The following is a 110,435-nucleotide window of genomic DNA, read 5'->3' as shown; positions in this document are numbered from 1 at the left end:
CGGCAGTTCGACCTCGAGACCGACCGCGAGGCCGCCGCGGACTGGTTCGGTGACTTCTTCGACGCGGAGCTGTCGCTCGAGCGCGACGAGTCGCTGGGATTCGTCGACCGGCGCGAGATGGGGCCGTCGGTCATCAGCACGGCGACGCTCGAGACCGTCGCCTCGTGGTTCGACGGGATGACCGTCGACGGCGCACGGCGGCGGCTCAGAGCCAACGTCGAGATCGGCGGCGTCGACCCCTTCTGGGAGGATCGCTTCGTCGGCGAGGACGCCCCGGCGTTCGAGATCGGCGACGTCCGCTTCGAGGGAGTCACGCCCTGTGGCCGGTGTGTCGTCCCCCAGCGCGATCCCGACACCGGCGAGCCGACCGACGAGTTCCGACGGCGGTTCGTCGAACGGCGCGAGGAAACGTTCCCCGACTGGGCCGACCGGGACGCGTTCGATCACTACTACACGCTGATGATCATCACGCGCGTTCCCGAGCGCGACCGCGGCCGCGCTCTGGAGGTCGGTGATCCGGTCGACACCCGCCGTCAGTGATCGATGCCGGGCCGCTGGAACGTCGTCTCGGCGTCCGATCGACCGCCGGTTCCCGACTCGAGCGCCGCCTCGAGTTCAGTCGCGGCCAGCAGTTCGTTGCGGTCGGGCTCGCCGGGGCGATAGAAGTAGTAGGTGTCCGCACAGCCGGCGACCAGCTCCGAGAGCGGCCGGTCCTCGTCGTGGACTACCGAGACGAGGTCGCCGGTCACTGCGATCAGGACTGCGTCGTCGGGTTTGTAGAGGGCGTCCCGAAGCTCGCTCACGGTACTGTCGTCCGGTAGCTCGAGGGTGACGCCGTCGACGGTCGCCCAGCGCGTCTCCATGTGGGACCGTTCGGAGCGGACTTGCTATACGATTGTGCGCGCAGAACCATGCTCGGGCCGAATTCGGGTCCGGGAGCCGGATCGATTCCCCGGACGGCCAGTGCGATAAAGTAGGGGCGACGAGAGGGTCGATGTGATGTCCGAGCGGACGGAGGCGGCGGTCGATACCCTCGAGTTCGTGACCCGGTCGCCGAGCAGAGTCCGAATCCTCGAGCGACTCGACGCCGAGGGGGCGGTCTCGCGGGACGCGCTGTCGGCCGAGGTCGACGTCGTGCGGACGACGCTGAGTCGGAGCCTGTCCGCGCTGGTCGACCGGGGGTTGATCCGCGAACGGGGGCAACGCTACGAGATCACGGCGGCCGGAGCGCTGGTCGCCGACGGGGTGACCGCGGCGCTGGAACGGACCGATGCGGCGATCCGCCTGCGGCCGGTCCTCGAGCGACTCGACGAGGAGTGGCTCGGTGTCGATCCCGACAGGCTGACGGACGCGACGGTGGTCGAGGCCACGATGGCGAACCCGTACGCGCCGGTTACCCACCACGCGACGACGCTGGCCGAGGCCGATCGCGTGCGGGCGGTGTTGCCGGCGGCCGGCGCCGACCCGCTCGAGGCCTCGACGGAGGCGATCGAGAACGGCGCGGAGTTCGAGATGCTACTTGCGGAACCGGTCGTGGAGAGCGTCCGGACGGACCCGACACTCGCCGCCGCGTTCGAGTCGATCGTCGACCAGCCGTCCGTCTCCGTGTCCGTCGTCGATCGGGACGTTCCCGTCTATCTGGGCGTCGTCGATCGGGCCGTCCAGATCGGCGTCCACGACGACACCGGCCTGCCGACGGCGCTGCTCGAGTCGACGGACGACCGCGTCAGGGAGTGGGCGATAGCGCGGTTCGACACCCTCCGCCGGGAGGCGCGGCCGTTCGACCCGGATCCGTAAGCGGACTCGAGCGACGACGGCCGGCGCGTGCCGTGCACGGCATGCACACGGTGTACGGAGTACACTGATATCCACGGCACCCGTTCGTTCGACCGCGGTAGGTGGATTGACGACCGCGCTGACGGCCCACGGATGGGGGAGTACACGCACGCGGGCCGTACCGACCGACTGGCAACCCACCGATCGGCGACGCCTGCTCGTGAGCGACCGCCGATCGGCCACACACTTTCGATACTGACTCGATGGTCTCGAGCGACGGCTGGCGCGATCCGTTCAGACGGCCTACTGTCAGTCATTGCCGGTGGGACCGCGACCGCCCTGCGGTCCCACCGGGAAACCGTTACAGCAACCCGTATCAGGAAACGCTTAGTCGATCGCGGACGGTAGTCCGACCGTGAGCGAGAACCGCGTCGTTCAGGGACGAATGGTGACGGCAGGAAAACTCGCGGAACTGATCGAGGGCGAGTCGGTGATGGAGGTCGACTCGATCGAGGAGGCCGACGAGCCGTGTCCGGACTGCGGGGGCAACGCGTTGAAGGTGGTGTACATGCCCTCCGTGACCGAACTCGTTACCGGCTGGAAGTGCCAGGACTGCGACTGGAGCGAGACGGACCGGGACTAGGTCCGGGACCGACCGGTCGACTGGACACTGCAGCTATCGACGGTGGCTCCGTGAGCCGTATCTCGGCTCGAAATTGACCTCCTCCCGCGCCTGAAGACGCGGGAATCCCGCCACGGGATTCCAGGCCGAGTGCAACGACCCTGTGGTTTCAAGACGCATACGATCCACGCGTCACCTGCTGAGTTTCAGCATCGGCGTGGCTGTCTTGTGGCGCGGTCAAACGCGCCCCATCCGCAGCCGAGTCATCGTCGTTCTCGTGTTCTCTGGAACGACTCTCTCCGCTGCGGTAGCGGTCTGCAATATTTATCGCCCCATTCACGTCCGCTTGGTACTCGCCCATCCAGCAGTCGTCGTTCGTGCATTTGAACGTCGCCTGCTTCGGGCGATACCCGACTCCACCGCACGCATGGCACTCCTTCGACGTGTTGCGCGGATTCACCGTCTCGACGGGAATCCCCTTCTCGATGGCCTTGTACCGTATCTGGGCGTGGAGTTTGGCGAATCCCCAGCCGTGAAGACGGCGGTTCATGTACTCGCCGTAGTCCATCGACTCCCGAATGTCCGTCAAGTCTTCCAGAACCAGTACAGGATTCTCGACGGATTCAACGTACTCTACGACTTCGCGGGTGACACGATGGAACACGTCATCTATCTGGTTCCACAGGTCGTCACCGAACGACTCAACGATACGGTCGCTTTCGCGTTCTTGAAGCCGTCGCATAGCGGTGAAGTAGGTCTTGCGTAGCTGACGAACGGTCTTGCCCTCGTCGGCCCATAGTTCGGGGCGAGTCGGAGAACCGTGGTCGTCACGGTGACACACCGTGACGAGTGACGCTTCCCCGATGTCTACTCCAATAGGCGTCCGTTCATCGTTAGACGCTTCGGAACACTCCTCCACGTCGCGGGTCGCGGTGACGTGGAGATACCACGTCCCGTCCCGCTCGAACAGGCGACTCTCACCCATCTCCGCATCACCAGCGTTCAACGCTTCCAACCAGTCTCGCTGGTCGGGATTCGGCTGTGCTGGCATCCAGAGGTAGTAGTCCTCATGGTGCGGGATTTTGACGTACCACTCGATAGCGTTCTCGGGCTTGTGGTCGATCTGTAGCCCTTCGTTCGTGAATCGAACAGGGTGGTCGTCGTGTAAGTCGCCCGCGTTGTACGTCGTCGTCAACTGCGGAACGTACTTCTTGAGGGCGTTTTTCGCGTACCCCGACAGGTCGTAGTTGACTACCACGTCGTTCGCTTCGGTCTGTGTGCGACAGCCAGCGTCGAAGGCATCTCGAAGGGCCTGCTGGTAGGCTTCCCGCGTCTCGCGGAGTTTCCGCCGTTTGTGCGCGTTCGGGTCTACCAGTTTGAGTTCCAGCGTCTTGGTGAGTTCGGTCATTGGTCGCCCGCCTCGTGACGCTGAATGTAGTCCTGCACCGTCTCGCTGGAAACGTGTCCCGCCGTTCCTGCGTAGTAGCTTCGCGCCCATCGAATCTTCTCACCTTTGTTGTCGGCGTAGCGGTGGTTGTATTTCCGCGAACTGATGCCTTTGAACCAGTTGGCGAGAAGCGAGGGGGCGTGTTTCGGTGGGCTACTGACGAACAGGTGGATGTGATCGGGTTGAACGGTCAGGTCGATTATCTCTGTGCCTTTGTCATCGGCGATTTCGTGGAGGATGGCTCGCACACGGTCGGCGACCTCGCCTTTGAGTACCGAGTTGCGGTATTTCGGCAACCACACTATGTGGTAGTTGAGGTTGTAGGTCGCGTGCCGTGTGGTCTTCATCCGTATTGCACATTGTAGTTCGTCGGCGTGTTAATACCTTCGGTGAAGTGTGGGAAATCAAGTAATGGCAGGACTCGTGGATTGACGCACTATGCCTATCGCTTGACCTCCGCCTGAAGACGGAGGTATGCGCTATCGGTCTGTATCAGGGGTCGAACGCGTTACTGATCGGTGTTCGCGAGTCCCGAGACCGGGGACGCGCCCGCGACGATCGCCCCGGTCGAGAGGATCGCGGCCGAGAGGACGACGAAGTCCGCGCCCGGCGAGTAGCCGGCCAGTCCGGCACCCGCCTGGACGATGAACACGGTGACGAAGAAACTGAGGACGGCGAAGAGAAGCATGACCAACGCCGTGATGATACTTGCGGCTAAGATGCCGAACGAATCGAGTACACCCATTTCTTTTCCTGCAAGTCACGACAGCCGAATAAACGTTGGGACGTAGGTCGAGGGGCTGTCGATCCGGCCGGGACAGGCATGGTGCCCCCTCGACCGGCGCGAGGCGGTCACCAGACCAGCCACTCGAGGGCGAGGACGACGGCCGCGAGGAAGACGTGTTCGCCGTCGACGACGAAGCCGTAGTAGAGGGGGCCCCGATCGGGCGTCGCGAAGGGGATGTAGGCACAGACGTAGGCGTTCATCGCGAGGACCGCGAGGAACTCGCCGGGGACGACGCCGCTGACGACGCCGCCGACGACCGCCGCCGCGACGGCTGCGGTCGCCAGCAGCGACAGCTGGCGCGTCCGAGCCGGTCCGAACAGGTTCGGTACCGTCGGGATCCCTTCGGCGCGGTCGCCCTCGATGTCTTTCACATCGAAGACCACCGCGGCGATCGTGATCATGACGGTCACGTAGGTGGCCAGAAACAGGATCTCGGGGGCGAACACCCGTCCGTAGTAGTAGCCGACGCCCAGCGGGATCGCACCCCAGGCGAACCCGACGACGAGGTTCTTCACGAGGAAGACCTGCTTGATCCCGCCGACGGAGTACAACAGGACGACCGCGAGCGGAAGAACCAGATAGTGTGCGCCCGAGAGCCCGAGCGCGATGGCAACCGCGACCGCGACGACGTAGAGGCCGACCCCGATCGGCAGCCAGTACCGGCCGTACCGCTTCGTAAACGCCGCACGCCGCGGGACGTTTTGCTCGTCCTCCGCGAGGTCGGTAAACCGGTTGACCGTGTAGACGAACATCGTCGCCGCAAAGACGATGAAGACCGGCAGCGCCTCGAGGGGCAGGTCCGCGAGCCGCGTCGTCGTCACGACGACGCTGACCGTCGCCAGCGAGATAAAGAGGTTACTGTGGACCAGGAATCGGGCCACGGCGGCGAGCGACGACGCCCAACTCGAGGGACGCCGGGTCGCGGTGGGATTCGTCACAGCGGTGTTCGTCTCGACCGTTAGAAGAGCCGAGGGTTGAATGCTGTGCCAAGGGCGTGCCGGCCGGCGGGTTGAAAATCGACCAGTCGTGCCGAGGCTTCGGGTCGGAGTTCGAACGTGTCCCCCCGTAGACGGTCAGTTCAGTTGAGAACCCACACAAAGAAGGGGACTGAAACGACGGTCGGGGGAATCCGGCGGCAGTGTCGTTAATGCACGTCGATGGATCACCCGTGGCGAGTGGAAACTGGCAGGATTTAAGCAAGGCCGGAACGGCCGTTCGAATGGTATGAAATTACACGAGTACCAGGCGAAGCAGGTCTTCGCCGATGCCGGGGTACCGACGCCGGACTCGCAGCTCGCGTCCGACGTCGACGGCGTCGTCGCCGCGGCCGAGGAGATCGGCTATCCAGTCGCGGTCAAGGCGCAAGTACAGGTCGGCGGCCGGGGGAAGGCCGGCGGAATCAAACTCGCCGAGGACGAGGACGAGGCCCGTGAGGCCGCCGAGTCTATCCTCGGGATGGACCTGAAGGGCTATCACGTGGACCGGGTCCTCGTCGAGGAAGCGGTCGACTTCGTGAACGAACTCTACGTCGGGATCACGATGGACCGCGGCGAGGGCAAACCCGTCGCGATGGTCTCGACCAAGGGCGGGGTCAACATCGAAGAGGTCGCCGAGGAGGACCCCGAGGCGATCGCCCGCGAACACATCGACCCCGCGTTCGGGATGCATCCCTACCAGGCCCGCAAGGCCGTCTACGACGCCGGCGTCGACCAGTCGATCGCGCGCGACGTCTCGAGCGTCCTGACGACGCTGTACGAACTCTGGGACGAGAAGGACGGCGCCGACGCCGAGATCAACCCGCTGATGGTCACCAGCGATAACGAGGTCATCGCGGCCGACGCCGTGATGAACATCGACGAGGACGCGCTGTTCCGCCAGCCCGAACTCGCCGAGATGGAAGAGGAAGCGGCCGGCGGCGACGAACTCGAGCAGAAGGCCGACGAGTACGGCTTCGACTACGTCCGACTCGACGGCAACGTCGGCATCATCGGCAACGGTGCCGGGCTCGTGATGACGACGCTGGATCTGGTCGACTACTACGGTGGCGAACCCGCCAACTTCCTCGACGTGGGTGGCGGCGCGAAGGCCGCCCGCATCGCGAACGCGCTCGATATGGTCTTCTCCGACGACAACGTCGATTCGGTCGTCTTCAACATCTTCGGCGGCATCACGCGCGGCGACGAGGTCGCCCGCGGGATCAACGAGGCCCTAGAGCAGTTCGACGAGATTCCCAAGCCGGTCGTCGTCCGACTGGCCGGCACCAACTGGGAGGAAGGCATGGAGATTCTGAACGAGGACCTCGTGACGGTCGATCAGACCCTCGAGGGCGCGGTCCAGCGTGCTGTCGAATACGCTGACGAGGTGAACGAACAATGAGCGTACTAGTCGACGACGACACGCGCGTCGTGGTACAGGGCATCACCGGCGGGGAAGGGAAGTTCCACGCCGAACAGATGATGGAGTACGGCACCAACGTCGTCGCCGGCGCGGTCCCCGGCAAGGGCGGGCAGGAGGCCGCCGGCGTCCCGGTCTACGACACGGTCCACGAAGCGGTCGCGGAGGAAAACGCCGACACCTCGGTCATCTTCGTCCCGCCGGCGTTCGCCGGCGACGCCGTCTTCGAATCGCTCGACGCCGATCTCGACCTCGCGGTCGCGATCACGGAGGGCATCCCGACCCAGGACATGGCGCGAGTCAACAAGCGCCTCTCCGAGACCGACACCCGTCTCATCGGGCCGAACTGTCCCGGCCTCATCACGCCCGGCGAGGCCAAACTCGGCATCCTGCCGGGGAACATCTTCTCCGAGGGTAACGTCGGTCTGGTCTCCCGCTCGGGGACCCTGACCTACCAGGTCGTCGACAGCCTGACCAACCGCGGCATCGGCCAGACCACCGCCATCGGCATCGGCGGCGACCCGATCATCGGCACCGACTTCGTCGACGCCCTCGAGCTGTTCGAGAACGACCCCGACACCGACGCCATCGTCATGTGCGGTGAGATCGGTGGGGAAGACGAGGAGGAAGCGGCCGCGTTCATCGGCGAGAACGTCGACACGCCGGTCGCCGGCTTCATCGCCGGCCGCACCGCGCCCCCGGGCAAGCGGATGGGCCACGCCGGCGCGATCGTCTCCGGCTCCGGCACCGGGACCGCCGAGAGCAAGATTTCGGCGCTCAACGACGCCGGCGTCCCCGTCGGTGACACCCCCGAGGAAGTCGCCGACCACATCGAAGGCTTCCTCGACTAACGCCGTCGGCCCCCGCGTCGGTCCGTGACCGGCGTGGTGACTCTCTCTTTGCGTTCTTCTCTTCGTGTCGCGATCGACCGACTCGAGCGTCGACTGCAGTCGAATTCCTGCAATAGCTTCAGACTGATGGGGCCCGCAGTCACGGCTATGCCGGTCTGGATCGAATGCAACGACTGCGGCCTCGAAGGGACGATCCCCGAGCGAGACGTCGTACCCGGCGGCGGGACGCGCTGCCCGTCGTGTGGCGAACGGGCGTTCTCGGTTCGACGGTCGGGACTCGACTGGCATCCCGATCCGTGACGGTCGGTTCGCTCGAGGCCGGCTTCCGATCCGAAAAAGGGACGATCCGCCGGACTGTGCGGGCGAAGCGACGGCAGCGAGCGATCAGAACAACCCGTTCAGCGCCGATCGGAGCCGGGCGAGCGGTCCGCTCGAGCCGTCGGAATCCGTCGTCGATCCGTCGTCCTCGGCCGTGGATTCGTCGGCGTCGTCCGTCGGACCGTCGCCCTCGTTCGCGGCGGTATCCCGGTCGTCGGTTCCGAGAGAGGGGATCGCGTCGGGCACATCGTCGGCGCGGGTCGCGGTCCCCTCGCGGCCGTCCGCGAGGTCGGGGTCGGCACCGTTCTCGGCGTCGCTCTCGCTCGTGGCGGTATTGGCGCCAGCGTCCTCGAGGGGGACCTCGGTCTCGGTGTCCGCCGGCGATACCGCGACGTCGTCGTCCGAACTCGCGTCGTCTGTCCCGGGAGCCGAGTCGCCCTCGGACGACGGTTCGGATTCGGTGGACATCGTGGCGTCGGGCTCGTCCTCGATGCACGTGTCCGTCTCCGGAGCGGTCGACGCATCGTCGAACTCGAGGGCCGTGTCTGCCCCGGTCTCGGACTCGTCCGCCGCGCCGTCGGCAGCTCCCGATTCGGCCGCGTCGTCGGGTTCGGACGCGGCCCCCTTATCGTCGACCGCATCGCCGAAGACGTCGTCGAGGTCCGTCCCGCCGGCTTCCCAGGCCGGTGTCGACTCCGCATCCGACGCCGACTGGGAACCAGCAGTCGCCGTCGACCCCCCCGAGCCATCGGGATCGACCCAGTGAAATTCGCCCTCGCCGTCGGTCGAGCGGCCGGTCAGCAGGAGGTCCGTGAGTTCGTCGTCGTCGGCCAGCAGCGCGTCGTCGACCGTCTCCGTCTCCGGCTCGGGGTCGTTCGCGCTCGCGATGATGTCGTCCGGACTCTCGTCGGCGAGGATGTCGTCGGTCCCACCCACGTCGGCGTCGTCTCGGAGTTGATCGAAGACATCCGCCGCCGTCCGGTCCTCGGCGGCGTCGATTCCGGACGCGTGTTCGTCGCCTGACTCGGCTGCCGCCTCGAGGTCTCCGAGGTGGTCGTCGGCGTTCGAGCCCGTCTCGAACGCGCCTTCGCCCGGAGTGATGTCCGTCGTACTATCGTACATACGCTCGCTCTCTATCAATGGATTATCACGCGACTTTAATTTTTGGAATTTTTTCAGTCGCGGCGGACGATATTGCTGTCTGATTACTCTACTGGCCGTCGGGAGCGTCTGACGGAAACGGGGTGGACAATCGTCCAGTGAAACGCCAGTTCGGGATCTGGTTCGAAGAATCAGGGTTTCGGAGTGATCGACGTGGATTCGGCCGTCCCTTCGCCGTCGGCGAACATCCACACCGGCACTGCAGGGCTGGGGAAACTCGCGAACGAGGACACGCCGGGGATCAACGAGTGGCTCACGGATGACTGTCACGACCTGCGGCCGGTCCTGCCGGTCGCTTCCGGTGGGCTCCATCCCGGCGTCGTCGATCAACTGCTCGAGGCGCTGGGGACCGACATCATCGTCCAGACCGGCGGCGTTCACGGGCACCCCGACGGTACCCACGCGGGCGCGAAAGCGCTCCGCCAATCCGTCGAGGCGTCGATGGCCGGCACGACTCTCGAGAAGTGGGGATCGGAGACGCCGCGATAGCGGTTCGACCCTGATCGACGGGGCCTGTTCGATGGTTGGCTATGTTTCGTCATAAAACTAGACATTTGTCTAGAAATCAGGAAAATTATTATGGGTGTAGTTTCGACTGGTTTTCATGGCTTATAGACGATCACGGCGCGGTGGGGTTCTCTCACCGGTCACCGTTCTCACGACGGTGACGGCCGCGCTGATCGCCGGCGTGGCTCTCGGTAGCGTGTTACACGCGACTGGGAACCTTCGAACGGTCGCCGCCGTCTACGGACTCGAGGGGGTCGTCAACGAGTGGACGCTCGTGTTCGGTCACAGCGTCCTCGCCGCCGGGCCGTTCGTCGCGCTCGTGAACCGCCTGCGGATGGGACGGCGCGTTCCGCGTCCGCTCGCGGAGAGCTATCGGAACCCGTTCCTCTGTGCCTGCCTGGGGACTGCGTACGGCGTCGTACTGTGGGTCGCCGTCATCGCCTACGGAGTGCCGTTCGTGTTCGGACTCGTTACCGCGACCGCGTCTCCGGTTCCGCACCGACACTGGGGTGCGTTCTACGCACTGCTGGTGTTCGGAGCGGTCTGCGGTGCGTGGTATCCGCTGCTCCGGGAGTTCTTCGAAGACCGCCAGTAGTCGTCGGCCGTCGGGTCGGACCCGGTTTCGCGTGGTCGGCCCCCGGTTCGGTGGCCGGATCAGGTCCGGTCGACGAAGTCGACGATGCGGTCGGCGATCTCCTCGCCAGCGTCTTCCTGCAGGAAGTGCGCCGCCTCGTCGATCCAGACGTCGGGCTGGTCGCTCGCGGTCGGGAGCAGCCCGCGTAGCGGATCGCGGTTGTCGGCGGTGATCGGGTCTTCCTTCGCGAACAGGACGAACGCGGGTTTCTCCCACGCCGCGAGTCGGTCCCGTGCGTCGGCGAACAGATCGGCGCCGGGATCGTCGGGCGACTGCGGGACGAGGCCGGGGAACGTTCGCGCGCCGGCCATGTATCGCTCGTCGGGAAACGGCGCGCGGTAGGCGTCGATCACGTCCTCGGAGAGGTCTCGATAGCAGCCGTTCGCGACCAGTTCACCGATATCGAGGTCCTCGGCGGTGGCGACCATCTCGGCGAAGGCGTGCCAGGTGTCGGTCATCTCCTGGGTCCCGTCGGGGAGGCCGGTGTTCATCGGTACGAGACGGGCGAAGCGCTCGGGCTCGTCGGCCGCGAGCGCAAGGCCGAGCAGGCCGCCCCAGTCCTGACAGACCAGCGTGATATTCGTCAACTCGAGTTCCTGGACGAACGTCCGGAGCGCGTCGTAGTGCATCTCGACGGTGTAGTCGTCGCGGTCCTCGTACCGGTCCGAGCGGCCACAGCCGATCAGGTCGGGGACGACGACGCGGCCACGCTCGGCCAGCGTCGGCATCATCTTGCGGTAGAGAAACGACCACGTCGGCTCGCCGTGCAGACAGAGAAAGGTCTCCTCGGCATCGCCGTTGCCCTCGCTGCCGCCCGTTTCCACGTAGGCCATGTCCAACTCGCCGACGTCGACGTACTGGGGCTCGTAGTCGAAATCCGGTACGTCCTCGAAGTGTTCCTCAGAGATACTAACAACCATACTGTATGTCACCATGCATCACTATACAAAAGTTGGGAAATCGATGTGAACGCTGCGGTCGCTGTTGCGCTCGGACACCGTCATCGATCCGACGCGGGTCGTCCCGTCGGAGTGGGACCGATCGGTCGTCGACCGACTCCTGGCCGCGACGACGCCCCGAAACCACTGCCGAATACCGACAAAATACTTACCAGTTCCGTCTGCAGGAACGGTCATGCGCCGCCCGCGCCGCTCCCTCCTCGCTGCGATCGGTAGCATGGCACTCGCCGGCTGTCTCGCCGGTGACGACGAGTCGCCCGCGAACGACTCGAGTCCGGACGACGACCTCACGCCGCTTCCGGACGACGACCGGACGCTCCCACCGTCGGGAACCGATCCCAACGGCTATCCCGACTACGACGTCGATCGGCTCGTCGCGTTCGACGAGATCGACCCCGGGGAGACCGCGATCTACCTCGAGCCGTCGGCCGCGTCGATCACCGAGTCCGAGCGACTGACGTTCACGCTGTTCAACGAGTCGAGCGGCGGGTTCTCGTACAACCCGTACGCGTGGCAACTCCACAAACGCGTCGACGGCCGCTGGCACTACGTCGCGCCACGAGGGATAAACGAGCCGGCACACACCCTCGAACCGGGCGACAACTTCGCCTGGGACCTCAGCGTCGATAACGATGGGATCGAGGACGGGCGACCGATCGGCGGCCACGGCGTCGCCGAGCCAGATCCGATCGCCGGTCTCGGTGGCGGCGAGTACGTCTTCGGCACCGACGTGGACTTCGACGACGGCCCCGCTGAGGGCTCGGTCGGGTTCTGTGCCCGATTTGACCTCGAGACCGACTCCCTGTCGCTGACGACGACGGACGCGATCACGAGCGTCGAGTGGGCGGGCGACGTCATCGTTGCGAGTTCGGATCGTGTGGCTCCCGAGGACGACGACACACGACTGGGTGCGTACGAACTCGTCCGGACGGACGACGACGTGGAGGGAACCGAACTGATCAGGGAAACGCTCCTGCGGAACGATCAGTTACGGGACGCCATCGTGTTGGCCCGCGAGTACGACGCCGACCGGGTTCGACTCGAGGAGTACAACGCTGTGACGCCGATATTCGGAGTCGACGACACCCGTTACTACCACTACGACGGCGAGGCGTACGCGATCTCGGCCCGGGTCATTGACGACGACTGAGACGGGTTACTGTGGGTCGTTTCCGGCGCAACCGCCGCCCAGGTCGCGGTTACGCCGGGAAATCTTCCAGCAATCCGGACGAGCGGCCCACCGATCGGTCGCGTCGCTCCGAGGGGAGGGCGTACGTTTCACCCACGGTGAGAATCCACAATCATTATAGTCTCGTCAACCGCTATTCGAATCGTGGTTTACGAGACTGGCAACGAGACGGTCGACGACGCACTCGAGCGGGTCATGGCCGGCGAACGCCTCGATCGGACCGACGGGCTCGCGCTGATGGCCCAGCCGACCGACGCGCTCGCCGAGGCCGGTGCTGCCGTGCGGGATCACTTCGGTGACGGCACGGTCGACGCCTGCTCGATCGTCAACGCGAAGGCGGGCAACTGCGCGGAGGACTGTGGCTTCTGCGCGCAGTCGGTCCACTTCGACACCGGCATCGACACCTACGGCTTCCTCGGGCCCGAGAAGGTCCTCGAGGCCGCAAAGCGGGCCGAACGCGACGGTGCCCAGCGCTTCGGCATCGTCGTCGCCGAGAAGGGCGTCTCGAAGGAACACCGCCCTGAGGAGTGGGAGGAAGTCCTCGAGTCGATCCGCCTCGTCCGCGACGAGTGCGACCTCGAGGTCGACGCTTCCCTCGGGATACTCACCGAGGAGGAGGCCGCGATCCTCGCCGACGAGGGGATCAACCACTACAATCACAACATCGAGACCTCCCCGAACTACTTCCCCGAGGTCGTCGATTCCCACAGTTTCGAGGATCGGGTCGAGACCCTCGAGGTCGCCAAGGAGGCCGGGATGGACCTCTGTGCGGGCGTGATCCTCGGGATGGGCGAGACGCCGACCGATCGCGTCGAGGCCGCGATCGCCCTGCAGGACATCGGGATCTCCTCGCTGCCGGTCAACGTCCTCAACCCGGTCGCGGGGACGCCGCTGGCCGAGCAGGGGGTCGACATCACGACCGAAGAGATCGTCAAGACGGTCGCGGTCTACAAACTGCTTCACCCCGAGTCGCGGGTCCGCCTGACCGGCGGCCGCGAGGTCAACTTGGCACCCGATGAGCAGCACCTGCCGCTCGAGGCCGGCTCGGACGGCCTCCTCACCGGCGATTACCTCACGACCGAGGGGCAGTCGCCCGGCGACGACATCGAGATCATCGAGCGTGCGGGACTCGAGCCCAACCGAGGCACCAACGACTTCGACCCCGAAGAAGTCAAGGCCCGCCACAGCGGGGCCGCCGACTCCTCGAGTGAAACGGCGAGTACGGGAGCGGAACCGAGCGACGACTAACGGCACGACGAATTCAGCACATCGACACCTATGGACGAAATCACGTTTGCGGTACTCGGAACCGGAGGCATCGGCCGACGAGCGCTCGAAGTGAGCCAGCACAAGGACGCACTGACGCCCGTCGCGGCGTGTGACCGCCACGGCGTCGCCGTCGATTTCGACGGCCTCGACGTGGACGAACTGCTGGCGGCGACGGAAGGCAACATCGACAACGAAGTGGCGACGGACGGTGGCACAACCGCAGCGGAGGGCGGCATCAAACAACACGGCGAGGACAGGGGCGTCGTTGCCTCAAGTCAGGCCCGCCCCAGCGAGGACTCCATTCAGGAGATCATCGACCACGGCGACCGGATCGACGCGGTCCTGCTGGCCCTGCCGAACTACGAACACGACTTCATCCCGCGGACCGCCGACCGGTTCGCCGAGGGCGGCTACGCCGGCGTGATGATCGACGTCCTCAAGCGCTCGCGCGTGATCGATATGCTCGACGACCGCAGCGACGAGTTCGAGGAGAGCGGTATCACGTTCATCTGCGGGGCGGGCGCGACCCCTGGCCTGCTGACCGGTGCGGCCGCGCTGGCCGCCCAGTCGTTCGTCGAGGTCACCGACGTCGACATCCACTGGGGTGTCGGCCTCAAATCGGGCTACGAGGACAACCGCGGCACCGTCCGCGAGGACATCGCACACCTCCCCGAGTACGACATCGAGACCGCCCGCGACCTCTCCGACGCGGAGATCGAGGCGATCATCGACGACCACGACGGCGTCATCGAGTTCGAGGACATGGAACACGCCGACGACGTCCTCCTCGAGCGTGCGGGCGTCTGTGACGCCGAAGACGTCACCGTCGGCGGGATCCTCGACGTGCGCAACGACGAGAAGCCGACGACGACGACGGTCCGCGTGACCGGTCGTACCTTCGACGGCGAGACGGCGACCAACACCTTCCAGTTGGGCGACGAGACGAGTATGGAGGCAAACGTCAACGGGCCCGCGCTGGGGTACCTGAAAGCGGGCGTCCGGCGTAATCGCGCCGGCGAGTACGGCGTCTTCGGCCCTGCAGATCTAATGCCCGGCTTCTGAACGCCGACGTTCGCTCCGACCGTTTTTATGAATGAGACGAGACGATTCCCGAGACTGCCGTGTATCAACCGGCTCGAGCCGTCCCCGAGCCGAACCAGACGTCCGTTCCGAACCGTGAGAGTCAAATCGTGGCGCTGAGTCCATCCACCCGAATGGCCGACCGCGGGTTCGACCTCGAGGGGCGACTCGCCGCCCTCGAGGAACACGATCTGAAGCGCGCCCTCTCGCCCGTCGACCGGGTCGCCGAGCGCGGCTACTTCGCCGAGCCCTCGGGCGGCGACCTCCCGGTCCTCGACAGCGCGGAGGCGCTGGTCTTCGCCTCGAACAACTACCTGGGCTTGACCGACGACCAGCGGGTCCAGGACGCCGCCCGGCAGGCGGCCGCGACCGTCGGCACCGGTGCCGGTGCGAGCCGGCTCGTCACGGGCGATACACTGGTTCACCGGGACCTGGAACGCCAGCTCGCAGAGACCAAAGGGACCGAGCGCGCGCTTGCCTTTTCCTCGGGGTATGCCGCCAACGTCGGCACGATCGCCGCCCTCGAGCCGGACGTCGTCTTCTCCGACGAGCTGAACCACGCCAGCATCATCGACGGCTGCCGGCTCGCCGACGCCGAGACGGTCGTCTACGACCACTGCGACGCCGCGGACCTGCAAGCGAGACTCGAGGAACGAGTCGAGCGTGCGACTCGCGAGGGCCGGGAGCCGGCCGACGAGTCGTGGCTGATCGTCACCGATTCGGTGTTCAGCATGGACGGCACCGTCGCGCCGCTGTCGGCGATCTGTGACGCCGCCGAGGAGTACGGCGCATGGGTGATGGTCGACGAGGCCCACGCGACCGGCCTCTACGCCGACGGCGGCGGCGTCGTCCAGGCCGAAGGACTCGAGGACCGCGTCCAGATCCAGCTGGGGACGCTCTCGAAGGCGCTGGCGAGCCAGGGCGGCTACGTCGCCGGCAGTTCGGCGCTGATCGAGTGCCTGCTAAACGACGCGCGGTCGTTCGTCTTCTCGACCGGCCTCGCGCCGCCGGCTGCCGCGGCGGCCAGCGAGGCGCTCCACGTCGCCCGTCACGGCGACGCGCGCGAGCGGCTCTGGGAGAACGTCGCCCACCTCCGGGACGGCCTCGAGTCGATGGGGTTCGAGGTCTGGGGTGACTCCCAGATCCTCCCCGTCGTCGTCGGCGACCGGCGGGACGCGATCGCCCTCGCCGACGGGGTCCGTGAACGCGACGTCGTCGCGCCGGCGATTCGGCCGCCGACGGTCCCCGAGGGGACGAGCCGGATCCGCGTCGTCCCGATAGCTACACACGATCGAGACGACATCATCGCCTGCCTCGAGGCCTTTCAGGCCGCGGGCGAAGAGGTGGGGCTGTTATGAGTCGGCCACTCGCCGTCGTCGGCACCGGCACCGGCGTCGGAAAGACGGTCGTCACGGCCGGCCTCACCCGGCTGCTCCGGGAGGACAGACACGAGGCGCGGGCGATCAAGCCCGCCCAGACCGGCCACCCGCCCGACGACGACGCCGAGTTCGTCGCCGCGGCCTGTGACGACCCCGAGGCCGCCACCTGTCCGCGCTTTCTCGAGCCGGCGCTGGCCCCGCGAGTCGCGGCCGCGGTCGCCGACGAGGACCTCGCATACGAGCCGATCCGCGAGGCCTGCGAGCGCGAGATCGACGCGACGCCGGTCCCGATCGTCGAGGGGATCGGCGGGCTCCGGGTGCCGCTGGCCGGCGACAAGGAAGTGATCGACCTTGTCGACGACCTCGACGCGGCGGCGATCGTCGTCACGCGCTCGGGGCTGGGCACGCTCAACCACACCGCGCTCTCGATCGACGCCCTCGAGGACCGGAGAATCGACGTCCGCGGCGTCGTCGTCAACGAGTACGCGGGCGAGACGCTCGCGGAACGGACGAATCCCGACGAATTAGCGCGGATGACCGGCCACGCGGTCGAGACGGTGCCGCCGCTCGGGGACGAAACCGCGACCCCGCAGGAACTCGCGGCCGGCGTCTGCGATGCGCTGTCACCGGCGTTTCGCGACCGGCTCCCCGTCGACGACTGATCGGGACGACGTTCTCAGGCCGTCGGCGCCGGCGGTTCGTCGTCGGCCGCGGTCGCTCGCTCGTCAGGAGACCCGTCGGCGACCGCCGCGTCGAGATCGACGAGGCGGCTGACGATCTCGGATTTCCGGTGTTCCACCTCGAGGTGGACTCGAAGCCCGTTGCGGTCGTCGTAGGATTCGGCACAGAGCGGGCAGCTGTTGAGGTCTGTCATTCGACCGATCACCAAGAGAGGGTCTCACCGTTTATCGACCTAATAGTATCGATTAGTCGTCTGATTGATATATCGGGACGAGTACGGCTCGTCGTCGGTGGCCGCAGCCGGCCGCGAGCGGTCACATGAAGTCGCTCAGTCCCGACTGATCGTCGTCGGGTTCGTCGACCGTCGCCGTGTCGTCGCCGCCCTCGGAACCGGCCTGCTCGCTCTCGTCCTCGGCGTCCGACGCCGCGAGGGGCTGCTGGCTCTCGCCGTCGTCGGCGTCGGCCTCCGCCGGCGCGTCCCCGCTCGAGCGGTCGGCCTCGAAGAAGGCGTCGCCGGAGTGTTCGACGGCAAGTTCCGCCCTCCGTTCCTCGGCGTCCGCGACGATCGACTGGACCTTGTTGGTGTCTTTCCCGCTGTCGGTGATAAAGGAGACCTCCGACTCGTCGAGGTCGTAGGCGGCGGCCATCCGGACGGTCAGGTCGCGGTTCTTGCAGTGGTGGGTCATCGCCGAGAGGAACGGGAGGATCTCCCGACGGACGGTGGCGACGCTTGCGCCCTCCCGCTCGGCGATACGCTCGGCGATCGAATCGCGGGTGTTTCGGGTCCCCTTCGTCCGGCCGAGCTTCGACCAGTAGCTCGGCGGGCCGTAGCGGGTCCAACCACCTTTGTCGCCTCGGCGGGAGGCGGCGACGCCGGCGGTCATGTTGTCGGTCGCGTAGCGCCAGTAGGAGTAGTCCTGGGTCGCGCGTACCCGCCCCAGCCAGCGGTCGGCGTTCGAGAGGAACTCGTAGGCGTCGGCGAGTTCCGCGCCTGCGTAGTCCTTCGGGACGTTGTCCTCGATCCAGTTGAGCAGGTCGTCGGGCGTCTCGTCGACGTCGTAGGAGGCCCGCAGTGCGCCCTCGGCGTCTTTCTCCTTGATGAGTTCGTCGAGGAAGTCGAAGATCCCCTCGGTCGTGTCGCGCTCGCTGGTCACCACGTCGTCGACGGTCAGGCGTTCGGCCTCCTCGGCGACCGCCTGCAGGTCGTTGACCGCCGAGCGCAGGTCGCCGCTGGTCGACTCGGCGATCTTCTCGAGGGCTTCCTCCTCGAACTCGATGCCTTCCCGCCGGCAGACGTCCCGCAGGACGGGGACGATCGAGCGCTTCGAGACGTCGCGGAACTCGATCGTCTCGCAGGCGTTGCGAAGCGACTGGCTCATCTCGTAGAACTCGTTCGCGACGAGAACGATCGGCTGATTGGCGTCCTTGACGACGCGGGTGACCTCCCGCGAGCCGCCGTAATCGGCGTTGCCGTGGAAGTTGTCGGCCTCGTCTAAGATGACCAGCCGTCGTCCCGACTCGCCGGCGGTGAGGGTACCGCTCTTGGACGCCTCGCCCGCGATCTTCTCGATGACGTCGGCCCCCCGGCTGTCGCTGGCGTTGAGTTCCATCACCGGCCACCCCATGTCGTTGGCCAGCGCGTGGGCGGCGGAGGTCTTCCCCACGCCGGGGCTGCCGTGGACGATCACCGACTCGCGGTGGTCGTCCCACGTCTCGGCCCACTCCGCTAACTGGTCGCGGGCCTTGTTGTTGCCGCGTACCTCCGACAGCGTCGTCGGGCGGTACTTCTCCGTCCAGTCGGTCATTGCCCCGTGGTTGGGGTGAGTCGCGTTTAGTGGTTGCGGAGCGGTACTCGTCGCCGATCGGTTTCCGGGTCCGGGCCGCCCTCGCCTACTCGGGGCCGATCGCCTCGAGGCACTCACTTGCCCGAGGATGCTCGTGGGTCGGCGCGCCCATCCGGTAGTCCGCCCGCTGGGTCGTCAGCGACGTGATTGCGGTCCCGTCGCTCCCGTAGTCCGGGACCCCGACGACGACGCGATCAGACTCGACGGTCACGCCCGGTTCGTCGCCGATCTCGAAGACGACCGTCCCCGAAAACGGCGCGTCGACGTCGTCGCCGACGGCGACGCCGTCCTCGAGGATCGTGTCCCCGAACAGCCCGTCGTCGTAGAAGCCGGTGTTCGCGTAGGCAATATCGCCGTCCTCGAAGTCGCCGGTCACCGTCGCTCGAGAACAGGAGTGAAACGTAATCGTTCGGTCGGCCCGTTCGATCGTCGTTGGTTCGTCGTCGTTGTCCCGCCCGTCGACCGTCGGTGATCGGGTTTCGTGGCTCGAGTCGTCGACGGAGCCGGGTCCGTCGTTCGTGTCGTGGCTCATCGCGAGACACCTCGACTGACGACGGCGCGCGTCGGGTAGCTCATACGGAGGCCACCACGTCGGAAGCAAAAGGAGTGGCGTCGGTCGGATTCGATGACGGTCCCCGGATCGGACGGGATCGAATCGGCCGGCGGCCGATCAGCCCGCCGACTCTTCGGCCGGTGCGGTCGCCTCGACGATCACCCGCGAGATCCGCGTCCCCTCGGTTTCCTCGACGGTGACCTCGTAGCCGTCGGTCGCGACCGAGTCGCCGACCTCGGGCGCGCGGCCGAGGCGGCTCAGGACCAGGCCGCCGACGGTGTCGAACGCCTCGCCCTCGAGCGTGGTGCCCAGCGTCTCGTTGACCGTCTCGAGCGTGACGCCGCCGTCGACGGCGTAACGGCCGTCGGGGAGTTCGTCGATCGACGCCTCCGCGTCGGGGGCGTCGAACTCGTCGCGGATGTCGCCGATGACTTCCTCGATGACGTCCTCGATCGTCAGGATCCCCTCGAAGGCGCCCCACTCGTCGATGACGACGGCCAACTGGGCGTCCTGCCGTCGAAACTCCGCGAGGATGCCGTCGATCCGGCGCGTTTCGGGGACGATGATCGCGTCCCGCACGAGGTCGCGTGCGGTCGGTTCGGCCGCCGTCGTGTCTTCCCCGTTGGCGGCTTCGATGGCCTGGAGGACGTCTTTGGCGTGGACGAACCCGATGACGGGCTCGTCGGCGTCGTCGTCGACGACGGGGTAGCGGGTGTAGTTCCCGCCGGCGGCGACCCCGCGGAGTTCCGAGAGGGGCATGTCGGCGCGGACGGTGACGACGTCCGGTCGGGGGATCATCACCTCGCGGGCGACCGTGTCGCCGAGATCAAACACCGCTTCGATCATCTCGACCTCGTCGGTGTCGACGACGCCCTGTTCGCCCGACTTGGCGACGATCCGCAGGATCTCCTCCTCGCTGTGGCTCTCGTCGCGCTCCGAGGCCGGCGCGACGCCGAGCAGGCGCGTGAAGAAGTTCGCCGTCCCGTTGAACACGATGATTCCCGGGATGAAGATGTAGTAGAAGAACTTCATCGGCGCGGCGACCAGCAGGGCGATGCGTTCGGCGTCGGCGATGGCCAGCGTCTTCGGCGCGAGTTCCCCGAAGACGACGTGCAGGAAGGTGATGACGCTGAATCCGATCGCGATCGAGACGAGATGCAACGTTCCGGCCGGCAGGACCGGCCCCAGCACGGGCTCGAGCAGCGAGGCGATCGCGGGTTCGCCGACCCACCCGAGCCCCAGCGAGGCGATCGTGATGCCCAGCTGGGTCGTCGCGAGGTAGTCGTCGAGGTTCTCCTCGGCCTCCTGCAGGAGTTTCGCCGACCGCCGTCCCTCCTCGACGAGGGCCTCGATCTGGGTCGGTCGGATCCGGACGTAGGCGAACTCGGCCGCGACGAAAAAGCCGTTCAGAAAGACCAGGAAGAACGCGAAGAGGAGCCGCCCGACCGAGAAGGCGAGGTCTACCATCGGTTCCACCCGAGCGATCCCGAGCGAGCCAGTTCCGTCGGCGTCCGATCGCCGCTGAATACTACCATACGGACACTTGGAACAGGGCTGTCAAAACCGTGGCGCTACGGGCGAGACGGGCCCGCTACTCGAGGGAGGGCCCCGCCGCCGGCCCGGCGGTCACATCCCGGAGCGGCTAACTGCACGGAGTCCCAACGCCGCCCATGAACGTCGCGATCGTTACCGTCGGCGACGAGATCCTCGCGGGGTCGACGACCAACACCAACGCGTCGTGGCTGGCAGCGCGGATCACCGAACGGGGCAGCAGCGTCGAGCGGATCCTGACGATCCCCGACGACCGCGACCTGATCGCAGACACCGTCGCCCGCTGGAGCGACGCGTTCGACGCCGTGATCGTCACCGGCGGTATCGGCGGCACACCAGACGACGTGACCGTCGAGGCCGTCGCCGACGGCCTGAACCGGGCGTTCGTCGTCCACGGCGAGATCCGCGAGCGGCTGGTCGAGAAAGCCGCCGCGTTCCGCGACGAGAACCCCGACCTGATCGAGGAGTACGACCTGCAACTCGACATCGACGCGGCGGCCTCGATCCCCGAGGGCGCGACGCCGATCGTCATCGACGAGGGATGGGCCCCCGGCTGTATCGTCGAGAACGTCTACGTCTTCGCGGGCATCCCCGACGAGATGCAGGCCATGTTCGAGGCCGTCGCCGACGAGTTTCAGGGCGACGCCGTCGCTCGGACGATCTACACGCCGGCGCCCGAGGGCTCGCTCCACGATGCCCTCGAGGGTGTCGCCGAGCGGTTCGACGTGGCGGTCGGCAGCTATCCGCGCAGCGAGCATCGGCCGGGACGGATCCGCGTCTCGAGTACCGACCTCGAGACGGCCGACGCGGCCATCGAGTGGCTGCGCGACCGCGTCGAGACGACGGAGCCGCCGTCCGAACACGAGTGACTGGCGACATCGCATCGAGCCCTCGGCGGCGTCGGGTCCCGTCGGGCCGCCGCCCGGTCAGTCCGCCTGCTGGTCCTCGAGGATTCGGACGGCGACTGCGGTGAGCCCCGCGATAGTGAGGACGAATCGCTCGCCGGTCGCCGCGATGGGGAAGATCCGTTCGACCCCCGTTGCAGGCTCGTCTCGCGTCGGATCGACGCCGGTCCGGTAGTGGGTGTCCTCGGTCGTGCCCCGCGCTGTAGTCTCGGCGATGCCGCTGCCCTCGAGTTCGACGAACGTCTGGACGAGGCCGCGTTGATCCGTGACGAGGAGTTCGCCCGAGAGATCGTAGAACCGGTCGTGGACCGGCCAGAAGAGGTTGACGCCGTTGAAGAAGGCGTCAAGGAGGACGTGCGCGAACAGCAACGCGGCGAGCGTCGTCCACGCGAGGCGATGGCCGTACACGCCCCACCGCTTCCGGACGAGCGACTCCTCGCGGTATCGGGTGTCCCACAACAGGGCAGCGGCGGGAAGAAGGACGATCCAGAGGTTGTGCAACGCCGCGCGGTGAGTCCCCGGGACGACGATGCCGATCAGCGTATCGAGATCGAGCAGCGCGCTCGCGCCCATCACGAGCAGGATCGCCTTCGTATCGAACTCGTCGCCGAGCAAGGCGATCCCGATCAGTCCCGCGAACGCGACGTGGACGACCGTCGATGGCACATCTCGGCGACTCGAACCGCGGGGGCTTGATTGTTTGGCCGGTGTCGCCGCCGTTGCCTCGGTCGTCCCTACCCCGCTCGTCGGTGGCGAACGTACTGCCCGAGGAAGACGAGCGCGAGAACGGCGCTTCCGATCTCGAGCGGTTCCGGATGGAACGTCAAGACGGCGCTCGCGAGCAACAGGGACCCGGCGACGACGGCGTACCCGACGGCCGGATCACCGCCGTCGCTGGGCTCGACCGGCTCGGTCCTGACGACCAGTTCGCCGCGCTCGAGTTGGCCGAAGACGGAATCGAACCGCGACGGAGCCCGCGCCAGAACGGGGGCCGACTCGCGGAGGTCGGTCCGGACGTCCGCCAGCAGCGCGTCGACCTCGCTCTCGATGAACCCGTGGTCGACGAGGAACGAGCGCGTGGCCGCGATGAAGTCGAACTCGGGGTCGAGGCTCCGGCAGACGCCCTCGCCGACCGTCCCGACCCGGACGAGCAACATGACGTTCGGCGGGATCCGGAACGGGAACTCCTGAAGCGTCGAGAACAGTTCGGTGATGATCTGTCGCCAGGTGATCTCCGACCGCCCCTCGAGGTTGTCGATCACCAGTTCGAGGACCTGCCTGACAGCGGCTCGATCGACCGACTGATCTAACACCTCGAGCGCGATCAGCGTGTTCAGCAGGCCGTCGATGTCGCGGCGGACGAGGTGCCGGTAGAGGCTCGTGATGTCTTCCTGTTCGGCCTCGGTGAGTCGCCGACTCATGCCATAATCGTAGACGACGAGTCGGCCCTCCGCCGTCACCGCGAGATTGCCGGGGTGTGGATCGGCGTGGAACACGCCGTCGACCAGCCCCATCTTCAGATACGTGCGGGCCAGCAGCGTGGCCATCTCGGTCCGATCGCGTCCGGCTTCCGCGAGCGCGTCCTCGTCGGTGATCTTCGTCCCCTCGATGTACTCCATCGCGACGATCCGGTCCGAGCAGAGGGCGTCGTAGGTCGCCGGAATGCGGACCCGGTCGTCGTCGGCGAAATTGTCCGCGATCGTCCGCATGATCTCGGCCTCGCGTTCGAAATCCAGTTCCTCGAGGACGATCGCCTCGAAGTCGTCGGCGACGTTCTCGATCGAGTAGCGCTGGTCCTCGTCGGCGACGGCCCGAAGCAGCGGGACGAGCCCCCTGACGACGCGGAGGTCCCGCTCGATCATCGGCTCGAGGCCGGGCCGGCGGACCTTCAGCGCGATCCGGTCGCCCTCGTAGTCGACGGTGTAGACGAACGCCAGCGACCCCCCGGCGACCGGCTCGAGCGTCTCGAGATCGAGGTCGTCGCCGAGTTCCGATTCGACGACGGTCAACGGATCGCCGCCGGCGTCTTCGGGGATCTCGTCCTGCAACGTCGCGAACTCCTCGACGTAGATCGGCGGCACGAGATCGGGGCGGGTCGACAGCACCTGGCCGATCTTGATAAACGCCGGTCCGAGATCGACCATCGTCTCGGTCAACCGACGGGCACGCTCCCGGTGGGTGGCCTCGGCGACCCGTCTGGGCGGTCCGAACACGAGGAACCGCCGGCGGTCCCGGAGAAAGGCGACCGCGATCGGGAGGAACCGAACGAGGACCTGCAGGTATCGGAGATAGTACCCCCTCATTCGCTCGTCGGCGGGGCGTCGATCGGTCGACAGCTCATACCCCGTCTTCGAACACCGGCCACAAATACGTCCGTGGTCGCTCCCGGTATCGCGTAGTCGGTCGATCGACTCCGGTTCGAGGGAACGAGCGGCCGGCCCGCGGTCGTCTCCGGTAGCTACTTGGACCGACCGGGCGACCGTCGGGTATGAGCGGACGCGGACCCAAACGGGAACTCGCGGAGAAGATCGCCGGCGAGATCACGCTGAGCGACGACCCCGGCGCGACGCTGCGCAAGTGGCGCACCGATTTCGACGTCTCCCAGACCGATCTGGCGACCGAACTCGAGGTCTCCTCCTCGGTCATCTCCGACTACGAGAGCGGCCGCCGGGAGAGCCCCGGCATCGGCGTCGTCGGCCGACTCGTCGAGGGACTGCTCGCGATCGACGAGCGCCGCGGCGGCGAGCGTATCCGCCAGTACGGTCGAGTCCTCTCGGCGGGGTTCGAGAGCGACGTCGTCTACGACCTCCGGGAGTACGCCACCTCGATCCCCCTCGAGCGGCTGCACGACGACCTCGAGGCGACCGAGGTCGCCTCGAGCGGCACCGACCGGGTCAGCGGCCACACCGTCATCGACAGCATCGAGGCGATCACGCGGCTCTCGAGCGAGGAGTTCTTTCGGCTCTACGGCCAGAGTACGAACCGCGTTCTCGTCTTTACGAACGTCACGCAGGGCGAGGGCGTCGGGATCGCCCTGCGAGTGGTCAACCCGACGCCGAACGCCGTCATCCTCCACGGGCTCGAGGAGGACGACCTCTGGGATCACGCGAAGGAACTCGCCCGCATCGACGGCTACTCGCTGGCCGTGACGAACGCGGAACTGGACGGCGTCCTCGACAGTCTGGTTTCGATCGAATAGCGCGGGCTCCCGGTCGCCGAACGCCCCCGTCTCAGGCGATCTGTGCTTCGTACTCGTCGGCGGTCAGCAGCGCCTCGAGGGCGTCGGGATCGTCGGGCTCGATCTCGAGCATCCAGCCCTCGCCGAAGGGGTCCTCGTTGACGAGTTCGGGGGCGTCGAAGAGGTCGTCGTTGATCGCGACGACCTCGCCGCCGACGGGTGCATAGAGGTCGGAGACGGCCTTGATCGATTCGACGACGCCGAACTCCGCCTCCTGGGCGAGGTCGTCGCCCTCGTCGGGGAGTTCGACGAAGACCACGTCGCCGAGTTCGTCCTGTGCGAAGTCGGAAATACCGACGCGGACGACGCCGTCGGTCTCGAGCGCCCACTCGTGTGATTCCAAATACCGTCTGTCGTCGGGAACGTCGAAGCTCATACTGTATCGATGAAGGGTGTGGTTTCAACTCTTGCTTTTTTCGACTGGCCACGGACGACCACCTGTAGCGTCGTCCCCGGCTCGGCGTACTCGACCGGGACGTACCCCAGCCCGATCGGCTGCTCCACCGTTGGGCTCATCGTGCCGCTGGTGACGGTGCCGATGACCCGCCCCTCGGAGTTCGTGATGTCGTAGCCGTGCCGGGGGACGCCGCGGTCGATCAACTGGAAGCCGACCAGTCGCTCTTCGACGCCCCGCTCGTGGATCTCTGCTAAGGCGTCCCGACCGACGAACTCGGTCTCGAGCGCGACGGTGAAGCCGATGCCGGCCTCGTAGGGGGTCCGCGGGTCGTCGTCGTGATGGAAGTCCTGTCCGGCCAACAGCAGGCCGGCCTCGATGCGGAGCGTGTCGCGAGCGCCCAGTCCGCAGGGCTGGCAGTCGAAGGCGGTCCAGATCTCCTCGGCGGCCGCCCAGGGGACGATCAGTTCGACGCCGTCCTCGCCGGTGTACCCCGTCCGGGCCGTCCAGCAGTCGACGCCCTCGATCGTCGCGTACCGGGCCTCGAAGCGCTCGAGATCGGCGACCGACTCCTCGGTTACGTCATCGACCAACGCGACCGCCTCGGGTCCCTGAACCGCGAACATGGCGTACTCGTCGGTCCGGTTGTCGACGGTCGCCTCGAGGTCCCACTCGTTGCGGTAGTCGATCCAGCGCTGGTGGGTGGCCTCGTCGGTGCCGGCGTTGGGGACGAACAGGTAGGTCGGGTCGCCGTCGGCGTCGTCCGTCGCGTTGCCGTCACCGTCCGGCAGCCGGTAGACGACGGTGTCGTCGATGATGATCCCGTCCTCGTCGGTGATCGTCGCGTACTGGGAGTCGCCGACCGCGAGCCGCGAGACGTCGTTCGACGTCAGCCGTTGCATCAGCTCGGTCGCGTCCGGGCCGGTGACGTGCAGCTGGCCCATGTGTGAGACGTCGAAGATCCCGACGCCCTCCCGGACGGCCGCGTGTTCGGTCCGGATCGACTCGAACTCGACCGGCATGTCCCAGCCGCCAAACTCCGTGAACTTCGCCCCGTACTCGTCGTGTAACCCACGTAACGGCGGCGTCTGAAGCGGCATATTCACACCGTCATCCGCGGAGTAGTAATGTCTTTTCGTCGACCGAACACGCGGGCGATCGCCCGCGGCGCGAGGAGACGCATGACGCCGGCTCGGTGTCGAAACCGACCCCGGTCCGGACGGGTAACCGATTCGGGTTACAACGATACGAGCTACTGTCTCCGGTTGCCGAAAACATATGTTCGGAAATAACGTATCCGGGGTACAGTATGAGTGCGCCGACACTCGAGCCGCAGGCCGATTGGAACCAGCTGTATATCGACGGCGAGTGGCGCGACGCCACCGGCGGCGAGACGATCCCCGTGGAGAACCCGGCGAAACAGGAAGTGTTTACGGAAGTACCCGCGGGGACCGAAGCGGACGTCGACGCCGCCTACGAGGCGGCCGAGGCGGCCCAGTCCGACTGGGCGGCGACCCCTCGAGCGGAGCGCAACGAAATCGTCCAGAACCTGCTGGACGAACTCAACGCGCGCTTCGAGGAGATCGCCGGCCTGCTCGCGACCGAGGCCGGCACTCCGGGCTATCGCGCTATGGGCGAGTTCGCCACTGCGACCGGCGACGTCGAGATGTCCCTGGAGTTAGAGCCGCCTGAGGAGGAGGTCCGCCCTTCCCCGTCGGTCGACGACAAGGACAACCACATCGTCTACGAGCCGGTCGGCGTCGTCGGCGTCATCTCGCCGTGGAACTTCCCGCTGCATCTCTCCCTGCGGGCCGTTGCGCCCGCGATCGCGCTGGGTAACACCGTCGTCCTGAAGCCGGCGACGGACACGCCGATCACCGGCGGGCTGCTCATCGCGAAGCTCTGCGAGGCCGCGGGCGTCCCCGACGGCGTCGTCAACGTCGTCACCGGCCGCGGCTCGGAGATCGGCGACCGGATCGCCAACCACCCGACGCCGCGGGTCGTCTCCTTTACCGGCTCGACGCCCGTCGGTAAGGGCGTCGCCGAGCAGGCCGGCAAGAACCTCGCGCTGCCGGCCCTCGAACTCGGCGGGAACGCCCCCTTCATCGTCACCGACGACGTCGACCTCGAGCGGGCCGCCCGCGCCGGCGCGTTCGGGTCGTTCTTCCATCAGGGGCAGGTCTGTATCTCGATCAACCGCCATCTGGTCCACGAGTCGGTCTACGACGAGTACGTCGACCTGCTGGTCGACCACGCCGAGTCGCTCGTCATCGGCGATCCCTCCGAGAACGAGGACGTCACCTTCGGCCCGGTGCAAAACGAGACCCAGCGCGACGACTTAGTCGAGTTCATCGAGGGCTCGCTCGAGGACGGCGCGACCCTCGAGACCGGCGGCGAGGCCGACGGGCTGTTCGTCGAGCCGACGGTGCTGTCGGACTGTACCAACGACATGCCGACGGCCTGTAACGAACACTTCGGTCCGGTCGCGCCGGTCATTCCGTTCTCGGACGACGACGAGGCCACCGAACTGGCGAACGACACCGAGTACGGCCTCTCGGCGTCGGTCTTCTGCGAGGACGCCGAGCGGGCTCGCGACCTCGCCGACCGCGTCGAAGCGGGCATGGTCCACATCAACGACCAGCCGATCAACGAGGACCACAACGCGCCCTTCGGCGGCGTCAAGCAGTCCGGCCTCGGACGCTACCACGGCGAGTGGATCACGCAGGAACTCACCGAGCCCAAGTGGATCTCCGTGCAGGGCGAGGAACGGGATTACTTCGTCTTCGAGTAGCGCCCGAAACCGGGCGGAGGCGCCCGTTGCGTTCCAGTTCGGCTCGAGGCGGTCGTTCGCGGGCGCTCCTTATCGACCCCGTTCTTCCACCTGAAGCGTGTACGCCCCGCTGCCGCTGTCAGCGTGGACCTGAATCCCGAACGACTCGTCGCCCTCGAGGGCGAGCGTGAGCGATGGGCTCGTCCCCGCACCCGCGGCCGCCTCGTCGTGGCTCCATCTAGTGGGTCTACTGCCGTCGGTGGTTACGTAGAGGTCGAAGTCGCCCCGAGCGGGGCCCTCGAGATCGATCGTGATCGAGCAGGGGTCGTCGGTGCGAAGCGAATAGCCGTACCGTTTGCTCTCGCCCCACCAGCCGCTGCCGTCGAGGGAGCCGCTCGCGCTCGCTGTAACCGTCTCGTCGCCGCAGTTGCCGGTGTCGGATTCGGGCTCGTCCTCGCTGCCGCCGCCGTCGTCCCCGAAGGGGTCCGTTTCGACGGCGGCGGCCGCGTCGACCCGACCGTACCCCTGCTGGTCGTCCGCGAGGCCGACGTCGACGGCCGTCTCGCGGAGATGATCGCGGAGTTGTGATCGCGAGAGGTCGGGATGGGCCGACAGCGCGAGGCCGGCGACGCCGGCGACGACCGGGGTCGCCATCGACGTGCCGGACATCCGGCCGTAGTCGCCGCCGGTCGTACTCGAGACGATGCGGCTGCCCGGCGCGGCCAGTTCGATCTCGGGGCCGGTGTTGGAGAAGGAGGCGATCGAATCGTCGTCGTCGACGGCGGCAACGGCGACGACGCTGTCCTCGGCGGCCGGCGAGTAGACCCGGTCGCTGCCGTCGTTGCCGGCAGCACCGACCAGCAGGACGCCCCGATCGGCCGCGTACTCGCAGGCCGCAGTCAGGGTTCGGTAGGAGCCGTCGACGCCCAGCGAGAGGGTGACGATGTCCGCGTCGGCGTCGGCGGCCCACTGGATCGCGTCGGCGATGTCCGACAGCGAGCCGACGCCGTCCGCATCGAGTGCCCGGAGCGACAGGAGAGAGCAGTCGCTGATCCCCGCGTGGCCAGTGCCGTCGTCGGTCCCGCCGGCGGCGATACCGCCGACGTGGGTGCCGTGGTCCCCGCCGCGGCCGGGGTAGGGATCATCGTCGCCGTTCAGGAAGTCCCTGCCGATCCGCTCGTCCATGGTCTCCTCGAGCGCCGGGTGATCGTACTGGATCCCCTGATCGACGACCGCGATGACGACGTCCTCGTCCCCACGGGTCGTCTCCCAGGCCCGCTCGCAGCCGATCAGTTCGGGGGCGTACTGATAGCCGTAGTAGGGGTCGTTGGGCTCGAGCAGCGACTGGAGTGTCGCGTTGGGTTCGGCGTACTCGACCGCCGGCGAGGCAGTGACCGCGTCGATGAACTGCTCGCGGGCACGGTCGGGGGCCGCAGACGGGAACTCGACGACGGCGTAGCGGATCGTCTCGTTGGTATGGACCACCTCGGCGTCGCCGGGGATGGCACTGCGTGCCTCGGCGGCGACGTCGTCGGCACCCGCCGAGATGCCGAGGAGTATCTCGTCCGTCCGCGGTCCGGGATCGCGACCCGGCGTCGCGCTCGTGACGGTACTCGAGCCGAGCAGGCCGGCGAGCCCGATCGCGCCGGTGCCGGACAGGATCGACCGGCGGTCGTAGGTCGGCTCTGCGGTGTCGTCCGGGGGACCGTTCGGTGTCATGGGACGACAGTCATCACTCCCTGAAATTAGTAAACTCTTATCGAACTTCGTCTGATTTATTCTCGAAATAACCGCGGCGATAATGATTGGATGAAATAATATCTGCTAATAGTGATCGAATATATGAAGTCGGCCGGTTACGGGAACCGACCGGCACGCGAGAAACGCCGTCGCGGTTTCGACGGACTCCGACCGGTCAGCGGCCGGTCTCGATCGGTGACGTCGAACGGCGTTCTGATCGCGGTTCCGTCCTGAGCGGCTCTATTTGCCCAGTTCTTCGACGCCAACCGTGTAGGAACCGCTGCCGCTGTATCGCCTGACGAGGATGCCGAACTCCTCGTCGCCGCTGAGGTCCACGTCGATCGATTCGCTCGAGTCGTTGCTGGCCGACCGTTTATCGTAGTCCTGCCGCGTTGGCGTCCGTCCGTCGAGAGTCAGGTAGAGATCGAAGTCCGCACTCGCCGGCCCCTCGAGGGTGACGGTAGCGCTGCAGGGGTTCGCCGTCTTGAGTGTGTAGGTGTAGGTGTCGCTCGGATTGCCCCACCAGCCACCGCTGAGTTGGCCGTCCTTACTGGCCGTGTTCACTTCGTCGCCACAGTCGCCGGGCTCGGGGTCCGGATCCGGATCGGGAGTCGTCCCGGGTTCGGTGGTGACGGCGTTCGCGGCGTCGACGCGACCGTTTCCTTGTTCGGTAGCGTCCAGACCGATGTCGACGGCCGTCTCGTGGAGGTGTGTCCGCAACTCGTCGTTCGAGAGGGACGGCCAGGCCGACAGCGTCAGTCCGGCGACGCCGGCGACGACCGGCGACGCCATCGAGGTGCCGCTGAAGGTGTCGTAGTCGTCGAAGGGGATCGACGAGAGGACGTTGCCACCGGGTGCGGCCAGTTCGATTTCCGGGCCGACGTTCGAAAAGTCCGACAGCGTTTCGCCCTCGTCGAGCGAGGAGACGGCTAGCACGGTGTCGTAGGCGGCCGGATACGAGACGGGGCTGCCGGAATCGTTGCCGGCAGCCGCAACGAGCAACGAGCCCTGCGATTGTGCGTACTCACAGGCCTGTCGCATGAGATTCGTCGCATCGCCGCCACCGAGGGACATGTTGATGATATCGGCACCCTGATCGGCCGACCACTGGACCGCGTCGGCGATGTCCGAGAGCGACCCGCCGCCACCGGACCCGAGCGCGCGGGCCGAGAGGAGCGAACAGTTCGAAATGCCGGCATGGCCCGTTCCGTTGTCGGTACCGCCGCCGGCGATTCCGCCGACGTGCGTCCCGTGGTTCTCGCTCGCGTCTGCCGGATACGGATCACCGTCGCCGTCGACGAAGTCCTTGCCGTTGTTCGAGACGCTGCCGTCCATGTTTTCCGCGAGATCCGGGTGATCGTACTGGATCCCTTGATCGACGATCGCGATCGTTACGTTCGGATCGCCGAGGGTCTCCTCCCAGGCTTCCTCACAGTTGACCTGCTGTGGCGCGTACTGACTCCCGAAGCTCGGGTCGTTCGGCGTGTACAGTGGTGATGCACTCCCTCGTGCGTCTGTCGTCTCGTCGTCGGTTCCCGACCCGAGCGGCTCGGCCTCGAGTGCGTGATACGTGACGTTGTCCTCCGTGTACTGTACCTCGTTGACGTCCATGAGGTTTCGCTGGACGTTTTCCTTGGCCTGTATGGAGGCTTCGTCGGCTATCTCTACCGACGCGTAGCCGAGCGTTTCGTTCGTGTGTACGATGGTCGCGTTGCTCGGGAGTTTCGGATCGACTGCCGCTTCGATGTCCGATACGTCGGCATCGACACCGACGATCAGTTCGTCTTTTTTCGGCCCCGGTTCACGACCCGGCGTTGCGGACGTAATGCCGCTGAGACCGAGAATCGCACCGAACGCACCGGCTGCTTCGAGGACCGATCGTCGATTCACGCCAGAGTAGTTATCTTCTGTCATGACGCAACTGATGAGATTACACTCTTCCACTAAATGATTTTTAAATCTATTAGGAGTTAATATAAATTATAAATATACTAATACCACTTCTCATGGGGGAGTTATTACTGGTAGAAACCACCATCGCGGTCCGTTTGTCTCGCCGTTGTGGAAGATTATAAACTCAACCAGAATTTATCTATGGTGGAAGAGGAGTGTATTTTTCGCCCGTTCACGATCTCGAACCGATCGCGATCGGGACGCCGCTCGAGTCGATGGGAATAGCGGCGACGGTTGCGTTTCGCCACACCTATCTCCAGGCACGGGAAAGAGCGGGCAACTGACTATGTTCGACCGCGTTCGTACCCGTCTCGCGCCCGATACCGAAACCGAGCCGACGGTCGGGCTGTTCGTCGACGGGCCGAACGTCTTCCGCGACGAGTTCGATGTCGATCTCGACGACCTCCGGGACGCTGCCGGCGAACTCGGCCGCGTCGGCGTCATCCGTCTCTACCTCGACGAACACGCGACACCCGGCCTCATTCAGGCCGCGGAAGCCCGCGGCTTCGAAGTGATCGTCACCAGCGGCGACGTCGACGTCAAACTCGCGGTCGACGCGACCGCACTGGCCGGCGACGCTACGATCGACCGGCTCGCGATCGCCTCACGCGATACCGACTTTAAACCCGTCCTCGAACACGCGGGTACCCGCGGCGTCAAAACGTACGCGATCGCGCCGGGGTCGTACGGCCGCTCGGATGCACTGCGAAACGCGGCCGACGAGGCCGTCACGCTCGAGTCGGACGGTTAGCCGCTGTACGAGCTTTCGCCGACGACCTCGACGAGGTCGCCCTCGCCCGTTGCCGTGGTCTCGTCGAAGTCGGTCACGCGAACACGGACTTGCTTCTCGACGGTCTCGGGTCCGGCTCCCTCGACGAGCAGTTCGGTGTCGCCGATGTAGGCCCGTCCTGCCGAGCCGTTGGTCTCGGAGATGAAGACGTCTATTTCGCTCCCTACCTCAAGGGAGGGTCGGTTCGCCCGGAACGTCCAGCCTGTGAGGTACTTTCCGAAGATGCTCATACGCGTGCCACCTCCTCGCTCTCGCGGTCGATCAGGTATTCGCGGCCGAAGCCGGTCAGCGCCGCGACGATGAACACCGCCACCAGTAGCCAGCCCTGGAAGACGTAGGGGACGACGTCGATCGGCGTGACGAGCATCGACTGTTCGAACCAGCTGTAGTCGTCGGGCAGTTGTTGCATCGCCGAGTAGCCGGCCAGCACCCCGCCCGACCACGGGAAGATGTAGCCCATGGCCGCGGTCTGGCCGTCTAAGATGTTCGCCCGGCGGTAGCCGTTCAGGTTGAACCGCTCGCCGATCTTCGAGATGTAGGGGCCGATCGCGACCTCGGCCGCGGTGTTGATCGTGATGATCGCGTTGATCAGCGCCGCGGTCCCGACCATCGTCAACTCGGCGTTGCGGACGTTCGTCGCGAGGTTCTCGATCGACCACTCGAGCAACACGTCGAAGGCCCCGCCGCGGATCATGATCTGGGCCGCGCCGATGATCAGCAAGACGAGGATCGAGAGTTCGAGGAAGCCGGCGACGCCGTTCATCAGGCTGCCGCCGACGCCGACAGCGTCGGGGTCCTCGACGATCGTCAGGATCGGCAGGGACTCGAGCGGACCGGCCAGCGGCGCATCCTGTGGGGCGTTGAACATGACGATGTCGCCGAGGCCCGCGAGGCCGAAGACGAGGTTGAAGGCGACGGCGACGACGATCCCCCACGAGATCGCCTCGACGATGTGTCGGCCGGCGATCGCCGTCCCGATCACGGCGGCCATCGAGATGACGTGAACCAGTCCGATCGCGTCGCTCTCCTCGAGGAAGATCTCCTGGGCCTGTGCGCCGACCTCGATGCCGTCCATCGCACCGCCGGCGACGACGTAGCCGAGGAAGGCGAGGACGGCAGCGATGATGACGTATTTGAACCGGGAGGCGACGACGCCCCCGATGTCGGCGTCCTGGGTGACAGCGCTAACGATCGTGGTGTCACTGACGGGCGCTAAGTTGTCACCGAAGATCGCCCCCGAGAGGATCGCACCGAACAGGAGGACGGGGTTCGCACCGAGCAACACGCCGGCCGGGAAAAAGAGGCCGACGAACGCGATGCTTGCACCGTAGCCGGTCCCGATCCCCGTCGTGAAGACGGCCGCGAGGACGAACGTGATCGCGGGGAACAGCGCCGCGCCGACGCCGGCAGTGTCGGCCAACCAGACGAGTCCGCCGACGAAGCCGCCGTCCTGCAGGAGCTGGGCGAACATACCGGCCCAGATCCACGCGACGATCGCCGTCACCGCGACGGGCTGGGTCATCCCCTCGAAGATCGTGTTGGCGTAGTGCTTCCAGTCGCCTCGGGCGAAGAACATCCCGACGATGAGCCCGACCAGGATGCCCACGATGAGTCCGCCGGTATCGCCGATCCGCCAGAGGGCAGTCTGGACGATGGCCCAGACGATGAAGAAGGCGATCGGGAACGCACTCATCCCGCGGCCGCCGTAGAACTCGACTGTGGGGCCGCCGCTGTCGGGCTGTGTGAACTGGTCGGTCGGTTCGTCGCCAGCCTCACTCATATGTGATCACTCATATTGCCACGCGGTCGTAGTATTGACATCAGTCATAATAACTATTTCTGACAGTATTGGATTCGTGGTTCTCGTCGGTCGCTATCGATCCTTCTGGCAGTACGCGCGAGGTCTATCATTTAGCTATCGGTTCCCGACGACGGCGTCGGGGATGGAGCTGGTCGGCAAACTCCCGGTCATCGGCCCACAGCGGCCGATGACGGTCGATACGGGTTGATAATGACAGTCCACTCCCGGGCGGTCCGAACCCGGTGACTTTTCGGGCGCGGCCCGCCCAGCCACGCGTATGATCGACGACCGGCCGGTGCTGGACGACCACCTCCACCTCGATCCGGACAACCACCGGGGCATCGACGCCGTCCGCGACTTCGCCCGCGTCGGCGGCACCCACCTGCTCGTGGTGAACAAACCCTCCTGGCATCTCGGCGTCGAGGCCGAGACCGGTGCGGACTTCCGCGAGGTCTTCGAACGCACCATCGACATCGTCGAGGCGGCCTCGAGCGAACTCGAGGGCCGGGCCTGGCCCGTCCTCGGGGTCCATCCGGGGCTGATCTCGCGGCTGGTCGACGAGCGCGGCTTTGCGCCCGACGAGGCCTGCGATCTCATGCAGGCCGGCATCGACGTGGCGGCGGAGTACGTCGAGTCGGGCGACGCGCTGGCGCTGAAGTCCGGCCGCCCTCACTACGAGGTCGACGACGACGTCTGGGCGGCCTCGAACGACGTCATGCGCCGGGCGTTCGACCACGGGGCCGCCCTCGAGTGTGCGGTCCAGCTCCATGCCGAGGCCAGCGAGGACATGACCGAGGTGGCCGACTGGGCCGAGGCGGCCGGGATGGTGCCCCACCGGGTCGTCAAACACTACGCGAGCGGCCGCCTCGAGGGACCGACGCCGAGCGTGATGAGCGACAAGGATCGGCTCGAGACGGCCGCCGAGCGGGGCGAGCCGTTCCTGATGGAGACCGATTACATCGACGACCCCGACCGGCCGGGCGCAGTGTTGGGTCCCAAGACGGTCCCCCGGCGGGTCCGCTGGCTGCTCGAGAACGGGTACGACGAGGCGGTCGAGATCGCACACGTCGAGACGCCGAAGGCTGTCTACGGGATCGATACCGAAGCGACGCTCGAGTGAGAACGGGTAATTCCTTCTTACCGTCGAACGCCCGCTCTATCCGACGAGCTGAAACGGCACCTGCCTTCTCATGAGCGGCTGTAAAAGCGTTTTAGCCGATCATCATGCCGGTCCAAACATTCACTTTCGGCGGCTAGTGTAGAGAAAGGCATTTCAAGCGGCCGGTGTAGGTGTCTGTATGAGCAATCCCCCGACCGAGTTCTACTCGGAGGAACGCTGGCAGAACTGGATCGGTCGCATCAAAGACGAAGACATCGATCCGGAAGACGAAGACTCGGCTCGACTCCTGCTCAACCTGCAGGACGACACGGCGATCGCGATCGCGAAGATCGTCGCCGCCTACGACGACGGCGAACTCGAGGGGGAGGACGCCCTCGCGGAGATCGAGGACGTCCGCGAGATCGTCCTCGGCGAGGTCGACATCGAGGACGAGGAGAAACTGATCCTGGTCGACGGCGTCCAGACGAGCCTGGTCTGTGTCTTCTTCGCGGCCGAGGAGTACGTCGCCAACGGGCCGGCCGAGGACGGCAGCGTCGGGGACTATCTTGGCGCGGCGGCCGACGCCGAGGCCGAAGAGGATCTCGACGCGGCGCTTGGCTACGCCGCCCAGGCAGGGACGCTCATCATCGATGGCGAGGAACTCGACATGGGTGTCGCGGAGGACCTCGAGTACGGCCTCGTCACGGAGTGGATCAACGGCCTCGACAGCCTCCAGAGCGCGATGAGCGACCCGGAAGTCGTCGAGGAAGACGAGTAGGACGGGGTCTCGTTTTCGCCGCGTCGGGCCACCAGACGTTTAACCGCCGGTGACTATCCATCGTTATGAGACGGCGGTACGGCGAGCGCGCAGTGACGGTGCAGATCGGAGCCATACTCTTGCTCGCGATCGTTTTCACTGCGCTCGCGCTCTATCAGGTCAACGCCGTGCCGGCGGAGAACCAGGCGGTCGAAATAGACCACAACCGGCAGGTCACGAACGAACTGCAGGACGTACGAAACGCGATCGGGACCGCCGGGTTCGGCGGGAGTTCCCGATCGGCCTCGGTGACGCTCGGGACCAGTTATCCGACGCGAACCTTTCTGACGAATCCACCCGATCCGACCGGGCGACTCGAGACGACCGATCCGGGCCCGGTTACGATTACCGATAGCAACGATACGGTCTACGGGCCGTACGAAACTCGCTTTCTCGCGTACGAACCCGACTACAACGAGTACCGCGACGCCCCGCGAACCGTCATCGAACACTCGTTGCTGTACAACCAGTTCGACGAGGCGAACGTCTCGGTCGGCTCCCAGCAACTCGTCGGAAGCGAACGCATCTCGCTCGTGTTGCTCGATGGGAACGTCTCTGAAACGTCCGGACGCGCGACATCAGTCTCCTTAGAGTCCCTCGACGAGCCGCGAACGAAAGAACTCGAGGCCGGCTCCGTGCTGACGCTTCCCACCGAGCGGAAAGCGATCTGGGAGAGCGAACTCGAGGACACCGACGGTGTTACCGTCCGAGAAACGACTGCTGACGACGAGGTAGAGATCGAACTCGAGCGGGCTTATACGCTCGAGATCGCTCGCGTCGGCGTTGGTGAGGGCGCAGGGAGCAGCGATGACTTCGACATCGGAAACGAAAAACGGACCTCGACGGAGCCATCGAACGGCTCCCGACTCGATCTCACGTGGAGGGAAGCAACGGTAGCCGGGAACAGACAGGCCATCTCCGGCTCCGAGGCAACAGTGACCGGTGGACCATCTGAGACGGTATCGCTAACTGCCGGCGTCGAGGGATACGAGTCCCTTCGGGGAGGGCAAGTGAATTTCGCACTCTCGGACCCGAACAACGTCATAGACGAGACGACGTTTGGTCCGGCCACAACGTCGTTTGAGGATGGAAATGCGACGGTTTCTATGACAATAGATTCCGAAGCGTCGAGCGAAGAGGAAGCGAAAGTTTTCGCGTCGAGCGGGGACGGTACAGCAGTAGGAACGATCTCCGTTACCGCCCCAGACATAAACTTCGACGCCACGAATACTGTGTCGACCGGCAGTGGTAACAGCGGAATCGAGTTCGAACTCGAAAACACCGGCGACGAGCCGGTGACTTTGACTGGAATAGCCATCGATAGCGTCGAACCTGCGAACCCGACTCGAGTCAATGATAATACCGGTGGGCGAGAGATTCTTTTCACCTCGGATGGTGAAGTGGTTGGTGAGGTCGATACTGGTAATTTCGATACCATCGGTATTCGGGTCGACGGGAGTACCAACACGCTCGACCGGACGAGCCCGTTTGAGCCCGGTCAAACCGTAACTGGTCGAATCGGCCCGTTCAGACCGGCCGACCTCTATGCGATCACCGACATGAGTGGCCAGACGGTGAACATGACGATCGAGTACGAGACAGCGTCGGGAACGACTGGACAACAACAGATAACGCTCGAGATAGATGCCCCCTCGATCGATTCGGTGGAGATTACTGCAAGTGGAACCGGTAACGATCGGTACGATATCACTGCCGCCGTTTCCGATCCAAACGGCGACCTCTCTCGAGTCGAATTCGAACTGCTAGACACGACGGCGACCGTTGTCGATAGTTCAGTTGACGATCGTATTGGCGACGGGACTGCCGAGGCAAGCCTCAAAGCAACCGGAAAAGACATTGATAGCGGGTATACGATTCGCCAGACAGTGTTTGACACTGCAGGTAACAGCAAAACAGTAACGAGAACTGTCTCTTCCGGCTAGTAAGTGTGAAAGGTGTGACGGTGGGTTGTTCCCGGGTACAGCTATGTGTTCGTCGATCGTCGAAACGACGAACGACAATACCTTGTACCGTCACCTACATTGAGAAAGTATGACTGCAGTCGGCATCGACGCCGTCGAGATCTGGACGGGTAACCTCAAACTCGACCTTCCGGGCACGTTCGCCCCTGAGAAGGGCGAAGATCCGGAAAAGTACACGAAAGGACTCGGACTGAACGCCAGTTCCTTCCCCGACAGTTACGAGGACATCGTCACGATGGGGGCCAACGCCGCTCACCGGCTGATGGAGCGGAAAGGCCTCGAGCCCGACGATATCGGCCGCATCGACGTCGCGACCGAGAGCGCCTTCGACAACTCGAAGCCGGTTTCGACGTACGTCGCTGGCTGCCTCGAGCAGGTCTACGAGGGCGACTTCCACCACGCGAACAAGGGCGAGCGCAAGTTCGCCTGTATCGCGGGGACCCAGAGCCTGGACGACGCGTACAACTGGATCCGAGCGGGCCGCAACCGCGGCCGCTCGGCGCTGGTTATCGCGACCGACACGGCGCTGTACGCCCGCGGCGACGACGGCGAGGCGACACAGGGTGCCGGTGCCGTCGCGATGCTCATCAGCGAGGATCCGAACCTCGTCGAACTCTCCGCCGAGCAGGGCTACGGCTCGGCCGACGAGACGGACTTCCTCAAGCCGAACCAGCAGTTCCCGAGTGTCGACGGCAAACGCTCCGTGCAGGTCTATCTCGCCCGGATGCGCGAGGCCCTCGAGGACTTCGAGAGCGTCGCCGGCGAGGTCCACGAGGAGGACTTCGCCTACGCGCCGTTCCACACCCCCTTCCCGGGCATGGTCCGGAAGGCCGCCCTGCTCGCGTTCCGTCACGTCACGCGGAACACGGCGGTCGAGGACGAACTGGCCGAGGAAATCGGTCGCCAGCCCCGTCCCGAGGCGTTCGACTCCGACGACGAGTACCGTGATGCGCTCCGAGAGTACATGGACGCCCTGAAAGACACCGACCGCTACGCGACGTGGTACGACGCCACGATCGATCCGACGCTGACGATCTCCCGCGAGGTCGGCAACTGGTACACCGGTTCGGTCCACGTCGCCCGCGCGAGCGCGCTCAAACACGCGCTCGAGAACGACCGCGAAATGGTCGGCGAGAAGTTGCTCATCGGGTCCTACGGCAGCGGTGCGCAGGCGGAGATCCACTCCGAGACGGTCCGGGACGGCTGGGTCGAGGAGATCGAGGCGCTGAACATCGACGAACAGCTCTCCGACCGCTACGAGATGTCGTGGGACGACTACGAGGAGATCCACGACGCCCACAACCACGAGATGGACGTCGACGTCGAGGAGTTTACGACCCCCGACGAGGAGTTCGTCTTCGACGGCTGGGGTCGGATGGGCGAGCGGAAGTACCGATACGTCGAGTAGCAAGTCCCGGTACGTGGAGGAGGCGGCGGTTCCGACGCCGCTCGGACGTCGTATCAGCAGACTAATCTGACGGGCTGTGACATATCCGTCTATGTCCGACAGGCCCGATCCCCCGAACTGGCTCGTCGAGCGGCCGGGATTGACCGCGCTCGCACTGGCGAGTTCCCTGCTCGCACTGGTCGTTCTCCTGCCGTATCTCCAGTACGTCCTCTTCGGCGTCGTTCTCGCGTACATCCTGTTGCCGGTTCAGCGACGCCTCGAGGCCTACGTCAGGCCGACGATCGCGGCGCTTGCGGTCGTGGCGGCGACCCTGCTCGTCGTGTTGTTGCCCCTGATCTACGTCCTCTCGCTCGCTGTCGGCCAGTCGCTCCGACTCGTCCGGTCGATCAGGCAAGGCGAGATCGACGTCGAGATGATCGAGTCCATGCTCGAGAGCAATGGGTATGCCGTCGATCTCGTCGCGCTGTACGAGTCGAACCAGGACCGAATCGCGACGGCCGTTCAGGAGGTCACGAACGGGGCGATCGCACTCTTGGGCAGTCTGCCGAGTATGTTCATCGGGCTGACTGTCACGCTGTTCGTCCTCTTTGCCCTGTTGCGTGACGGGGAGCGGCTTGTCTCGTGGCTCCGGTGGGTGTTGCCGATCGAGGACGACGTCCTCGACGAACTCGAGGCCGGGCTGGACCGGCTGATGTGGGCCTCGGTCGTCGGAAACGTCGCCGTCGCAGCCATTCAGTCGGTGATGCTCGGCGTCGGACTGCTGATCGCCGGCGTTCCGGCCGTTATCTTCCTGACCGTCGCGACGTTCATCCTGACGCTGCTTCCGTTGGTCGGGGCCTTCGGGATCTGGATCCCGGCGACCCTCTATCTGGTCGCGATGGGGCGACTGACCGCCGGCGTCGCGATGTTCGTCTACGGGTTGGTCGTCACGTTCTCGGATTCGTACCTCCGGCCCGCGCTGATCGGCCGGTCCAGTGCCTTCAACTCCGCGATCGTGGTCGTCGGCATCTTCGGCGGCCTCATCGTCTTCGGTGCCGTAGGCCTTTTCATCGGACCCGTCGTCCTCGGCGGGGCGAAACTCACGCTCGACTGTTTCGCGCGCGCCCGAACGGACGACCCCATCGACGGGGCCGCTCCCGACGCCGGCGGGCTAGTCACCGACGCCGAGGGGGAAGCCGACTCGAGCGGCGCGGACGACGATTCCTGATCGGTCGGCGGCCGATTCAGTCGTCCGTATGGCGACCGCGGCCCCAGTTCGTGGCCGCGGCTCTCGGCCGGTCACGCCGAAACGGGTGCGTTCATTATCCCCTGTCCGCTAGAGGACAGTATCGTGTCTCGGATCGAACGCCGCCGTCGATGCGGGGGGCAACCGATCGGGTCGGTCGACCGGGACCACGTCTAGCTATGCACGGATCACACGCCACGGGGAGCCCGTACGCTCCCCACACGGAGGAGGACCGCACGGCGATGCTCGAGGCGGTCGGCGCGGACTCCGTCGAGGACCTCTTCGACGTTCCGGCCGAGGTCGCGTTCGACGGGCGCTTCGACATCGACGCGCGATCGGAACGGGAAACGCGGCGACTGGTACGGTCGCTGCTGGCCCGCAACGACGAGGTGACCGAACTGCTCGGACGAGGCCACTACGGCTACTACGTGCCGTCGCTGGTCGATCACCTCGCGGACCGCTCGGAGTTTCTGACCTCTTATACGCAGTACCAGCCCGAGGTCTCACAGGGGTTCCTGCAGGCCCTGTTCGAGTACCAGTCGCTGTTGGTCGAGCTGACCGGGCTCCCGGTCGCGAACTGTTCGATGTACGACGCCGCGACGGCGCTGGGCGAGGCCGCGACGCTGGCCGACCGCATCCGCGACACCACGGGCCACCGTGTCCTCGTCCCCGAGCTGCTCCGCGAGGAGCGCCGAAGCACCCTCGAGAACTACGTCGCCGGCACGGACCTCGCGGTCGAGACCTATCCCGCCGAGGACGGCACCGTCGACCGCGCGGGTCTCGAGGCCGCCGCCGACGAGGAGGTCGTCATGATCTACGCCGAGAACCCCACGGTACGGGGAACGATCGAGGAACGGCTCGAGGCCGTCGGCGACCTCGCCGAGTCCAACGATGCGCTCTTCGTCCTCGGCTCGGACCCGATCGCGCTCTCCCTGCTCGAGCGCCCCGCCGACGTCGGCGCGGACGTCGTCATCGGCGACGCCAGCGTCCTGGGGCTCCCGACGAGCTACGGGATGGGATTGGGCCTGTTCGCAACGCGGGAGGACTACCTCCGGCAAGTCCCCGGCCGGCTGGTCGGGGCCAGCGAGGACGCGACCGACCGGCGGGCGTACACGCTGACGCTCCAGACCCGCGAACAGCACATCCGTCGGGAGCGAGCCACGAGCAACATCTGTACGAACCAGGCCTGGGTCGCGCTCCGGACCGCGATGCACGCTGCCGTCCTCGGCCCGAGCGGCATGGTCGATCTCGCGGAGCGCGACGTCCGACGCGCGCGTGATCTCGCGGCTCGACTCGACGAGATCGTCGGCGTGAAAGCGCCGGTCCACGACCGACACCACCTCCGGGAGTTCGTCGCCCGCGTCGACCAGCCCGCCCGCGCCGTCGCGTCGGACCTCGAGGAGCGGGGCTTTGCGGTCCACGTCGTCGGCGACCACGAGATTCAGGTCTGTGTCGCCGGCGTCCCCGACGAGCGGCTGGATCGCTTCGTCGACGCCCTCGAGGGGGTGATCCGATGAGCGACGAGCGACCGGACGACCCGCAGGTCCGGTACGATCAGGCCCGCTACGTCGAGAACGGCGAGTACGAGCCGCTGCTTTCCGAGAAGGATCTGACGCGGGTCGAGATCGGCGGTGGCGAGGAGACGGCCGACGGCGAGTCGCCGTTGCCCGACGACCTCACCCGTGACTCGCTCGAGCTACCCGAACTCTCCGAGCCCGAACTGGCTCGTCACTACACGCGACTCTCCCAGATGATCTACGGGATCGATAGCGGGCCCTACCCGCTTGGCTCGTGTACGATGAAGTACAACCCGAAATTCACCGAGGACGTGGCCGCGCTGCCGTCGGCGGCGGTTCATCCCGACCGCTCCGAGGGGTCGGTACAGGGCAATCTGGAACTGCTCTATCGCCTGCAGGACTACCTCGGTCGGATCGGCGGCATGGACGCGGTGACGCTGCAGCCGCCCGCCGGGGCCGCCGGCGAGTTCGTCGGCATCCGCGTCGCGGCGGCCTACCACGAACACAACGGCGAGGGCCACCGCGACGAGGTCATCGTTCCCGAGAGCGCCCACGGCACCAACTTCGCGACCGCCGCCCTGGGTGGCTACGACGTCGTCTCCCTGCCCAGCGACGACGAGGGCCGGGTCGACCTCGAGGCGCTCGAGGCCGCCCTCTCGGAGAACACGGCGGCGCTCATGCTCACGAACCCCAACACGCTCGGACTGTTCGAGCGCGATATCACCGAGATCGCCGAGCTGGTCCACGACGCGGGCGGACTGCTCTACTACGACGGGGCGAACCTGAACGCCCTGCTCGGCCGCGCGCGGCCGGGCGACATGGGCTTCGACGTGATGCATTACAACGTCCACAAGACGTTCGCGACGCCCCACGGCGGCGGCGGGCCGGGTGCGGGGCCAGTCGGCGTCGTCGACGACCTCGCGCCGTTCCTGCCCGCGCCCCGCGTCCGACAGCGCGAGGCCGGGTCCGCGGGCGGCGAGCCCCGGTACGAACGCTTCGAGCCCGACCACACCATCGGGAAGGTCCACGGCTTCTACGGCAACTGGCTGGTGTTGCTCAAGGCCTTCGCCTACATCGCGCGGCTCGGCGACGAGGGGCTGGCCGACGCCAGCGCCTCGGCGGTACTGAACGCGAACTACCTCGCCGAGCGGATCGAGTACGACGTGCCCTACGGCCCCTTCCACCACGAGTTCGTCGCCAGCGCCGGCGAGCAGGACGCCGCCGACGTCGCAAAGCGGATGCTCGACTACGGCGTCCACCCGCCGACGACCAAGTGGCCCGAAATCGTCCCCGAGGCCCTGATGACCGAGCCGACGGAGGTCGAGAGCAAGGCCACCCTCGATCGGCTCGCCGCCGCGTTCAACGCCGTCGCCGCCGAGGACGACGCGACGCTCGAGGCCGCGCCGGAACGCACGACAGCACGCCGGATCGATCAAACGAGTGCCGCGCGGAGCCCGCGGCTGTCGTGGCACCACCTCGAGGACGAGTAGTACGCACTGTTCGTCCGCGGCGTCGGTGCCGCTACGAGTACACGTTTGGCATCCGTGCCGTGAAGTGAAAAACGACGGATCGAACGACGAAAGGAGACGGCGCAGGTCGGGCTTACGCCGTACTCGAGTCGACGGCGGTGCCGTTGTCGCCGATCCGGACGAAGCCGTAGTCACAGTCCGGGCAGTGCCACTTGACCTTCTCGCCGAGGTGCAGCGACGTGCTGGCGGCGCGGTAGAAGGTCTTCTCGCCCCCGCAGTCGGGGCACTCGTGGTCGAGTTCCATAGCCATACGCGGCGATAGCGGATCGAGCGAGTTTAACGTACTGGTTCCGGCGTGCGTTCGACGCGGAAATTAAGTGGTCGCCGTCCGTCGGTCCAGTCATGTCGATCTACACCGGCCGCGGCGACGACGGGGAGACGGACCTCCGAGACATGAGTCGCGTCTCGAAGGCGAGCGCCCGGATCGAGGCCTACGGGACCGTCGACGAACTCAACGCCTTGCTCGGGACGATCCGCCCGACCGACTACGACGACGTCAACGACCACCTGTCGGCGATCCAGAACCACCTCCACATCGTGCAGGCGGACTTCGCCAATCCCGACCCCGACGAGGACGACCCCGCGATCCGGCCCGACCACGTCGAGACCGTCGAGGATTGGATCGATGCCTACGACGAGGAACTCGAGCCGCTGACTTCCTTCGTCCTGCCGACCGGCAGCGACGATGGGGCCGCGCTCCATCACGCCCGCACGGTCTGTCGGCGCGCCGAGCGCCGCGCGGTCGCGCTCGCCGGGGAGGAACAGATCAACGAGGACGCGGTGCAGTATCTCAACCGGCTCTCGGACGGCCTGTTCACGATCGCGCGCGTCGTCAATGCCCGCGACGGCGAACCCGAAGAATCGCCGGAGTACTGACCCGAATCGGTGTTTTCCGTCGCTCGAGGACACGGCGAGAGCGGCCGCCACACGCAGTACTCGAGAGACGACGCGGGTGCGATCCGTATTACCGGCGGGGCCCGGATTACGGGCCGGCGGCCGATGCCGGGACCTCGAGGGCGACGGGGTCGTGACCGGTTTCCCGGTGATGATCGGTGCCGAGTCGGGTCGCTTCGGCACGGCCCGTCGCCGACCGCTCGTAGGAACAGCTGTCACAGGTCACGAGGAACTGCTTCGTCTCGGCGGCCCCCGCGGTCGGTTCGTTCGTTGCCATACGAGACCGGTCGGCGACGAACCGCTTGAACCGTTCGCCGAACCACGTTGGTGGTCCGGGTCGGAACCCATCGCTCGAGCCGGTGAGTCGGCCGAGAGCCCGCCGTTCGTACTACCGTCCTGTGGCCGCGAGACGTCGTCTCGTGGAGAAACCTGCTCAGAGACCGACGTTCAGCGCGTAGCCCCACGGCTGGCTCGCCAGCACCAGCACGAGCAGCGACGCGGCGAACAGTTCGACGTTCTTGGTGAAGTGGTTCATCTCGTTCTGTCTCTGGTCGTCGGGAACCGCCCAGAAGTCGTGCATGAGCGGCGTCGCGACGAGGAAGAAGACAGCCAGCGCCCCCGCTGCGATGACGGGGTAGACGCCGAGGACGAGGCCGAGACCACCGAGAACGAGGACGACGCCCGAGGCGACGACGCCGAACGTGGGCGCCGGGACGCCCTTGGCCTCGGCGTAGCCGGCCATCGCGTCCGGCGCGAGGAAGTGGTTGATTCCCTGGTAGAGTATCAGCCCGCCGAACAGCAGTCGGCCGACGAGCAACACGACGGCGGCGAGGCCGCTCTCGAATGCCATCAGCGGCTCACCGCCGTCGCCGCGCCGGCCGGTCCGATCGGTCGTGAGTCGGTTCGATCCGCGTTCCGCGTTCGTCGTTGCATGACGGTATCCGGTTCGTTCCAGAACCGGTTATATTCTCGCTAACGGGAGTGTTACCGGGTGAAGCGCCGGTTATCCGTAGAATTATAATGGTAGATGGAGCCGAGAACGGGGTCGGTTCGGCCGGCGGGGACCGAAGCGCGATCCGCGCGGCTCAGTCGTCGGTGTCCGCCGCCGGCTCGAGGCCGACGACGGACTGGCCCAGTACGTCGGCGTAGCCCGACGCCGTGAGCTTCAGCGTCGGAACGCCGGGGAACGTCAGCGTTTGCGCGGTCAACAGCGGCCGGTCGATGTCGACGCCGGCCTCGCGGAGGGCGTCCTCGAGCGCCTCGAACTCCGCGGCGAACTGCTCGGGCGGGAGTTCGGCGGCGGCCCCGGCGACCGGCATGGCGAGGTCGGCGACCACCTCGCCGTCACGGGCGATTGCGATCCCGCCGCCCATCGAGGCGACGCGGTCGGCGGCGACGACGGCGTCGTCGGTATCCGCGGCGACGGTCACAAGCCCGGTCGCCTCCCAGACGGCCGAGGTAGCGAGCGCCCCCGACTCGAGGCCGAAGCCCGTGAGGAAGCCGGTAAAGCCCCGTTTCTCGGTCGCCGGGTCGCGATCGAGGACCGTCGCGGTGAGGACGTCGGTGGCGGGGTCGGGGCCGAGCCGGCGGCTCGAGCCGTCCGGTCCGTCGACGACGGCGGCATCGGCGGTCGTTTCGGTCGTCACGAGCCCGCGGTCGACCGCCATCGCGCGGACACGGCCCTCGGGCGCGGCCTCGAGGGGCGCGGTGAAGCGCTCGGCCGAGACGTCGACCGAGATCGTGTCGTAGACGTAGTCGGGGTAGGGGTCGGTCCTGGCGTCGACGAGCGGGTCGCCGTCGGCGACGACGACCTCGCCCTCGGAGAGGACCGTCTCGACGGCCATCGACTCGAGGTCGTCGACGACGACGAGGTCGGCGACGGCACCCGGCTCGACGACGCCCCGGTCCTCGAGTTCGAAGTGGGCTGCAGTGTTCCGGCTCGCGGCGTCGATCGCGTCGGCGGGCTCGATCCCGGCGTCGATCAGCCGGCGGACGATCTCGGCCATGCCAAAGCCCTCGAGCAGATCGCCGGGCCAGACGCCGTCGGTCGACAGCGAGACGCTCCGTGGGTCGAGGTCCGGGTAGGCATCGATCAGCGCCTCGAGGTCGTCTCGGATCGAGCCGGAGCGGCCGACGACGTGGATCCCGTTGGCGGCGCGCTCGCGGATCCCGTCGGCCGAAATCGCCTCGTGGTCGTTGTCGACGACGGTCGCGAACGCCCGCAGCGCCTCGCCCCGACAGCCCGCGCCGTGGCCGACGATCGGGAGATCGCGCTCGCGGGTGCGCTCGTAGAGATCCTCGAGCGGCGCGTCGCGGCCGACGACGTGGATCCAGTCGATCTCGCCGACGCCGACGACCCGCTCGTGATCCAGCAGATCCGAGAGCGCCTCGAGTTCGGCCGGCGTCCCCGTCGCGGGTTCGAAGGTGTCGACGAAGTCCTGTGGCGGCAGGGAGACGGAGGCCGAGACCGGGGCGTCGGCGGTCCGCTCGAGGAAGGTTTCGACGCCGCGGCTGCCAAAGAGCAGCCCGAGGCCGGAACTCTCGGTGACGATCGAGGTAGTCCCCGATGCGAGCAGATGGGGCACTTCGCGGTCGAACAGCAGCTGGATGTCGGCGTGGGTGTGGGCGTCGATCAGCCCCGGCAGGACGATGCTGTCGGCCGCCGAGACGACCGTCGTCTCCGGGCCGGTGACCGACTCGGCGTCCGCGAGCAAGGCGGCGATCCTGTCGCCGACGATCGCGACATCGCGGTCGAGAAATTCGCGGCGGTTCGAACAGTACACCTGCCCGCCCTCGACGACCAGATCGGCGGTCGCCCCCTCGCGCTCGAGCGCGACCGACTGGAACTCGTTCATAGCCGGGAATTCTCACGGAGTGACGTATGTCAATCGATCGCGTGTCGGGCTCGGGATCGCCCGCGGGAGCGGCGTCGAAATTCGTCCTCTACGATAGGACTATATACTCAGCTAACCTTTCTACGGGAGAGAACCGATGAACAACCACTTCCACGACAGCCGGTATTACCTCGCTCGCGCCGCCGAACACGCCCGTCTGGGCGTTGCGGAAACGCTCGAGCCCCACGTCGATCGCGTCCGATCACGGCTCGGGCTCGCGGTCGAAGCCGAACCCGAGCCGAGTCGGCTCGAGGCGGTCCGGGCGGATGCGCTCGGCCTCGAGCGGCGTGCGGCCCATCGGGTTCGTGGGGTCGCTGGTGACGTGCGTGGGCGCGTTGATGGGGGTCGCTCGAGTGACGCCGACGACCGCTGAAAGGAAGTCTTAAGTCAGACGCACGGGAAGGGCCTCGTGCGGGTTGGTGATCTAGTCCGGTTATGATACCTCCTTCACACGGAGGAAGCCGGCGGTTCAAATCCGCCCCAACCCATTTTTCCGACGCAACGACGAGGAGCATAGCGATGATTCCGTGTCGTCAGAAATCGTTACAGGCGATTTGAGCCCAGAGGACGAGCGAAGCGGGCCCTCGTGGTTCAAATCCGCCTCAATTCATACGCTCGGTTCCTGCGCGTAACGTAATCAGAAAATTTGAATCTTTCTACACCACCCCAATAGTTATAAAATATTAAACAAAATCAAATAGTCGTCGAAAAGCTTTCAATGCAGGAAAATCTTTTGGTGAGTAATGAGTTTGAGAGCTGGCGAAGTATTTCGAGATGCAAACTATCCAGAATATACATATGTTAGAAGAAGGGATGGAGATGTTGAGGACCGATTAGCAGATTATTTATTTAAAGAAGAAGCTGTAGTGTCAATCTCTGGTCCATCAAAATCAGGCAAGTCTACAATAGTTCGGCACGTTGTCCAAAATTACGACCGAACTCCCGACTATATAGTTGAAGTTCGCGGAAATAATATTGATAGCGGAGATGATTTTTGGAAATGTGTTCTAAAAGAGTTGGGTGAACCAACAAGTCGTCATTACGAGAGTAGACAGGGAACGCGAGAACAGGATCGCTTTACAATCGGGGCGGCAATTCAAGCCCTGACTGCAAAGTATTCTACATCAACAACCGAGGAGGATTTTGATGTGATTGTTGAAGATTATGACCTCGGATTGAGTACAATTCTCGACATTTATAATGGTGAATATTCTGATGACGATGAAACACCCAACGATGATTTTGTGATTTTTGTAGATGATGCTCACAAAATCCCAGATAGTGTGCATACTCCCGTAGCAGAAAATATCAAAGAAGGGCTTGATAAGGGCCTAAAATTTTGTATTGGGTACATTGACTATCGTTCAGATGCATTAACTGCGGCAGATATAGACCTTGCAGAGAGAGTTGAGTCAGTTGAACTGCAACCTTGGAAAACCCAAGAGCTTTCGAAAATTGCACGTAAGGGGTTTGACGCGCTTGAAATAGAGATAGATGATTCAGTAATTCGAGTATTAGCCGAAGAATCGATCCAATCGCCACAACTAATGCAAAAGTTGTGTTATAAACTCTGCACTAATACTGGATACTATTTTGGAGACAATGACTGGGAAGTTATGAATGTTGATGAAGAGTTTGTGATTGACCTGTTAGAGGAGGTTGCAGGATCTATAAAAACCCAATATAAGACTGAATTTGACATATTGACGGGAAAGGCGAGGGGTAAATCAAAGAAACCATTTGAGTGGATTGACGGCAACAGTGGAAACCGCTATCTTACATTGTTGCGTGGAATAGCTCAGAATCCTCCAGGCACAAGCTTAAGCTTAGAGGACCTGAGAACCAGAATATACTCTGAATGTCGTGGCGATGGACCAGAACCTGGAAATATAACAAACGATGTCATACGAATAAGTAAGTGGATTGATAAATCTGCCAATACTGAAAATTTCGTCTTTGATTACGTTGAGGATAGGGAAAAAGAGGTTCAGATACCGGAGCCAGGAATCATATTTTGCCTCCGCTGGTCTGATGTAATCGGCTTTCAGCCTAATTTGCAGTCTACAATAAGAGCGTAGATTCTTCAGGTTGAATTGGTTCCCAATGAATCTATGAGTCTGTCGAATATGTTGCCGCCTTGTGGGAGGAATGACATCGGCGGGAGCCAACAGTACCACAAACTATCTCACCAGTCTGTCGAAGGACCGCGGGAGGACTCACAATCGGCGGCATGATCTTGTGCGCGATCCAACTTGATCTCTCCGGGTAACTTTTTGTGAAACCTCTGGCTGAGGGTCAGGATTCTCGTCACTATAGTATGATTAGAATCGTCGAGACTAGCAAAAATCAGTAGTCGATGATCAATCTACAAATCGCCCCCGTCCGCGAACGCCGCGGGCGGTTGGCGACAGCCACAGGGCCACGCATAGCATTCACCGGGCCCGAGACAGTGGGTGATCAGCACGTCGCGGCCACAGCGTGAACACCTACCGAGCGTGCCGTCGGAACTCATCGCCCGCCACCTCGAGTGCCGTATTTCTCGTATAGGGATTTCGGGCGGCGCTGATCGCGTTGCTCGAACCTCCTCGAGCCAAATCCAATCGAATACCGACGCTGTGCGTGCCGTGCGAGACTTTTATGCCTCGTGAGTAAGTACGGAATCATGCTTGCAAACCTGACCGGTTTGGAAGCGCGTCTCAGGTGCTAGGACACCTGGGACTTTCGCGTAGTCCCTGGGAGAGCGCTTCCGTTCTCGGATACCGCGCTGAGAAACTTATAATTACTGGATAGTCTGTGAATAGAGGTGGTTCGACGGCGATCGTTCACCTCTCGGAGACCGACGCCGTCGTAACGTAGTACGGCCCGTCCCACTCGCGCACCCAGTCCGGGGCCGCGGGGTGGGCCTGCAACTGATTCGCCTCGTAGGACTCGTCCGGGTAGACGGTCCCGTCCTCGTCGGTGCCGTCCTCGAGCGGAACGACGTAGGTGACCGGGTCCCGCCCCTCGGCGGGGATCAACTGTTTCCGGTCCCAGTCGTGTGCCGCGCCCGCCGAATCGGTCCATTCCTGCGGGTGGAACGTGACGGCGACGCCGGAGTCGTGATCAGTCATCGGTCGTTCTCACATGCGGACCGCGATAGGGACTCTGACGAATCGATCCGGATCGTCGTTTAAATACGCGCTCGCCGCTCGCGGTCGAACGGGTCGTCCCACACTCGAGGGCCGGACACGGCTATCGACGGGCTGTCGATCCTCGAGTCGGGCGTCGATCTCGCGGGACTCGAGTCGCCCGCTCGTTCGAACACGGCCGTTCGGTACTACCGCGAACATCGCCGATATGGTGGATCCGACCGAGCCGACGACCCCGTCATACGACTGGGGTATTTACGTGAGCGGCGAACATATCCGCGCCAACCTATTCTTAGGTGTGCCTAAAACAGTGGGGTAGCTCGAGTCCGACCGGTGTCGCACCGACGCCGATCGCGACCGCCCCACATCATGCCCTACGTCGAACTCACCGTCACGATTCCAGCGGACGCATGGATCGGCCGAATATCGCGCGACTACCCCGACGCCCGGTTTCGGGTCCTCGCGGCGACGGCCACCGACGGGACGGGAGCCGCCCGGCTCGAGGTCCTCGGGACGGCGGCCGACCGGATCTGCGAGGCCTTCCGGGCCGACGACTCGGTGACCGACCTGACGGTCCTCGAGACGGCCTGTCACCGGCGGCGTCTCCAGCTCGAGACGACGTCGCCGGTGGTGTTGACCGCGATCCAGTCGTCGGGCGTGCCGCTTCGGACCCCCTTCGAGATCAGCGACGGGCGGATGGCCCTGGAGACGACGATCCCCCAGGAGCAACTCTCGCGGCTCGGCGAGAGCCTGACCGACTCCGGGATCACGTATTCGCTCGAGCGGGTGCAACCGGAGGCCGATTCCGAGTCGCTGCTCACCGACAGACAGCAGTGGCTCCTCTACGAAGCGATCGACCGCGGCTACTACGACACGCCGCGCCGGATCACGCTGGTCGAACTCGCGGACGAACTCGACATCGCCAAGTCGACGTGTAGCGAGACGCTCCACCGGTTAGAGGAGCGTGTCCTGAAACAGTTCGTGACGGGGGACTGCGAACACCAGCCCGATATCTCCATCCGCGCCGATTGAACGGTCCCACGTCTCGCGACCGGAGGGGACCTCGAACCCCCGACGCCCACAGCCGGCGGTTCCGTCGCCTCGAGACCGGCTGTCGGACCCCCTAAGTCGACCGGGGAAGGTATTCGAGACGGTTACTATCCGGGTCGCGGCCGTCTCCCGAACCGGCTATGACGAAACACGCGTTCATCCTCCTCTCGCATCCGGAGCGACCGGGCAAGTTCGCGAACCCCTTGACCTACGCCGCGCAGTTGGACGCGGCGGGCCACGAGGCGCGGGTCTACTTCGACGGGGCCGCGACGTACTGGTTCGAAGATATCGAGGACCGGCCCGCGCCGGCACGAGAGGCCTACGAACGGGCGAAAGACGAGGACCTCATCCCCGGAGTCTGTGACCACTGTGCGACGTTCAAAGGCGTCGCAGCGGCCGTCGAGGCCGAGGGGTTCGAGATCGACGGGACCGAACACACACCGGACGTCGCGGCCCTCGCGGACGAGGGCTACGAGATCCACACGGTCTGAGCGACCGTGACGCGGGGACGAATCAATCGGACCGACGTCAGCCGAGCGTCGCTGATCTCGAGCAGTCGCTCGACGACGGGCAACCGGTGGCGAACATGTTCACCACCAACCTTTGGCGGTTTCGGGCCCAACATATGACGGGAACCAAAATATGCGACTTTCCAAGGGTGCGCTTCTCGTCGTCATCGCCGTCCTCATCCCGTTCGTCGTCGAGTTCCGGACGGCCCTCTCGTGGTTCGGTATCACGCTGTCCGTCCTCGAGACGGGTGTAGTCGGGCTAGCGGTCGTCATCGCCCTCCTGGCCTGGGCGATGTGGCCACAGGAGGACGGTGCGGCGATGGAATCACACCGATCCGACTAACGGCGTTTCGAAGGGCGCGAACTCGGCTGACGACCGTCCGGTCCCGGTCGTCGCTGTCGATTCGCTGTCGGACCAAGCGCCCGCCATCGGTGGTCGGGACTGGAAGGCGGTCCCGCTAACCCTCGGCGTGAGCCTCGACGAGACAGCCGTCGGACCCCTCACCGATGCGTCGGCAAGCGTCGACACGGGGGTCGTCGATCCGCTCTTGCAGCCGGTGGACGCCGGTTTCGGGAATCGTGTATCCGATCCGATAGGCGGTGTAGTCGTCGATATCGTACGCCAGGACGCGATCGAAAAAGGACGTGACCACGCACTGTCGCCACGCGAGCGACTCGGCGATCGCCGCTCCGCGGGGCGTCAGCTCGACGCCGGCGTACTTCTCGTACTCGAGGACGGCGTCCTCGGCGAGTCGTCCGACCATCTCGGTGACGCTTGCGGGGCTGGTGTCCAGTTGCTCGGCGAGTTCACCGGTTCCGACCCGTCCCGTTCCCCGAGCGGCGAGCCGGGAGACGGTGAGGAGGTACCACCCTGCGGTCGGGCTGCGTAACGTACACGGTCCGGCCGTCTCGGCGGCATCCATCGCCGCGTCTGCGGCGGTCATCGTTCGATACACCGTACCACGGGAACCCACGAATCATACTCCACGAATATGTTCCTCAATTCAATTACTGACGAACGTGTGTTCCGAGGGTTCGGACGTGTATCGGCGAATCGAACGGTATCGAACCGTCGAGAACTCCGACCGGAGATAGTAGCGACGAAACTTAACTCACCACGAGTGGTAGCTCCTCGCATGGTGTACCAGTTGCGGTGTGACGGCTGTGATTTCGAGCGGGAACACGCGGACTGGGCGGACGCAAACAGGGATGCCAGGGATCACGAGGCGGAACACGGCGATCACTGGGTGCGTATCGTCGACCTGCAGGAAGCCTGAGCGGACGGCTCACTCTCCGGGGCCGTCGACCCCCTCGAGCGCCGCTGCCAGGATCGCGGTGTGGACCGTTCGGCTGTCGGTCTCCTGAATCGTGGCCGCCGCCTGGAACCGCTCGCGGGCGCGGGCCACCGTCTCCGGCTCGGCGGCGAGTTGCGCGAGTTCGAACGCCTCGGGGTCGACGGCGCGAGCGGCCCCGAAGTCCGCCGCGTCGTACAGGTCGGCGAAGTCCGCGACGAGGTCGGCGACCAGCTGGGCGGTCGCGTCCGCACCCGGATCGCCGACCGGCACCGTCGAGCCGGTCGGCTCGAAGTAGTTCGCGTAGTCGACGACGCCCGCCTCCTCGTAGAGAATCGTCTCGAGCGCGTCGAAGACCGGCGGCGAGACGTAGACGCCGAACAGTTTGTATCGATCGTCGCTGGTCATCGGTTCAGGTCGACTCGATCCGACGCGCTCGAGCCGGATAAATCCGGTCGCCGGTCGACCGCGACCCGCGGTCGCCGCGGTGATCCGAACGGTCGTCCGTGACGGACGAGGCCGGTATAAAGCGTTTTAGCGTCGACTCCCGAACCGCGAGGCGTGGCTTCTCGAGTGCCGAACCCGTTCCGGTGGCTCCTGCTATCGATCGGGTTCCTGCTCGCGCGGGCCGGCGTCGTCGACCGGGAGCGCGTCGTGCGAACGACGGACCTCGCGTGGCCGCGGATCGTCACGGGCATCGCCCGGATGTCGAAGTCGGCGGCGGACGTGGCGATGGTCGGGATCGCGCTGGGACCGGCGGCGATTGCCGGCGTCGGCTTCGCCACGCCGTTCTGGGCGCTCGCGTTCGGGATCGGCGGCGGGGTCGCCGGCGCGACGATCGGGCTGGTCTCCCAGCGATTCAGCGCGGGCGCGACCGAGAACCTCTCGCTGGCGGTGACGACCAGCGCGCTCGTCGTCGTCGCGATCACCGTGCCGCTCGCGGCCCTGTTCTGGCTCGTTCCCGCGGAGCTGATCGGACTCGTCGGTGACGACGCCGCGTCGGTTTCCTACGGTGCCGACTACCTCCGGGTCGTCTCCCTCGGGGTTCCCGTCGCCGCCCTGAACCTGATCGGCAGCCGGACCCTCGTCGGGGCCGACGACGCCTGGACGCCGATGGCGTTGCGAGCCGGCGGTGCCGTCGTCAACGTCGCGGTCAACGCCGTCCTGCTGTTCGTCCTCGAGCTGGGCGTCGTCGGCGCGGCGATCGGGACGGTACTGACCAACGTCCTCGTGCTGGCGGCGTTCGTCACCGGCTTCGCGTTCGGTCGGCTCCCGGTGATCGGCGAGTTCCCGGTCAGGATCTACCTCTCGCGGCCGTACACGACCCTCGAGGACGTCCGGAACGTGATCGAGATCGGGACGCCGCTCGTCTTCACCAACGTCGCCCGCCGGGGCGCGCAGTTCCCCATGCTCGCGATCGTCGCCCTGTTCGGCCCGAACGTCGTGGCCGCCTACGTCGTCGCGCGCCGGGTGCGGGACCTGATGGACACGCCCGGCTGGGGGTTCTCGCTGGCCTCGAGCAGCCTCGTCGGCCAGGAACTCGGCACCGGCGACGAGGGCGACGCCGACACCTACGGCTGGGAGGTGCTGTGGTTCGGCACCGCCGTCTACCTCTGTAGCGCGGCACTGGTCCTCGTCTCCGCCGAGCGGGTCGGCCGGCTCTTCGTCGACGACACCGAGATCCTCCCGCTCGTGACGACGTTCATCGTCGTCGCCTGCGTGAGCGTCGTCTTCCGCGGAATCAGCGGCGGCGCGACCGGCCCGCTGCGTGCCAGCGGCGACACCCGCTGGCCGTTCTATGGACAGGTACTCGGGCTGTATGCGTTCGCGCTTCCCGTCGCCGCCCTCGGTGCCGTCGCCGTCCCCCTGCCGGGTCTCGAGGCCGTGACGCCGCTGGGAATCGGGGCGCTGTACGCCGCGTTGATCCTCGAGACGCTCGTCCCGGCCGCCGTCACCTACCACCGGTTCGCCGCCGGCCACTGGAAGGCCATCAGCCGCGGCTACCGGCCCGACTCCTCGCCCGGCGATTGATAGAAATACCAGTCTCGTTACTATCGTTCTATTCTGGTACGATTTCGGTCGAGCTAGTAGGCAAGGACTCACTCGATGCCGTCGGTATCACTCGAGCGAATCGCCGACGATCACTCAAACGGGCTTAGAGCCGATATCACCGGCCACGGGTGTATTACGAACTGGCTGATTCATCGTGTGTATAGTCCCGGTCGAACTGAATCATACCCCAGAGAGATGGCCCCTGTCCGTCGGTTCCGTCGATTTTCCGTTCAGGGCTGATGGCCGGCGCCGGCGAACCGGCCGAGGAACCGATCGATCGAAATTCACGTATGAATTCCGAAAGTATATCGAAAAACTTCGATGTCTGATGAATAAAGGCCGGTCGATCGATATCGGTCGTACGGCGGCGACGGAACGAGGACGTCGGCGATCGCCGAGCGCTAGATCTCCTCGACGTACGTGTACGACTCCGACAGCGCCTCGGCGTCCTCTCGGAGCAGGGCAACGACGAGACAGTCGACGTACTCCTCGAAGTAGGCCACGAGGTCGGCGATCCGGTTCGAGTCGATCGCCTCGAGCGAGTCCAGCAGCATGAACGGGACGATCTCGTAGACGTCGTGGACCAGGTAGCCGGCCAGCGCGAAGACGAGCCCGGTGACCTCGCGTTCGCTCTCCGAGAGGTGGTCGACGGTGTCCTCGTAGGTGCGGCCGTCCTCGGTCGTCCGGACGATGTGGAGGTCGAAGGCCGTCCGCGAGACCTTCCGCCGGCCCTCCCGGACCGTCCGCTCGCGGCGTTCGATCCAGATGCGGTCGATGTTACGGTACTCGAGAATCGAGAGGATCGAGTCCATGTGGTCGTTGAACGCGTCGACGGCGTTCTCTTCGATCCGGTCGACCCGTGTTCGAAGGTCCGTCAGTTCGTCCTCGACCGTCTCGCGACGCTGCTCGAGGTCGCTTCGCTCCTCGATCTTCTCCTCGATCTCCGCGATTCGCGCTTCGACCTCGTCGCGTTCGGCCTCGAGGTCCTCCAGTTCGAGTTCGAGCCGGTTCAGGTCGCGGTGGGTATCGATAACCTCGCCGTACTCGGCGTTCTCGTAGGTTTCGGCGTCCGATTCGAGGTCTTCGACGCGCGCCCGCTGCTCTTCGAGGTCGGCCTCGAGAGCCTCGATGCGGTCCGTGCGGCGCTCGAGTTCGTCCTCGACGGCCTCGAGTCGCGTTTCGATCTCCCCGCGCTTTTGGCGTTGCTCGCGCAGTTCCTTTCGCCGGTCGGAGAGGTCGTCGATCTGCTCTTGGAGATCGCTGCGCTCGTCGAGTTTCCGCTGGCGGAGCGAGCGCAGTCGGTCGAGCGTCGCCTCGATCCGGTCGCGGTCGACCCGGGAGCCACACGTCCAACAGACGACGTCGTCCGAGTCCGCCAGCAGCTGGTCGGTCACGTCGCCGTCGTCGTCCGCGGCCGCTCCGTCGTCGACCTCGAGATCGACGTCGAAGCCGTCCTCTGCGAGCCGTTCCTCGTTGAACCGGATCACGCTCTGGAGTTCGCTGACGGTCGTATCGAGCGACCGCTTTCGGTCCCGCAGCTCCTGGACGCGGCCCTCGAGGCGATCCGGCGACTCGGGGTCGTCGTCGAACGCCTCGAGTTCGGTCTCGAGATCGTCGCGTTCGGTCTCGAGTTCGGCGCGGCTCTCGCGTTCGGTCTCGAGATCGTACTCGATCGACTCGAGTTCAGTCCGGGCCTCCTGGAGGTCCGCGAAGGCCGACTCGATCGCGTCCTTCCGTTCGCGGCTCGCCTCGACGTCGAGATCGAATTCCTCGAGGTCGGCCTCGAGATCGGCGATCCGCTCCTCGGTCGCCTCGATCTCGTCCGCGAGCGCGACGCGGTCGGACTCGAGGTCGGGCAGTTCGCTGTCGAGTTGGGCGAGTTCCTCGAGCCGGCCGTCGAGGTCGCGCTTTTCGGCCTCGAGGCGGTCGATCTCCGCCTCGATCTCGTCGGTGTCGATCGGCCGCATGATGATCTCACGGAGATCGTCACCGCTCCGGACCGCACGGCGGGCCTCGTTGGACTCGAGCAGGAAGGCGAACAGATCCGCCAGCTCCGGCTCGTCGAGATATGGGTCACCGTCGAAGACGACCTCGCCGTTGCGCCGCGTCAGCGAGCGCATGTATCGCTCGTCGTCGAAGGTCAGTTCGACGCGGCCGTCGTCCGCATCTCCTTTCAGGGACGACCGACGGCTGCCGAGCGCCGCCATGATCGTCTGCAGGAACGACGTGCGGTTCGTCGCGTTTCGTCCGGTCAGGACGTTCACGCCGGGCGCGAGCGTGACCTCGGTGCTATCGATTCCGCCGATATTCTCCGCCGCGACGGTAATCGACGAGGTGACTGACTCTTGAGATGACACGAGCGCCCTTTCACGCCGCTGAACTAAATGCTATGTGGTTACGGCCGGTTTCGCATCGGCGTCACGCGGCGTCGGGCGCGTCGCAGTCACAGCCGCCCCGCTCGAGCAACTCCGCGATTCCGTAGTCGGCACCGCAGTTCCCACAGATCGTCCGGACGTCGACGAACACCTCGTACTCCCGGTCGGTGATTTCGTCGGCGTTCCCCAGTTCCTCGAGCGTCGACTCCGTGATGACCTGCGTCCGCCCGGCGAGCCGTTGGACGGTTTCTTTCTTCCGCTCGATGCGATCCTCGGTGTCCTCCTCGGGGAGGGAGGCCTCGCGTACGTTCGTGAGATAGGAGTAAATCGTCTGGTGGGTAACGAAGTCCGACTCGACCGCGTCGACGTCGACGCCCGCCCGCTCGAGTTCGCGCCGTCGCCGAACCGCGACGGATCGCGACGCATCGTCGTCGGTCAGCGTTCGATAGAGCGACCCGACGTCCGTATCGAGGGCCGAACCACCTGCCTCGCGCACAGCGGCACGGAGGACGGCCTCGTTGAACTCGGTCGCGAGGTCCCGAAGGCTCGTTCGGTCCGTGCCGTCGCCGATCCACTCCGCCTCTAGGCGCTCCCCCCACTCCTCGAGGCCGTACTGGTCCATCACTCGCTCGACTTTCGTTCGCCGCCCACCACGCGAGTCGTCTGCCATACCGGATGGCACCGCGGCCTCTCCTACAAATGTTGTGGTCGTCACCGGTTCGGTCGGGGGCGGCGGCCACCGAACGAACCACCGCCGCTGACCGGTCGGTCGCGGTCGGAACTATCCCCATTCGTTCACGAGACGTAACGATCGGCTGCCACCTCGAGGACGTCGACATCGTCGGCGCCGAAATCCGACGGATGGAGACCAGTTCGGTAGGAGTGAACCGAACTGAAACCGACCGAAATGTCGGATAACAGTAACACAGTTTTTTGTTTATCGATCAATTCAGGGAGGGTATCGACGAGCGGTCCGACGAGCGGGCGGCCGAGCCCGATCGCGGCGCCCCCTATTACACGAATATGCCTGTAAGGGCTGTCGATCGATCGGCCGGGTCTCGTTTTCCAGTGGGCAACGGCCGTGTGTCTCTCGTAGCCGTTGAAACGATTGACACACTGATCGCACTGTCCGCGGTTCTCGCTCACGTCGCTCGCTCCGAACCGCGCTCCTGTCGTGCGATCAGGTGTGCAGTAACTGTCAGTGGCTACGATAGGTCGGCCCGACAGGGAGACGGGGTCTATCGCCTGTCAGCGGCGGGTAATGACGGCTCACCAGCCGCTCGTCGGACGAGCGGACCGATGCCTGGACTGTGGGGGGATCTCGCGTTCGACGACCGCTCGTGCAGTGTGGTGATCGTGGCCATGCACCCAGGCGAGCTGTCGACTGATCGAATCTCGAGGCGGCGAGTGCCACAGCCGTACACTTTTGTCGGTCCGGCAAAGACACTCGATCACAACAATGGACGAAGACGCGCTCGAGTATCACCGGACGGATCCACCGGGCAAGATCGAGATTTCGACGACGAAGCCGACGAACACCCAGCGTGACCTCTCGCTGGCGTACTCGCCGGGCGTCGCCGCACCGTGTCTCGAGATCGACGAGGACGAGACCGACGCCTACCAGTACACGACCAAGGGCAACCTCGTCGGCGTCGTCTCGAACGGCTCGGCAGTCCTCGGATTGGGTGACATCGGCGCACAGGCTTCCAAACCCGTCATGGAGGGCAAAGGCGTGCTGTTCAAGCGCTTTGCCGACATCGACGTCTTCGATATCGAACTCGAGCTGGACGAGACGGACGCGTTCGTCGAGGCGGTCGCGGCCATGGAGCCGACCTTCGGCGGGATCAATCTCGAGGACATCGCCGCGCCGGAGTGTTTCGAGATCGAGGAGCGACTCCGCGAGCGACTCTCGATTCCGGTCTTTCACGACGATCAGCACGGCACCGCCATCATCACCGGCGCGGCGCTGCTCAACGCCGTCGAGATCTCGGGGAAGGACCTCGCCGACCTCGAGGTCACCGTCGCCGGTGCGGGCGCGGCCGCGGTCGCGACGGCGCGCTTTTACGTCTCACTGGGCGTCCGCCGGGAGAACATCACGATGGTCGATATCGACGGCATCCTGACGACCGAACGGGCCGAGGCCGGCGATCTCAACGAGTACAATCGCCAATTCGCAAGCGACGTGCCAGAGGGCGAACTCGCGGACGCCATGGTCGACGCGGACGCGTTCGTCGGGCTCTCGACCGGCGGCATCGTCTCCCAGGAGATGGTCCGCTCGATGGCCGAGGACCCGATCATCTTCGCGATGGCGAACCCCGAGCCCGAGATCGACTACGAGTCCGCCAAGGCGGCCCGCGACGACACCGTCATCATGGCCACCGGCCGCTCGGACTACCCGAACCAGGTCAACAACGTCCTCGGGTTCCCGTTCCTGTTCCGCGGGGCGCTCGACGTGCGCGCGACCGAGATCAACGAAGCAATGAAGGTCGCGGCGGCCCACGCCCTGGCCGAACTGGCCAAACAGGACGTCCCTGATGCGGTCGTCAAGGCCTACGGCGACCAGCCGCTGCAGTTCGGCCCGGACTACATCATCCCGAAACCGCTCGATACGCGGGTGCTGTTCGAGGTCGCGCCCGCAGTCGCGCGGGCGGCTATCGACTCGGGCGCGGCCCGCGTCGAGTTCGACGTCGACGCGTACGTCGAACGCCTCGAGGCCCGACTGGGCAAGTCCCGCGAGATGATGCGCGTGGTGCTGAACAAGGCCAAGTCCGACCCCAAGCGGATCGCGCTGGCGGAGGGGACCGACGAGACGATCGTCCGCGCGGCGGCCCAGATGGCCGACCGGGGCGTCGCGGAGCCGGTCCTGATCGGTGATGCGGCCGAGATCGAGCGGACGGTCGCGGACCTCGCCCTCGAGTTCGATCCGGACGTGGTCGATCCCGGGAGCGGCGACTACGGCGAGTACGTCGATCACCTCTACGAGCGCCGTCGACGCAACGGCGTGACCCGCCGCGAGGCCGAGACGATGATCCGCGACGACACGAACTACTTCGGCAGCGTGATGGTCGATCGCGGCGACGCCGACGCGATGCTCACCGGGCTGACGAACCACTACCCCTCGGCGCTGCGGCCGCCGTTGCAGGTGATCGGGACGGCCGACGACGCCGACTACGCGGCCGGCGTCTACATGCTGACGTTCAAGAACCGCGTGGTCTTCGTCGCCGACGCGACGGTCAATCAGGCCCCCGACGCCGACGTCCTCGCGGAGGTCACCCGTCACACCGCCGATTTGGCCCGGCGGTTCGACGTCGACCCCCGGGCTGCCCTGCTGTCCTATTCGGACTTCGGGAGCGTCGACAACGAGGGGACGCGAAAGCCCCGCGAGGCGGCCCAGCGGCTCCACGACGACCCCGCCGTCGACTTCCCCGTCGACGGCGAGATGCAGGCCGACACCGCCGTCGTCGAGGAGATGCTGACCGGTACCTACGAGTTCACCGACCTCGAGAAGCCCGCGAACGTCTTGGTCTTCCCGAACCTCGAGGCGGGTAACATCGGCTACAAGCTGCTCCAGCGGCTGGGCGGGGCCGAGGCGATCGGCCCGATGCTGGTCGGCATGGACGAACCGGTCCACGTCCTCCAGCGCGGCGACGAGGTCAAAGACATCGTGAACCTCGGGGCCGTCGCGACGGTCGACGCGCAAGGCGACGAGTCCTGATCGGCTCCACCGGCCGTCCGTTGGGCCGGCACGCGTCGCGTTCAGTTCGATCGCCCCGTCTCGGGCCGTCGATACGTGCAGCACCTCGAAACGTTGTACGTCTGCCGGCCCGGGTCGGCAGACGAACGCTCGAGACAGCGTGAGCCTCCCGATCCTGATTACAGACATAAGCGTGTAACGGGGTATTCAAGTTCGGCTTTCGGGAATCACTTGGCAACCAGCACATACGCATACCCAACTGATGTGTGATAAGACATGTATCGATTCACAGCTGCGGAACGGGTTCAATTCCGTGTAGCAGTACAGATACGTGGATTTTGAAAAGCACCCTCATAACCGATCGATACGGTGGTTGATACAGTGGTCTCCCCGTACCTGCCCACCAGCGTCCCACACAGTTTCTATCCAGTCTCCGGTCGACGAAAGACGACTTCCGGGCCGTACCGACCGCGACTTCGGCACTCTTCCGCTACTGAACGCGCTAGGTCGATACTCGAGCGGCTACTCGCCTAACCTTGTCCGCCAGTACATACGTTTATTGCCATTTCGGGAGTTCTCTCGGATTTAGTTACCTTTCGAGACGCTCGAGAGACCAGCTGTCGGGGCCGGCGGGCGAGTCCGACCTAGGCAGGTTGAAGGCCGCGTGTTCGAAACGGGAGGGCGTATGGACGAACCGGGTGATCGGCGGCGACGATGAGTGAAGCGTCGACGGAGGAGACGGCGCATACGGCCGGTGAGATCCGAACGATCGCGCTCGCGGTCATCGCCGGCATCTTCTTCGGCGGGGTGGCGACCGGGGTCGCGTTCCCGACGCTGCCCTTGCTCGACGAGAAACTCGTCATCTCCGCGGTCATGCTGAGTTTCATCCTGTCGGCCAACCGCATCGCCCGACTGTTGATGAACACGCCTGCCGGAACGATTATCGACCGCTACGGCGCGCGGAAACCGATGATCTTCGGGCTCTTCACGCAGGCGCTCGCGCCCTTCGGCTACATTCTCGGCCTGAACGCGCCGGCGACGATCCTCGGCTCCGTTCCGGGGCTCGGCGAGGTGTCGCTGCCCGGTCTGGTCTTCGTCCTCTCGAGACTGTTCTGGGGTGTCGGCAGCGCCTTCGTCTTCATCGGTGCTTTCGCTACCATCACCTACGTGACGACCGCGGACAACCGTGGCCGCTGGATCGGCTACATGCGCGGCGGCCAGTCGCTTGGCTTCCCGACCGGGCTCATCGTCGGCGGGGTCCTGACTGACCTCGCCACCATGGAGACCGCCTTCCTCGCTGCGGGCGTCCTCGCGCTGATCGCCGGCACGATCGCGACGCTCGTCCTCCCCGACGTCCACAGCGGTACCGACACCCGATCGACCGGCCTGCGAGAACTGCCGTCGCTGCTTGCCGGTCGCCCCACCGTCCTCCTGATCGGCTTCGGCAACTTCACCGTCCAGTTCCTCTGGGGCGGGATCGTCCTCTCGACACTGGCCCGGTACGCGAACGTCTACGACCTCGAGATCGCACTGCTTGGCGCAGCGGGGGTAAGCGGCGTGGTCATGGCGGTCGGCGTTCTCACCTCGGGAGCGACGACGCTCGGTACCAGCTGGATCTCCGACCGGATGAACGACCGGACGCTGTTGACGGTGCCGGCGTTCCTGTCGATGGCTGCGGGCTTTCTGCTCATCGGCTCCGTCCCGACGATCGAGGCGTTGTTGGTCGCGATCGCGCTCGTCGGCGGCGGGATGGGCGTCGCCGCACCCGCGCTGATGGCCATTCTCGGGGACCTCACGCCCGGCGACGAACTCGGTCGGATGGGCGGCGTCTACAACGTGATGGGCGACATCGGACTCAGTCTCGGGCCGCTCGTGGCGATCCCGGCCGTCGACAGCTGGTTCGGATACCAGTGGACGTACGTCCTCTGTGCGGCCCTCGTCACGAGCTGTCTGGTGTTCGTCTCCGCGCCGCTGCTTCGCAACCCCGACGTTTCGACGACGGGGGCCGTCGAGGCGGACTGAACCGGCGTCGTGTGGCCGCTGCGTTCAGCCGGCACGTCCGGGCCGCCTCGAGAACGCCTTCATCCGACCAGCAATCGATATCGGTCCGATAGATAGCACGTTCTATAAGATTTGTTTCATATTTGTCCGAAACTCCGAATACGCCGTTCGCCGGTACCGCCGGAAAACTGAGCCGATTCGTGGCCGGTTGCTCGGCGCTTCGGAGGCGGTTTTGCTCCCCAGCGTTCGGTTTCGGGTCGGACCGCGAGTTCCTCGCAGTTCGTAATCGAACATCGCGTCACGAATGGCTCTGCCGTGGTTTCGATGGCGGATTATCGCTCTACTCTGCGATTTCCGAGCCGGGTGGACGGTTGCTGAGCAGACGTATATATACTATTTTCGAGTAGTATTGCGAGTTGGGACGTCGTCGGTCGACGACTCCGTCGAGGGCGCTCGAGTCGACACCTCACTCTGACGACCGATGGCCATTGACGATCGATACGATACAGTGTACCACGACACATATTCGTCGAACCGAATACATCGGCCGTCGGTTGTCACTCTCCGACCGTCGTCCCCGTTCGCGGTCGAAGCGAGCGTGGCCGTTCCGCGGATCGACTCGGCGAAAAACGGAGAGAAACTCAACACGGGTTTGTGACATATCGGTCACGTACCGCACACACTTTTGTACTCGCTGACCGAACAGTCAGGACATGCGAGCAGCCGTACTCGAAGAACATGGGGAACCGCTCGCGGTCAAAGACGTCGACTATCCCGAACCGGAACCGGATCAGGTCGTCGTCGAGACCGAGGCGTGTGGGGTCTGTCGTAGTGACTGGCACGCCTGGCAGGGCGACTGGAACTGGATCGGGGCCGGCGTCCCGGAGGGGCAGATCCTCGGCCACGAGCCCGCCGGCGTCGTCTCCGAGGTCGGCTCGGAGGTCGAGACCCTCGAGGCGGGCGACCGCGTCGCAGTCCCGTTCCACCTCGGGGACGGCACCTGTCCGCACTGTCGTGAGGGACGGGCCAACAACTGCGAGACGGTACTCCCGCTGGGGCTGTCGGAGTTCTCCCAGGGCGCGTTCGCGGAGGCGTTTGCCGTCCGGGAAGCCGACTTCAACTGCGTCAAACTCCCCGACGAGGTCGACTACGACGAGATGGCCGGCCTCGGCTGTCGGTTCATGACGGCCTACCACGCGCTGGCCGACCGCGCCGACCTCCGGCCGGGCGACTGGGTCGCCGTCCACGGCTGTGGCGGCGTCGGCCTCTCGGCGATCCACATCGCGGACGCGCTGGGAGCCCACCCGATCGCGATCGACCTCGTCGACGACAAGCTCGAGCGCGCCGAGGAACTCGGCGCCCGCGAGACGGTCAACGTGACCGAGGTCGACAGCTCGGCGCAGGCGGTCCAGGAGATCACCGACGGCGGTGCCGACGTCTCCATCGACGCGCTGGGCGTCGCCGACACCTGCAAGAACTCGGTCAACAGCCTCGGCACGCGGGGCAGCCACGTCCAGGTCGGGCTGACGACCGGCGAGGAGGAGGGCCAGATCGAACTCCCCGTCGACGTCATGACGATGCAGGAGATCGACTTCCACGGCTCCTTCGGAATGCCGCTGGTCCGCTACGAGGAACTGTTCAAGCTGATCGCACAGGGCACCCTCGAGCCCAGCAAGATCATCGGCGAGCGACTCTCGCTCGACGAGCTACCGGAGACGCTGGCCTCGATGGACGACTACGAGACGGTCGGTATTCCGGTCGTCACGGAGTTCTAACCGGCGATAGGTAGCCGCCGCTGGCGGCTCGAGCGTCGGAAACCCCGGGCGGGGCGGGAACCGCCCTGGGCGTGAGAGACATGAGCGTACTCGAAGCGGGGCGAGTCCACATCCGAGCGATCCGGGCACGAACGCACGCAATCGGCTGCTTAGCGCGTCGCCGTTGACCGAACGCGTACCCGGCGGGGCCTTTCCTCCCCGCAGGCCGGACAATGCAGGCAGTGGACATTGTTATGCAGTCACTTGGGTGGCGGTAGCCCCCTCTGATCGAACGCAGGCGGCGTCTAACGCCGGCGTAGCCGGCTACTACGGACCGATGGTTCTCCGCACGGTCGGTCCCGGGCTTGCCTGCGACGGTTCCAAAGGGATGGCACTGGACGCCGTGTCGGTCCCCATGAACGACGCCATCGACGCCGGGCCGGTCCGGATCGGCATCGTCGGGCTGGGCTACATCGGCAGGACCGTCGGCGGACAGTTCCACCGCCACGCGGACGCGACCGTCGGCGCGATCTGTGACCTCGAGCCGTCGGTCCGCGAGAAGGTGGGCGATCAGTTCGGAGTCCCCGCGGACCGCCGGTTCGCCGAGTACGAGACCATGCTCGCCGAGGCGGCCCTCGATGCTGTCCTCGTGGGGACGCCACACACGCTGCATTACACACAGGTCGTCGCCGCCCTCGAGCGGGGCTGTCACGTCTACTGCGACAAGCCGCTCACGACAGACCTCGAGCGGGCCCGGGACCTCGCCGACCGCGTCGAGGCGAGCGACCGGACCGTGATGGTCGGTTACCAGCGCCACCTCCAGACGGCGTTTCGACGGGCCCGCGAGCGGTTTGCCGACCGCGACCCGGAGTGGGTGACCCCCTCGATCACGCAGGACTGGATCGACGATTCCCGCGGTACTTGGCGGCTCGATCCGGACCGCTCGGGCGGCGGCTTCCTCTACGACACGGGCAGTCACGTCCTCGACGGCGTTCTCTGGACGACCGGGCTCGAGCCCGCCTCGGTCGCCGCCAGCATGGACTTCCACGACGAGGCCGGCCGGGTCGACCGCCGCGCCCACCTCGACGTCGCGTTCGAGAACGGCGCGACCGGGACGTTTTCGTTCCACGGCGACGCGCCGTCGGTCCGGGAACACGTCCATTTGTGGGACGACGCGGGCGCGGTCTACCTCGAGGGGACCCAGTGGGGCCCCCGAGAGGTCCGCGAGATCGACGCCGACGCCGGCGAGTATACTCCCTACGTCGACCCCCGAGGCGAGCGGTCCCGGGCCGACGCCTTCCTCGAGAGCGTCCGCGAGGGGACCGAGCCGCCGGCGACGGTCCGGGACGCCCTCCGGGTGACGGCCCTGACCGAAGCGGCCTACGAGGCGGCGAGGACCGGAAAATGAGTCCCCGTCGGCGACTGATACGGTTTGCTGTACCGATGTATCGGTGCGACCGCGACACAGCCTACGGTCGCACCGGAAATGACGTACAGCAGACCGTCTGAGTTCCCGGGTCGTGGCCACGCCTCGAGTCCGGTTCGACGCCGGTCGGGAGCCGCCGAATCGGTGCCCGGTAATTACGGTATTTCGTCAGGAAAGACGATTTTTCGTCCGTCGAACAGCGACGGGTTCGTCGTTCCGCGTTCCCACTTCTGTCCGGTGGTTACGGTGTTATTACCCGGCCGTTCGGGAGCCGGAGCGCCGACGGCATCGCCACGGTGGACCTCGAGCGGCCGAGACCGGGGTAAGAGGGCGATAGCTTCCCGTCGCTTTCGGTTACAAGCCGGATAACTACAACCGGTCGTGGCTATCGAACGGGTATGATCACCTGCACTAACTGCGAGACCGCCCAGTTCCTGCAGATCACGCAGAGCCGCGTCTACTTCGAGGACGGCGAGATGATCAACGAGATCTCCGAGACCTACGAGTGTACGCTCTGTGGCGCGACCGGGAAGTACGTCTACGACGAGGACCGCGACGAGGAGACCGTCACCGGCGAGGTCGAACACACGACCGAGCGCCCGAAGTACGCCTGACCCGTCGCCCCCGTTCGGGGGCGTCCGACCGCGAACCGTATCGACCTCGCCGATCACGAGGGCGGTCCTCGCGCGATCCTGATCAGTCCTTCTCGTTCGTTTCTTCCGTCTCGTCGATGCCGGCGTTCGAACTGCCGATCCCGAGTTCCTCGAGTCCCTCGAGGGCCGCGTCCGGCTCGGTATCCTCCCGGTCCGCGTTCGGATCGTCGTAGTGGGTGCGGCGACCGGCGGCCGCCATCCGCCGGTGGGCGTCCCAGTCCTCGAAGAGCCCGTACTCGTTCATCGTCTCCATGCCGGCGATCGCCGCGGTGAGCTTGATGCCGACCAGCGGGATATCGGCGATCGAGACAATCACGTCCGCGCGGAGGATCGCTCCGTCCCGGAGCAACACATCGAGGACATCGACGAGGCTCTCGTCGTCCTTTCGCGGTCTCATAGGTTCGGGTTCGTGTGTTCGCCGTCCGTTCCGTCGCCGTCGCTCCCCAACTCGGGCGCGAACGTGTACGGCGGCCACGGCCCCGTGAACCTGACCTCGAGGCCGTCGGTCGCGGCCACGTCGTCGAGGACCGAGCCGATCGCGCCCTCGTCGTCCTCGTGGGCCAACAGGGTGAGCCGAGCGAGCGTCTCGCCGTCGTCCGCTTTGCTATCCCCTGCTCCCGCACTGCTGCCGGCCACGTCGTCCGACAACTGCGCGCTCGGCGACCGCTCGAGGGCGTGGACCTCCCTGGCTTCCGCGGCCAGTCGCTCCCGCAGGTCGGCGGTCACCGACTCCCGGCGGGCCGCACGGAGTTCGGTCAGCCGCTGGTCGAACTGCTTCTCGAGCAGGAAGGCGGTCCCGTCCTCGGCGTCGTCGATCCGCTCGTCGAGCTCGCGCAGCCGGTCGTCGCGTTCGATCAGCGCCGCGTCGTCGACGGGATCGATCTCGACGACTTCGACGCGGTACTCCCAGTGGCCCGCGAGGCCGTCGAGCGCCCGCTCCAAGATCCCTCGCTCCTCGCGGAGCCACTCGCGGAGGCCGTCGTCGTCGCCCCGGAGGATCGTGTCGAACTGGAAGGGGATCGGCGTGCCGAAGGCCTGGCCCGCCTCGTCGACGACCGTCTGGTGGCGGACGAGCCAGCGCCTGATCTGGGCGAGGTCGCCCGAGTCGTAGACCCCGTCGCAGGCGTGGACAACCGCGCCGATGCCGTCCGCGACGACGACCGACACCGGCTCGCCGTCGACGCCGGTCGTCTCGAGGTCGGCGTCTCCGTCGGTCCGAACGAGACAGTAGAGGTACCGCCCCTCGTCGATCGACGGGGCGTCGGCCGGCTCCGCGGTCCCCGCCCCGTCGATCGTCTCGAGCCGGTCGGCGGGGTCCTCGAGATCGTGGTCGCTCATTCGGACTCACCCCCGAAGACGGAGTGGCCGGGTTGCGTCGTCGCCGTCGGCTGGCCGTGGAGTTGTTCGATCGCGTCGTTGACCAGCCCGTCCAGATCGCTTCGAAGGTCGTCGACGCCATCCTCGATCCCCTCGTCGTCCTTGAGCCGCTCGATCTCGGTCTCGATTCTGGCGAGTTGGCCGCCCAGCCGCTCGATCTCCTCGTCGGTGAGATTGCCCGACTCCATGCGCCGGACCGCCTCGCGCTCGAGGGCGTCGATCAGGATCTCGACGACAGCGATGACGAGCGTCATCAGCCCGTCACGGGCGTCCTCGCCGTCGCCGACGTCGATCGCCGTCACGGGTCGTCACCCCCCGATTCGGTCTCCGACTCCGCGTCCGGGACGGCCTCGTCGTCTGCGTCTCCGTCGCTCGAGTCGGTGTCGCCGCTCGAGTCGGCGTCGCTCGAGTCCGCCTCGTCGTCACTGAGCAGATCGAACCCGCCGCTGGTGGGCCGCTCGGGGTCGGGTCTGGCACCGAGTCGTTCGCTGACCTGTTCCTCGTCGCCGACGGCAAGCTTGCTCTCGGTCGATTCGCCGCCTCGCCCGTCGTCCGCCGAGGCTGCCTCACCGTCGGCGTCCTCCTCGGCCGTGACGTTGACGCCGCGAGTCGGATCGATCACCGGGTTCGGTCGATCCTGCTCCGCGATCGCGGGGTCGTCGACCGCCTCGGCGACCCGGCGCATATCGGTTCCTTCGGGGAACTCGAGGCCGTACTTCGCCGCGGTCTCGAAGGAGGCGATAGCGGCCCGGACCTGGACGCCGAGCAGTTGGGTATCGCCGATCGAGACGGCGATGTCGGCGTTGATGACGATTCCCTTGTCGAGTAACATCTCGACGACCTCGGCCAGATCGGCCTTCTGGCGGCTGGGCTGGAAGTCATCGGGCACTGCGATCACCTCCGTGACGGGTCGTCGCGGCGCAGTCGGTCGTCGCACGCACCTCGCTGTCGGTCGGTCGGCGGAGTGGTGGGTCTGTCATCGTTGGGTCTCCTGTCGGGTCATCGCTGCCGCTCCTGCCGTTCGTTTCGCCGCTGGCGCTCCGGCCGTTCGTTCTGTCGCTGCCGTTCGCGCTCGAGTTCGAACCGGCGGCCGTAGATCCGCTTGCGGCTGGGTGCCGTCGAGAGCTTCACGTCTTGGGGCACCGTCGAGTAGCGGGCCCCGCCGCCGAGATCGCGCCGGTCGACGGGCATCGTCGAGGACGCCGTCGGGTTCCGCGAGTTCGTCCCCCTGTCCTGGCGGCGCATCTTCTCGCGGTTGAACTCGTACAGTCGCTCGAACTTCTCGTGGGTCTCGAGCAGTGCGGCCCGAAAGGCGTCGATGCCTCGCATCGCCTGCTGCTGGATGGCGACCTGGTAGGCCGCCGGGTCCTCGGCGACATCGATATCGCCCAACGCTTCCTTGGCCGCCGCGCCGGCGTCCATGCCGCTGTCGAGGACGCCATCCTCGTCGTCGCCGAGCAGGCCCTCGCCGTCGTCCCCGCCGTCCGCGACGTCCGAGACCGCGTCCTCGAGCATCCCCGCGTCGTCGCCGTCCTCGAGGTCGTCGAGGGCGGCGTCGAGTTCGCGCTTGTTTTCCCAGACGTCGGTCAGGTCCGCGGCGTTCCAAGCGTTCAGGAGGTCGATCGCGCCGAGGAGTTCCGTGAAGTCGACGAGGTCGGTTGCGCCCGTCTCCTCGTCGGCCACCGCGTCGGGGATCTCCCCGAGTTCGATCGCGTCGAGGAGTTCGTCGCCGTCGACCGCGTCGGGCAGTTCGCTCACGTCGATCGCCTCGAGCAGTTCGGCGGCCTCCTCGGCGACCCGAACGAGGGTATCGAGGTCGCCAACGACCGTCTCGAGGGTGTCGTCGTCGAGGTCGTCGATCGTCTCGCTGTCCGCGAGCGTCCCCTCGAGTCGCCCGATGCTCTCGATCGCGTCGTCGACCAGCGCCTCGAGACTCTCCTCGGACTCGGCGTCGCTCATGTGTCGCCTCCGCCGTCCGTCCCATCGTCGGCGGCCGTCTCGTCGTCAGTAGCGGCGTCGTCCGCTTGCGCTCGGACGTGAACCGTCAGTACACCGTTTCTCATCTCGGCCTCGGCGGTCCGCTCCGCCCACGGAACCTCGACCCGATCGAGTTCGGTCCCGTCGACGGCGACGACGAGCGTCGAGTCGTCGAACCCGACCGTGACGTCCGCCGGATCGACTCCGGCGACGTCCGCCGTGACGAGCAGTTCGTCCTCGTGTTCCCGGGTGGCGACGTGATGATCGCTCGAGGGGCTCGCGGACCGAACGCGGCGTCGCCGCGATCGGTCGCGGCCGGCCGTCCCCTCGCCCGGCCACCCGCCGAACGAACGCCGTTCCGACGGCGACGCGTCGCCGGCGAGATCGTCGCCGGATCGGATCGAAATATCGTAATCGAAGACCGCCCGGTCGCTCCGGCGACGGCCCGAGGTCGACGTCGCGTCGCCCTCGAGGGACTCCAGTGCGGACAGCAGGCTCGAGAGCCAGCTGTCGCTCTCGTAGTCGCTGTCGTCGGCCGATTCGTCGCGGTCGTCGGGGGTGCTGTCGGTCATTATCGTTTCACCTCTACGCGGCCGCTCGAGAGCCGCTCGTGAACGTCGCGGGCGACCTCGAGGTCCGCCTCGAGTCGCTCCTTGCGACGCCGGTACTCGTCCTCGTCACGCTCGCCGAGTTCGTACAGTAGCTGGTTCTCCTTGAGATCGGCCTCGAGGGCCTCGACGTCGTACAGCTCGTCGAGCGCGATCGAGTGGAGGGCGTTGATGATGCCGACGAACGGTCGGAACAGGAGGTCGTCGAGGATGAACATGGTTACTGTTGGGCGCCGATCTTCACGTCGACGAAGCTGTAGGGTGCGAACGGCCCGGTGTACCTGACCATGAGTTCGTCGTGGTCGTCCTCGAAGCGGGCGATCTCGTCGTCGAACGCCGCCCGATCGTCCTCGGCGACGAGGTACGACCGATTGAGGACGAGTCGGTCGCTGAACAGGTCGTTCTCGACGGCCTGTGCGGCGATGGGGTCGAGACGCTCCGCGACTTCGGCCTCGATCGCCTCGCGGTCGACGTCGGCCCCGTCCTCGCTGACGAGTTTGAGCCCGAGTTCGACCGTGCCCTCGATGTCGCTCATCGCGCGCCGGAACGCGGGCCGCGCGCCGCGCAGGACGTTCTTCAGTGCCCGGTCGCTCTCGAAGGCCATGCCGAACTGCATCGGGACGACGGTCGTGCCGCCGTCGTAGTCCATGATCTCGCGGAGGACCTCGTCGTGGCGCTGTGCGTCCTCGTCGGTCTCCTCGGGGTCGGTGGTGTCGATGTCCGAAACGACCGCCCCGAGCCGGCGATGCGAGACGGTGTAGACCCGCTCGGCACCGGCGACGGCCTCGGTCTCGAACTCGACGGTGTCGGCTTCGACGACGCCGTAGACGTATCGATTACTCATCGTTTCAGTGGGGGCGATAGCGGTACTCGTCCGAACCCTGCGGGCGGGAGTACGCGAGTATCGTCGTTGGGGCTACACCACCGCCCCGGGTTACCGTGGTGCTTGCAGTCGCAGCCCTCATCGCTCTCCTGCCGGCGAGTCCACCCGAGTCGCGGCGGCAAGGGTTCCGCTCCCCCTGGCTTGCAGTCGCAGTCCAAGCCGTGTTACGAACTCCCGCTGAAGAGCTGGTGTATGGCACAACCACAACGAAGACCCGACTCCTCGAGCCTCGCGGAGGTACTGGACCGCGTCCTCGACAAGGGCGTCGTCATCGACGTCTGGGCGCGGATCTCGGTCGTCGGGATCGAACTCCTGACCATCGAGGCCCGGGTCGTGGTCGCCTCGGTCGACACCTTCCTGCACTACGCGGAGGAGATCGCAAAAATTGAGCAGGCCACGGCGGAGGGCGACCTCGACGAGCTGGAGGAACTCGAGGTCGAGCCCCGCCCAGAGTCGTCGCCGAAGTCGGCGGAGTAACTCCCCATGGCCGACGACACGTCGCGCAAGCGAACGGTCCGCGGCACGAAGATCCGGGCCAGTCGCGAGCAGAAGGAAGGTCGCAAAGCGAAGAAAAAGCTCGCGCGAACGGCATCGAGCGTCGGCGAACGCAACGGCGATAGTCCCCTTTCCGACCCCGACGACGTCGTCCCCGAGCCGTTCGTCGAGACCGACGCGGTCCGGTCGCTGCGCGATCGGATCAACGGCTGGCTCGAGGCGGACCAGCCGGTCCACCTGATCGGGCCGACCGGCTGTGGCAAGACGGCGCTTGCCCTGTCGGCCGCCGCAGAGCGCGGCCGCCCGGTCGTCTGGCTCAACGGCGACGAGTCGGTCGACACCGCCGCGCTGGTCGGCTCCCACGCCGGTGGCGAGCGCTACGAGGAACACGACCGGTACGTCAGCGGCGTCGACAAGAAGACCCAGATCGTTCGCGAGCGCTGGGTCGACAACCCACTCTCCGTGGCCGTCCGGGAGGGTGCGACGCTCGTCTACAACGAGTTCTCGCGCAGTGATCCCGCCGCCCACAACGTCTTGCTCTCGGTCTTCGAGGAGGGCGTCCTCGAGCGACCGGGCAAGCGCGGCGAGGACCGGACGATCGACGTTCACCCCGAGTTCCGGGCGATCCTGACCTCGAACGACGTGGAGTACGCCGGCGTCCACGAACAGCAGGACGCCCTGCTCGATCGGTTCATCGGCGTCCACGTCGACTACTACGACGACGAGACCGAACGCGAGATCGTCGGCGCACACGTCGACCTCTCGGCGGACGATATCGCGGCCATCGTCGCGAAGACGCGGGCGCTCCGGGCGGAACTCGAGATCGTCGTCGGCACCCGGGCGGCGATCACCGCCGCGCAGGGGGTGGCCGTCTTCGACGGCCACAACGGGGACGGCGAGTTCGACGACGAGACGCTGACCCACGTCTTCACGGACGTCCTCGCGCCGAAGGTCGCCGGCGGGAACGGCGGCGACATCGAGGAACTACGATCGAAAATCGCCGAGACGGTCTGAACCGCAAGGAGGCGATCGAACGAACACCGACGACAGACCATGGCCGAAGCCGACACGCAATCACGAGCGCAGTGCAAGGCCCGCACCGAGGACGGCGAGCGCTGCTCGCGGCCGGCCGGCGAGGACGGCTTCTGCTACCAACACGACGAGAATGATCCAACAGTGAGCGACAGCCAAGCGAGTCAGGAGGAGGAACAGGACGAGAGCGACGAGATCGAGGAGCCCCGCTCTCGCGGCACGACCCATATGACCGCCGACGAGATGACCGATCCCGACGAGGTCGAGACGGAGGTCGACGTCGAGCAGGAGGAGATCGCGGGCATCCTCGCGGTTCGCGAGACGGTCCAGTCGACCGCCGGCCAACTCATCGGCCACGAGTTCGACGGCGTCAGCGAGATCTCGCCGACCGACGACGGCTGGCGCGCCGTCGTCGAAGTCGTCGAACGCAGAGCCGTCCCCGACACCCAGGACATCATCGGCCGCTACGAGATCGAACTCGACCCCGGCGCGACCGTCCACGGCTACCGCCGGGTCGACCGCTACCGGCGCGGCGACACCGCCCAGTTCGAGTAGCTTCGTTCGCTCGAGGGTGGTGGTAAGCCGGCTCGAGTGACAACGCTGTCGCTGGATCGTCTCGTCGGACACACGACGCACCATTTCTCGGATGTTCGGATTGCTCGAGGGTATTGGGTTATAAACACCGTCAAGAGACTCGGTGCAACAGACGGAGAGCAGGTGTTCTGGACACCATTGCCCCGGCCGGAGCTTGCGGAGGCCGGGGCAATCAAACAGTAGAAGATTCTGAATCGTAGAATAGAACAGAGGAAAATCTTTCAGATCAGCGTGTAGCACGACGACCTAATACAAATACAACTAAGGCAATAAATATCGCACCAAGAGAAGACTCTACTATCACTAATACCTGAGAGAATCCGAAAGGAACGATGTCACCAGTAGTACTTGGAGTGAATGTTTTGATACTAAAAAGAAGACCGTCAAGAAACGGCTGAGGTGATTGGCTTATAATATCACTCACTTCACTAGGCCAACTGAATGCATACGTGTTCTTCTGAGTTTCTAATCCAAATACTGGATAAAAGACCCCAAATACTAGTATAATAGCTAGTGACGCGATTGTTAAGTTTGTAATTCCCTCTCCGAACTTCATAATCCATTTTGATGACTCCGCTCTAATTGCTCTAAATAGGAAGACAAAATATTTCAAAAGAGGGTGATTCTCAAGTGGTATCCGTAAGAAGTGTTCTTGATCCTCTAACAGGGTGGGATTGCCTTTATGTTGTTCCCAATATTGTTTCCGACGAAGGTCTTTTTCTTGGATATAGTATTTTATTGATTTATCTATCATGCCATTTTCTCTAAAAACAGTTTGGAGAGTGCGATATGTCCATAAAGCTTTCAGATCCCGCACTGGCCTGTTTTCCAATTTATCCGGTGGTGCCTCATTCCTTTGATAAGAGGACAGGTCATCAAACTCGGTAGTATGATCAATCTGAACATCTGCCAAAACCGCATTGTGAAATTCTGCATCGGTAAAGTCTGATCCCACTAAGTAAGCCTGATCAAACTTCGCACCCTCTAAATCTGCATCAGAAAAGATCGTACCGAGACAGTTGGCATGGCTGAAAATCGTTTGAGCTAGTGTCCCATCCGAAAAATCAGCATTTTGTAGATTTGCATGAGTGAGATCTGATTTAGTCAAATCAACATTTTGCCATTCTACTTCTTCAAGATCAGCCTCCTGAAGATTTACCCCGTCAAAACTTGTTTCCCCCTCCACATTTGATTTGTCATTAAAAATAGCCTTTTGAAAGTTTCCTCCCTCAAAATCAACATCTGAGAAGGTGACTGCTCTTAAATCGCTTTCTTTGAAGTTTACCTCGCTTTTCTCTTGATTCGACATTTCGTGAAGATTCGACCCTTGGAGAATTGATCTCTCAAATTTACAATCAGCTAAATCAATGTTAGCGAAGTATGAGTTTGGGAGTATTGATTCTGAGAAATCTACGTCTTTGAAAGTACAGTTCTCGAATGTAGCTCCTGGAAAAGCACCGTCAATTTTCAGGCTCTCGAATTCGCCGCTAATATAGATATTGCCAATAGTTACATTGTTCTCTTGCAACTTTTTAACTAAATCTGCAGTCTCTTTTTCACTCTCTGTATGCCAATAGCATTTCTCACTACCAGGGGCAGATTTCCGATAGCAGCAGTGGTTTTTAATCTTCTTTCCAGAGTACTTGATTGAGGTTATTCGTCCACCACTCCTTTCTGTATCTCTATAGAGTGGATTATCTTCTGCGGACCATTGAAAAACCTCCCCACATCGGTCCATACTCCGTCTTTTGACTCCTATCTTATAAACGTGTTAGTAAAGGCCAATGCTATCGATCTAGAAGAATCAGGAGAATATTTAAACTCCCCAGCAAAATAGCTCTCAACATGTCTGGGTCAGCCATGATCTCGTCACGGATGGAACTGAAGGAACTCCTTCAGGAGAAAATGGTTGACTCCTATGATTCCATTAAAGATGACCAGGAGCTGAATGAGGGGGAGACCTATCTGAAATCTTATTTAATAGAGTCTGAACGCTCAAGCACGAGAGGTCTGCTAGAAGGTTCTGAGAGCTACCGGTTGAAGAGAGAGACGACTCAAGAAAGTGATTTTGAGAATATACAAATCAGAAAAATAGGATCGGAGAAACAGGCCCGATTCTATATCGAGAATCTTGATGAGAGATTTTGGGCAGTTCATAGCTTAGCAAAATCTACAAGCAGTGATAGTCTAATTGACAAGCTGGTCTTTCCCCGATTCACTAAACTCGATTATTCATGGCTCTCGAATGGATTTCTAAAGGATATTGGCGAAAGCCCAACGAACAATTTTAGAAGCTTCTCCTTGAAATTCGAAGACGAATTCAAGGACATAAATACTAGAGAAAATGGTTCAGAACATCCAGAGCCTGGAGAGATTTCAAAGATGTCAATGAGGCTCTGGGGAGAGAATGCCAATAAAGTCCTCTCCACATTGAGTAGTGATGAGACACTTGGCAAATCTACGTCGCTCTCAAACGTAGGCATTAGAAGGCCGTTTGATGACGGTAGAGTACTTTTAGAGGATATAACTCATACGGCAAAATTCACTGCTAGAGGGGACTCTGTTGATGGGCACTTCCACCAAATGGATGAGATAAAAGAGAAGTACAAGAAAATACTCTATTCCCTTGAACAAGATTATGCTATAAATAGAAGTGTTGATAGTAGTGGTGGCAACCTATCTGGCGAGCCAGTCTTAATAGACTTCACTCGAGAAATTAGAGACTTCGATGAGTTCTTTTCTACTCTACTAAGCTCAACGAAACCCTTCCGGCTTTGGGGGTTAGAAAATAGGATTGATGATGACTACTACAGTGTTGCAGCAGTTGATCTCCATACAGGAGACAAATTAGACATAGAGGTTGCTCCCAATTGGATGAGGATCTATTTGCCGGAAGATAGCTGCGGAAATGTAATCCTAAGGCTTTATACTAACATCCAACATTACTTTGACTCAGAAGCTACATTGGAGGGGAGTATGCATGGCCAAATTATCTGACAAATCGAAACTCATCAATATGTGTATTGGCTTAGCAGAGGGGGGGCCTCGAGGATGGCCTACGCCTCTAGCCCGAGCAGGATACAACCTGGGCAAACTACACCCTACTTTCCGCAACAATTCGGGTCAACGGGTAAATCCTGAAATTTTATTCAAATCACATGATGGGGTATTAGTGACAAACTGTGAGACAGACGGGTTAAACGAGAGTAAAGTAAAGAAAAACTCAGAGGTCGAGATAAAACATCTCAGGAGAGAAATTGACGGGTTAAACGGAGTTCAGAAGCACGAAATAGTTTATTCGGGAATGGAAAAGCTTGACCGCTCATTTAACGACCTCTCGATCTCTGATCCAGGCTTGGTATTTGATCAAAGTAGTAGTACCCTCTCTAAACGTAATGAATTCGATGATGACCGGCTGGATGAATTAATGCGCTCAAGTACCATCCCACGACATATTCCCACCCGTTACTATCCATTTTCGCCAGAAGATTCGCTTGCTGTGATCGGCCAAAACGTGCTACGTCATTTAATGTCAGAATCCGTCTCTAGGGAAGACTCTGGGGAAGAAACCGATGGAGGGCAAATCGATGCAAAAGAAATCGCCAAGGAGATCCATGACTATTGGCCTCTCCTCAGCAAGGATGGAAAAGCACAAATTGTGGGAAAGATAGATCATGTTCTATCAAAGTTTGAAGATGAGAACATGGGCGAGGATATGAGGAAACTAGAAAAGAGTGACAGGACATACTATGTGAGAACCAGTCAATCTTTCCGAAGAAAATGTAAAAATGTCCTTGATGAATTAGAAGAAGAAGAGTCGCAGAAGAAGCTTGATTATTGGATGGACGATAATTGAGATATAGGATTTGATGTGAAATCTGTCTCCACTTGCTATCTCTGGGTATAGGAGAGTCGCTCGAGCGATCACCCGCCGCTCTGGTAGCACGGCGGCGGCGATCACCGCGGAACCGAACAGGCGAAGATTTCGATCGACTCGATTTTCTGCCCCCGCCTAAGCGCTTCCGCTAGTTCTGGTTATCACGGCCCCGTCCTCGCCTACCACCGTTGTAGCGTCTCTGTATCGTTCGGTATCGGCCAGTTCGACTTACCGTCAGCGCGGCGCGCGCTCTGCGCGCCGCGCAATTGCCCCGCCCCCTTAGGGGCACTCGAGCCCCAACCACGCACCAAACCCCAAGCCTGACCACCGATCTGGCCGCCACCACAACACCGAAGCACCCGCCGACCCTCGAGCCACGCGTGCAATCGATCGGTGACCACACGGTCCGCGGCGTCGAGGTCGGTCCGGAAACGCGGTGTGCCCACTACGACACCGACCGCGACGTGGTCGCGTTCAAATTCGCCTGCTGCGAGGACTTCTTTCCCTGTTTTCGCTGCCACGAGGCGGTGACGGATCACGAGGCCGTCCCGTGGCCACGCGACCGGTTTGACGAGCCGTCTGTCCTCTGTGGTGTCTGTGGCACCGCGCTCACCGTGCCCGACTACCTCGAGTCGGACTACCGCTGTCCGGCCTGCGACGCGGCGTTCAATCCCGGCTGTGCGAAGCACGCCGACCTGTACTTCGAGACGGACTCCTGAAGCGTTCCCCGACCCGGTTCGCGAACCGCCCTCGAGCCGGCGGCGGGACGGCCGATCCAGCAAGGTATTTCAGCGTCGGGCGGCCGATTCCGGGTATGGATCCGGCGCTTGGCCCGCCCGAGGCGATGGCCGAGAAACGCGACGAGCTGACGCCGATGATGCGTCAGTACCACGATCTCTGTGCGCGCTACGACGACGCGATCGTTCTCTTTCAGGTGGGGGACTTCTACGAGACGTTTTGTGGCGCGGCCGAACGCAGCGCGCGACTGCTCGAGGTCGCGCTGACCAGCCGCGAGGACTCGACCGGGGAGTACCCGATGGCCGGCATCCCGATCGACAACGCCGAGTCGTACATCGAGGAGTTGCTCGAGGCCGGCTACCGGGTCGCCGTTGCGGATCAGGTCGAGGAGCCCGGCGAGTCGTCGGGAGTCGTCGAGCGGGCGGTCACGCGGGTGATCACGCCCGGGACGCTCACCGAGGACGAACTGCTGGCGGGCGACGACAACAACTTCGTGGCCGCGGTCGCCCGCGGCGAGGGTGCCGGCAGCGACGGCGACGAGATCGCACTGGCCCTGCTCGACGTCTCGACGGGCGATTTCCTCGCGACCAGCTCGAGTTCCCGGGAGGCGATCGCCGACGAGGTGAGCCGGTTCGACCCCGCCGAAGCCGTCGTCGACCCGGACGCCCCCGCCGACCTCCTCCCCGAGAACTGCATGGTCACGCCCTACGACGAGACCGCCTTCGACCGCGACCGAGCGGGAGCGAAGCTCTCGGCGTACTTCCGGAACCCCGATGCCCTGCTCGCCAGCGACGCCGAGATTCGGGCCTGCGGCGCGTTGCTGTCCTACGCGGAGTACGTCCGCGGCGGGGCACACGAGGGCGAACGCGGCGAGACCGCCGACGAGGCGGAGACCGAGGACGACGCACTCGACGACGAGGACCACCACCTCGAGTATCTCACCCATCTCACGCGGTACGATCCCCGCGAATACCTCCTACTCGACGCCGTTGCCCTGCGGAGCCTCGAGCTGTTCGAGCCCCGGACGGTCCACGGCCGCGACGATGCGACGCTGGTCGGCGTCTTGGACGAGACCGCGAGCGCGCTGGGCGGCCGGAAACTCCGGGACTGGCTCCGGCGACCGCTGCTCGAGCCCGACCGGATCGAGGCCCGACTCGACGCCGTCGAGGAACTGACGGGTGCGGTCCGGACCCGGGAGCGGCTTCACGACCTGCTGCGGGACGTCTACGACCTCGAGCGCCTGATCGGTCGCATCTCCCGCGAGCGGGCGAACGCGCGGGACCTGCGCTCGCTGCGGGACACGCTGGCCGTCGTCCCCGAGGTGCGTGAGGAACTCGCCGACGCCGACTGTGATCGGCTCCGGCGGCTGCACGACGCCCTCGATCCGCTGGCCGACGTCCGGGAACTGATCGACGACGCGATCGTCGCCGACCCGCCGATCGAGATCACCGAGGGCGGGGTCATCGCCGAGGGCTACGACGCGGACTTAGACGACCTCCGGGGAACCGCCCGCGACGGCAAACAGTGGATCGACGATCTGGAGGAACGCGAACGCGAACGGACCGGGATCGACTCGCTGAAGGTCGGCTACAACTCGGTGCATGGCTACTACATCGAGGTGACCAACCCCAACCTCGAGTCGGTGCCCGAGAACTACCAGCGCCGCCAGACGCTGAAGAACTCCGAGCGGTTCGTCACGCCGGAACTCAAGGAACGCGAGGACGAAATCGTCGGCGCGGAGGAGCGGGCCGACGAACGCGAGTACGACCTCTTCTGCGAGGTGCGTCGCGAGGTCGCCGCCGAGGTCGAGCGCGTCCAGGGGCTGGCGGAGGCCCTCGCCGCGCTCGACGCCTTGGTCTCGCTGGCGACGGCCGCGGCGCAGTACGACTACTGCCGACCCGAGATCGAAGAGCGCGGGAGCGGTGCGGACGGCGACGGCCGCGTCCTCGAGATCGAGGGCGGTCGCCACCCCGTCGTCGAGCGGACGCAGGAGTCGTTCGTCCCGAACGATGCCCGCTTTACCGACGACCGCCGGCTGGCGGTGATCACGGGCCCCAACATGTCGGGGAAGTCGACCTACATGCGACAGGTCGCCCAGATCGTCCTGCTGGCACAGGTCGGGAGCTTCGTGCCCGCCAGCGCCGCCCGGCTCACGCCGGTCGATCGAATCTTTACTCGCGTCGGGGCCAGCGACGACATCGCGGGCGGGCGCTCGACGTTCATGGTCGAGATGGACGAACTCGCGACGATCCTGCGGGAGGCCGACGAGAACTCGCTGGTCCTGTTGGACGAGGTCGGCCGAGGCACCTCGACGGCCGACGGGTTGGCCATCGCGCAGGCGATCACCGAACACCTCCACGACCGGGTCGGCGCGACGACCCTGTTCGCGACCCACCACCACCCGCTGACCGAACTCGCCGACGACCTCGCGGCCGCCTTCACGCTGCACTTCGAGGTCGAGCAGGTCGACGGCGAGGTCGTCTTCCACCACGAGATCGCACCCGGCGCGGCGACGGGGTCCTACGGCGTCGAGGTCGCGACCGCCGCCGGCGTCCCCGATTCAGTCGTCGACCGCGCGCGGGACCTGGTCGCGGCGGCCGACGCGGACACCGAGCCGGGGGACGAGGCGATCGACACCGCCACTGCCTCGAGCGACGCTCCGGCCGCCGAGACGGCAGCTGCGACCGCCGATGGAGGAGACGTGCCGACGGACGTGGCTGCGGAACTGCGCGCGCTCGATCTGGCCCACCTGACCCCCGTCGAGGCGCTGACGGAACTCGACCGGCTGAAGCGGTTGCTCGAGGAGTGATTGTCCTCTCGGGACGATACGACCGGTGCTTGCGTCCCGTCCGGGCGGGACACCCATCTTGCAGCCTCCGGCACAACGCCCAACTCGCTCCCCCCACTGATTGACAGCATGACATATCGAACGACGATCGGCTGGTCGCTCATCACTTCGGGTATCGTCACGCTGTTGCTGGCGTATCTCCCGGGGAAGTCGTGGTGGTGGGGTGTCGGCCTCCTGGTCCTCGGAGTCGTGATCTTCACCGTTCGCCGGTAGCCGGCCGTCGACATCGACCAGTTCGAACGCGCGATCCTTTCACCGCAATTCCGGGCGGCCCGGCGGACGGTCGCAAAACCGCCGCTCGAGGACGACCGCGAGGAGAGACGGGAACGAAGTGGAGCCGACCGAACGCGGCCCGTCGGATCACTCGGCCGGCGGCTCGAGCGAGACGAACTCGAGGCCGTGTTCGGTCAACAGCCGGCCGGCGCGGTCGGTCACCGAGGGGGCGACCAGGATCCCGCGGACCGCCGCGTCGGCGTGGAGGTCCCGCTCTAAGGCGTCGACGTACCGGCGGAGCTGACTCACCGCGTCCGGGCCGACCCGACGGCGCTTCAGTTCGACGACGACTGCACGGCCAGCCTCGTCCTCGCCGTAGATGTCGACGGCCCCCGCCGGCGTGTCGCGTTCGGTCGCCAGCGGCGTGAAGCCGGCCTCGAGCAGGGCGGGCTCCTCGAGGATGCGCTGGCGGAGGTCCTCCTCGGTCCCGGTCAGTGCGAGGTCTGTCTCGTCGGTCCCGGAGAAGGCCGAGACCTGCAGGACCTCGCTGAACCGGACGGCGAGCCGTTCGTCCGGCGTCGGTCGCAGGCTCTCGACGACGAGTTCCCCGTCCGCACAGCTGACGGCGTGGTCACAGCCCGGCGGCTGCCAGTTGACCGGCTGTTGGCCCTCGTCGGTGTGGACCAGCGCCGCCCCGTCGGGCTTGAGCATGAGGTGGCGGTCCCCGGCCTCGAGGTAACTCGTCGCTCGGCCGTCGTAGTCGACGGTACAGCGGCCGTAGACGGTCACGATCGCCTCGCGGTCGATCCCGCGGGCGACGGCGTCGCGGGCGACCGGCGGCGTCGGCTCCTGAAGCGTTTCCGTCCGTCGGCGGGGCGCTGCGTCGGTCACTGGCTCGAGGTAGCGCCGCGACGACCAAAAGGGGCGCGCCCTCGGCCGACGACGATGCCGACGCCACGCGCTCGAGTCGGGCCGACGCAGAAGGTATATCCGCATCGCCCCCCGCCGACGACACGATGTCGAACCTACCGACCCGCCGCGGGTTCCTCGCACTGTCCGGCACCGGTGCTGCCACGGGACTGGCCGGCTGTTCCGCCCTCGAGTCGTTGACACAGGACGACTCGGGAAGCGCCGACGGACCCCTGACGGTGACGGTCACCCCCGATCAGGAGCAGCTGCGGAGCCTCCAGCAGGAGCTTCGTCAGTCGATCGAGAACGGCAACATCAGCGAACAGGAGGCCGGCCAGCGCTATCAGGAGAAACAGCGCGAACTGACCGAGGAGGCCGCGACCGCGGTCGAGGACCTGGCAGACGCCAATGGAGACGTCTCGATTGAGGAGGCCTCGCCCGCCTACGGCTTCTTCCTCGTCGACGCGCCCGCCGAGACGATCGTCGCCGCCCTGCAGAACGGCGACATCAGCGCGATCTACCCCGGGGACAGCTACGAGCAGTTCGCCATGCAACAGGCCCAGATCGAGCAACAGCAGGGAGCGATCGACGAGCAAGGCGACGGCACGGGCAACGAGTCCACCGGGGACACCAACGAATCGACCGACGGGAACGGCTCGACGAACGAGTCCGAGACGGACGGCTATAGTAGCTCTTGAAACGATTTACACACCGATCGCAACGCTGTCCTGCGATCGGGTGTGCATTGACTTTCAAGAGCTACTATAGCGGACGCCGAACGGGCTCTCCCGGTCGGTCCAGTTCCAGCCGGGCAGTCGCTCCTGGAAGCCGGCGGCCAGCGCCGCCTCGCAGTCGTCGACGCCCGCGTTCTCGCTCGCGTCGCCGTGGACGTGGAGGTCGGCGTAGTGAAAGGTCGCCTCGCCCAGCGTCCGAAGGGGTTGGCGGCCGGCGATCGTCGCGGCCAACTCCCGGCCGAGCAGTTCGTCGACGACGAACCCGGGATAATCGCCCTCGACGTCTAACTCCCGAAGGATCGCGACCATCGCGGCGACGTTGACGGCCAGATCGCCGTCGGCGAAGACGACGTCGACTTCCGTGCGGTACTGCTCGGTCGTGATCGAGTCGACCTCGGTATCGAAGATCTCGCCGAGATCGTCGCGAACGTCATTGATGATCGGAACGACTGTCTCAGCCCGGTCACGGACCCAGTTTCGTTCCTCGACGACTCGTGTCGGCGTGACGTGCATGGAACGACAACTACCGTCCGGAGTGCCCTGGGTTTTGCGAAGGCTTTTATACTCCGCAAAGAATAGCCTCGAGTAAGCGGGTTCTCCCTGGAATTTCCCGCACGAACCAGGATAACCGATCCGGGAGCGTGTTCGTCAGGCGTGGTGTCGAAACGATGATTCGGGAGACGAAACAGCACGCGAATCGTCGTCCGCCGCGGGCGCTCGGTTCCGACACCCCGATCCCGATCTCCCCCACCCATCTGACGTCACACTCGGTTCTGGACGGCGAGTTCACGCAATCCACATTCGGCGACCTATGAGTACTGTAGAGCAGCAACTCGACGATCTCAAAGCACAGATCACGAGCGAGTTACCGAGCGATATCTCGGTCTCCTCAGTGAAATACGAAGGCCCAGAACTGGTGGTCTACACTCGCGACCCGAAGAAGTTCGCCCAGCAGGGCGACCTCATTCGGCAACTGGCGAGCAAGCTTCGCAAACGGATCACCGTTCGTCCCGATCCGAGCGTCCTCTCGCGGCCAGAACAGGCCCGCGAGGAGATCATGAACGTGATCCCCGACGACGCCGGAGTCACGGATCTCGACTTCCACGCCGACACCGGCGAGGTCGTCATCGAGGCCGAAAAGCCCGGCATGGTCATCGGCCGTCACGGGTCGACGCTCCGGGAAATCACGAAAAACGTCGGCTGGACGCCCGAAGTCGTCCGCACGCCGCCGATCGAGTCCTCGACCGTCTCGAACGTTCGGAGCTTCCTCAAGCAGGAACGCGACGAGCGCCGGGACATTCTGGAGAAGGTCGGCCGACAGATCCACCGCGAGGAGATGTCCGACGACGAGTACGTCCGCATCACCACGCTGGGCTGCTGTCGCGAGGTCGGTCGCGCCTCCTTCATCCTCTCGACGCCCGAGACGCGGATCCTCATCGACTGCGGGGACAAGCCCGGCGCGGAAGGCGAAGTGCCGTACCTCCACGCGCCCGAGGCGCTCGGCGCGGGCCCACAGACCATCGACGCGGTCGTGCTGACCCACGCCCACCTCGACCACTCCGCACTGATCCCGCTCCTGTTCAAGTACGGCTACGACGGCCCGATCTACTGTACCGAGCCCACCCGGGACATGATGGGGCTGCTGACGCTCGACTACCTCGACGTCGCGGCCAAGGAGGGCCGCAGCCCGCCCTACGAGAGCGAGCAGGTCCGCGAGGCGATCAAACACTGCATCCCGCTCGAGTACGGCGACGTCACCGACATCGCGCCCGACGTCAAGCTCACGTTCCACAATGCGGGTCACATTCTCGGCTCGGCCGTCTCGCACTTCCACATCGGTGACGGCCTCTACAACGTCGCCTTCTCCGGCGACATCCACTACGACGACACCCGCCTGTTCAACGGCGCGGTCAACGACTTCCCGCGCGTCGAGACGCTCGTCCTCGAGTCGACCTACGGCGGCCGCAACGACTACCAGACCGATCAGGAAGACTCCGAGCGCAACCTCAAGGAAGTCATCAACGAGACCTACGAGCGGGACGGCAAGGTCGTCATCCCCGCCTTCGCCGTGGGGCGATCACAGGAGATCATGCTCGTCTTAGAGGAGGCGATGCGCAACGGCGATATTCCGTCGATGCCGGTCCATCTCGACGGGATGATCTGGGAGGCGACTGCGATCCACACGACCTACCCCGAGTACCTCCGGGACGACCTGCGCGACCGGATCTTCCACGAGGACGAGAACCCGTTCCTCGCCGACGAGTTCAACCACATCGACGGCGGCGAGGAAGAACGGCAGGACGTCGCCGACGGCGAGTCCTGTATCATCCTCTCGACCTCGGGGATGGTCACCGGCGGCCCGATCATGTCCTGGCTCTCCCACATCGGCCCCGATCCGGATTCCTCGCTCGTCTTCGTCGGCTACCAGGCTCAGGGGACGCTTGGTCGTCGCATCCAGAACGGCTGGGACGAGATCCCCACCAGCGAGGTCGGTGCCATGGGCAACGGCGGCGGCCGCGGCACCCTCTCGCTGAACATGAACGTCGAAACCGTCGACGGCTTCTCCGGCCACGCCGACCGCGCCGGCCTCGAGAACTTCGTCAAGACGATGAACCCCCGTCCCGAGAAGGTGCTGTGTGTCCACGGCGACGAACGCTCCACGCAGGACCTCTCGTCCGCACTCTACCACGAGTACGATATGCGGACCTTCGCGCCGAAGAACTTGGAGACCTTCCGCTTCCTCTGATCGGCTTCGAAAACAGAAAATCACGTCGCGATTTTCGAGGCCGCGCGTGTTCGCTCCGTGATTGTGCTGCCTTTCCCGGGGCAGTACCCGCTCGAGTCCGTGACGCGAACGCCGCAGGTCACTCCTGAAGCGCCGCTGGACGCTCCTGACGCGCCTCGACTTTCGGGAGTTCCACGACGAACGCCGCGCCACCCTCCTCGGCAGTTTCGACCCACACGTCGCCGCCGTAGCCTTCGACGAGGGTATCGACCAGATAGAGCCCGATTCCGGTGCCCTCGCTCTCGAGGCCTTTCTGACCGCGCCCGAAGATTTCGTCGCGTTGCTCCTCGGGAACACCGGGGCCGTTGTCCGCGACGCGGATCGCGACGGTTTCGTCCCGGTCCGCGATCGAAAGCACCACGCGTGGGTCGTCCGCGTCGTTGTGTAGCACAGCGTTGTTGAGGAGGTTCGTGAACACGGACGACAACATCTCGTTGGCCCGTACCGTCACGTCGGCCGGCGGTTCGTCATCGAGACGGAACGACGCGTCGGGGTAGCTGGTTCGCGCTTTCTCGAGTTGATTCGAGACGACAGGCAGCAGGTGAACGGGTTCGAGGTCCAGATCGCCGTCGGTCGTTAGCGTTTCAACGAGATCGCCGATGACCTGCGTGAGGTCGACGACATGATCGCTGCTCTCGAGCATCAACTCGAGGTGTTCCTCGCCGTCGGGGCCGACGTAATCGGCGAGGAGGTCGCCACGACCGATGATAACGTTCATCTCGTTTCGAATGTCGTGGCGAACGATCCGATTGAGGACGGTCAGTTCCCGTTCCCGGTTTTTCAGTTGTGTGATGTCTCGGAGGACGATCAACTGGCCGGTCTGGTTCCCTCGGGAGTCCGTGAGCGGCGACAGTTGGATGGCGAAGTGTCGCGTCTCACCGTCGGTTTCGAACGCCCATTCCGTTCGGGCGTCGGCGGTGTCGGTACACTCGGCAAACGGGGCCGAGGGAAACGCCGCCGCGAGCGAGTCACCGATCGAGATATCGGTGTCGGCGAGTCGTTTGGCCGAGGGGTTCGCATCGACGATCCGATTCGCCGCGTTGACGACGAGGACGGCGTCCTGCATGTTGTCGATCACTTTCGTCCGCGCGACGGGAACGATATCGAGGAGTTGCAAGCGATCCACTGCGACGTAGAAGCCGACGACTTTCACCGTACTCGTCAGAGCGAGCGTATCGACGGGGACGTACCCGAGCCACCAGACGAGCAGCCCGACCGTAACGAACAGGATCGTCACAATGAGGACGCCCGCTTGCTTTTCGAACCCCGGAAGCGAGCGGAGCAGCCGGATCAGCAGGTAGACTGCGAGCCCGAGATACGCCAACATCGTCACGGCGTAGATCCAGTACAGCGGTTCGAACGTGGGCACGAGGAGTCCGGTCGCCGGATCGACCGATGCGGTGTACACCCACTCGTGACGGTCGTTCGTCCACGCCGCAAACTGGATCAGGACCGGAACGACGGCGAGTAACACCCCGTTTCGATACGTTATGTACTCCTCGTTGTTGGTGTACTCGATCGCCATGAGCAGATAGCCGATCCCCATGAACGACCCCGCGACGAACCGCCAGTTCCACCAGAAGAGTTTCGTCGACTCCGCCGTCGCGAACAACTGCAACGACACCGTCACGGAGAGGATGATCACGCCAGTGATGTCCAGCAGGAACCCTTTGGCTCCCCGCCGGTCGCGGCGTTGCCAGATCGTACTCAACAGGACGGTACAGACGACCGCCGCGATGATATACGGGAGCGCTATCGGCGTGTATTCGTACGTCATGTTTCGGTAGAGGGCCTGTATTGGTCAGTATCGTCTCCTCGAGGGGGCGACAGCTGTCGCGCGTTTCCGTCGGCCGGTTGACAGCGCTGGCCGTTCGGACTCGGGCATCCTCGCGATGTACCGGCCGAGAGCGGAAACGTAAAACACGGCGTTTTTCGTTTGACACCGAGTATCAACCGTCGAGTTGCATTAACGTTGTGGCAGTCGTGGAGTTGTACCGGTCGCTCGCGGGGAGCCGGTCTCGACTGGCGTCCACCGTCGATGTCTCGGCGGGCACTCCCGGCCGCCATCCACTGCCGGACGGTGCTACCGTGGCTGTGATTCGGAGCGAGAACGCGGCTCGTGGCCGCGATCGCTGTCAGTGCCACGCTCGCGAGCAGCGTTGGTCGCCCGATCCGGATCCCACTGGCCCTCGTGGACGAGCGTCTCCACGTCGAGTCGCTCGCGCCAGCCTTCCTGTTGAAGCACGGGTTCGTCGGGGAACCCGTCCTCGGGATAGCCCAGACAGAGATACGCGATCGGCTTGACGTGGGCCGGAATGTCGAGAACCTCCCGGACCTCGTGAGGGTAGAGGACGCTCACCCAGCCGACGCCGATCCCCTCCGCACGGGCGGCCAGCCAGAGGTTCTGCACGGCGAGACAGGTCGAGTATACGTCGGTCCGCCGCATCGAACTTCGCCCCAACACGTGGGGCGCGCCCCGCGTCGGATCACAGGTCACGCAGACGTTGACCGGCGACTCGCGGATCCCCTCGAGTTTCAGGTCGGCGAACTCGCTTCGCCGCGGTTCCTCGTACCCCTCGCGGGCGGCCGCGATAGCGCGGTCGGCGATCTCGGCGATTTCGGCTTTCGTCTCCGTCTCACGGACGACGACGAGGTCCCACGGCTGGGAAAAACCGACGCTCGGGGCGTGATGGGCGGCCTCGAGGAGTCGCTCGAGGACGCCATCGGGAATCGGGTCGTCGCGGAACCGCCGGATATCCCGCCGTGTGAAGATCGCCTTGTACACTGCGTCCCGTTCCGCGTCGCTGAATGCAACCATTGTTTCACGAATGAAAGTTCGATTGTATAAAGGCGCTGACTGCCCGTTACGTCATCGACTCGAGCGAGACGGGTCGGGACCGTACCGTGGCCGGATCCGTCACTCCGCCTCGGGTGCCTCGGCCGGGTCGACGACCTCGCCCGGTTCCGGATAGACGCCGACCTGATCGCAGCGGTCCGCCATGGGACAGGCGTCGGGGTCCTCGAGGCAGGCCGGCGTGCGCGCCCGGCAGTACTCGCGACCGAACTGGATCGTCGCCGTATGTCCGAAGCCACACTTGGCTGCGGGAACGTCGCGCTCGAGAACCTCGCGGACGGCCTCGTGGTCGGCGTCCGACGGCGCGATCCCCATGCGTCGATAGATCCGGTGGACGTGGGTATCGACGGGGAAAACGCCGCCTCGACCGCCGGCGAAAAGCAGGACGCAGTCGGCGGTCTTCGGCCCCACGCCACGGACGCCGAGCAGCGTCTCGCGGACCTCGGCCGGCGGCTCGTCCTTGACGAACGCGTCGAACGCCGCAGCGGAGCCGAACTCCTCGAGGACCCACTCGGCGGTGTCGATGATCGTCTCGGACTTCTGGTTGTACAGGCCCGCGCCGCTGATGGTCTCCGCGAGCGTCGACTGCTCGGCGGCCGCGAGCGACTCGGCGAGGTCGGTGTCGTCGGAGCCGTACCGCTCGATCAACGCGTCGTGGGCCGGCTGGCTGGCCGTGTCGCTCGTGTTCTGACTCAGGATCGTCCGGACGAGACAGGTGAAGGCGTCCCGCCCGCCGTATTCTTTCTGCCAGAACAGTTCGCCCAGTCGGTCGACGACTTCTTCGGCGCGGGTATCGGCCGTCGCCGGATCGAACTCGGCGGCCCGTCCGCCGCCGGCCGTCCCGCCGCTGATGTTGACCGCCGGCTCCGAATCGTCGCTCATACCGTCCCGTTGGGACTTCGACCCCAAAACCGCGACGGACGGTCGCCGAGAGGGCGACCGGACCCGGACCGCCGGCTACTCGACGGTGATCGTCACCGTCGCCTCGGCACCGTCGGCAAGCGCCGCCACGAGGTCGCGGTCGAACCCCTCGGCCGCGAACGCGGCGTCGGTGAGGATCGTTCGGTCGTCGACGTAGTCGCTCGTGCGCCCGACCGCGCTGCGCTCGTTCGTGAACTCGAGGTCGGGATCGCCCCGGCCGGTCACGGACGCCGTGTGGCCGTCGGCCTCGAGCGTGACGGTGATCGTCGCGTCGGCGTCCCGACAGGCCGCGACGAACTCGGGGTCGAAGTCGGCCGGCGCGCGGTCGGCCTCGATCGCGAGGATGCAGTCGCCCGCGGGGGTGAGGTAGTCGTCGGTCGTCACCTCGAACGTGCTGGCGTGTTCGGCGGTGACGTTCTCGTGGCCGCGAGCGTGAATGACCTCTTCCATGGACGGCGGTTCGTCGCCGCCGGGAAAACGGGATCGAATCGGGGCGGAGAAGCGGTGGTCTCACTCGCCGGTCGACGACCGATAGCCGTCGCGGAACTGCCGAACGACTGCCCCGATGGCGTTGCCCAGAACGACGAAAAGCAAGATTGCGACGACGCCACCGCTCAGTTCGGCGTTCGGTGAGCCCGTCGCGATCCCGGCGATCACTGCGCCCGCCCCGCCGGCGACGGCCAGCGCGGCCAGCCCGAGTTGGAGAGCGGACCCGGTCCGGCGGGCTAATAGCGACTGCGGTAGGCCGACGCCGACGATCAAGTAAATCGCGATCCCGATCGGCGTGATCCCGAGCAGGGCCGGGCTCTCGGTGATCGCGCTCGCGACGGCGGCACACAGCAGCGCCAAGGCGAAGCAGCCCCCGACGAGGAGAGTGTCCTTCATACGTTCTGATCATTCCGCGACGAAAATAGCTCTTTCGTCGGTCGTCGATGCGACGAGCCGTGGTCAGACGAGGCTCGCGCCGTCGAACTCGCCGCGGCTGTACTCGAGGTCCAGCAGGTCGAGGATCGTCGGCGTGATATCGAAGAGGTCGGCATCCTCGATCGTCGCGTCCGGCGAGTCGATGTACAGCGACGTGTCGTCGAAACTGTGCATCCCGTTGCGCGGGCCGGTGTCGAAGACCTCACCCTCGCCTTTGAAGCCGGATTTGAGGTCGAAGCCGTTGTTCGGGATCGCGACCAGGTCCGGCGCGATGTCGTCGTGGTCGCCGCGGAAGGCCTCTTCTTTCTCGACGACGCGGTCGACTACCTTGTTCCCGTCGGGGCCCTCGAGCGCCTCGAGGTCGGCCTTGAGTTGATCGCGGACCGCATCGTACTCGTCTTCGGGGACGGCACCGCGGGGCTCGCGGCCCTCGAGGTTGATGTAGAACCGGCCCGGAATGAACGAGTAGGCCTTGGTATCGTCGGAGATGTCGCCCAGTTCCTCGGGGTCGTCCGTCCCGAAGGAGAGCAACCCCTCCTCCCGAAGCCACTCGTTGAAGTGGACCTCGTAGTCGAGACTGGTAAAGCCGTGATCGGAGGCGACGATCATCGTGACGTCGTCGGGCAGCGACTCCCGGAGCCGGCCGATGTAGTCGTCGACTTTCTTGTAGAATTCGATGAACTCGTCTTTGTACTCGCCGTCGCGCTCGTAGTCTTTGAACAGGAAGTGGTTGACCCGGTCGGTCGTCATGAAGACGCCGAAGAACAGGTCCCAGTCGTCCTCCTCGATGTAGTGCTGGAAGGCCTCGTACTGGGCGTCGACGGTCGCGTGAGCGTCCTCGATGAACTCGGATTTGTCGTCCTGATGGCCGAGTTTCGGGTTGACGTCGATCCGGTAATCGAGCGTCTCGAGGTAGTCGCGGACGTCGTCGGGGTAGGCGGCCTTGTCGAGGCCGGGCGAGAGAAAGCCCGAGACCATCCGCTGGACGTCCCGCTGGGGCGGGAAGGTAACGGGGACGTTCATCACGGTGGCCTTACGGCCGTTCTCCTGGACGCGGTCCCAGACGCGGTCGGCCTGGACGTCACGTCCCATCGGAACGTAGGTGTCGTAGGTACCGTTTTCACGATCCTGGAAGCCGTAGACGCCGGTTTCGCCCGGGTTCATCCCGGTGGTCAGCGACGGCCAGCAGGCGCTTGACTCCGGCGGGACGATACTCGAAATCTCGCCGGCGGTTCCGTCCGCGGCGATCGCAGCGAAGTTGGGAAACAGTTCCTCGTTCTCCGAGAGGAGACTATACGGTACGCCGTCGACCCCGATAAACGCGACCCGGGGGTCACCGTCGCCCCGTAATCGGTCGAACAGACCCATGGACGGACGTAGTTCGACCGCATACAAGAAGGTTCGTTTCGAGACACTGTTTTCCGAACGGCCGAGGCACGAACCGGCGGTGCCCGTCGGGCGGGGACACGACGGTAGCACACGCAGCGTACCGACGGGTCATGGACCGTCGTCCCTACTCGTCGGTCGCGCTCGAGTCGTCGGGATCGAAGTTGGCCGGGACGACCGTAAGATGGGCCATACCGGCGGCGGACTCGTCCGCGTCGTCGGCCGACGATGACGTTCTCGGGGCGGAGTCGGATGCTGCCATACAGGAACGACTACGGCGGGAACGGGGATAAAATTACCCATGCTCATAACGAATCAGCCGGTCGGCCACGGATAACTCTCGGGTATCCGTTCGCGGCAGCGAGAGAAAACGGGCGGAGCCGCGAGCGCGGCGGGTCCCGTTTAGAAGTTCTCGTCGTAGAGGTCCTGGGCGTGTTCGATCGCGTCGTAGGCGGCCTGCTTGTCCTCCCAGCCCTGCGTCTCGACTTCCTTGCCCTCCTCGAGGTTCTTGTAGGTCGCGAAGAACTCGTCGATCTCGTCGAGTTGCTGCTGCGGAATATCGTCGAGATCCTCGATGTGATCGTAGCGCGGGTCCTCCGAAGGGACGGCGATGACCTTGTCGTCCTGTTCGCCGTCGTCGTCCATCTTCATCAGGGCGACCGGGCGGGCCTCGATGACACAGCCGGGGAACGTCTGGTCCTCGACGAGGACGAGGACGTCGAAGGGGTCCTCGTCGTCGTAGTACGACTGCGGGATGAAGCCGTAGTCGCTCGGGTAGTGAACGTTGCTGTGGAGGACGCGGTCCAGTACGACGCCCGGGACGTCCTTATCGTACTCGTACTTGTTTCGCTCGCCCTTGAGACACTCCACGACGGCGTAGATCTCTTCCGGCGGGTTCGGTCCGGTCTCGAGGTCTTCCCAGAGGTTGACCATGTACCGGAGGATCGACGGTCGATCAAAAAGTACTTTCGTAATCGAGTGTCACTAGTCAGTTGACGGTTGCCAGCTATGGAACAGACGACGAACGGGCCCGTTTCACCGGCGTCCGGCCGCATCGCGGCCGTACGGCCCATCCAACCCGCTGAAACGACGGAATGGTTGACAAGTCTTAAATAGTCTGGTGACATTTACATAGCCATGTCAGAGGCACAATCAATCACCGACGAGCAGAGTGTTGCGCGCGAACTCACAGCCTTCCAGAATAACATCCTCGTGATCCTCGCCAAGGAGCCGATGTACGGCCTGGCGATCAAACGCGAACTCGAGGACTACTACGGGACGGAGGTCAACCACGGTCGACTCTACCCCAACCTCGACGAACTGGTCGATCTGGGGCTGGTCGAAAAGAGCGAACTCGACAAGCGAACGAACCAGTACTCGCTGACCGACGACGGCTACGACGCCGTTCTCGACGGCATCCAGTGGACCCTCTCGAAGGTCGTCACGGGCGACGACCGCGCCGACGAGATCCGCGAGATCGTCGACGAGAGCTACTGAGAGCCGACGGTCGGGGCCGATTCACCGGTGGCCTCGAAGACGAGTTCGATCGACTCCGCGATCACTTCCCGTTGTTTTTCCGACGGCCAGGCGTTCCTGACGAGGTACTCCTCCCGAAACTCCGCGAGTTCGTCGGCGGTCAGTGACGCGATCGGTTTCGCGTAGTGATTACCCGCGAAGTCCGCCAGCAGTGCCGCGTTGTCCCCGTGAACGTCGCCGTGGGCCTCCCTGACCGCGGCGACGAGATCCCGGTTTCGGTCGTCGACGGCCGCCCAGTCGTCGGGGTCTTCGGTGCCCTCGAGCGGGATCTCGACGGCGCGATCGATGTCTTCGATGCGGTCGGTCCTGATGACGCCGGCTTCGTCGTCGTGCCACTCTTCGGGGTGACAGACGAGGACGTCGTCGCCGTCGTCGTCGCGAATCCGCGACGTGAAGTCGTGGTTCTCGAGCAGTTCCTCGCGCCGCCGCTCGTAGGCCTCGATCTCGTTGTCGTCGACCGCGGTGCGCTCGAGGCGGGTCAGTCGCTCGACTTCGTCGACGACGCCGCGCGGGAGGTCCCCGTCGGGTTCGTCGTCGGTGGCGTCTCCGTCCCGCTCGTCGGCCGCACCGTCGGCATCGATCGCGTTCGGATCGGTCATAGGGGTGTGTATGGACGCGGGCGGGTTTCCGCTTGCCGATCCGTTTCGACGGTTCGTTCTGATCGATAGTCGATCGGTGGAACCGGATCCCGACGGAATTGCCGCGGCGAGAATTCGGGGGAAGCGTTCTGCTATCGTGGCAACAGGGAACGGCCACGCCCTCCCCAGCCGATTTCTGCTCACGGGCGCGCAGCGCCCGTTCGCATGGTTCGCGGAACCGAAGGTTCCGCGCTAACGCTCGCGAGGCTCGCTCACTCATCCCTCGCACGATGTCATCGATCCGCCCTCACTGGCGTTCGGACGGATCGACAGCGCGCGCCACCGTAGATCGCCCGGTCGGGCCGATACGATGTATCGTGTGGAGTCAGGCCCGATCCAGCGCCTCGTTGACCAGCCCGTCCGCGCGGTCGTTGACCTCGCGGGGGACGTACTCGAGGGTCCACTCGTCGAACGCCCGAAGCAGTTCGTGGACGGTGACGCGTTTCTCGCGGAGGTCGGGGTCGTTGGTGTCGTACTCGCCGCGGACCTGTTTAACGATGAGTTCGGAGTCGCCGCGGACGTGGACCTCGTCGTAGCCGTAGTCCCGGGCGGCTTCCAGTCCCGCGATCAGCGCCTCGTACTCGGCCTGATTGTTGGTGGCCGTCCCGATGGTCTCGCCGTCCTCGGCGACGATGCCGTCGCCGGTGACGATCACCCAGCCGATCGCGGCCGGACCGGGGTTGCCCCGCGAGCCGCCGTCGAAGTAGACGTGGGCACGACCCCCGCCCTCGCGGAGCAGTGCCTCGATTTCGCGGGGCTCTGCCCCCTGAATCACGACCTTGTCGTCGTACGCGACGGCGGTCGCGGAGCCGCGGCTCGCCCGCCAGCGTTCGTGGTCGGTGTTGCCCGACTCGACGGGTACCCCCGCTGCCTCGAGCCGTTCGCGAGCCGTCTCGACGTCGCACTCGATGACCGGCATTCGTCCCCGAGGTGGGGCAGAGCCGGATAAAGAGTTTCCGATTCCGAATGGTAAACCTCGACTCTCGACACCCGTATTGCCTGTTTTCGGGCGTTTTGGGTAGTCGGCCGAAACGAGTGGCCAAAAGTTTATATACCGTCGTGATACTACTATAAAAGTGCGATGACACGGTCCACCCGCCAGCGGGAGCGAACGCGCGAGACGGACGAGACCGAGGAACAAGAGGGGGTACGTGCCTGCCCCGAATGTGAATCGGATAATCTCGTTAAGGACTCCGACCGGGGTGAGCTCATCTGTGAAGACTGTGGGCTCGTCGTGGAGGAAGAACAGATCGATCCTGGCCCGGAGTGGCGGGCGTTCAATCACCAGGAACGACAGGAGAAGTCCCGCGTCGGTGCGCCGACGACCCAGACGATGCACGACAAGGGACTGACGACGACCATCGACTGGAAGGACAAGGACGCCTACGGCCGCTCTATCTCCTCGAAGAAACGCAGTCAGATGCACCGCCTGCGCAAGTGGCAGGAACGCATCCGCACCAAAGACGCCGGCGAGCGGAATCTGCAGTTCGCGCTCAGCGAGATCGACCGGATGGCCTCGGCGCTCGGTGTCCCGCGGTCGGTTCGGGAGGTCGCGTCGGTGATCTATCGGCGCGCTCTCAAGGAAGACCTCATCCGCGGGCGCTCGATCGAGGGCGTCGCGACCTCGGCGCTGTATGCCGCCTGTCGAAAGGAGGGCATCCCGCGAAGCCTCGAGGAAATTTCGGAAGTCTCCCGCGTCGAACGCAAAGAGATCGGTCGCACGTATCGATACATCTCGCAGGAACTCGGCCTCGAGATGCGTCCCGTCGACCCGAAAAAATACGTCCCGCGCTTCTGTTCTGAACTCGAACTCTCCGAGGAAGTCCAGACCAAGGCCAACGAGATTATCGAGAAGACGGCCGAGGAAGGACTGCTCTCGGGCAAGTCGCCAACGGGGTACGCCGCGGCCGCGATCTACGCCGCCTCGCTGCTCTGTAACGAGAAAAAGACCCAGCGCGAGGTCGCCGACGTCGCGCAGGTGACCGAAGTGACGATCCGCAACCGGTATCAGGAACAGATCGAAGCGATGGGCATTCACGGGTAGGGGTTCGCCGTCTCCGAGTCGCTTTTTTGGGTCACTCGCTCGACAGTAACCGGTCAGCCCGGGGTCACGAGACGCACGGAGCGCGGGCATCGGCCCGCCGGACCGAGCCGTCGCTCGAGTACGTATCGGGCAGATCGAACGAGTCGTACGGCAGCGGCCGGCGGTCGCCTAGTCGTCCTTGCCGACGCTGATGACCTGCAACAACGAGTAGACGGGGACGCCCGCGAGTTCCTCGAGGCCCTGTTTGTCCGCGAGGACGATACAGGCGAGGGGTGTGCCGCCCTCGGCGCGGATCGCTTCGATGGTCTCGCGCATGGTGGTCCCGCTGGTGATGGTGTCGTCGACGACGTAACACTCGCGGTCGCGGATCCCGGCGAAGTTCCGGGAGAAGGTCCCGCCGAGATCGTCGATGTCGCCTTCCTCCCACTGGTGTTTCGCGGGGGTGTAGGTCCCGAGATCGGTCTCGAGTTCCCGGGCGACCAGCGTCGCGATGGGGCCGCCGGCTTTCTCGATGCCGATCGTGAGATCGACGTCCTCGCCGTGTTTGGCGAGCATGTCGGCCATCGCAGAAGCGATGGCGCTCATGCGTTTGCTGTCCCGGCCGATCGCCGACCAGTCGACGTGGATGTCCTGTGGCCCGCTCGCCCCGTTGTCGGGCTGAGCCGTCTGCTGGTCGGCCGGCTGGGGCGTCGTCCCGCTGCGCTCGACGAGCCAGCTCGCGGTCTCCCGCGAGACGTTCAACTCGTCGGCGATCTCGCCCTTCGAGAGGCCACGAGCCGCGAGTTCGGCCGCGCTCTCGATCAGGTCGTCGACGTTTTTCATATGGGCATAAATTCGACCGCCGTTTTTATAGTCGTATCGTCATCGGGGCCCACACCCGAACCGCCGTCGGTCGTCGCGGCGGGGGCCGTCGCCGATGGGAACGCTCGCTCGATCTCGTCGAGCCCGTAGATCCCGGTCACGATCGACTCGAGGAGCCAGTCGGGCAGCGCTGCGAGGGTCTCGATGGCGGCCTCGAAGTGGCGGCGGTTGGAGTTGACGCTGCCGACGAGGGCCTTGTTCGAGAGGACGAGGTCGCGATGGAGGCGACCGCCGTCGATTTCGAACGTCCAGTCGGTGGGAACGCCGAGCAGGGCGGCGACGCCGTTGGGTGCCAGCGCGTCGATCGACTCGAAGGCGTGTGTGGCGTGGCCGGTCGCCTCGTAGACGACGTCCATCGGCTCGTAGGCGGCGGCGACCTCGTCGACCGGCGTCTCGCGGGAGTCGACGTAGGTCGCGCCGAGTCGCTCGACGATATCGATCGTCGGGTGCGGGCGATCCTTGCGCCCGAGACAGTAGACCCGCTCGTAGCCGAGCGTCTCGGTGAACATTGCGGCGGTCAACAGCCCCAGCGCGCCGGTCCCCAACACGAGCGCCGACTCGGGCCGCCAGTCGAACGCCGACCGGGACGCGCGGGCGTGTTCGATCGCCTTCTCGGTGATGCTGATCGGCTCGACGAGAAAGCCCCACGGCGCGAGTTCGTCGGGGATCGGGACGAGATACGCTGCCGGGCTCGTGACGTACTCGGCCATGAACCCGTGGGCCCCGACGATGCCGCGTTCGACGTACTCCCCCTCGGGGGCCATGTCCGGGTCGCCGCGCTCGAAGTAGTCGTTGGTCTCGACGCCCGGCGGGGGCCGGCGGACCGTCGGCACGACGTACTGGCCCGCCTCGAGTCCGGTGCCGTTCGGGTCCTCGACGACGCCGACGGCCTCGTGACCGAGGACGAGCCGATCGTCACCGTCGGGGACGCCGCCGTGCGTTCCCTCGATGACCTCGTAGTCGGTGCCATCGACGCCCACACGATGGATTCGGACGAGGGCCTCGCCAGGAGCCGGTTCGGGAACGGGTCGGGAAACGACGTCGGGGCCGCCCGCTCCGGGCTGAACTGCGATGGCTTTCATGTGAACTCGATAGGGGCTGTGAGGATAAATATTTATTCCTATCCGAGTAAACTACTGTACTATCGGATGATCGAACGCTCACGCTCACACGAACGAGTCCGAACCGTGTCTCGCACCGACCGATACCGGAAACGGTTATCCGCCTGCCCATGCCTGTAAACCACATGGAACGGTACGATCTCGTCTACCGACTCTACGACGAGTACGACACGAAGACCCTCCGCGAGTACCAGGAGTTCGTCGACGTCTTCCCCGCCGTCGACTCCCGAGTCGCGTTGGAACACTGGCAGGAGGCGACCGAGGAACTCGAGGCCCGGAAAGACGAGATCCGGTCGGACTTCGCGGCCGGGGAGACCTTCGCCGAGATCGCCGCGCGGGCGACCCGCGATCAGGCCTTTACTGCCTTGGACCTCGAGACGAAGTACGGCCGGGCGGTCAACGTCCTCGTGTTGGACGTCGACGAGACGCTGCGGTCGGCCGGCGGCACGGACAACGAGATCCCCCGGGAGACGCTGCACCTCCTGACGGAGTTTCACGACGCCGGTGTCCCGATCGTCATCTGTACGGGCCAGACCTTGGAGAACGTCAAGGGCTTCGCGATCCAGGGGCTGGGCAGCGAGATCGTCCATTCGGGGAACCTCTCGATCGTCTACGAGGCCGGGACCGGTGTGTTCACGCCGGGCCACGGCGCGGCGACGAAACAGTTGCTCTACGAGGACCTAGACGAGACCATCCGCTCGGTCTTCGACGACGTGCGGTCACGGGTCCTGCCGGAAGCCCCGGAGGAACTCCGCCGGGGCTGTCACCTGCAGGGCAACGAGTTCAACGTCACGATGAAGCCCAACTACGAGACCGGCTCGGCGGACGCCCGCGACACCATCGACGAGGCGCTGGTCTATCTCATCGACCTGCTCGCCGACGCCGTCGGGCGGACCCTCGAGGCGACGGCGACCGACGCCGGCATCGATGCAGCGGGAGAAAGCGACGGGCTGACGCTGGACGGGCAGACCGTCGCCGCCTGGACCCGCGCGTTCTACGCGGCCCAGGACCCCGAGATCAGGGGCGTCCTCGAGAGCGAGGGGGCCTATCCCGACCTCAACGCTGACGATGTGCCCGACTCCCTTGCGGCGGTCTTAGAGCGCATCGACGTCGCCTACTACGAGGCCGACGCGGCCGAGATCGGCAGTCTCGAGTTGAACAAGGTGATCGGCGTCGAGCGCGCGCTGGAGGTGCTTGGCGTCGACGACCCGTTCGCCTTGGTGATGGGGGACTCAAAGAGCGATCTGCGGGTGATGCAGTGGGTCGCCGACACCGACGCCGGCATCGCGGCCGCCCCCGAACACGCCTCGCGGGATACCTTGGAACACGTCCTCGAGACGGACGAACTCGTCTTCGATCGGGGGAAAAGCGTCGACGTCCTTCGGACGGTGTACGCGCTCAATCGGCTGGCCCGACTGGGCTGAGCGAACAGTCGCGATCGCCGTTCCGCCACGTGGTTTTGACCGTCTCAACCGGTGACGTGCCGACTTAAACGGCCGGAATCGGAAGGGCCGCTCATCAAGCGTCCTGGAGTCCTCCGTTCTCCCAGCACGATCCGGTCGAGCGTGGTCGTCAGCGGCTGTCGGAGCCGTTCGACGCCGCGTCCCACGCCGCTGCGGATCGGCTGGATACGAATGAGACCACTCGAGTCACACTGCTCCCCTGACGGCGACAGCGGTCGCCGAACGGGTTCGACCGCACGTTCCGAGGTGACCGTCCAATGACGACGATCGCAGAACTTTCGCTTTCGACGGACGAGTTCGCACTCGCAGAGACGTTTCAGGAACTACCGGCCCTCGAGGTCCGCGTCGAAAGCGTCGTCGCGGAGGGGCCGACCCGGACCGTCCCGCTGGTCTGGTTTTCCGAGGTCGACCGCGAGACCCTCGAGGCGGCGCTCGAGGCCGACGCGACCGTCGACGACTACCGCCAACTCCTCGAGAACACCGCGGACGGCGACCTGTTCTACCGCGTCACGTACACGGAAGCGGTCGGGTCGGTCTGTTGCTGTGTGTACGAACACGGCGGGACGGTTCTTGACGCCCGCGTCGCGGACAGGCAGTGGACCCTCCGATTGCTCTTTCCCCACCGCGAGGAACTGTCCGACGCCGTCTCCGGGATCGAGGCACAGGGCGTCCGGATCGACGTCAGGCGCATGGTCGAGGCCGGCACGGACGAGGACCTCGAGACGACGGCGGCCCTGACCGAACCCCAGCAGGAGGCCATCGCCGAGGCCTACCGGCAGGGCTACTACGACGTCCCCCGCGAGATCTCGCTCGAGGAGTTGGCGAACGAACTCGATATCTCCCATCAGGCGCTGTCCGAACGGCTCCGTCGGGCGAACCGCGTCCTCGCGGGGGAACAGCTCGACGAGCCCGCCGGCGAGGTGGCGACGCCGGACTGAATCGCGTCGCGCCGTAAGCGACGCGCCACCGCTGTTGACCACTGAACGCAGCGGACGGCGCGCCTTTTTTGCCCGTGCCGGGCGGACGATCGTCCATGGCTCAGCACGACCCCGGCGCTGGGGATCCGCTGTCGCTTCGCGGCGTCGTCCCACCGACGGTCACCGCGTTCCGAGACGACGAGTCCGTCGACTACGAGCGGACGGCTGCACACGCACGGTTCGTCGTCGATCGCGGTGCCCACGGTGTCTTTCCGCTCGGGACCAACGGCGAGTTCCCCCTCCTATCGGGGGCGGAACGCGACCGCGTGATCGAGGCGGTCGTCGACGAGGTCGGCGACGAGGTGCCGGTCATCGCCGGCGTCGGCGCGCCGAGTACCTACCGGACCGTCGCCCGCGCCGAACACGCCGAATCGGTCGGCGCCGACGGCATCGTCGTCGTCACGCCCTACTACTATCCGCTCGACCACGAGGGTGCGATCGAACACTACCGCCGGGTCGCCGCGGCCGTCGACCTGCCGGTCTACGTCTACCACATCCCGAGCAAGACGGGCAACGAACTCTCCCTCGAGACGCTCGCTGCCCTCGCCGAGATCGACACGCTCGCGGGCGTCAAGGACTCGAGCAAGGACGTCCCGTGGCTCGCGCAGGCGGCCGACGCCCACCCGGAGCTGACCTTCCTCGCGGGGTCGGACTCGCTGGTCTTTACCGGCCTCGCGGTCGGCTGTTCGGGCGCGGTCAGCGCCGTCGCCAACGTCTTCCCGGAACTGGTCGTCGACTGTTACGAGGCCTACGACACCGGCGAACGCGAACGGGCCCGCAAGCTACAGAGCGATATCTTCGCCGTTCGGGACGCCCTCAAGACCGGCGATTCCTACATGTCCGGCGTGAAAACGGCGCTTCGCATGCGGGACTTCGACGCCGGACCGCTCCGGAGTCCGCTGCGGCTCGCGGACGACGAGTCCGCCGCCGAGATGCGCGACCGGCTTCGCGACCTCGACGTTCCCCTCGAGGGAGTCTAGGCCTCCTCGGCCGACGGGACTCCGTCGGCGAACAGGAACTCGCGGTCGTTCACTGCGTCCGCGCGTCGGTCCTTCCAGTCGAAGGGGTAGCCGCTTTTCGTTTCACCCGCGGGGAAGTCCTCGAGGTGACCGACTTCCGTGTTCAGGAGGAACTCGTCCTCGTAGAGTTTGAGGACGGCGTACACCGACTCGATCGGCTCGTCGCGTTCGTTGGTGAACCCGGCCGTGTACCGAACTCCGGTCTCGTCGAAATAGCGATCGACGTTCGCGACCGTCATGCCACCGACGTCTAAATTGACCGGCTCCGCGGGCGTCTCGTCGACGACCTCGAGGTCGAAGCCCTCGACCGCGCCGGGATCCGTGCCGTGGTGGTACACCCGCGCTTTCCAGGTCTCGCCGGCGGCGATCGTCGCGATCTCGGTCGTATCGGTTCCGATCGTTCCGCCGCTCTCGTCGTACCAGGTACAGCGGACCGTCGCGGTCCCCGACGGCCCGCTCCCCTCGTTGTCGACGTACGCATCGACGTAAGCGTCCTCGATCTCCCAGCCGATTTCCTCCTGTTCTTTCGTCAATCGCCCGCTACCGCGAAGTCCGAGGTCCGACCCCTCGGTGAGCAGTTCAGTTCGTTCCCAGTCGGAACCGGCCCCGTCGTCGCTACTGTTGCCGTTCCCCGACTCCCCGTCGCTCGAGTCGGTTCCGTCCGAACTACAGCCCGCGATCGTCGCCGAAAGCGCTACTCCCCCACCGAGTAACAGATCTCTCCGTTGCACAGTCGCTTTCACCTTCCGAACATATTTAATATTGTGACCGTTCTGACCCCGTTCATCCCGATCGTCGCGGGGCCTTTTACCACGGCCGTCGAACGGCCGCCATGGAACTCATCGCGGAACGGGAAGCGGTCCGCGAGACCCTGCCGGCCGCTCACGGCTCGGGACCGGGGTGACCGGCCGGCGAGTGCCGACCGCACCGAAGCTCCTATTCTCCTCTCGCCCGTACGGCCGTCCGTGAGCGAGTACGACGCCATCGTCTACGATCTGGACGGGACCCTCGTCGATCTCGTGGTCGACTGGGACGCCGTCGCCACCGACGTCCGTGAGGTGTACGACGGCGCGAACCGCGACCCCCCAGGTGAGGGGCTCTGGGCCATGCTCGAGGGCGCGGCCGAGGTGGGACTGCGCGAGGAGGTCGAGGCGGCCATCGCGGCCCACGAACACGAGGGCGCGCGGTCCTCCGAGCGGCTCGCACACGCCGACGATCTGCTCGACCGGTCGCTGCCCGCGGGTGTCTGCTCGTTGAACTGCGAGCGGGCCTGCCGGATCGCGCTCGAGGAACACGCCCTCTCGGCGGCGGTCGAGGCGGTCGTTGGTCGGGACACGGTCGGGACGTGGAAGCCGGATCCGGAGCCGTTGCTCGCGACGGCGCGCCGGCTCGAGGTCGAGCCGGGACGAGCGCTGTTCATCGGCGACTCCGAGCGCGATCTCCGGACCGCAGAACGAGCGGGAATGGACTTCGAGTACGTCGGCGAGGGACCGTCGGGCGTCTGAGACCGACCGGCGGCGGCCGAATCTTCCGACTACGTCTGCTTTCGCTTGGCGTAGGCAAAGACCACGAGCGACGTGACTAACCAAACGGGGGCCCCGACTCGGATCGCGAACTCGGCCCGGTCGGCCCACGACGGCAGGGTCACGGTCGTCGAGAGGGCGACGACGATCGGTGCGCCGACCAGAATGGTGGCGACGAACGTCGTCTGCATCACCCAGCCGTAGTCGACCCCGTCGGGCGAGGTCGTTTCGACGCGTTCTGGCACGCGTGGGTATGGCGACCGGTCCCTCTTAAGCGCGCCGGGTCCGGCCGAGCGCGGCCGGAGAACAACGAGGTTTAATCGTGGGAGGTCAAGCTATGGGTATGCCTACCGTACGGGATGTCAGGTCGAAAGCGGTCGAAGAACCGATCACGATGTTGACGGCGTACGATGCGCCGACGGCCTCGATCGTCGACGAGGCCGGCGTCGACATCATTCTGGTCGGGGACAGCCTCGGAAACACGACGCTCGGCCACGAGACGACCCTGCCAGTGACCGTCGACGACATGGCTCGCCACACGGGCGCTGTCGCGCGGGCGACCGAGGACGCGTTGATCGTCGCCGACATGCCCTTCCTCTCGATCGGCGTCGACGAGGCGGCAAGCGTCGAGAACGCCGGCCGGATGCTCAAGGAAGAGGACGCCCACGCGGTCAAACTCGAGTGCGGTCCCCACACCGTCGATCTCACGGAAAAGCTGGTCCGGCTCGGGATTCCGGTGATGGCCCACCTCGGGCTCACGCCCCAGCACGTCAACCAGTACGGCGGCTATCCCCGACAGGGGACCGACCAGGAGGCCGCCGAACGCATCCTCGAGTTGGCCGAGGCCCACGAGGAGGCGGGCGCGTTCGCGCTGGTGCTGGAACACGTCCCCTCGAACCTGGCGGCGGAAGTCACCGACGCCATCGACATCCCGACGATCGGGATCGGGGCCGGACCGGACTGCGACGGCCAGGTCCTCGTGGTCGACGACGCCGTCGGGTTGAGCGAGTGGACGCCCTCCTTCTCGAAGCAGTTCGGCGACGTTCGCGGAGAGATGGAGTCGGCGATCGACGACTACGTCTCGGCCGTCGAATCGGGCGAGTTCCCCGCCGCGGAACACGGCCACGAGGAGAGCGATCTCGAGGAACTCTACTGACGGCTCCGTTCTCGGCTCGCGCGGCCGAGCCCGATCGGTCCGCTCGCAATCCCATGGGTCGCTCGACGGCAAATATATAAGGGTGATAATACCACATAGTATTGTACTCTCGGTTTAGGGCAGACAGTTATATGCCAGAACGGGGAAGACGCGGATAGACCGCGGAGGATCGGTATCATGTCCGAATCATCGAAACGCGCCACCGGCGAACGCGAGTCGGCTCGCGACCACGGATCGGAACTGCAACACGTCACCGTCGAACACGACGATATCGCAGTGTGTACGATGTTTCCACAGAATATCTACGAGGACGCGATATCGACGGCGTGGCTCACCGCCACGACCGACTCGTTCGTCGCGCTCGAGGACCGCCGTTAGCTCCCTCTCGCGGGACGGTCGCCGTTCTCCTCCGGTAGTACGGGTGGCTGTCGCCGCTCCCGATCAGCCCTCGAGATCCGCGAGAAACGCCTCGATGACCCTGTTGAACGCGTCCGGACGCTCGATCATCGCCAGATGCGCCGCATCCTCGATCTCGGCGAGCCGGCCTCCCTCGATCTCGTCGGCGAGGAACTCGTGGAACCACGGCGGCGTCAACTGGTCGTGTTCCCCATAGAGCGCGAGCGTCGGGACGGTGATCTCCTCGAGGCGGTCGCGGACGTCGAACTCGTGGGAGGTCAAGAAATCCCGTCGCGTGACCGCCTGTCCGGTGTCGGCCATCCGGTCCATCGATCGCTCGCGGACGGCCGGGTCGGGGTCGTGAAAGAGCCGGTCCGAGCCGTGCAGAAATTCGATCGCCCGCTCGAAGTCCGATTGCAGCCACGTCAACAGGTCGTCGAGAACGCCCAGCCGCGCGCCCGTCCCGGTCAGAACGGCGGCGTCGGGATCGACGTGGCGCTCGAGGAGCAGTTGGAGGACGACCGCACCGCCGAGCGAATTCCCGACGAAGACCTCGGCCCCGGTCGCCTCGACGACGGCGAGGGCGTCGTCGGTGTAGGCCGACAACGTGCTGTAGCCGGCGCTGGCGTCGATATCGTCCGAGTCGCCGTGGCCGCTGAGGTCCATCGCGACGACGGGACGGTGTTCCGCCAGCGCGTGCTGGCCCGTCCAGACGTCGCGCGATCCCCCGCTGCCGTGGACGAAACAGATCGGCGGTCCGTCGGCCCCTCGGTCGATAACCTCGTACGCCGTCTCCCTGCCGTGATGTGTTACCGTTTCCATACGCGAGGACACGAGGGGGACGGGCATAAAGACTCGAGGCGGTTCTCACCGGAGAACGCCGGCACGAGGGATATCCCCGTTCGGGTCCAACGACCGCGTCCCGGGCCGGCGGCTGCCTCGCCGACCGGCACACCGTGAACTACGAACAACGATCACTCTATCCACCCCGCCGCCTTCATGCGGTCTATCGGCAAAAGATTTATATATTAGCGACGCTTACCTTGGGTTAGTTACAGCATGACTCTCGACCAATTCACCCGCGAAGAGGGGCAGTTAGCCCGTCGGTACGAGTACGACGACGCCACGGTCATGGCCGTCGACTTCGGGACCGACGTCGGGGACGTCTCGGTCGACGTCGTCGACGACACCGCCATCGTCGTCCTTGCGGACGACCAGTACGAGATCGAACTCCCGGCCGCTGCCGGGGACGCGCACACGTTTATGAAAAACGGCGTGCTCACTATCGAGTTAGAGGAGGAACGATGAAGCTTACCGTCAAACCACTGAAACAGAAGGACGCCGGCCGCGGACTCGCCGCGATCGACCGGGTATCGATGAACGAACTCGACCTCGAGAACGGTGACTACATCGTCATCTCGGGCAAGGGCGAGGGACAGGCCGTCGCTCGCGTCTGGCCGGGCTACCCGGAGGACGAGGGCCGGGGCATCGTCCGGATCGACGGCCGCCTGCGTCAGGAGGCCGACGTCGGGATCGACGATACGGTCGACATCGAACCCGCCGACGTCAAACCCGCGAAATCGGTCACGGTCGCGCTCCCGCAAAACCTGCGTATCCGGGGCGACATCGGGCCGCTCGTCCGCGACAAGCTCTCCGGACAGGCCGTCACCGAGGGCCAGACGGTGCCGTTCTCGCTCTCGTTCGGTCCGATGGCCAGCTCCGGCCAGTCGGTCCCGCTGAAGATCGCCAGCACCTCGCCGTCGGGCACCGTCGTCATCACGGACTCGACCAGCATCGAAATCTCCGAGACGCCGGCCGAACAGGTTCAGTCCGGGGGCGGCGCGTCCGCCGAGGGCGTCCCGAACGTCACCTACGAGGACATCGGCGGCTTGGACGACGAACTCGACCAGGTCCGCGAGATGATCGAGTTGCCGATGCGCCACCCCGAGCTGTTCCAACAGCTCGGCATCGAGCCGCCGAAGGGCGTCCTGCTGCACGGCCCGCCGGGCACCGGGAAGACGCTGATGGCCAAGGCCGTCGCCAACGAGATCGACGCCCACTTCGAGACCATCTCCGGGCCGGAGATCATGTCGAAGTACTACGGCGAGAGCGAGGAGAAGCTCCGCGAGGTCTTCGAGGAGGCCGAGGAGAACGCGCCCGCGATCGTCTTCATCGACGAACTCGACTCGATCGCGGCCAAGCGCGAGGACGCCGGCGGTGACGTCGAACGCCGCGTCGTCGCCCAACTCCTCTCGCTGATGGACGGCCTCGAGGAACGAGGCCGGGTCACGGTCATCGCCGCGACCAACCGCATCGACGACATCGACCCCGCGCTCCGCCGGGGCGGTCGCTTCGACCGCGAGATCGAGATCGGCGTCCCCGACAAGGACGGCCGCAAGGAGATCCTGCAGGTCCACACCCGCGGGATGCCCCTCCAGGAGGGGATCGACCTCGACCGGTACGCCGAGAACACCCACGGCTTCGTCGGGGCCGACTTAGAGAGCCTGACCCGCGAGGGCGCGATGAACGCCCTCCGTCGCATTCGTCCCGACCTCGATCTCGAGGAAGACGAGATCGACGCCGAGGTCCTCGAGACGCTCGAGGTCACCGAGGGCGACTTCAAGGAGGCTCTCAAGGGCATCCAGCCCTCCGCGATGCGGGAGGTCTTCGTCGAGGTCCCCGACGTCACCTGGAACGACGTCGGTGGCTTAGAAGACACCAAAGAGCGGCTCCGCGAGAACGTCCAGTGGCCGCTCGACTACCCCGAGGTGTTCGACGAGCTGGACATGCAGGCCGCCAAGGGTGTGCTGATGTACGGCCCGCCGGGCACTGGGAAGACCCTGCTCGCGAAGGCCGTCGCCAACGAGGCCCAGTCGAACTTCATCTCGATCAAGGGCCCCGAGCTGCTGAACAAGTACGTCGGCGAGTCCGAGAAGGGCGTCCGCGAGGTCTTCGAGAAGGCGCGGTCGAACGCACCGACCGTGATCTTCTTCGACGAGATCGACTCGATCGCGGGCCAGCGCGGTCGCCAGCAGGGCGACTCCGGCGTGGGCGAACGCGTCGTCAGTCAACTGCTCACTGAGCTCGACGGGCTCGAGGAACTGGAGGACGTCGTCGTGATCGCGACGACCAACCGACCCGACCTGATCGACTCGGCGCTGCTCCGTCCGGGACGGCTGGACCGTCACGTCCACGTGCCCGTCCCCGACGAGGGCGGCCGCCGGAAGATCTTCGAGGTCCACACCCGCGACAAGCCGCTGGCCGACGCGGTCGATCTCGACTGGCTCGCTGCGGAGACGGAGGGCTACGTGGGCGCCGACATCGAAGCGGTCACCCGCGAGGCCTCGATGGCCGCCAGCCGCGAGTTCATCAACTCGGTCGATCCCGAGGAGATGGCCGACACCGTCGGCAACGTCCGCATCAGCAAGGAACACTTCGAACACGCCCTCGAGGAGGTCAACCCGAGCGTGACCCCCGAAACCCGCGAGCAGTACGAGGAGATCGAAGAGCAGTTCGACACCGCCGAACCGGCTCAGGAAGAAGAGCAACTCGGCCGCACCTTCCAGTAAGCGAACTGGGGTCCGTGGCCCGCCGACCGTTTCAATTTTTCAGGGCGACCCGAACGTCGAGCGACGGCACCGATCTCAGTCGTCGCCCGCGCTCGCGTCCGCCGCGTCGGGCGACCCGCTCGCGACTGGCGTCGGGCTGAACAGCAACCGCGCTGCGATCCCGGCACCGAGCAGCGCGATCGCCGCGAGAGTCACGAACAGCGCCGCCGTCGTCGCGTGATCGAGCAGGTAGCCGCCCAGTGCGATGCTGAGCGAGCCCAGTCCGAACATGCCGAGGTAGGTGTAGCCGTAGGAGAGGCCCCGCGCGTCCGGGGGCGTGTAGACGGCGACGGCCTCCTGGTAGAACGGCTCGATCGCGAACAGCGCGAACCCGAGGACGCCACAGTATAGCAGGATCGGGAGGAGACCCAGCCCCGAGACTGGCACGAACGCGACCGCGAGGACCGCGAGCCCGACGAAGACCACCGCCAGTCCGCGGGCGACGGGCACGCGACTCGTCAGCTTTCCGGCGACGTACTGGCCGGCCATCCCCGCGACCAGCAGGGCGACGTAGAAGTAGTCGCCAAGCGAGAGTTCCTCGAGGGCGGCCGGCGGCTCGATCCCCGCGAGCGCCGGCAGTCCGTTGAGCAGTTCCGGCAGGTAGGTGAGGACGCCCCGGTAGTAGAGACCGACGACGGTGACGACGGCAAAGACCAGCAGAAACGAGCCGGCAAACAGCGATCGGGAGGTGTCGACGAACTCGCTCGCGGCGAGCGACCCCGATTCCTCGCCGTCGTCCGCGACCGCCGCAGTCGGATCGAACCGGGCCCGCAGCCCGTAGAGGGTCGCGACCGCGCCGGGGATCGACAACACGACGGCGACGAGCCGCCAGTCCAGTACGAGTAACAGCGTCGCGGTCGCGAAGGGACCCAGCGCGATACCGAGGTTGCCGGCGATGCCGTGCCAGGCGAAGACCGTCCCGCGGTCCTCGACGCCGGTGCTGATGAGCGCCAGCCCCGCGGGGTGGTAGACGCTCGCGGTGACGCCCCAGCAGACCAGCGCCGCAGCGATGCCGTAGATAGAGGTCGCGAGCGACAGTCCCACGA

Annotated in this window: 112 protein-coding genes, 1 tRNA gene and 1 pseudogene (2 of these 114 cut by a window edge); 58 read left to right on the top strand and 56 right to left on the bottom strand. The window is 65.1% G+C overall.

Annotated elements, in window-relative coordinates; all coding sequences use genetic code 11:
• Positions 1 to 540: the 3' portion of an MOSC domain-containing protein gene (locus ACSBP4_RS04090; protein WP_435551438.1), read on the top strand. It extends 234 nt beyond the left edge of the window; 540 of the gene's 774 nt are visible here — the last part of the coding sequence; its start codon lies beyond the left edge, outside the window; the stop codon is at positions 538 to 540.
• On the opposite strand, the gene ACSBP4_RS04085 is transcribed toward ACSBP4_RS04090, so the two are convergent.
• Positions 534 to 863, bottom strand: a complete 330-nt coding sequence (locus tag ACSBP4_RS04085; RefSeq protein WP_006179358.1) for a hypothetical protein — start codon at positions 861 to 863, stop codon at positions 534 to 536. The two genes, ACSBP4_RS04090 and ACSBP4_RS04085, sit on opposite strands and share 7 nt — an antisense overlap.
• Before the next feature lie 136 nt (positions 864 to 999).
• Here ACSBP4_RS04085 and ACSBP4_RS04080 point away from each other — a divergent pair, with 136 nt between their 5' ends.
• Positions 1,000 to 1,797, top strand: coding sequence for a helix-turn-helix transcriptional regulator (locus ACSBP4_RS04080; RefSeq protein WP_435551437.1), 798 nt, complete (start codon positions 1,000 to 1,002; stop codon positions 1,795 to 1,797).
• 394 nt (positions 1,798 to 2,191) lie between these two features.
• Positions 2,192 to 2,419: a DUF5795 family protein gene (locus ACSBP4_RS04075; protein WP_006179356.1), complete on the top strand. Its 228-nt coding sequence runs from the start codon at positions 2,192 to 2,194 to the stop codon at positions 2,417 to 2,419.
• 148 nt (positions 2,420 to 2,567) lie between these two features.
• On the opposite strand, the gene ACSBP4_RS04070 is transcribed toward ACSBP4_RS04075, so the two are convergent.
• From ACSBP4_RS04070 to ACSBP4_RS04055, 4 genes are all read right to left on the bottom strand, one after another.
• Complete coding sequence (locus ACSBP4_RS04070; RefSeq protein WP_049966580.1) at positions 2,568 to 3,806, bottom strand: RNA-guided endonuclease InsQ/TnpB family protein; 1,239 nt, start codon at positions 3,804 to 3,806, stop codon at positions 2,568 to 2,570.
• Positions 3,803 to 4,192, bottom strand: a complete 390-nt coding sequence (gene tnpA / locus ACSBP4_RS04065) for an IS200/IS605 family transposase (RefSeq protein ID WP_049966581.1) — start codon at positions 4,190 to 4,192, stop codon at positions 3,803 to 3,805. Before tnpA ends, ACSBP4_RS04070 begins: the two co-directional genes overlap by 4 nt.
• Before the next feature lie 161 nt (positions 4,193 to 4,353).
• On the bottom strand, positions 4,354 to 4,590 hold the full coding sequence (locus ACSBP4_RS04060; RefSeq protein ID WP_006650587.1) for a hypothetical protein: 237 nt from the start codon (positions 4,588 to 4,590) through the stop codon (positions 4,354 to 4,356).
• A 107-nt stretch (positions 4,591 to 4,697) separates the two neighbouring features.
• Positions 4,698 to 5,570: a UbiA family prenyltransferase gene (locus tag ACSBP4_RS04055; RefSeq protein WP_049966582.1), complete on the bottom strand. Its 873-nt coding sequence runs from the start codon at positions 5,568 to 5,570 to the stop codon at positions 4,698 to 4,700.
• A 286-nt stretch (positions 5,571 to 5,856) separates the two neighbouring features.
• Between ACSBP4_RS04055 and sucC the strand changes: the two genes are divergently transcribed.
• The 3 genes from sucC (at position 5,857) to ACSBP4_RS04040 (ending at position 8,177) form a co-directional block, all read left to right on the top strand.
• A complete protein-coding gene (gene sucC, locus ACSBP4_RS04050; protein WP_006179352.1) occupies positions 5,857 to 7,008 on the top strand; it encodes an ADP-forming succinate--CoA ligase subunit beta in 1,152 nt (383 codons plus the stop codon).
• Positions 7,005 to 7,877 carry a succinate--CoA ligase subunit alpha gene (gene sucD, locus ACSBP4_RS04045; RefSeq protein WP_049966583.1) on the top strand — a complete coding sequence of 291 codons (873 nt, stop codon included), beginning with the start codon at positions 7,005 to 7,007 and terminating at the stop codon, positions 7,875 to 7,877. The genes sucC and sucD overlap by 4 nt, the downstream gene beginning before the upstream one ends.
• Positions 7,878 to 8,024: 147 nt before the next feature.
• Positions 8,025 to 8,177 carry a hypothetical protein gene (locus tag ACSBP4_RS04040; protein ID WP_435551436.1) on the top strand — a complete coding sequence of 51 codons (153 nt, stop codon included), beginning with the start codon at positions 8,025 to 8,027 and terminating at the stop codon, positions 8,175 to 8,177.
• Positions 8,178 to 8,261: 84 nt separating this feature from the next.
• Here the strand turns inward: ACSBP4_RS04040 and ACSBP4_RS04035 are convergent, their stop codons facing one another.
• Positions 8,262 to 9,317: a hypothetical protein gene (locus ACSBP4_RS04035; protein ID WP_435551435.1), complete on the bottom strand. Its 1,056-nt coding sequence runs from the start codon at positions 9,315 to 9,317 to the stop codon at positions 8,262 to 8,264.
• Positions 9,318 to 9,539: 222 nt separating this feature from the next.
• On the opposite strand from ACSBP4_RS04035, the pseudogene ACSBP4_RS04030 reads away from it, so the two are divergent.
• Positions 9,540 to 9,845: pseudogene (locus ACSBP4_RS04030) on the top strand (RuBisCO large subunit C-terminal-like domain-containing protein); the annotation flags it as partial.
• A 115-nt stretch (positions 9,846 to 9,960) separates the two neighbouring features.
• A complete protein-coding gene (locus tag ACSBP4_RS04025; protein ID WP_435551434.1) occupies positions 9,961 to 10,458 on the top strand; it encodes a hypothetical protein in 498 nt (165 codons plus the stop codon).
• A 59-nt stretch (positions 10,459 to 10,517) separates the two neighbouring features.
• Here ACSBP4_RS04025 and ACSBP4_RS04020 read toward each other — a convergent pair whose 3' ends face one another.
• Positions 10,518 to 11,417 (bottom strand): haloalkane dehalogenase, encoded by a 900-nt coding sequence (locus ACSBP4_RS04020; RefSeq protein WP_435551433.1) that lies wholly within the window; start codon positions 11,415 to 11,417, stop codon positions 10,518 to 10,520.
• A gap of 214 nt (positions 11,418 to 11,631) precedes the next feature.
• Between ACSBP4_RS04020 and ACSBP4_RS04015 the strand changes: the two genes are divergently transcribed.
• The 5 genes from ACSBP4_RS04015 to bioD all read left to right on the top strand — a co-directional run bounded on the left by ACSBP4_RS04015 (position 11,632) and on the right by bioD (position 17,035).
• Positions 11,632 to 12,606, top strand: coding sequence for a hypothetical protein (locus ACSBP4_RS04015; RefSeq protein ID WP_435551432.1), 975 nt, complete (start codon positions 11,632 to 11,634; stop codon positions 12,604 to 12,606).
• A gap of 183 nt (positions 12,607 to 12,789) precedes the next feature.
• The gene (gene bioB / locus ACSBP4_RS04010) at positions 12,790 to 13,893 is read left to right on the top strand and encodes a biotin synthase BioB (protein ID WP_435551431.1); all 1,104 of its coding nucleotides are present in this window, start codon (positions 12,790 to 12,792) and stop codon (positions 13,891 to 13,893) included.
• A 30-nt stretch (positions 13,894 to 13,923) separates the two neighbouring features.
• Positions 13,924 to 14,976: a transcriptional regulator gene (locus tag ACSBP4_RS04005; protein WP_435551430.1), complete on the top strand. Its 1,053-nt coding sequence runs from the start codon at positions 13,924 to 13,926 to the stop codon at positions 14,974 to 14,976.
• Between the two features lie 152 nt (positions 14,977 to 15,128).
• Positions 15,129 to 16,352, top strand: a complete 1,224-nt coding sequence (locus tag ACSBP4_RS04000) for an aminotransferase class I/II-fold pyridoxal phosphate-dependent enzyme (RefSeq protein WP_435551429.1) — start codon at positions 15,129 to 15,131, stop codon at positions 16,350 to 16,352.
• Positions 16,349 to 17,035, top strand: a complete 687-nt coding sequence (gene bioD / locus ACSBP4_RS03995; RefSeq protein ID WP_435551428.1) for a dethiobiotin synthase — start codon at positions 16,349 to 16,351, stop codon at positions 17,033 to 17,035. Before ACSBP4_RS04000 ends, bioD begins: the two co-directional genes overlap by 4 nt.
• Before the next feature lie 14 nt (positions 17,036 to 17,049).
• On the opposite strand, the gene ACSBP4_RS03990 is transcribed toward bioD, so the two are convergent.
• The 4 genes from ACSBP4_RS03990 to ACSBP4_RS03975 form a co-directional block, all read right to left on the bottom strand.
• Entirely contained in the window at positions 17,050 to 17,247 is a 198-nt protein-coding gene (locus tag ACSBP4_RS03990; protein ID WP_049966592.1) for a hypothetical protein, read from the bottom strand.
• Between the two features lie 121 nt (positions 17,248 to 17,368).
• Positions 17,369 to 18,859, bottom strand: coding sequence for a replication factor C large subunit (locus ACSBP4_RS03985; protein ID WP_435551427.1), 1,491 nt, complete (start codon positions 18,857 to 18,859; stop codon positions 17,369 to 17,371).
• Positions 18,860 to 18,944: 85 nt separating this feature from the next.
• Entirely contained in the window at positions 18,945 to 19,430 is a 486-nt protein-coding gene (locus ACSBP4_RS03980; RefSeq protein WP_435551426.1) for a hypothetical protein, read from the bottom strand.
• 138 nt (positions 19,431 to 19,568) lie between these two features.
• Complete coding sequence (locus ACSBP4_RS03975) at positions 19,569 to 20,918, bottom strand: hemolysin family protein (protein WP_049966595.1); 1,350 nt, start codon at positions 20,916 to 20,918, stop codon at positions 19,569 to 19,571.
• 203 nt (positions 20,919 to 21,121) lie between these two features.
• On the opposite strand from ACSBP4_RS03975, the gene ACSBP4_RS03970 reads away from it, so the two are divergent.
• Positions 21,122 to 21,871 (top strand): competence/damage-inducible protein A, encoded by a 750-nt coding sequence (locus tag ACSBP4_RS03970; RefSeq protein WP_435551424.1) that lies wholly within the window; start codon positions 21,122 to 21,124, stop codon positions 21,869 to 21,871.
• A 57-nt stretch (positions 21,872 to 21,928) separates the two neighbouring features.
• Here ACSBP4_RS03970 and ACSBP4_RS03965 read toward each other — a convergent pair whose 3' ends face one another.
• Positions 21,929 to 22,573 carry a metal-dependent hydrolase gene (locus ACSBP4_RS03965; RefSeq protein ID WP_435551423.1) on the bottom strand — a complete coding sequence of 215 codons (645 nt, stop codon included), beginning with the start codon at positions 22,571 to 22,573 and terminating at the stop codon, positions 21,929 to 21,931.
• Positions 22,574 to 22,641: 68 nt separating this feature from the next.
• A complete protein-coding gene (locus ACSBP4_RS03960) occupies positions 22,642 to 24,210 on the bottom strand; it encodes an ABC1 kinase family protein (RefSeq protein ID WP_435551422.1) in 1,569 nt (522 codons plus the stop codon).
• Between the two features lie 185 nt (positions 24,211 to 24,395).
• On the opposite strand from ACSBP4_RS03960, the gene ACSBP4_RS03955 reads away from it, so the two are divergent.
• Positions 24,396 to 25,106, top strand: a complete 711-nt coding sequence (locus ACSBP4_RS03955; protein ID WP_006179333.1) for a helix-turn-helix domain-containing protein — start codon at positions 24,396 to 24,398, stop codon at positions 25,104 to 25,106.
• Positions 25,107 to 25,137: 31 nt separating this feature from the next.
• Here the strand turns inward: ACSBP4_RS03955 and gcvH are convergent, their stop codons facing one another.
• Entirely contained in the window at positions 25,138 to 25,521 is a 384-nt protein-coding gene (gene gcvH, locus ACSBP4_RS03950; protein ID WP_006650606.1) for a glycine cleavage system protein GcvH, read from the bottom strand.
• Complete coding sequence (gene gcvT, locus ACSBP4_RS03945) at positions 25,518 to 26,639, bottom strand: glycine cleavage system aminomethyltransferase GcvT (protein WP_006650607.1); 1,122 nt, start codon at positions 26,637 to 26,639, stop codon at positions 25,518 to 25,520. Before gcvT ends, gcvH begins: the two co-directional genes overlap by 4 nt.
• A gap of 209 nt (positions 26,640 to 26,848) precedes the next feature.
• Between gcvT and ACSBP4_RS03940 the strand changes: the two genes are divergently transcribed.
• Positions 26,849 to 28,330, top strand: coding sequence for an aldehyde dehydrogenase family protein (locus ACSBP4_RS03940; RefSeq protein WP_435551421.1), 1,482 nt, complete (start codon positions 26,849 to 26,851; stop codon positions 28,328 to 28,330).
• Positions 28,331 to 28,399: 69 nt separating this feature from the next.
• Here the strand turns inward: ACSBP4_RS03940 and ACSBP4_RS03935 are convergent, their stop codons facing one another.
• Together ACSBP4_RS03935 and ACSBP4_RS03930 are read right to left on the bottom strand one after the other, a co-directional pair.
• Positions 28,400 to 30,028 (bottom strand): S8 family serine peptidase, encoded by a 1,629-nt coding sequence (locus ACSBP4_RS03935; protein WP_435551419.1) that lies wholly within the window; start codon positions 30,026 to 30,028, stop codon positions 28,400 to 28,402.
• Between the two features lie 261 nt (positions 30,029 to 30,289).
• Positions 30,290 to 31,963, bottom strand: coding sequence for a S8 family serine peptidase (locus tag ACSBP4_RS03930; protein WP_049905927.1), 1,674 nt, complete (start codon positions 31,961 to 31,963; stop codon positions 30,290 to 30,292).
• Between the two features lie 325 nt (positions 31,964 to 32,288).
• On the opposite strand from ACSBP4_RS03930, the gene ACSBP4_RS03925 reads away from it, so the two are divergent.
• Entirely contained in the window at positions 32,289 to 32,753 is a 465-nt protein-coding gene (locus ACSBP4_RS03925) for an NYN domain-containing protein (RefSeq protein WP_066296176.1), read from the top strand.
• Here the strand turns inward: ACSBP4_RS03925 and ACSBP4_RS03920 are convergent.
• Both ACSBP4_RS03920 and ACSBP4_RS03915 read right to left on the bottom strand, forming a co-directional pair.
• Positions 32,750 to 33,022, bottom strand: a complete 273-nt coding sequence (locus ACSBP4_RS03920; protein WP_006650612.1) for a DUF7513 family protein — start codon at positions 33,020 to 33,022, stop codon at positions 32,750 to 32,752. The two genes, ACSBP4_RS03925 and ACSBP4_RS03920, sit on opposite strands and share 4 nt — an antisense overlap.
• Positions 33,019 to 34,572, bottom strand: coding sequence for a Na+/H+ antiporter NhaC family protein (locus ACSBP4_RS03915; RefSeq protein ID WP_006650613.1), 1,554 nt, complete (start codon positions 34,570 to 34,572; stop codon positions 33,019 to 33,021). The genes ACSBP4_RS03920 and ACSBP4_RS03915 overlap by 4 nt, the downstream gene beginning before the upstream one ends.
• 298 nt (positions 34,573 to 34,870) lie before the next feature.
• On the opposite strand from ACSBP4_RS03915, the gene ACSBP4_RS03910 reads away from it, so the two are divergent.
• The 7 genes from ACSBP4_RS03910 to gcvPB all read left to right on the top strand — a co-directional run bounded on the left by ACSBP4_RS03910 (position 34,871) and on the right by gcvPB (position 44,131).
• Positions 34,871 to 35,713, top strand: coding sequence for a TatD family hydrolase (locus tag ACSBP4_RS03910; RefSeq protein ID WP_435551418.1), 843 nt, complete (start codon positions 34,871 to 34,873; stop codon positions 35,711 to 35,713).
• Positions 35,714 to 35,891: 178 nt separating this feature from the next.
• The gene (locus ACSBP4_RS03905; RefSeq protein ID WP_076144927.1) at positions 35,892 to 36,470 is read left to right on the top strand and encodes a DUF2150 family protein; all 579 of its coding nucleotides are present in this window, start codon (positions 35,892 to 35,894) and stop codon (positions 36,468 to 36,470) included.
• 287 nt (positions 36,471 to 36,757) lie between these two features.
• Positions 36,758 to 38,452 carry a hypothetical protein gene (locus tag ACSBP4_RS03900; RefSeq protein WP_435551417.1) on the top strand — a complete coding sequence of 565 codons (1,695 nt, stop codon included), beginning with the start codon at positions 36,758 to 36,760 and terminating at the stop codon, positions 38,450 to 38,452.
• A gap of 109 nt (positions 38,453 to 38,561) precedes the next feature.
• Positions 38,562 to 39,899, top strand: a complete 1,338-nt coding sequence (gene hmgB / locus ACSBP4_RS03895) for a hydroxymethylglutaryl-CoA synthase (RefSeq protein WP_006179309.1) — start codon at positions 38,562 to 38,564, stop codon at positions 39,897 to 39,899.
• Positions 39,900 to 39,990: 91 nt separating this feature from the next.
• A complete protein-coding gene (locus ACSBP4_RS03890) occupies positions 39,991 to 41,106 on the top strand; it encodes an AI-2E family transporter (RefSeq protein WP_435551416.1) in 1,116 nt (371 codons plus the stop codon).
• 197 nt (positions 41,107 to 41,303) lie between these two features.
• A complete protein-coding gene (gene gcvPA, locus ACSBP4_RS03885) occupies positions 41,304 to 42,641 on the top strand; it encodes an aminomethyl-transferring glycine dehydrogenase subunit GcvPA (protein ID WP_435551415.1) in 1,338 nt (445 codons plus the stop codon).
• Positions 42,638 to 44,131: an aminomethyl-transferring glycine dehydrogenase subunit GcvPB gene (gcvPB, locus tag ACSBP4_RS03880; protein ID WP_435551414.1), complete on the top strand. Its 1,494-nt coding sequence runs from the start codon at positions 42,638 to 42,640 to the stop codon at positions 44,129 to 44,131. Before gcvPA ends, gcvPB begins: the two co-directional genes overlap by 4 nt.
• A 112-nt stretch (positions 44,132 to 44,243) precedes the next feature.
• Here gcvPB and ACSBP4_RS03875 read toward each other — a convergent pair whose 3' ends face one another.
• Positions 44,244 to 44,420, bottom strand: a complete 177-nt coding sequence (locus tag ACSBP4_RS03875; RefSeq protein WP_015298880.1) for a hypothetical protein — start codon at positions 44,418 to 44,420, stop codon at positions 44,244 to 44,246.
• Between the two features lie 92 nt (positions 44,421 to 44,512).
• On the opposite strand from ACSBP4_RS03875, the gene ACSBP4_RS03870 reads away from it, so the two are divergent.
• A complete protein-coding gene (locus tag ACSBP4_RS03870) occupies positions 44,513 to 45,046 on the top strand; it encodes a cob(I)yrinic acid a,c-diamide adenosyltransferase (RefSeq protein WP_006179301.1) in 534 nt (177 codons plus the stop codon).
• A 106-nt stretch (positions 45,047 to 45,152) separates the two neighbouring features.
• On the opposite strand, the gene ACSBP4_RS03865 is transcribed toward ACSBP4_RS03870, so the two are convergent.
• From ACSBP4_RS03865 to ACSBP4_RS03855, 3 genes are all read right to left on the bottom strand, one after another.
• Positions 45,153 to 45,341, bottom strand: a complete 189-nt coding sequence (locus ACSBP4_RS03865; RefSeq protein ID WP_049966610.1) for a hypothetical protein — start codon at positions 45,339 to 45,341, stop codon at positions 45,153 to 45,155.
• A gap of 156 nt (positions 45,342 to 45,497) precedes the next feature.
• Entirely contained in the window at positions 45,498 to 45,914 is a 417-nt protein-coding gene (locus ACSBP4_RS03860; protein WP_435551413.1) for a DoxX family protein, read from the bottom strand.
• Between the two features lie 235 nt (positions 45,915 to 46,149).
• Positions 46,150 to 47,919: an adenine deaminase C-terminal domain-containing protein gene (locus ACSBP4_RS03855; protein ID WP_435551412.1), complete on the bottom strand. Its 1,770-nt coding sequence runs from the start codon at positions 47,917 to 47,919 to the stop codon at positions 46,150 to 46,152.
• 136 nt (positions 47,920 to 48,055) lie between these two features.
• Here ACSBP4_RS03855 and ACSBP4_RS03850 point away from each other — a divergent pair, with 136 nt between their 5' ends.
• The 3 genes from ACSBP4_RS03850 (at position 48,056) to ACSBP4_RS03840 (ending at position 50,036) form a co-directional block, all read left to right on the top strand.
• Entirely contained in the window at positions 48,056 to 48,331 is a 276-nt protein-coding gene (locus ACSBP4_RS03850) for a DUF7553 family protein (protein ID WP_435551411.1), read from the top strand.
• Positions 48,332 to 48,371: 40 nt separating this feature from the next.
• Positions 48,372 to 48,446: transfer RNA gene (locus tag ACSBP4_RS03845), tRNA-Val, on the top strand.
• A 255-nt stretch (positions 48,447 to 48,701) separates the two neighbouring features.
• A complete protein-coding gene (locus ACSBP4_RS03840; protein WP_435551410.1) occupies positions 48,702 to 50,036 on the top strand; it encodes an ATP-binding protein in 1,335 nt (444 codons plus the stop codon).
• 744 nt (positions 50,037 to 50,780) lie between these two features.
• On the opposite strand, the gene ACSBP4_RS03835 is transcribed toward ACSBP4_RS03840, so the two are convergent.
• Positions 50,781 to 51,068 (bottom strand): hypothetical protein, encoded by a 288-nt coding sequence (locus tag ACSBP4_RS03835; RefSeq protein ID WP_435551409.1) that lies wholly within the window; start codon positions 51,066 to 51,068, stop codon positions 50,781 to 50,783.
• 351 nt (positions 51,069 to 51,419) lie between these two features.
• Between ACSBP4_RS03835 and ACSBP4_RS03830 the strand changes: the two genes are divergently transcribed.
• From ACSBP4_RS03830 to ACSBP4_RS03820, 3 genes are all read left to right on the top strand, one after another.
• Positions 51,420 to 52,118 (top strand): helix-turn-helix domain-containing protein, encoded by a 699-nt coding sequence (locus ACSBP4_RS03830; protein WP_435551408.1) that lies wholly within the window; start codon positions 51,420 to 51,422, stop codon positions 52,116 to 52,118.
• 158 nt (positions 52,119 to 52,276) lie between these two features.
• Entirely contained in the window at positions 52,277 to 52,627 is a 351-nt protein-coding gene (locus tag ACSBP4_RS03825; protein ID WP_435551407.1) for a DsrE family protein, read from the top strand.
• Positions 52,628 to 52,778: 151 nt separating this feature from the next.
• Positions 52,779 to 52,988: a CbaC protein gene (locus tag ACSBP4_RS03820; RefSeq protein ID WP_373633211.1), complete on the top strand. Its 210-nt coding sequence runs from the start codon at positions 52,779 to 52,781 to the stop codon at positions 52,986 to 52,988.
• 115 nt (positions 52,989 to 53,103) lie between these two features.
• Here ACSBP4_RS03820 and ACSBP4_RS03815 read toward each other — a convergent pair whose 3' ends face one another.
• Positions 53,104 to 53,589 carry a metal-dependent transcriptional regulator gene (locus ACSBP4_RS03815; protein WP_435551406.1) on the bottom strand — a complete coding sequence of 162 codons (486 nt, stop codon included), beginning with the start codon at positions 53,587 to 53,589 and terminating at the stop codon, positions 53,104 to 53,106.
• 192 nt (positions 53,590 to 53,781) lie between these two features.
• On the opposite strand from ACSBP4_RS03815, the gene ACSBP4_RS03810 reads away from it, so the two are divergent.
• Positions 53,782 to 53,922: a hypothetical protein gene (locus tag ACSBP4_RS03810; RefSeq protein WP_006182074.1), complete on the top strand. Its 141-nt coding sequence runs from the start codon at positions 53,782 to 53,784 to the stop codon at positions 53,920 to 53,922.
• Between the two features lie 9 nt (positions 53,923 to 53,931).
• On the opposite strand, the gene ACSBP4_RS03805 is transcribed toward ACSBP4_RS03810, so the two are convergent.
• Entirely contained in the window at positions 53,932 to 54,345 is a 414-nt protein-coding gene (locus tag ACSBP4_RS03805) for a hypothetical protein (RefSeq protein ID WP_435551405.1), read from the bottom strand.
• Positions 54,346 to 54,510: 165 nt separating this feature from the next.
• On the opposite strand from ACSBP4_RS03805, the gene ACSBP4_RS03800 reads away from it, so the two are divergent.
• Positions 54,511 to 55,968: an MATE family efflux transporter gene (locus ACSBP4_RS03800; protein ID WP_435551534.1), complete on the top strand. Its 1,458-nt coding sequence runs from the start codon at positions 54,511 to 54,513 to the stop codon at positions 55,966 to 55,968.
• 422 nt (positions 55,969 to 56,390) lie between these two features.
• On the opposite strand, the gene ACSBP4_RS03795 is transcribed toward ACSBP4_RS03800, so the two are convergent.
• The 3 genes from ACSBP4_RS03795 to ACSBP4_RS03785 all read right to left on the bottom strand — a co-directional run bounded on the left by ACSBP4_RS03795 (position 56,391) and on the right by ACSBP4_RS03785 (position 59,510).
• Positions 56,391 to 58,346 carry an archaea-specific SMC-related protein gene (locus tag ACSBP4_RS03795; protein ID WP_049966621.1) on the bottom strand — a complete coding sequence of 652 codons (1,956 nt, stop codon included), beginning with the start codon at positions 58,344 to 58,346 and terminating at the stop codon, positions 56,391 to 56,393.
• A gap of 61 nt (positions 58,347 to 58,407) precedes the next feature.
• Positions 58,408 to 59,034 (bottom strand): rod-determining factor RdfA, encoded by a 627-nt coding sequence (rdfA, locus tag ACSBP4_RS03790; RefSeq protein WP_172704591.1) that lies wholly within the window; start codon positions 59,032 to 59,034, stop codon positions 58,408 to 58,410.
• A gap of 125 nt (positions 59,035 to 59,159) precedes the next feature.
• Positions 59,160 to 59,510: a hypothetical protein gene (locus ACSBP4_RS03785; RefSeq protein ID WP_435551404.1), complete on the bottom strand. Its 351-nt coding sequence runs from the start codon at positions 59,508 to 59,510 to the stop codon at positions 59,160 to 59,162.
• A 313-nt stretch (positions 59,511 to 59,823) separates the two neighbouring features.
• On the opposite strand from ACSBP4_RS03785, the gene ACSBP4_RS03780 reads away from it, so the two are divergent.
• The 5 genes from ACSBP4_RS03780 (at position 59,824) to ACSBP4_RS03760 (ending at position 67,853) form a co-directional block, all read left to right on the top strand.
• Entirely contained in the window at positions 59,824 to 62,079 is a 2,256-nt protein-coding gene (locus ACSBP4_RS03780; protein WP_435551403.1) for an NADP-dependent malic enzyme, read from the top strand.
• Positions 62,080 to 62,772: 693 nt separating this feature from the next.
• On the top strand, positions 62,773 to 64,080 hold the full coding sequence (locus tag ACSBP4_RS03775; RefSeq protein ID WP_435551402.1) for an MFS transporter: 1,308 nt from the start codon (positions 62,773 to 62,775) through the stop codon (positions 64,078 to 64,080).
• A gap of 692 nt (positions 64,081 to 64,772) precedes the next feature.
• On the top strand, positions 64,773 to 65,834 hold the full coding sequence (locus ACSBP4_RS03770; RefSeq protein WP_049966625.1) for a zinc-dependent alcohol dehydrogenase family protein: 1,062 nt from the start codon (positions 64,773 to 64,775) through the stop codon (positions 65,832 to 65,834).
• Between the two features lie 367 nt (positions 65,835 to 66,201).
• Positions 66,202 to 67,221 (top strand): Gfo/Idh/MocA family protein, encoded by a 1,020-nt coding sequence (locus tag ACSBP4_RS03765; protein WP_435551533.1) that lies wholly within the window; start codon positions 66,202 to 66,204, stop codon positions 67,219 to 67,221.
• A 416-nt stretch (positions 67,222 to 67,637) separates the two neighbouring features.
• Entirely contained in the window at positions 67,638 to 67,853 is a 216-nt protein-coding gene (locus tag ACSBP4_RS03760; protein ID WP_006182085.1) for a hypothetical protein, read from the top strand.
• An 82-nt stretch (positions 67,854 to 67,935) separates the two neighbouring features.
• Here the strand turns inward: ACSBP4_RS03760 and gvpM are convergent, their stop codons facing one another.
• The 8 genes from gvpM to ACSBP4_RS03720 all read right to left on the bottom strand — a co-directional run bounded on the left by gvpM (position 67,936) and on the right by ACSBP4_RS03720 (position 72,698).
• Entirely contained in the window at positions 67,936 to 68,289 is a 354-nt protein-coding gene (gvpM, locus tag ACSBP4_RS03755; RefSeq protein WP_435551401.1) for a gas vesicle protein GvpM, read from the bottom strand.
• A complete protein-coding gene (gene gvpL, locus ACSBP4_RS03750) occupies positions 68,286 to 69,230 on the bottom strand; it encodes a gas vesicle protein GvpL (protein ID WP_435551400.1) in 945 nt (314 codons plus the stop codon). The genes gvpM and gvpL overlap by 4 nt, the downstream gene beginning before the upstream one ends.
• Positions 69,227 to 69,571, bottom strand: coding sequence for a gas vesicle protein K (locus tag ACSBP4_RS03745; RefSeq protein ID WP_049966628.1), 345 nt, complete (start codon positions 69,569 to 69,571; stop codon positions 69,227 to 69,229). The genes gvpL and ACSBP4_RS03745 overlap by 4 nt, the downstream gene beginning before the upstream one ends.
• Complete coding sequence (gene gvpJ, locus ACSBP4_RS03740; protein WP_435551532.1) at positions 69,568 to 70,167, bottom strand: gas vesicle protein GvpJ; 600 nt, start codon at positions 70,165 to 70,167, stop codon at positions 69,568 to 69,570. Before gvpJ ends, ACSBP4_RS03745 begins: the two co-directional genes overlap by 4 nt.
• Before the next feature lie 101 nt (positions 70,168 to 70,268).
• A complete protein-coding gene (locus ACSBP4_RS03735) occupies positions 70,269 to 71,228 on the bottom strand; it encodes a hypothetical protein (protein WP_435551399.1) in 960 nt (319 codons plus the stop codon).
• Complete coding sequence (locus ACSBP4_RS03730) at positions 71,225 to 71,818, bottom strand: Hsp20/alpha crystallin family protein (RefSeq protein ID WP_435551398.1); 594 nt, start codon at positions 71,816 to 71,818, stop codon at positions 71,225 to 71,227. The genes ACSBP4_RS03735 and ACSBP4_RS03730 overlap by 4 nt, the downstream gene beginning before the upstream one ends.
• Entirely contained in the window at positions 71,818 to 72,072 is a 255-nt protein-coding gene (gene gvpF / locus ACSBP4_RS03725; protein ID WP_006650650.1) for a gas vesicle protein GvpF, read from the bottom strand. Before gvpF ends, ACSBP4_RS03730 begins: the two co-directional genes overlap by 1 nt.
• Before the next feature lie 2 nt (positions 72,073 to 72,074).
• Entirely contained in the window at positions 72,075 to 72,698 is a 624-nt protein-coding gene (locus tag ACSBP4_RS03720; RefSeq protein WP_435551397.1) for a GvpL/GvpF family gas vesicle protein, read from the bottom strand.
• 231 nt (positions 72,699 to 72,929) lie between these two features.
• Between ACSBP4_RS03720 and gvpA the strand changes: the two genes are divergently transcribed.
• From gvpA to gvpO, 3 genes are read left to right on the top strand one after another with little or no spacing between them, the layout of a single operon-like run.
• A complete protein-coding gene (gene gvpA / locus ACSBP4_RS03715; protein WP_006182094.1) occupies positions 72,930 to 73,214 on the top strand; it encodes a gas vesicle protein GvpA in 285 nt (94 codons plus the stop codon).
• 6 nt (positions 73,215 to 73,220) lie between these two features.
• Positions 73,221 to 74,246 carry a gas vesicle protein GvpN gene (gene gvpN / locus ACSBP4_RS03710; protein ID WP_435551396.1) on the top strand — a complete coding sequence of 342 codons (1,026 nt, stop codon included), beginning with the start codon at positions 73,221 to 73,223 and terminating at the stop codon, positions 74,244 to 74,246.
• A 39-nt stretch (positions 74,247 to 74,285) separates the two neighbouring features.
• Positions 74,286 to 74,819 carry a gas vesicle protein GvpO, halophile-type gene (gene gvpO, locus ACSBP4_RS03705; protein ID WP_435551395.1) on the top strand — a complete coding sequence of 178 codons (534 nt, stop codon included), beginning with the start codon at positions 74,286 to 74,288 and terminating at the stop codon, positions 74,817 to 74,819.
• 265 nt (positions 74,820 to 75,084) lie between these two features.
• Here the strand turns inward: gvpO and ACSBP4_RS03700 are convergent, their stop codons facing one another.
• A complete protein-coding gene (locus ACSBP4_RS03700; protein ID WP_435551394.1) occupies positions 75,085 to 76,596 on the bottom strand; it encodes a pentapeptide repeat-containing protein in 1,512 nt (503 codons plus the stop codon).
• 107 nt (positions 76,597 to 76,703) lie between these two features.
• Between ACSBP4_RS03700 and ACSBP4_RS03695 the strand changes: the two genes are divergently transcribed.
• The 5 genes from ACSBP4_RS03695 to ACSBP4_RS03675 all read left to right on the top strand — a co-directional run bounded on the left by ACSBP4_RS03695 (position 76,704) and on the right by ACSBP4_RS03675 (position 82,534).
• A complete protein-coding gene (locus ACSBP4_RS03695) occupies positions 76,704 to 77,855 on the top strand; it encodes a hypothetical protein (protein WP_435551393.1) in 1,152 nt (383 codons plus the stop codon).
• A gap of 175 nt (positions 77,856 to 78,030) precedes the next feature.
• The gene (locus tag ACSBP4_RS03690; RefSeq protein ID WP_435551392.1) at positions 78,031 to 78,714 is read left to right on the top strand and encodes a hypothetical protein; all 684 of its coding nucleotides are present in this window, start codon (positions 78,031 to 78,033) and stop codon (positions 78,712 to 78,714) included.
• 401 nt (positions 78,715 to 79,115) lie between these two features.
• On the top strand, positions 79,116 to 79,454 hold the full coding sequence (locus tag ACSBP4_RS03685; protein ID WP_435551391.1) for a CHY zinc finger protein: 339 nt from the start codon (positions 79,116 to 79,118) through the stop codon (positions 79,452 to 79,454).
• A gap of 95 nt (positions 79,455 to 79,549) precedes the next feature.
• On the top strand, positions 79,550 to 82,282 hold the full coding sequence (gene mutS, locus ACSBP4_RS03680) for a DNA mismatch repair protein MutS (protein ID WP_435551390.1): 2,733 nt from the start codon (positions 79,550 to 79,552) through the stop codon (positions 82,280 to 82,282).
• Positions 82,283 to 82,390: 108 nt separating this feature from the next.
• Complete coding sequence (locus tag ACSBP4_RS03675; RefSeq protein WP_006182099.1) at positions 82,391 to 82,534, top strand: hypothetical protein; 144 nt, start codon at positions 82,391 to 82,393, stop codon at positions 82,532 to 82,534.
• Positions 82,535 to 82,681: 147 nt separating this feature from the next.
• On the opposite strand, the gene nucS is transcribed toward ACSBP4_RS03675, so the two are convergent.
• Entirely contained in the window at positions 82,682 to 83,425 is a 744-nt protein-coding gene (gene nucS, locus ACSBP4_RS03670) for an endonuclease NucS (RefSeq protein WP_435551389.1), read from the bottom strand.
• Positions 83,426 to 83,550: 125 nt separating this feature from the next.
• On the opposite strand from nucS, the gene ACSBP4_RS03665 reads away from it, so the two are divergent.
• Positions 83,551 to 84,141, top strand: coding sequence for a hypothetical protein (locus tag ACSBP4_RS03665; protein WP_435551388.1), 591 nt, complete (start codon positions 83,551 to 83,553; stop codon positions 84,139 to 84,141).
• A 54-nt stretch (positions 84,142 to 84,195) separates the two neighbouring features.
• Here ACSBP4_RS03665 and ACSBP4_RS03660 read toward each other — a convergent pair whose 3' ends face one another.
• On the bottom strand, positions 84,196 to 84,690 hold the full coding sequence (locus tag ACSBP4_RS03660) for a hypothetical protein (protein ID WP_435551387.1): 495 nt from the start codon (positions 84,688 to 84,690) through the stop codon (positions 84,196 to 84,198).
• Positions 84,691 to 84,988: 298 nt separating this feature from the next.
• Here ACSBP4_RS03660 and ACSBP4_RS03655 point away from each other — a divergent pair, with 298 nt between their 5' ends.
• On the top strand, positions 84,989 to 86,923 hold the full coding sequence (locus ACSBP4_RS03655) for a beta-CASP ribonuclease aCPSF1 (protein ID WP_049966639.1): 1,935 nt from the start codon (positions 84,989 to 84,991) through the stop codon (positions 86,921 to 86,923).
• 118 nt (positions 86,924 to 87,041) lie between these two features.
• Here ACSBP4_RS03655 and ACSBP4_RS03650 read toward each other — a convergent pair whose 3' ends face one another.
• The 8 genes from ACSBP4_RS03650 to ACSBP4_RS03615 form a co-directional block, all read right to left on the bottom strand.
• A complete protein-coding gene (locus tag ACSBP4_RS03650; RefSeq protein WP_435551386.1) occupies positions 87,042 to 88,739 on the bottom strand; it encodes a histidine kinase N-terminal 7TM domain-containing protein in 1,698 nt (565 codons plus the stop codon).
• Positions 88,740 to 89,045: 306 nt separating this feature from the next.
• The gene (bluB, locus tag ACSBP4_RS03645; protein WP_006650663.1) at positions 89,046 to 89,780 is read right to left on the bottom strand and encodes a 5,6-dimethylbenzimidazole synthase; all 735 of its coding nucleotides are present in this window, start codon (positions 89,778 to 89,780) and stop codon (positions 89,046 to 89,048) included.
• A gap of 99 nt (positions 89,781 to 89,879) precedes the next feature.
• A complete protein-coding gene (locus ACSBP4_RS03640; RefSeq protein WP_435551385.1) occupies positions 89,880 to 90,698 on the bottom strand; it encodes an endonuclease III domain-containing protein in 819 nt (272 codons plus the stop codon).
• Positions 90,699 to 90,773: 75 nt separating this feature from the next.
• The gene (locus ACSBP4_RS03635; RefSeq protein ID WP_435551384.1) at positions 90,774 to 91,187 is read right to left on the bottom strand and encodes a DUF371 domain-containing protein; all 414 of its coding nucleotides are present in this window, start codon (positions 91,185 to 91,187) and stop codon (positions 90,774 to 90,776) included.
• Between the two features lie 60 nt (positions 91,188 to 91,247).
• Entirely contained in the window at positions 91,248 to 91,622 is a 375-nt protein-coding gene (locus ACSBP4_RS03630) for a hypothetical protein (protein WP_435551383.1), read from the bottom strand.
• A 63-nt stretch (positions 91,623 to 91,685) separates the two neighbouring features.
• Entirely contained in the window at positions 91,686 to 93,029 is a 1,344-nt protein-coding gene (locus ACSBP4_RS03625; RefSeq protein ID WP_435551382.1) for an alkaline phosphatase family protein, read from the bottom strand.
• A 145-nt stretch (positions 93,030 to 93,174) separates the two neighbouring features.
• Positions 93,175 to 93,309: a hypothetical protein gene (locus ACSBP4_RS03620; RefSeq protein WP_006650668.1), complete on the bottom strand. Its 135-nt coding sequence runs from the start codon at positions 93,307 to 93,309 to the stop codon at positions 93,175 to 93,177.
• 140 nt (positions 93,310 to 93,449) lie between these two features.
• The gene (locus tag ACSBP4_RS03615; protein WP_006182111.1) at positions 93,450 to 93,980 is read right to left on the bottom strand and encodes an inorganic diphosphatase; all 531 of its coding nucleotides are present in this window, start codon (positions 93,978 to 93,980) and stop codon (positions 93,450 to 93,452) included.
• A 204-nt stretch (positions 93,981 to 94,184) separates the two neighbouring features.
• On the opposite strand from ACSBP4_RS03615, the gene ACSBP4_RS03610 reads away from it, so the two are divergent.
• On the top strand, positions 94,185 to 94,544 hold the full coding sequence (locus ACSBP4_RS03610; protein ID WP_006650670.1) for a PadR family transcriptional regulator: 360 nt from the start codon (positions 94,185 to 94,187) through the stop codon (positions 94,542 to 94,544).
• On the opposite strand, the gene ACSBP4_RS03605 is transcribed toward ACSBP4_RS03610, so the two are convergent.
• Together ACSBP4_RS03605 and rnhA are read right to left on the bottom strand one after the other, a co-directional pair.
• The gene (locus tag ACSBP4_RS03605) at positions 94,538 to 95,182 is read right to left on the bottom strand and encodes a DUF7108 family protein (protein WP_435551381.1); all 645 of its coding nucleotides are present in this window, start codon (positions 95,180 to 95,182) and stop codon (positions 94,538 to 94,540) included. The genes ACSBP4_RS03610 and ACSBP4_RS03605 overlap by 7 nt on opposite strands.
• 364 nt (positions 95,183 to 95,546) lie before the next feature.
• Complete coding sequence (rnhA, locus tag ACSBP4_RS03600) at positions 95,547 to 96,140, bottom strand: ribonuclease HI (protein WP_435551380.1); 594 nt, start codon at positions 96,138 to 96,140, stop codon at positions 95,547 to 95,549.
• 162 nt (positions 96,141 to 96,302) lie between these two features.
• On the opposite strand from rnhA, the gene ACSBP4_RS03595 reads away from it, so the two are divergent.
• Positions 96,303 to 97,265 (top strand): transcription initiation factor IIB, encoded by a 963-nt coding sequence (locus tag ACSBP4_RS03595; protein WP_006182115.1) that lies wholly within the window; start codon positions 96,303 to 96,305, stop codon positions 97,263 to 97,265.
• Between the two features lie 168 nt (positions 97,266 to 97,433).
• On the opposite strand, the gene gfcR is transcribed toward ACSBP4_RS03595, so the two are convergent.
• Positions 97,434 to 98,087, bottom strand: coding sequence for a transcriptional regulator GfcR (gfcR, locus tag ACSBP4_RS03590; RefSeq protein ID WP_049966646.1), 654 nt, complete (start codon positions 98,085 to 98,087; stop codon positions 97,434 to 97,436).
• Positions 98,084 to 99,208 carry a glucose 1-dehydrogenase gene (locus ACSBP4_RS03585; RefSeq protein ID WP_435551379.1) on the bottom strand — a complete coding sequence of 375 codons (1,125 nt, stop codon included), beginning with the start codon at positions 99,206 to 99,208 and terminating at the stop codon, positions 98,084 to 98,086. Before ACSBP4_RS03585 ends, gfcR begins: the two co-directional genes overlap by 4 nt.
• A 164-nt stretch (positions 99,209 to 99,372) precedes the next feature.
• Between ACSBP4_RS03585 and ACSBP4_RS03580 the strand changes: the two genes are divergently transcribed.
• The 3 genes from ACSBP4_RS03580 to ACSBP4_RS03570 all read left to right on the top strand — a co-directional run bounded on the left by ACSBP4_RS03580 (position 99,373) and on the right by ACSBP4_RS03570 (position 102,667).
• A complete protein-coding gene (locus ACSBP4_RS03580) occupies positions 99,373 to 100,671 on the top strand; it encodes an HAD family hydrolase (protein ID WP_435551378.1) in 1,299 nt (432 codons plus the stop codon).
• Positions 100,672 to 100,967: 296 nt separating this feature from the next.
• Entirely contained in the window at positions 100,968 to 101,648 is a 681-nt protein-coding gene (locus ACSBP4_RS03575) for a helix-turn-helix domain-containing protein (protein ID WP_435551377.1), read from the top strand.
• 95 nt (positions 101,649 to 101,743) lie between these two features.
• Positions 101,744 to 102,667 carry a dihydrodipicolinate synthase family protein gene (locus tag ACSBP4_RS03570; protein ID WP_435551376.1) on the top strand — a complete coding sequence of 308 codons (924 nt, stop codon included), beginning with the start codon at positions 101,744 to 101,746 and terminating at the stop codon, positions 102,665 to 102,667.
• On the opposite strand, the gene ACSBP4_RS03565 is transcribed toward ACSBP4_RS03570, so the two are convergent.
• Positions 102,664 to 103,437, bottom strand: coding sequence for an FxLYD domain-containing protein (locus tag ACSBP4_RS03565; RefSeq protein ID WP_435551375.1), 774 nt, complete (start codon positions 103,435 to 103,437; stop codon positions 102,664 to 102,666). The two genes, ACSBP4_RS03570 and ACSBP4_RS03565, sit on opposite strands and share 4 nt — an antisense overlap.
• A 234-nt stretch (positions 103,438 to 103,671) precedes the next feature.
• Here ACSBP4_RS03565 and ACSBP4_RS03560 point away from each other — a divergent pair, with 234 nt between their 5' ends.
• On the top strand, positions 103,672 to 104,211 hold the full coding sequence (locus ACSBP4_RS03560; RefSeq protein WP_435551374.1) for an HAD family hydrolase: 540 nt from the start codon (positions 103,672 to 103,674) through the stop codon (positions 104,209 to 104,211).
• A 29-nt stretch (positions 104,212 to 104,240) separates the two neighbouring features.
• Here the strand turns inward: ACSBP4_RS03560 and ACSBP4_RS03555 are convergent, their stop codons facing one another.
• Entirely contained in the window at positions 104,241 to 104,474 is a 234-nt protein-coding gene (locus ACSBP4_RS03555) for a DUF5822 domain-containing protein (RefSeq protein ID WP_006182124.1), read from the bottom strand.
• A gap of 98 nt (positions 104,475 to 104,572) precedes the next feature.
• On the opposite strand from ACSBP4_RS03555, the gene panB reads away from it, so the two are divergent.
• Together panB and ACSBP4_RS03545 are read left to right on the top strand one after the other, a co-directional pair.
• A complete protein-coding gene (gene panB / locus ACSBP4_RS03550; protein WP_435551373.1) occupies positions 104,573 to 105,385 on the top strand; it encodes a 3-methyl-2-oxobutanoate hydroxymethyltransferase in 813 nt (270 codons plus the stop codon).
• A gap of 177 nt (positions 105,386 to 105,562) precedes the next feature.
• Positions 105,563 to 105,763: a DUF7511 domain-containing protein gene (locus ACSBP4_RS03545; protein WP_435551372.1), complete on the top strand. Its 201-nt coding sequence runs from the start codon at positions 105,563 to 105,565 to the stop codon at positions 105,761 to 105,763.
• Between the two features lie 63 nt (positions 105,764 to 105,826).
• On the opposite strand, the gene ACSBP4_RS03540 is transcribed toward ACSBP4_RS03545, so the two are convergent.
• Complete coding sequence (locus ACSBP4_RS03540; RefSeq protein ID WP_435551371.1) at positions 105,827 to 106,603, bottom strand: alpha/beta fold hydrolase; 777 nt, start codon at positions 106,601 to 106,603, stop codon at positions 105,827 to 105,829.
• Between the two features lie 237 nt (positions 106,604 to 106,840).
• Here ACSBP4_RS03540 and ACSBP4_RS03535 point away from each other — a divergent pair, with 237 nt between their 5' ends.
• Positions 106,841 to 107,089, top strand: a complete 249-nt coding sequence (locus tag ACSBP4_RS03535; protein ID WP_006650683.1) for a DUF7127 family protein — start codon at positions 106,841 to 106,843, stop codon at positions 107,087 to 107,089.
• Entirely contained in the window at positions 107,086 to 109,350 is a 2,265-nt protein-coding gene (locus ACSBP4_RS03530) for a CDC48 family AAA ATPase (RefSeq protein WP_006182129.1), read from the top strand. Before ACSBP4_RS03535 ends, ACSBP4_RS03530 begins: the two co-directional genes overlap by 4 nt.
• A 75-nt stretch (positions 109,351 to 109,425) precedes the next feature.
• On the opposite strand, the gene ACSBP4_RS03525 is transcribed toward ACSBP4_RS03530, so the two are convergent.
• A protein-coding gene (locus ACSBP4_RS03525; protein WP_435551370.1) for an MFS transporter crosses the window boundary here: on the bottom strand, positions 109,426 to 110,435 show its 3' portion. The gene runs 262 nt beyond the window's last position; only the last 1,010 of its 1,272 coding nucleotides appear in the window; its start codon lies beyond the right edge, outside the window; it ends in the stop codon at positions 109,426 to 109,428.

This window comes from Natrinema sp. CGMCC1.2065, assembly GCF_051225675.1.
Taxonomy (GTDB): domain Archaea; phylum Halobacteriota; class Halobacteria; order Halobacteriales; family Natrialbaceae; genus Natrinema; species Natrinema thermotolerans.
The sequence above is the reverse complement of the archived record's forward strand: the minus strand, read 5'-3'. Positions and strand labels throughout refer to the sequence as shown.

What these genes read in the sequence shown, in the direction of transcription:
- ACSBP4_RS03635 (WP_435551384.1), bottom strand. Translation starts at nt 91,187, where the DNA reads ATGGAAGAGGTCATTCACGCTCGCGGCCACGAGAACGTCACCGCCGAA.
- ACSBP4_RS04070 (WP_049966580.1), bottom strand. Translation starts at nt 3,806, where the DNA reads ATGACCGAACTCACCAAGACGCTGGAACTCAAACTGGTAGACCCGAAC.
- ACSBP4_RS03870 (WP_006179301.1), top strand. Translation starts at nt 44,513, where the DNA reads ATGTCGATCTACACCGGCCGCGGCGACGACGGGGAGACGGACCTCCGA.
- rdfA (WP_172704591.1), bottom strand. Translation starts at nt 59,034, where the DNA reads ATGGCAGACGACTCGCGTGGTGGGCGGCGAACGAAAGTCGAGCGAGTG.
- ACSBP4_RS03925 (WP_066296176.1), top strand. Translation starts at nt 32,289, where the DNA reads ATGTTCGACCGCGTTCGTACCCGTCTCGCGCCCGATACCGAAACCGAG.
- ACSBP4_RS03825 (WP_435551407.1), top strand. Translation starts at nt 52,277, where the DNA reads ATGACGAAACACGCGTTCATCCTCCTCTCGCATCCGGAGCGACCGGGC.
- ACSBP4_RS03580 (WP_435551378.1), top strand. Translation starts at nt 99,373, where the DNA reads ATGGAACGGTACGATCTCGTCTACCGACTCTACGACGAGTACGACACG.
- ACSBP4_RS04035 (WP_435551435.1), bottom strand. Translation starts at nt 9,317, where the DNA reads ATGTACGATAGTACGACGGACATCACTCCGGGCGAAGGCGCGTTCGAG.
- ACSBP4_RS03990 (WP_049966592.1), bottom strand. Translation starts at nt 17,247, where the DNA reads ATGACAGACCTCAACAGCTGCCCGCTCTGTGCCGAATCCTACGACGAC.
- ACSBP4_RS03730 (WP_435551398.1), bottom strand. Translation starts at nt 71,818, where the DNA reads ATGACCGACAGCACCCCCGACGACCGCGACGAATCGGCCGACGACAGC.
- gcvH (WP_006650606.1), bottom strand. Translation starts at nt 25,521, where the DNA reads ATGAGCTTCGACGTTCCCGACGACAGACGGTATTTGGAATCACACGAG.
- gvpO (WP_435551395.1), top strand. Translation starts at nt 74,286, where the DNA reads ATGGCCGAAGCCGACACGCAATCACGAGCGCAGTGCAAGGCCCGCACC.
- ACSBP4_RS03595 (WP_006182115.1), top strand. Translation starts at nt 96,303, where the DNA reads ATGACACGGTCCACCCGCCAGCGGGAGCGAACGCGCGAGACGGACGAG.
- gvpL (WP_435551400.1), bottom strand. Translation starts at nt 69,230, where the DNA reads ATGAGCGACCACGATCTCGAGGACCCCGCCGACCGGCTCGAGACGATC.
- ACSBP4_RS03540 (WP_435551371.1), bottom strand. Translation starts at nt 106,603, where the DNA reads ATGGAAACGGTAACACATCACGGCAGGGAGACGGCGTACGAGGTTATC.
- ACSBP4_RS03640 (WP_435551385.1), bottom strand. Translation starts at nt 90,698, where the DNA reads ATGAGCGACGATTCGGAGCCGGCGGTCAACATCAGCGGCGGGACGGCC.
- ACSBP4_RS03960 (WP_435551422.1), bottom strand. Translation starts at nt 24,210, where the DNA reads ATGAGGGGGTACTATCTCCGATACCTGCAGGTCCTCGTTCGGTTCCTC.
- ACSBP4_RS04020 (WP_435551433.1), bottom strand. Translation starts at nt 11,417, where the DNA reads ATGGTTGTTAGTATCTCTGAGGAACACTTCGAGGACGTACCGGATTTC.
- ACSBP4_RS03815 (WP_435551406.1), bottom strand. Translation starts at nt 53,589, where the DNA reads ATGACCGCCGCAGACGCGGCGATGGATGCCGCCGAGACGGCCGGACCG.
- ACSBP4_RS03955 (WP_006179333.1), top strand. Translation starts at nt 24,396, where the DNA reads ATGAGCGGACGCGGACCCAAACGGGAACTCGCGGAGAAGATCGCCGGC.
- ACSBP4_RS03700 (WP_435551394.1), bottom strand. Translation starts at nt 76,596, where the DNA reads ATGGACCGATGTGGGGAGGTTTTTCAATGGTCCGCAGAAGATAATCCA.
- ACSBP4_RS03660 (WP_435551387.1), bottom strand. Translation starts at nt 84,690, where the DNA reads ATGCACGTCACGCCGACACGAGTCGTCGAGGAACGAAACTGGGTCCGT.
- ACSBP4_RS03615 (WP_006182111.1), bottom strand. Translation starts at nt 93,980, where the DNA reads ATGGTCAACCTCTGGGAAGACCTCGAGACCGGACCGAACCCGCCGGAA.
- ACSBP4_RS03890 (WP_435551416.1), top strand. Translation starts at nt 39,991, where the DNA reads ATGTCCGACAGGCCCGATCCCCCGAACTGGCTCGTCGAGCGGCCGGGA.
- ACSBP4_RS03930 (WP_049905927.1), bottom strand. Translation starts at nt 31,963, where the DNA reads ATGACAGAAGATAACTACTCTGGCGTGAATCGACGATCGGTCCTCGAA.
- gcvPA (WP_435551415.1), top strand. Translation starts at nt 41,304, where the DNA reads ATGCACGGATCACACGCCACGGGGAGCCCGTACGCTCCCCACACGGAG.
- ACSBP4_RS04080 (WP_435551437.1), top strand. Translation starts at nt 1,000, where the DNA reads ATGTCCGAGCGGACGGAGGCGGCGGTCGATACCCTCGAGTTCGTGACC.
- sucD (WP_049966583.1), top strand. Translation starts at nt 7,005, where the DNA reads ATGAGCGTACTAGTCGACGACGACACGCGCGTCGTGGTACAGGGCATC.
- ACSBP4_RS03570 (WP_435551376.1), top strand. Translation starts at nt 101,744, where the DNA reads ATGGCTCAGCACGACCCCGGCGCTGGGGATCCGCTGTCGCTTCGCGGC.
- bioD (WP_435551428.1), top strand. Translation starts at nt 16,349, where the DNA reads ATGAGTCGGCCACTCGCCGTCGTCGGCACCGGCACCGGCGTCGGAAAG.
- ACSBP4_RS03625 (WP_435551382.1), bottom strand. Translation starts at nt 93,029, where the DNA reads ATGGGTCTGTTCGACCGATTACGGGGCGACGGTGACCCCCGGGTCGCG.
- ACSBP4_RS03720 (WP_435551397.1), bottom strand. Translation starts at nt 72,698, where the DNA reads ATGAGTAATCGATACGTCTACGGCGTCGTCGAAGCCGACACCGTCGAG.
- ACSBP4_RS03840 (WP_435551410.1), top strand. Translation starts at nt 48,702, where the DNA reads ATGAGTTTGAGAGCTGGCGAAGTATTTCGAGATGCAAACTATCCAGAA.
- ACSBP4_RS04040 (WP_435551436.1), top strand. Translation starts at nt 8,025, where the DNA reads ATGCCGGTCTGGATCGAATGCAACGACTGCGGCCTCGAAGGGACGATC.
- ACSBP4_RS03665 (WP_435551388.1), top strand. Translation starts at nt 83,551, where the DNA reads ATGTCGAACCTACCGACCCGCCGCGGGTTCCTCGCACTGTCCGGCACC.
- ACSBP4_RS03650 (WP_435551386.1), bottom strand. Translation starts at nt 88,739, where the DNA reads ATGACGTACGAATACACGCCGATAGCGCTCCCGTATATCATCGCGGCG.
- ACSBP4_RS03860 (WP_435551413.1), bottom strand. Translation starts at nt 45,914, where the DNA reads ATGGCATTCGAGAGCGGCCTCGCCGCCGTCGTGTTGCTCGTCGGCCGA.
- ACSBP4_RS03970 (WP_435551424.1), top strand. Translation starts at nt 21,122, where the DNA reads ATGAACGTCGCGATCGTTACCGTCGGCGACGAGATCCTCGCGGGGTCG.
- ACSBP4_RS03980 (WP_435551426.1), bottom strand. Translation starts at nt 19,430, where the DNA reads ATGAGCCACGACACGAACGACGGACCCGGCTCCGTCGACGACTCGAGC.
- ACSBP4_RS03915 (WP_006650613.1), bottom strand. Translation starts at nt 34,572, where the DNA reads ATGAGTGAGGCTGGCGACGAACCGACCGACCAGTTCACACAGCCCGAC.
- ACSBP4_RS03875 (WP_015298880.1), bottom strand. Translation starts at nt 44,420, where the DNA reads ATGGCTATGGAACTCGACCACGAGTGCCCCGACTGCGGGGGCGAGAAG.
- ACSBP4_RS03835 (WP_435551409.1), bottom strand. Translation starts at nt 51,068, where the DNA reads ATGACTGATCACGACTCCGGCGTCGCCGTCACGTTCCACCCGCAGGAA.
- ACSBP4_RS03810 (WP_006182074.1), top strand. Translation starts at nt 53,782, where the DNA reads ATGGTGTACCAGTTGCGGTGTGACGGCTGTGATTTCGAGCGGGAACAC.
- gvpF (WP_006650650.1), bottom strand. Translation starts at nt 72,072, where the DNA reads ATGTTCATCCTCGACGACCTCCTGTTCCGACCGTTCGTCGGCATCATC.
- gvpA (WP_006182094.1), top strand. Translation starts at nt 72,930, where the DNA reads ATGGCACAACCACAACGAAGACCCGACTCCTCGAGCCTCGCGGAGGTA.
- ACSBP4_RS03630 (WP_435551383.1), bottom strand. Translation starts at nt 91,622, where the DNA reads ATGAAGGACACTCTCCTCGTCGGGGGCTGCTTCGCCTTGGCGCTGCTG.
- ACSBP4_RS03940 (WP_435551421.1), top strand. Translation starts at nt 26,849, where the DNA reads ATGAGTGCGCCGACACTCGAGCCGCAGGCCGATTGGAACCAGCTGTAT.
- panB (WP_435551373.1), top strand. Translation starts at nt 104,573, where the DNA reads ATGCCTACCGTACGGGATGTCAGGTCGAAAGCGGTCGAAGAACCGATC.
- ACSBP4_RS03855 (WP_435551412.1), bottom strand. Translation starts at nt 47,919, where the DNA reads ATGAACGAGTTCCAGTCGGTCGCGCTCGAGCGCGAGGGGGCGACCGCC.
- ACSBP4_RS03850 (WP_435551411.1), top strand. Translation starts at nt 48,056, where the DNA reads ATGAACAACCACTTCCACGACAGCCGGTATTACCTCGCTCGCGCCGCC.
- ACSBP4_RS03770 (WP_049966625.1), top strand. Translation starts at nt 64,773, where the DNA reads ATGCGAGCAGCCGTACTCGAAGAACATGGGGAACCGCTCGCGGTCAAA.
- rnhA (WP_435551380.1), bottom strand. Translation starts at nt 96,140, where the DNA reads ATGCCGGTCATCGAGTGCGACGTCGAGACGGCTCGCGAACGGCTCGAG.
- ACSBP4_RS03820 (WP_373633211.1), top strand. Translation starts at nt 52,779, where the DNA reads ATGCGACTTTCCAAGGGTGCGCTTCTCGTCGTCATCGCCGTCCTCATC.
- gcvPB (WP_435551414.1), top strand. Translation starts at nt 42,638, where the DNA reads ATGAGCGACGAGCGACCGGACGACCCGCAGGTCCGGTACGATCAGGCC.
- ACSBP4_RS03975 (WP_049966595.1), bottom strand. Translation starts at nt 20,918, where the DNA reads ATGGTAGACCTCGCCTTCTCGGTCGGGCGGCTCCTCTTCGCGTTCTTC.
- ACSBP4_RS03760 (WP_006182085.1), top strand. Translation starts at nt 67,638, where the DNA reads ATGATCACCTGCACTAACTGCGAGACCGCCCAGTTCCTGCAGATCACG.
- ACSBP4_RS04085 (WP_006179358.1), bottom strand. Translation starts at nt 863, where the DNA reads ATGGAGACGCGCTGGGCGACCGTCGACGGCGTCACCCTCGAGCTACCG.
- ACSBP4_RS03935 (WP_435551419.1), bottom strand. Translation starts at nt 30,028, where the DNA reads ATGACACCGAACGGTCCCCCGGACGACACCGCAGAGCCGACCTACGAC.
- ACSBP4_RS04005 (WP_435551430.1), top strand. Translation starts at nt 13,924, where the DNA reads ATGGACGAAATCACGTTTGCGGTACTCGGAACCGGAGGCATCGGCCGA.
- ACSBP4_RS03610 (WP_006650670.1), top strand. Translation starts at nt 94,185, where the DNA reads ATGTCAGAGGCACAATCAATCACCGACGAGCAGAGTGTTGCGCGCGAA.
- ACSBP4_RS03985 (WP_435551427.1), bottom strand. Translation starts at nt 18,859, where the DNA reads ATGACCGACTGGACGGAGAAGTACCGCCCGACGACGCTGTCGGAGGTA.
- bluB (WP_006650663.1), bottom strand. Translation starts at nt 89,780, where the DNA reads ATGGTTGCATTCAGCGACGCGGAACGGGACGCAGTGTACAAGGCGATC.
- ACSBP4_RS04060 (WP_006650587.1), bottom strand. Translation starts at nt 4,590, where the DNA reads ATGGGTGTACTCGATTCGTTCGGCATCTTAGCCGCAAGTATCATCACG.
- ACSBP4_RS03805 (WP_435551405.1), bottom strand. Translation starts at nt 54,345, where the DNA reads ATGACCAGCGACGATCGATACAAACTGTTCGGCGTCTACGTCTCGCCG.
- ACSBP4_RS03675 (WP_006182099.1), top strand. Translation starts at nt 82,391, where the DNA reads ATGACATATCGAACGACGATCGGCTGGTCGCTCATCACTTCGGGTATC.
- ACSBP4_RS03735 (WP_435551399.1), bottom strand. Translation starts at nt 71,228, where the DNA reads ATGAGCGACGCCGAGTCCGAGGAGAGTCTCGAGGCGCTGGTCGACGAC.
- ACSBP4_RS03780 (WP_435551403.1), top strand. Translation starts at nt 59,824, where the DNA reads ATGGACGAAGACGCGCTCGAGTATCACCGGACGGATCCACCGGGCAAG.
- ACSBP4_RS04025 (WP_435551434.1), top strand. Translation starts at nt 9,961, where the DNA reads ATGGCTTATAGACGATCACGGCGCGGTGGGGTTCTCTCACCGGTCACC.
- gfcR (WP_049966646.1), bottom strand. Translation starts at nt 98,087, where the DNA reads ATGAAAAACGTCGACGACCTGATCGAGAGCGCGGCCGAACTCGCGGCT.
- ACSBP4_RS03530 (WP_006182129.1), top strand. Translation starts at nt 107,086, where the DNA reads ATGAAGCTTACCGTCAAACCACTGAAACAGAAGGACGCCGGCCGCGGA.
- ACSBP4_RS03920 (WP_006650612.1), bottom strand. Translation starts at nt 33,022, where the DNA reads ATGAGCATCTTCGGAAAGTACCTCACAGGCTGGACGTTCCGGGCGAAC.
- ACSBP4_RS03620 (WP_006650668.1), bottom strand. Translation starts at nt 93,309, where the DNA reads ATGGCAGCATCCGACTCCGCCCCGAGAACGTCATCGTCGGCCGACGAC.
- ACSBP4_RS03905 (WP_076144927.1), top strand. Translation starts at nt 35,892, where the DNA reads ATGAGCAATCCCCCGACCGAGTTCTACTCGGAGGAACGCTGGCAGAAC.
- ACSBP4_RS03775 (WP_435551402.1), top strand. Translation starts at nt 62,773, where the DNA reads ATGAGTGAAGCGTCGACGGAGGAGACGGCGCATACGGCCGGTGAGATC.
- ACSBP4_RS03545 (WP_435551372.1), top strand. Translation starts at nt 105,563, where the DNA reads ATGTCCGAATCATCGAAACGCGCCACCGGCGAACGCGAGTCGGCTCGC.
- gcvT (WP_006650607.1), bottom strand. Translation starts at nt 26,639, where the DNA reads ATGCCGCTTCAGACGCCGCCGTTACGTGGGTTACACGACGAGTACGGG.
- ACSBP4_RS03865 (WP_049966610.1), bottom strand. Translation starts at nt 45,341, where the DNA reads ATGGCAACGAACGAACCGACCGCGGGGGCCGCCGAGACGAAGCAGTTC.
- hmgB (WP_006179309.1), top strand. Translation starts at nt 38,562, where the DNA reads ATGACTGCAGTCGGCATCGACGCCGTCGAGATCTGGACGGGTAACCTC.
- gvpN (WP_435551396.1), top strand. Translation starts at nt 73,221, where the DNA reads ATGGCCGACGACACGTCGCGCAAGCGAACGGTCCGCGGCACGAAGATC.
- ACSBP4_RS04015 (WP_435551432.1), top strand. Translation starts at nt 11,632, where the DNA reads ATGCGCCGCCCGCGCCGCTCCCTCCTCGCTGCGATCGGTAGCATGGCA.
- ACSBP4_RS03695 (WP_435551393.1), top strand. Translation starts at nt 76,704, where the DNA reads ATGTCTGGGTCAGCCATGATCTCGTCACGGATGGAACTGAAGGAACTC.
- ACSBP4_RS03575 (WP_435551377.1), top strand. Translation starts at nt 100,968, where the DNA reads ATGACGACGATCGCAGAACTTTCGCTTTCGACGGACGAGTTCGCACTC.
- ACSBP4_RS03585 (WP_435551379.1), bottom strand. Translation starts at nt 99,208, where the DNA reads ATGAAAGCCATCGCAGTTCAGCCCGGAGCGGGCGGCCCCGACGTCGTT.
- tnpA (WP_049966581.1), bottom strand. Translation starts at nt 4,192, where the DNA reads ATGAAGACCACACGGCACGCGACCTACAACCTCAACTACCACATAGTG.
- mutS (WP_435551390.1), top strand. Translation starts at nt 79,550, where the DNA reads ATGGATCCGGCGCTTGGCCCGCCCGAGGCGATGGCCGAGAAACGCGAC.
- sucC (WP_006179352.1), top strand. Translation starts at nt 5,857, where the DNA reads ATGAAATTACACGAGTACCAGGCGAAGCAGGTCTTCGCCGATGCCGGG.
- ACSBP4_RS03535 (WP_006650683.1), top strand. Translation starts at nt 106,841, where the DNA reads ATGACTCTCGACCAATTCACCCGCGAAGAGGGGCAGTTAGCCCGTCGG.
- gvpM (WP_435551401.1), bottom strand. Translation starts at nt 68,289, where the DNA reads ATGAGACCGCGAAAGGACGACGAGAGCCTCGTCGATGTCCTCGATGTG.
- ACSBP4_RS03910 (WP_435551418.1), top strand. Translation starts at nt 34,871, where the DNA reads ATGATCGACGACCGGCCGGTGCTGGACGACCACCTCCACCTCGATCCG.
- ACSBP4_RS03655 (WP_049966639.1), top strand. Translation starts at nt 84,989, where the DNA reads ATGAGTACTGTAGAGCAGCAACTCGACGATCTCAAAGCACAGATCACG.
- ACSBP4_RS03605 (WP_435551381.1), bottom strand. Translation starts at nt 95,182, where the DNA reads ATGACCGATCCGAACGCGATCGATGCCGACGGTGCGGCCGACGAGCGG.
- ACSBP4_RS03765 (WP_435551533.1), top strand. Translation starts at nt 66,202, where the DNA reads ATGGCACTGGACGCCGTGTCGGTCCCCATGAACGACGCCATCGACGCC.
- ACSBP4_RS04000 (WP_435551429.1), top strand. Translation starts at nt 15,129, where the DNA reads ATGGCCGACCGCGGGTTCGACCTCGAGGGGCGACTCGCCGCCCTCGAG.